The organism is Streptomyces sp. Isolate_45 (genome assembly GCF_024721315.2).
Lineage (GTDB): Bacteria > Actinomycetota > Actinomycetes > Streptomycetales > Streptomycetaceae > Streptomyces.
In genome coordinates this window covers 1-110,943 of record NZ_JANFAK020000001.1, presented here as the reverse complement: position 1 = coordinate 110,943, position 110,943 = coordinate 1, and the positions used below count along the sequence as shown (strand labels likewise).

The window sequence follows — 110,943 nt, the reverse complement described above, 5'->3', positions numbered from 1 at the left end:
CGAGCCGGTTGACCAGCGTGCTCGCCCACAGCCACCAGAACGCCCTCGGCAGACCCGACACGCTCTCCCGGGCAGCCCGTCTCAGGCTCTCAACGGACATAAGGATCCCCCCGGGGACGCGTAAGTGGCTCTATCGGTCTCGGCACATTACGATCCAAGATCCTTCGACGGCCACTCGATTGTCACCATCCGTCAATCGAAGGCCGTCCACGCCGCGCGCGAGTGCCCCGGGGAGTCCATTAGGCTCGTACGCATGGCCGACGCACCGTACAAGCTGATCCTGCTCCGTCACGGCGAGAGCGAGTGGAACGCGAAGAACCTGTTCACCGGCTGGGTGGACGTCAATCTCAACGAAAAGGGCGAGAAGGAGGCGGTCCGCGGCGGTGAGCTGCTCAAGGACGCCGGCCTGCTCCCCGACGTGGTGCACACCTCGCTCCAGAAGCGCGCGATCCGCACCTCCCAGCTCGCGCTGGAGGCCGCCGACCGCCACTGGATCCCGGTGCACCGCTCCTGGCGCCTGAACGAGCGCCACTACGGCGCCCTCCAGGGCAAGGACAAGGCCCAGACCCTCGCCGAGTTCGGCGAGGAGCAGTTCATGCTGTGGCGCCGCTCGTACGACACCCCGCCGCCGGCCCTCGAGGACGGCACGGAGTTCTCCCAGTCCGGCGACCCGCGCTACGCGACGATCCCGCCGGAGCTGCGCCCGCGCACCGAGTGCCTCAAGGACGTCGTCGTCCGGATGCTGCCGTACTGGTACGACGGCATCGTCCCGGACCTCCTCGCCGGCCGCACCGTCCTGGTCGCCGCCCACGGCAACAGCCTCCGCGCCCTGGTCAAGCACCTGGACGGGATCTCCGACGAGGCCATCGCCGGCCTGAACATCCCGACCGGCATCCCGCTGGCCTACGAACTGGACGCCGCGTTCAAGCCCCTGAACCCGGGCGGCACCTACCTCGACCCGGACGCCGCCGCGGCCGCCATCGAGGCCGTCAAGAACCAGGGCAAGAAGAAGTAATCGTCGCGATCACGCCTCCCACCCGCGCGTACGGCGCGGGGCGGGAGGCGTTTTCGCGTTCCCGGGTACCGGTGCGCCTCCCCCGGGCGGGGGAGGGGGGCGGTCCGAGCGCACGATGTGGGGCGGTCGCCGGTCGCCGCAGGATGGGTTCATGACCCGATCCCGCAAGAAGCAGGTGGCCGCCGGCCTCACCGCGTGCCTCGGCGCCCTCGCCTACACCGTCAGCAAGGTGGACCTTGCGAGGAAGGGCGAGTTGGGAATGCCGGGCTTTCCCGCGCCGACCGCGGCCTACGCCGGCGTCGCCGACGTCGGCACCGCCCAGCTGGCCAACGCGGCCCTCGGCCTGCTGATGGCCGTCGTCGCGCTGCTCCTGCTCCGCCTGCCCCGTACCCGGCTCGTCCGATGGCCGGCGCTCATCGTCTCCTGGGCGGGAATCGCGATGGTCGGAGCGGGCGTTCTCGGCTTCGGCGCCCGCGCGGCGGGCCTGGCACCGGCGCTGGGGGCACGCCCTCCCCACCTGCCCACCGCGCTCGCGGCGCTGCTGGTCGGCGGCGTGTGGGTGGCGGCCTGGACCGTCGCCGCGGTCGCCGCCTCAAGAACGAGAAGGAGTGACCCGCATGCGCCGAAGGCCCGTGGTGTGTGATGCCTGCGAGCACCTGCGGCGGCGCCGCGATCCCGACTCCCGAACCACGGCCGACCGGTACGTGACCTACTGCGCGGCCTTCCCGGAGAGCGTTCCGGTCGACATCCTTCCCGGTGGGTTCGATCACCGACGTCCCCATCCCGGGGACGGAGGGGTGACGTTCGCGCTGAAGGACGGCAAGGAGAGGATCCTGGCCCTCTACGAGGCCACCGTGCCGGAGGCCGCAAGGCTCGGGCCCGCGTGAAGTGCCGTTTCGGCGTTGAAGTTGATCGGCCGTACGGGTGATCGATTCGTTTCTGCGCTGGGCCGGGGGCTCGGTGCGCGGCTACAACCTCGGTCATGATCAAGAACTTCGTGCGGCGCGGTCTGCCCGCGCTCGCCCTCGCCCTGCTACCCGTCATGGCCTCCGTACCGGCCGACGCCGCCCCCGCGGCCCCTGCCGCCCTCGCCGCCCCCGCCGGGCCCGGTGTCGCGCGCAGCGACGCCCACTTCCACGCCCCCGCCACCCTCCGCAAGAACCAGGCGTGGACCTCCGGCAACGGCCGGACCGTCCTGCGCGTGCAGGGCGACGGGAACTTCGTCCTCTACAAGGACGGCAACCCCGTCTGGCAGGCCCCCGACGTGTGGCCCAAGGCCGAGACCGCCGTCATGCAGGAGGACGGCAACTTCGTCGTCTACGACCGGTCCGGCAACCCCGTCTGGGCGGCCGGGACCTGGAGGAGGGGCCGCTACCTGGCCGTCCAGGACGACGGCAACGTCGTCGTCTACGACGGAGGCGGTCGGCCGGTCTGGGCGACCAACACCGGCGACTGAACCCGTAGCGGCGGCTGAACCCCGTCACGGGCGATCGAACCTCCGGCAGGACCCGGCGGCGGCAAGGCGAAGGGCCCCTCCCCGGGACACGGGAAGGGGCCCTTCCGGAACGGCCGGGTTCAGCCGCCGCACTGGCAGGGGGCACCGGACTGGCAGCCGCAGCCGCAGCCCGATCCGCAGCCGCAGGCCGCGAGCAGGGGCAGGCGCAGCGGCTCGGGCCGCTGCGGCTGCTCCTGTTCCGGGGTGATGGGGACGGGGGAATCGGGCATGGATCCTCCTCGTGGGGGCACGCACGGCAGGTCGTACGGGTACGCGGTTGCCTTCGCCTCATTCATGCCCAGCCACACCGGCGCGTCAACGGCGCATTGGGGCGAGCCGCCGCACACGGGGTTCGAACGACCGCGCCGCCGAACCCGCGACGGTGCCCGCCGAACCCGCGACCGGCTCCGCGACAGAACCCGCGACCGAAGTCCCGGCCCCCGCCGCCCCGTTGTCAGACCCCGTCGACCTGCGTCGGCTGCTGCAGCTCGTCCGCGTGCTCGCCCGTCACCAGGTAGACCACGCGCTTCGCGACCGACACCGCGTGGTCCGCGAACCGCTCGTAGTAGCGGCCCAGCAGCGTCACGTCGACCGCCGTCTCGATGCCGTGCTTCCAGCGGTCGTCCATCAGGTGCTGGAACAGCGTGCGGTGCAGCTGGTCCATCTCGTCGTCGTCCTGCTCCAGCTGGAGCGCCAGGTCGACGTCCTTCGTGATGATGACCTCGGCCGCCTTCGCCATCAGCCGCTGCGCCAGCTGCCCCATCTCCAGGATGGTGGCGTGCAGGTCCCGCGGCACGGCGCGGTCCGGGAAGCGCAGTCGCGCCAGCTTCGCCACGTGCTGGGCGAGGTCGCCGGAGCGCTCCAGGTCGGCGCTCATCCGCAGCGACGTGACGACGATGCGCAGGTCCGTGGCGACCGGCTGCTGGCGGGCCAGCAGCGCGATCGCGCGGGCCTCCAGGTCGTGCTGGAGGTCGTCCACCTTCTGGTCGGCGGCGATGACGCTCTCCGCGAGCTTCAGGTCGGCGTCGAGCATGGAGGTGGTGGCCCGCCCGATCGCGGAACCGACGAGCCGGGCCATCTCGACCAGGCTTTCTCCGATCGAGTCCAGTTCCTCGTGGTACGCGTCCCGCATTGGTGTCCCTCTCTCGCCGACTCGCCTACTGCTGCGTGGCTTCTTGCCCCACGTTGACACGTTCGGCCCTGAACGCGTCCGACTCCGGCATCACAAGTGAATCAACCCCGTCGCCAGGGTGAACTCTGGGCGACGAGTGTTCGAGGTGCCACCCGAACGGCTGTGGAAGTGCCGTCGTGCCTGCTTAACCTGGATGCATGGACGTGAACGCGGCGGTCGCCGCAGCTGCAGCGATCGCCGGTCTTTGCACCGGTGTGATCGCGATGCTGGCGTTCCGCTGGAGCGAGCGCGACCAGGCCCGCCCCACCCGGAGCTCCATGCGCCCCGACATCAACGCGGTCCTCCCGCCCGGCGTGGACACGGTCCTCTCCGTGCTCCGCTCCTCCGCCGTCGTCCTCGACGAGGGCGACGCGGTGGTCAAGGCCAGCTCGGCGGCGTACGCCCTCGGACTGGTCCGCGGCGGGAAGCTCGCCGTGGAACCGATGCTCCACATGGCCCGCGACACCCGCAGGGACGGAGAGATACGCCAGATCGAACTCGACCTCCCGAGGCGCGGCACCGGCCGCGGCGAGGCCCTCGCGGTCTCGGCGCGCGTCGCCCCGCTGGGCTCCCGGCTCGTGCTGCTGCTCGTCGAGGACCTCACGGAGGCCCGCCGCATCGAGGCGGTGCGCCGTGACTTCGTCGCGAACGTGTCGCACGAGCTGAAGACCCCCGTGGGAGCCATCTCCCTGCTGTCGGAAGCGGTCATGGACGCCTCCGACGACCCTGAGGCGGTCAGCCGCTTCGCGGGCCGCATGCAGATCGAGTCGGCCCGCCTGATCAACCTCGTACAGGAACTGATCGACCTCTCCCGGGTGCAGAACGACGAGGCACTGGAGGACGCCGAGCCCGTACGCGTGGACACGCTGGTGGCCGAGGCCATCGACCGCTGCCGCCACACGGCCACCTCCAAGCAGATCACCATGGCCGCCGGCGGCACCGCCGACCTGCGGGTATGGGGACACCGGGGGCAGCTGGCGGCCGCCCTCGGCAACCTGGTGGAGAACGCCGTCAACTACAGTCCGGCCCGCACCCGCGTCGGCATCGCCGCGCGCCGGGTGACCGCGCCGGGTGGAGACTTGATCGAGATAGCCGTGACCGACCAGGGCATCGGCATCCCGGAGAAGGACCGCGAGCGCGTCTTCGAGCGCTTCTACCGCGTGGACCCGGCCCGCTCCCGTGCCACGGGAGGAACCGGCCTCGGCCTCGCGATCGTGAAGCACGTGGCGGCCTCGCACGGCGGGGAGGTGTCGGTATGGAGCTCGGAGGGCCAGGGCTCCACGTTCACCCTGCGACTCCCCGAGGCACCCGCGCCGGCCCCCGCGCCGGCCGCAGCACCCGCCCGACCCCTGCCCGAACCAGAACCAGTCATCCCTGCCCCGGAGGTCCTTCCGTGACCCGAGTGCTCGTCGTCGAGGATGAGGAATCCTTCAGCGACGCCCTGTCCTACATGCTCCGCAAGGAAGGCTTCGAGGTCGCGATCGCGGCGACCGGGCCCGACGGGCTCGACGAGTTCGAGCGCAACGGCGCCGACCTCGTCCTCCTCGACCTGATGCTGCCCGGCCTGCCCGGCACCGAGGTCTGCCGGCAGCTGCGCGGCCGCTCCAACGTCCCCGTGATCATGGTGACCGCGAAGGACAGCGAGATCGACAAGGTCGTCGGGCTGGAGATAGGAGCCGACGACTACGTCACCAAGCCCTTCTCCTCGCGGGAGCTGGTCGCCCGCATCCGCGCGGTCCTGCGCCGCCGCGGCGAGCCGGAGGAGGTCACCCCGGCGGCCCTGGAGGCCGGTCCGGTACGGATGGACGTCGACCGGCACGTGGTCACCGTCGGCGGGGGCAAGGTGGACCTCCCGCTGAAGGAGTTCGACCTGCTGGAGATGCTGCTGCGCAACGCGGGCCGCGTGCTCACCCGCATGCAGCTCATCGACCGGGTGTGGGGCGCGGACTACGTCGGCGACACCAAGACCCTGGACGTGCACGTCAAGCGCCTGCGCGCCAAGATCGAGCCCGACCCGGGGGCGCCGCGCTACCTGGTGACGGTCCGCGGCCTGGGCTACAAGTTCGAGCCGTAGACCCGGAGCGCCGTGAACACCGGGGTCGCGCCGAACACCGGAGCGCCCCCGCCGACAACGGGGAAGGCCCCCAGCCGCATCGGCTGGGGGCCTTCCCCGTGTACGTGGTGCGTCCCGCGGCGAGGCCTCAGTGGCCGGCGCTGTGCGAGGCGGAGCCGGACGGCTTGCCCGACGGCGCGCCCGCGGCGCCCGAGGGCGAACCGGACGGGGAGCCGGACGGGGACCCGGACGGCGCGTTCGCGGGCACCCCGGAGGGCGAACCGGAGGGGGAGGCGGACGGGCCGGCGGAGGGCGCTGCCGGTGCCTCGGTCGGGCCGTAGCCCGCGTACATGCCGGAGGCCGGGACGATGAAGGCCTGGAGCGCGACGTCGCCGGTGCTGCTCAGGTCGAAGACGACCTCCTGCACGTTGCCGTCCTCGACGGCCGTGCGGCCGCCCTCGATCACGGCCGAGGCGTTGCCCTTGCCGCCCAGCACCACGGAGCCGCCGGCGGGCACGGTGATCTTGCCGGTGCCCTCCGCCGCCTTCAGGACGACCTTGGACTTGCCACCCTTGAGGGTGATGCCCTCCAGGGTCTGCGCCTTGGTGCCGTTGTTGAAGACGGTCGCGGAGACGACTGCCGGGCCCTTCTTTTCCTTCTCCGCCTGGGTGATCACCAAGGCGTTCTGGATCTGGATGTCGCCCTTGGTGGTGGCGGCGTTGTCCGGCTTGATCTGGAGAGTCTGCGCGTCGTTGCCCGCACCGCACGCGGCGAGCGAAGCGATCGAGAACACGACGGCAGAAGCGGCGAGGGCGCCGCGTCGAAGGCTGCGGCTCACGGCGGCGGCAACTCCTAGGACGTACGGACGGAAGGGTGGACGCTCGGGACGGCCGAGGTAAAGCCGCCCTAAGGGTGTGTCAGCGCGCTTAGGTTACCGAGCCGCCGCCCCGGCCCCGCACCCGACCCTCCGCAGCGGACGCACGGCCCTGGACCACTCCGGCGATCTTGCATTCCGGATATCGCCGGCGGGCCGCCCGGTGATCCCCGGTGATCAATTCCGGGATTCCCTCGAACGCCGCTCCGTGATCAATTGCGGATTGGGCCGGATCCCGCTCCGTGCGGGTGGCCGCCAGTCGAACGGAGTACTTCGGTTTCCGGCTTCGGAACCCGGCAAAACGGGACGTACGTCACTCCTGTGGACTGGTCCGCCAGGTGTAACGTGGTCGTTTCGCCCGGTCCGCACAACACCTCCGACCTGCGAATACCCCCCTCCGGAAGCCCTTCGCAGCACGTTCGAGTCGCTGTTGTCAAGCCCCGAGATGTGCCCTGACCTGCGAAAACGCCATTCATAACAGTCAGTTCTCGTGTTACCCTGGATAGCCACGGAAGGGGTACCTGTCACATGACGTTCAAGGTTGGCGACACCGTGGTCTATCCCCATCACGGGGCCGCGCTGATCGAGGCCATCGAAACTCGCCAGATCAAAGGCGTGGACAAGACCTACTTGGTGCTCAAGGTCGCCCAGGGCGACCTGACGGTTCGTGTGCCTGCGGACAATGCGGAGTTCGTCGGCGTTCGCGACGTAGTCGGCCAGGACGGGCTGGACCGGGTCTTCGAGGTGCTCCGCGCACCGTATGCAGAAGAGCCGACGAACTGGTCCCGGCGCTACAAGGCAAATCTGGAGAAGCTCGCTTCTGGCGATGTCATCAAGGTCGCCGAAGTGGTGCGTGACCTGTGGCGTCGTGAGCGCGAGCGCGGACTCTCCGCGGGTGAGAAGCGCATGCTCGCGAAGGCTCGCCAGATTCTCGTCAGCGAGCTCGCGCTCGCGGAGAACACCAACGAGGACAAGGCCGAGGCCCTCCTCGACGAGGTTCTCGCGTCCTGACGCGAAAACCGTACACAGTTGTGCCGCGGTGCCCGATGACAAGCTCTCTCCTCCGCGAGGGAGCTGTTGCCGGGCGCTGCGGCATGTCTGTACCCACACCTTTTTTCTTGGCGTGCCGGGTTCGGGCAGCCCTGCTCGACCGGTCGTCACGGAAGGGGCGAGGGGCGTCGCACCCGGCACGCTTCAGGCCATACCCATGTCGGCCGAAGTCACAAACCTGGCTCGGAGCTACTGATGTCTGACGAATTGCGTCCCCACCGCACGGCCGCGGTCATCCCGGCCGCCGGCCGCGGGGTACGCCTCGGCCCGGGTGCCCCCAAGGCCCTGCGGGCCCTCGGCGGGACGCCCATGCTCATCCACGCCGTCCGCGCCATGGCCCGCTCCCGCGCCGTGTCCCTCGTCGTGGTCGTCGCCCCCTCCGACGGGGCCGCCGAGGTACGCCACCTGCTGGACGAGCACGCGCTGCCCGAACGCACCGAGGTCCTGGTCGTCCCCGGCGGGGAGACCCGCCAGGAGTCGGTGCGCGCCGGCCTGGACGCGCTGCCGCAGGACGTCACCTCCGTACTGATCCACGACGCGGCCCGCCCGCTCGTCCCCGTCGACACCGTGGACAACGTCATCGACGCCGTCCGGGCCGGTGCCCCCGCCGTCGTCCCCGCGCTGCCGCTGGCCGACACCGTCAAGGAGGTCGAGCCCGGTGGGCCCGGCGAGCCCGAGCCGGTCGTCGCCACCCCCGAGCGCGCCCGGCTGCGCGCCGTCCAGACCCCCCAGGGCTTCGACCTGGAGACCCTGCTGCGCGCGCACCGCGAGATCGCCGTCCTGGGTGAGGGCGCCACGGACGACGCCGGCATGGTGGAACGCCTCGGAGTCACCGTCGTGACCGTCCCCGGCCACGAAGAGGCCTTCAAGGTCACCCGTCCGCTCGACCTCGTCCTCGCCGAGGCCGTACTCGCCCGCAGGAGGGCCACCGATGCCTACTGACCCCGCCGCCGCGCCCGCCGCGCCCGTGATGCCGCTCGTCGGCATCGGCACCGACGTGCACGCCTTCGAGGCGGGCCGCGAGCTGTGGTGCGCCGGTCTGCTGTGGGAGGGCGAGGACGGCCTCGCCGGGCACTCCGACGGTGACGTCGCCGCGCACGCCGCCTGCGACGCCCTCTTCTCCGCCGCCGGTGTCGGCGATCTCGGCGCGCACTTCGGCACCTCCCGTCCGCAGTGGTCCGGCGCCTCCGGCGTCACCCTTCTGGCGGAAGCCGCCCGCATCGTCCGGGCCGAGGGCTTCGAGATCGGCAACATCGCCGTCCAGGTGATCGGTGTCCGTCCGAAGGTCGGCAAGCGGCGCGAAGAAGCGCAGAAGGCGCTCTCGGCCGCCGCGGGCGCCCCCGTCTCGGTGTCCGGCACCACCACCGACGGTCTGGGCCTGACCGGCCGGGCCGAAGGGCTCGCCGCCATTGCCACCGCCCTCGTCCACCGGACGAGCCGGGCCTGAGCCCGGGCCCCGCCGGGCAGGTGTCCGGCCGGGGCCCCGCCCGTGCGGTGGCGGAGCGCATCCGGCACCAACCGGGAAAACCGCCCGTACGGGACCCCGTGCGCGCCCCGTCCGCACCGCTCCGGCGGCAAACCCCACCCCCGGGCCCCCAAAGGGTCGCGGGGCACTGCTAGAGGCGCACTACCCTGGATGCCGTGACTATTCGCCTGTACGACACCAGCGCCCGGCAGATCCGTGACTTCACCCCGCTCGTTCCGGGCTGTGTCTCGATCTACCTCTGTGGCGCGACCGTGCAGGCCGCTCCGCACATCGGCCACATCAGGTCGGGCCTGAACTTCGACATGATGCGCCGTTGGTTCGCGTACCGCGGCTACGACGTGACCTTCATCCGCAACGTCACGGACATCGACGACAAGATCATCGCGAAGTCCGCCGAGCAGCGCCGCCCCTGGTGGTCCATCGGCTACGAGAACGAGCGCGCCTTCAACGACGGCTACTCCGCCCTCGGCTGCCTCCCGCCCACCTACGAGCCCCGCGCGACCGGACACGTCACCGAGATGGTCGAGATGATGCGCGGGCTCATCGAGCGCGGCCACGCCTACGAGTCCGAGGGCAACGTCTACTTCGACGTGAAGTCCTTCCCGGGCTACCTCTCGCTGTCCCGCCAGGAACTCGACAACATCCGCCAGCCGGAGAGCACCGGCGAGACCGGCAAGCGCGACGCGCGCGACTTCGCCATGTGGAAGTCCGTCAAGCCCGGCGAGCCCTCCTGGGAGACGCCGTGGGGCCGCGGCCGTCCCGGCTGGCACCTCGAATGCTCCGCCATGGCGCACAAGTACCTCGGCGAGGCCTTCGACATCCACGGCGGCGGCCTGGACCTGATCTTCCCGCACCACGAGAACGAGATCGCCCAGGCCAAGGCCTTCGGCGACGAGTTCGCGAAGTACTGGGTCCACAACGCCTGGGTCACCATGTCCGGCGAGAAGATGTCCAAGTCCCTCGGGAACTCGGTCCTCGTCTCCGAGATGGTCAAGCAGTGGCGCCCGATCGTGCTGCGCTACTACCTCGGCACCCCGCACTACCGGTCGATGATCGAGTACAGCGAGGAGGCGCTGCGCGAGGCGGAGTCCGCCTTCGCCCGCATCGAGGGCTTCTACCAGCGCGTCATCGAGAAGGCGGGCGGTCCCGTCGAGGCCGCGGCCGAGGTGCCGCCGGCCTTCGCGGAGGCGATGGACGACGACCTGGGCGTCCCGCAGGCGCTCGCCATCGTCCACACCACCGTCCGCCAGGGCAACAGCGCGCTCGCCGCCGACGACAAGGACGCGGCGATCGCCCGCCTGTCGGAGGTACGGGCCATGCTGACCGTGCTCGGCCTCGACCCGCTCGACCCGCACTGGGCCGGCGAATCCGACCGCGGTGAGGACCTCCACGGCGCCGTGGACACCCTCGTACGCCTCGTCCTGGAGCAGCGCGAGTCCGCCCGCGCCCGCAAGGACTGGGCGACCGCCGACGCCATCCGCGACCAGCTCCAGCAGTCCGGCCTCGTCGTCGAGGACGGCCCGACGGGTCCGCGCTGGACGCTCGGCCCCCGCTGAGCCCCCGGAGCAGTCCGACTGTGCCGCCCGGCGCTCCGGGCGGCACACTCTTCATACGTACATATCGCAGCATCAACGAAAACAGGTAGAGGTCATGGCCGGGAACAGCCAGCGCAGGAACCGCCGCACGTCCAACAAGAAGGGCGCCACGGTCGGCAGCGGTGGCCAGCGGCGCAAGGGCCTGGAAGGCAAGGGCCCCACGCCCAAGGCCGAGGACCGCAAGAAGCACAAGGCGAACCGCATCAGCAACGCCATCGCCCGCCAGGCCGCCAAGCGCCGCCCGGCGCCGCGCCGCGGTGGCCCCAAGGGCACCAGCGAGATGGTCGTCGGCCGCAACCCGGTCTTCGAGGCGCTGCGTGACGGCGTCCCCGCCACCACCCTCTACGTCCAGCAGTTCATCGACAACGACGAGCGCGTCCGCGAGGCCCTCCAGCTCGCGGCCGAGCGCGGCAACATCAACCTGATGGAAGCCCCGCGCCCCGAGCTCGACCGGATGACCAACGGGCTCAACCACCAGGGCATGGTCCTCCAAGTCCCGCCGTACGAGTACGCGCACCCGGAGGACCTGACGGCCGCCGCGTACGACAACGGCGAGGACCCGCTGATCGTCGCCCTCGACGGGGTCACCGACCCGCGCAACCTCGGCGCCATCGTCCGCTCCGTCTCCGCCTTCGGCGGCCACGGCGTGGTCATCCCCGAGCGCCGCGCAGCCGGCATGACCGCCGGTGCCTGGAAGTCATCGGCCGGCACCGCCGCCCGCACCCCGGTCTCGCGCGTCACCAACCTGACCCGCGCCCTCCAGGACTACAAGAAGGCCGGCATCACCGTCGTCGGCCTCGCCGCCGAGGGCCAGCACACGGTCAACGACCTGGAGCAGCTCGCCGGTCCCGTCGTCATCGTCGTCGGCTCCGAGGGCAAGGGCCTCGGCCGCCTCGTCGGCGAGAACTGCGACTACCTGGTGCGCATCCCGATGCCGGGCGGCGCCGAGTCGCTGAACGCCGGTGTCGCCGCGGGCGTCGTCCTCTACGAGGCGGCCCGCCGCCGCGCCGACCGCGGCCGCGCCTGACCCCTGCCGGGGCCCGATCCCGGGCAGGGCCGGGCCCGTCCGCCCGGCTTGATCCACTTGGCTCACGGGAAGTGACCCGTGAGCGTGTCGCCCCGCCCGATCCGGGCGGGGCGACTTGATCTTGACGGGTCTCGGACAGATCCCTGATGTCAAGGCAGTGTCCTAAACACTGATCACTCGGTTAGATGAGTGTGGACACCAGAACGTCAGGGTTCGACGACCAGCCCGCGCTGAGCATGGTCAAGGTGCCGTGCGACCCCGCACAGGTCATCGTCAACCACGCCAGCTTCCGCGTGCGGCTCGCACCGAGCCCGAGCGCGCGTTCCAAGCCCGCGAATGCCCCCGGCCGCGCGCCCGTCCTCGGCGTCGCCGCGGTCGCCGCCGCCGGAGCCACCCGCCGCCGGGCGCCCGTCGTCTGGAGCGGCAGGTCCGCCCCCGGCGACGCCGCCGCGACGGGCGGCCTCCTCCAGGCCGTACGGGAGTCCGGCCGCGGCCACGACGAGTACGACGGCGGCGCCACCCAGGTCATCCCGCGCGTGGACCTGGCCCACGACCTCGCCGAGGACACCCTCGCCACGCCGACCGTCATCGGTCAGCGCAGCTACGGGGACCCGGAGGAGACCCGCCCCCTGGCCGCCGTACGGGACCTGCCGCGCGAGCAGTACGCGCCGCAGTACCCCGGCGGCGACCCCAACGGCGACTCCCGACGGGCCGGGGACGCCCGCGGCCAGGCCTCCTACTACCCCGGCCGCCGCATGAACCTCGGCGTGGTGCTGCTCCCGCTGCGCGTCTTCCTCGGGTTCATCTGCATCTACGCCGGCATGGGCAAGCTGTGCGACCCCGTCTACTTCGACGGCGGCGAACGCGGCTCCATGGTCACCTGGCTCCAGACCCTGCACCCCTGGGCGCTGGCGGAGCCGCTGCGCGACTTCGCGCTCGCGCACCCGGTGGGGGCGGGGCTGAGCGTGGCGTTCCTCCAGGTGATCGTGGGCGTCCTGACGGTGTTCGGGCTGTGGCAGCGGTTCGCCGCCTGCATCGGGGCGCTGCTGTCCGCCGCGCTGCTGATGACGGTGAGCTGGAAGACCGTCCCCGCCTACGACGCGCCCGACATCATCTACCTGGCCGCCTGGAGCCCGCTGATCATCGCGGGCGCGCCCGTCTACTCCCTCGACGGGAGGCTCGCGGGCGAGGCCTGGCGCACGCTGGGACCGCGTTCGGAGATCTGGCGGCTGCGGCGCCGGGTCCTGCGGCGCGGGGCCGTCATGGCCACCGTCGTGTGCGGGCTCACCCTGCTCGTCGGCTCGCTGCTCGGCGGGGCCGTACGTTCCTCCACCGTCGTCACCGTGCCCGGGCCGGGTGAGGCCCCGAGCAACTACCTGCCGGGTACGCCGCTGCCGAAGGCCTCGGTCAAGCAGTCCGAGCCGGTGCGGGGCCAGCAGCCGTCCAAGCAGGCGGCGTCGCCGTCCGCGGCGCCGTCGGTGGCGGCCTCGAAGCCGGCCCGGAGCGGGGCCGGCAGCGCGCCGCCCCGCGAGAGCGCCGGTACGGGGGCCGGCACCCCCTCCGCCACCAAGGGCGGCAGCACGGGCAGCGGTCAGACGCCGCGCAGCAGTACCCCGAAGCAGTCCAGCCCGCAGAAGCCGCCGTCCACGTCCTCGGGGAGCCGCCCCGAGAGCGGCAGCGGTGGCGGGGACACCCCGACGAAGAAGCCGGGGCTGGTGGGCGGACTCCTGGGCTGACGGTCCGGTTCGCCGCTGAAGGTCCGGTTCGCTTCGGTGGGGTCGGTCGCTTCGGAAGGTTCGGTCACGAGGGCCCGGTGCGCGAGGAGCGTGCCGGGCCCTTCGGCGTGCCGGGAGCGGGTGGCGCGTACGGGCCGGGGCACGGGCCCGAGTTGGGGGCGGGGCGTGCGGGGGCTCAGGAGCCCGTCTGGGCGGCCAGCTCGCGTGCGGCCTCGGTGAGGTCCTTGACGGTGTCGATCGCCCGCCAGTAGGCCCCCTGGGGCAGCGGATAGCCCGCGAGCCGGCGTTCGCGGGCCAGGCGCGGGAACGTCGTCCGCTCGTGGTCGCCCAAGTCGGGCAGCAGCGGGGTGAATTCGGGGGAGAAGACGTACACGCCGGCGTTGACCGGATAGGGCGACGGCGGCGCTTCGATGAAGTCGAGGACCTGCCCGTACTCGTTGGTCTCCACGACGCCCCACGGGATCCGCGGCCGGGCGAGCGCCAGGGTGGCCACGGCGCCGCGTTCGGCGTGGAAGGCCGCCATGTCGCGCAGCGGGAACCGGGTCCACACGTCGCCGTTCGTGGCGTACCAGGGGCGGTCGGCGTGCGGCAGCCGGCGGGCGGCGTACTTGAGGCCGCCCCCGCGCCCCAGCGGCTCCTCCTCGACGACGGTGGTCACCCGCAGCGGCAACTCGGCCCGCGCCAGCCACTCCTGGAGCACCTGCGCGAGGTGCCCGCAGGACACGACGACGTCGGTCACCCCCTCCGCCGCGAGCCAGGCCAGTTGGTGTCCGATGATCGGCAGGCCCGTACCGGGGATCTCGACCATCGGCTTCGGCCGGTCGTCCGTGTACGGCCGCAGCCGCGAACCCTGGCCGCCCGCCAGGACGACCGCCTGGGTGGGTGAGGCCGGGAACGCGGCCGCGAGGTCGGTGGATCGGGGAGGTACGGGGAGGGCGTCGCTCATGGCCGTCAGCGTAGGGACGGCCCCTGCCCCGGCGGTGGCAGGCGCGGCGGAGGTGTCGGAGAGTGCGCCGGAGGGGGCGCCGGAAGGGGTGTCAGCCCATCGAGGCGACGCCGGTCGCGTACGAGGTGTCGCAGACGGGGCGCGCGAAGGACTGGGCCTTCGTGGGCCCGTACGCGTCCACCGCGGCCCGGCCCAGGGCGCGCGCGATGCCCACGCAGTGCGCGGCGAGCGACGGCCGGCGGTCCACCTCCTGCTGGAGGTGCGTGAGGACGGCGCCCGGCTCCTGGCCCTGCTGGAGCTCGCTGAGCAGCTTGTCGCGCAGGAGGTCCTGGGCGGCGCGCGGCTTGGCGGGGACGGACACGTCCTCGGCGGAGGCGGTGAGGATCTGGGAAGGGGTGTTGTCCGCCCAGGGGACCATCGTGACCGCGAGGGTCCCGGACAGGACCAGGACGACGGGCAGGACCAGGGCGAGGGAACGGCCGATACGGCGGGCAGTGTGGGTCACGAGGGCGAGAGTAGCGCTCGGTGAAGATTTGGCGACATTTAGTCACCCTGTCGGGGGATGGTTCGACGTGACTTTTCGAATAAGGGGTTGACGGATGCGGCCGAATGGCCCGGTCTGCCAGGGTTTTGGCGCGGGGTTGGCGTCGGGGTCACGACAACTACCGAAGAAGGGGCGCCCCTTGGCGGGGCCGCCCCTTCGGGTTCCGGTTCCCGCGGCGGGTGTCAGCCGGAGAGGCGGGCGCCCGAGGACGTCGAGAACACGTGGATCTCGTCGGCCCGCGGCACCACGCGCAGCGTCGAGCCCTTCTCCGGGACCTGGCGGCCGCCGACGCGGACGACGATGTCCTTCGCCTTGTCGGCGCCGACCGCGGCGCTGCCGTAGACGTAGCCGTCGGCGCCGAGTTCCTCGACGACGTTCACGGTGATGGTCAGGCCGCCGGTGTCGCCGATGTCGAAGTGCTCGGGACGCACGCCGACCGTGACGGTGCGGTCACCCGCGTCGGCGGCGGCGGACAGCGCCTCGCGCGACACCGGGACGATGCTGTCGCCGAACTTCACTCCGCCGTCGGCGATCGGCACCTCGACGAGGTTCATGGCGGGCGAGCCGATGAACCCGGCGACGAAGAGGTTCGCGGGGCGGTCGTACATGTTGCGGGGGGTGTCGACCTGCTGGAGCAGACCGTCCTTGAGGACCGCGACGCGGTCGCCCATGGTCATGGCCTCGACCTGGTCGTGGGTGACGTAGACCGTGGTGATGCCGAGGTCGCGCTGGAGCGCGGCGATCTGCGTACGGGTCGACACGCGGAGCTTGGCGTCGAGGTTCGACAGCGGCTCGTCCATGAGGAAGACCTGCGGCTTGCGGACGATCGCGCGGCCCATGGCGACGCGCTGGCGCTGGCCGCCGGAGAGGGCCTTCGGCTTGCGGTCGAGGTAGGTGGTGAGGTCGAGCATCTTCGCCGCGTCCTCGACCTTGCGGCGGATGGTCGCCTTGTCCTCGCCGGCGATCTTGAGCGCGAAGCCCATGTTGTCGGCGACGGTCATGTGCGGGTACAGCGCGTAGTTCTGGAACACCATCGCGATGTCCCGGTCCTTGGGCGGCAGGTGCGTGACGTCGCGGTCACCGATGCGGATGGCGCCGCCGTTGACGTCCTCCAGGCCCGCGAGCATGCGCAGGGAGGTGGACTTGCCGCAGCCGGAGGGGCCGACGAGGACGAGGAACTCGCCGTCCTCGATCTCCAGCTCCAACTGGTCGACGGCGGGCTTGTCGCCGCCGGGGTACAGACGGGTCGCCTTGTCGAAAGTGACAGAAGCCATGGTGATGAATCCCTTCTACCGGCAGGAACGTGCCGGACGATCCGAGTGGAAGGTCTAGTCCAGTGTCCTGGACTCCGCCCGACGCTACCCGGCGATCCGCTCCCTGTCAGCACCCGCGTCCGGTGACTTCGCACTCTGTGCGATCCGCCGGTGCGGGGCCGTCCTCATGGAGGCCGCCGGGGCCTGGGTCTGCCACTGGTGGCGGGGGCCGCACGGCTCGGGCGGGCGGGGTGCCCCGGGGCGTGACGTCGGGCAGGGCGCCATACTTTTGACCTGGTGGTGGCAGAGCAGTTCTTCTGACCTGTAAGAGGCCAGAGCGACGCGCTTTTGACCTCAATGCCGCCCTCGCGAGCGACGTTTCCTGCTTCACCGCCCGCTGCCACTCGACCCATCCCTGAAGGATGCGCCGGGAGGACTTACGCAGACTCCGCAGGCGTTAAGACCGACGGCCCGTCGGCCTGTTGTTCATCCACGGCCTACGCGGCAGTGACGCATTCGGGTAGTTCTGATGCGCGGATGACCGGAGGTGGAGTTCTATCGGGTGGCAGCGCCATCGCCACCAGCCAGTACAGTCGCAACCCCTCGTCGCGGAGGTTCACGGCGGCGTTCCCGTCACGGTCGTGGACGGCTCCGCACACTGCGCAGGTCCACGACCGGACGGACAGGTCGAGCTGCTCGCCCTTGGCGCGGCAGGCGGAGCAGAGCCGGGTCGAGGGGAAGAACCGGTCGACGACGACCAGAGTGCGTCCGTACCAGGCCGCCTTGTACCGGAGCATGTCGAGGAGCGTGCCCCACGAGGCGTCGGTGATCGCGTTTCTCAGTTTGACCGAGCGCAGGAGGTTCGCGACGCCCAGGTCTTCCACCACGAGCACTTGGTTCTCGCGCACGAGGCGGGTGGTGAGCTGGTCGAGGCCGTCCTTCCGGACATCACTGATCAAGGCGTACAACCTGGCGATCTTGGCGCGCGTCTTTTCGCGGTTGCTCGATCCCCTTTGTTTGCGGTGCAGCTCCTTTTGGAGCCGGGCCAGCTGCTTCTCGTACTTCTTCAACAGCCGTGGGTGGTCGACGGTGCCGCCGTCATCGAGGGTGACCAGGGAAACCAGTCCCAAATCGATCCCGACGGCCTTCGGGGGCATCGCTACCGGGGACGAACGCGGTGGGCAGCGGGGTGATCCGCTCCTCGACGAGGCAGTGGAGGAAGAAGCGACCTGCGCGGTCACGGGTCACCGTCAGCCTTACCGGCGTGACCCCGGCGGGCAGCGGGCGGGACCAGTGCACGTCCAGTGGTTCCGTCTGCTTCGCCAAGGCGATGAGCCCCGTACCGGGTCGCTCGGGGTTCTGGTGCCAGCGGAAGCCGGTGCGGACGTACGTCGCCGAGTCCCGTGACCGGTGCTTGCGCTTCGGCTTCGGGTACTTCGCGGCGCCCTTGAAGAAGCGGCTGAACGCGGAGTCGAGGTGGCGGAGCGACTGCTGGAGCACGGTCGACGAGACGTCCTGGAGCCACGAGGTTTTCCGGGCGTGGCGCCAACCGGTCAACGCCCGGGAGGTCTCGGCGAAGCCGAGGGAAACCCGGTGTTCCTCCCACGCCTTCACCCGTAGGGCCAGTCCCTCGTTGTAGACCCACCGGCAGGCGCCGAACGTCTGCAGCAACTGCTCGGCCTGCGGTTCGGTGGGGTAGAAGCGGTAGCGGTACACCCGCTGTTGTGTGCCCGGCTCCTTCGCCCGGCTTGTGAGGGGCCGGGTGCCGCGCTGCTGGTGTTTGCGCTGGTCGGGGATACCCAGAACCTCGCGTTTCAGGCGCTTGGCCTCGGAACCTGTGACGCGATTCCTCTGCTCCGCGGCTTCGGCCACGAGCCCCCCACCCCTACGGTCCGATAGTCGGATGTGCACTGCAGTACGTAGAACGAACTGGCGGGCGAGGGGTTACGAGGGGTGAAAAGTTCTTCGCGGCGAGGTCGGGCGCCTGTGTAGAGTGAAGGCGATTCTGTGCGCTGCACAGCGTCACATGTGCCCCCTTAGCTCAGTCCGGCCAGAGCACTCCACTTGTAATGGAAAGGTCGTCGGTTCGAATCCGACAGGGGGCCCCATCCCAGGTCAGAGGCTCGTCGACCAAGGGAATCGGTACGGGAACGGAAGGCCCTGGGTGATCACCCAGGGCCTTTTGCGTGCCCTCAGTGGCGGCCCGAGATGCGGTTGGCCAGGTGGGCCAAGGGGGTTGTCGTGGGGCGGTGGGTGGTCGTCTCCTGGCGGTCCGCTTCGCGGTAGGCGGCGTACAGGGCCTGGACGCCGAGCCAGCGGAAGGGTTCCGGTTCCCAGCGGCGGACGCGGTGGTTGACCCAGGGGAGCGAGGTCAGGTCCGTCAGGTTCTCCAGGACCAGGTCGCGCAGGGTGCGCGCGGCGAGGTTGGCGGTGGCGACGCCGGAGCCGACGTAGCCGCCGGCCAGGCCGAGGCCGGTGGTGCGGTCCAGGGAGACGGTGGCGCACCAGTCGCGGGGCACGCCGAGGACGCCGGACCAGGCGTGGGTGACCTCCGTGCCGGTGAGTTGGGGGAAGAAGGACGTGAGGAGCGAGGTCAGGGCGGTGATCGTGGACGGCTGGGTGCGGCCGTCGTGGTCCGTGCGCGAGCCGTAGCGGTACGGGACCCCGCGGCCGCCGATCGCGATGCGGTCGTCGGCGGTGCGTTGGGCGTACATGTAGGCGTGGGCCATGTCGCCGATCACCTCGCGCCCCGACCAGCCGAGTGAGGCCCAGACCTCCGCCGGGAGCGGGGCCGTGGCGATCATCGAGGAGTTCATCGGGAGCCAGGTGCGCTTCTGGCCCTTGAGGGCCGCGGTGAAGCCCTCGGTGCACCGCAGTACGAAGGGGGCGCGGACCGTTCCGTACGGGGTGACGGCGCGGCGGGGCGCGATCTCGGTGACGGGGGTCGATTCGTGGATGACGACCCCGAGGCGTTCGCAGGCGGCGGCGAGGCCCTTGACCAGCTTCAGGGGGTGGATCCGGGCGCCGTGCGGGGTCCAACTGGAGCCGACGGCGTCGGCGATGTCGACGCGGGCCCGGGTGGCGGTGGCGTCGTGGAACTCGCGGTCGGTCTCGCCGAAGCCGAGTTCGGCGGTGTGGAAGGACCTGAGGCGGGTGAGCTGCGCGGGGCTGCGGGCGACTTCGAGGACGCCGCCGCGGTGGATGTCGGCGTCGATGTGTTCCTCGGCGGTGACGTCGATGACCTCGGTGACGGTGTCGTTCATGGCGTGCTGGAGCCGGAGGGCGGCTTGGTGGCCGTGGAGTTCGGCGTACCGGTCGCGGCCGGCGATGCCGTTGTAGAGCCAGCCGCCGTTGCGGCCGGAGGCGCCGTAGCCGCAGAACTTCTGCTCCAGGACGGTGACGCGGAGGTCGGGCGCGGACCTCTTCAGGTAGTAGGCCGTCCACAGGCCGGTGTAGCCGCCGCCGACGATGACGACGTCGGCCGTGGCGTCGTGGGTGAGGGGGGCGCGGGCCGGTTGGGGGACGGTGGTGTCCGTCGCGTACCAGAAGGAGATGCCGCCGTTGATCGTCATGGGGGAGTTGGTACACGGGGTGCCGGTGGGGTGTCCAGGGGCCGGATGTCGTGGTTCGGGACGTGTTTCCGGGCCGAATGACCCATGCGGGTGGGGTGGCGGGGGTCGTAGGGTGCGGTGGGGGGTTCGTGCGGTTTGGTGAGGTTTGTGGCCCTGGTGTGCTGCGACGCGTAGGGCGTCGGGTGCGTCGGCGCGTTCCGGCGCGGGGCTTTGGAGTGGAGAGGGTTCGGCTGTGGGCATACGTGGCGCGGGGCGTGCGGGGCGTGCGGGGCGGTTCGTGGCGGCCGCTGCCGCCGCGGCCCTGCTGGGTACGGCGGTGGCCGGCTGCGGTGCGGGCGGTGCGGGCGGTGCGGGCGGCGACGGGGCCCCGGCCCCCGGTGTCGTACGGACCAGCCCGATCGCGGACCGGCTCGCGAAGCTGCCGGCGGCGGTCGACGGGGCGAAGGTGGTCGTGGGCAGGGCGGACGCGCCGCGCACCGTACAGGTGTTGGTGGATCCGCGGTGCGGGTACTGCGCGAAGTTCGAGGCGACCGGCGGCGAGGCGCTGCTGGAGCCGGTGGAGGGGGGCGAGGTGCGGATCGAGTACCTGCTGGCCTCCTTCCTCGACCGGGACGGGGCGAGCGGCTCCGTCAAGGCGGTGAACGCGTTGCGGGCTTCGGTGGACGCGGGGAAGTTCGCCGAATACCAGGCGGCGGTCTTCGCGAGCCAACCCGAGGGGGCGTTCACCGACGAACTGCTGCTGCGCGTCGCGGACCGGGTGCCGGGGCTGCGCGGGCCGGCCTTCGACCGGGCGGTGGAGCGGGGCTCGTACGCGGGGTGGGTGGGAGAGGCGGAGAAGGCCTTCGAGGCGACGGGCATGCGGGGGACGCCGGCGGTGCTCGTCGACGGGAAGCCGGTCGGTACGAAGGACGGGTCGATGTTCGACGCGGCCGCCTTCGCGCGGACGCTGGGGGCGGCCGGCATCGGGGCGTGAGCCGTGAAGCCGGCCGGGCGTGAGCCGTGAAGCCGGCCGGATGGTGCCCGCAGGGCGGACGGAAGGTCGACCGCACGCCTTGGGGTCGGCGCATGGTGGAGATTCCGGACGGGTTCGTGGCGGCGCAGCTGCGCGACAGCGGCGTGGCGGGGCGGGAGTTCATCGAGGGGCTGCCGGCGCGGGCGGCCGGGTTCCTGGAGCGGTGGGAGCTGCGCCGCACCGGGCCCGGGATGTACGGGGCGACGGCGCTGGTGCTCCCGGTGGAGCGGGCGGACGGCACCCCGGCGGCGCTGAAGCTGCTCGTGCCGGACGAGGAGAGCGAGGGCGAGCCCCTCGCGCTGCGGACGTGGGCCGGGCGGGGCTGTGTGGAGCTGTGGGAGCACGACGCGCCCACGGGGACGCTGCTGCTGGAGCGCCTGGACGAGGGCCGGCCCCTGTCGGGGCTCGCCGAGCGGGACTCCCGGGCGGCCGTCGGCGTGATCGGGGAACTCCTGGCACGGCTGACGTCCGTACCTGCTCCCGAGGGGCTGCGCGGCCTGGACGCGAGCGTGGCGCGGATGCTGGACGGGGCGCCGCGGGCGGCGGCCCTGCTGGCCGATCCGCGGGAACGGCTGCTGCTGTCGGACTGCGCGGCCGCGGTCGCGGAGGTGGCGGCCGAGCCGGGTGACCGGCTGCTGCACTGGGACCTGCACTTCGACAACGTCCTGGGCGGCGGCGCGGGCGGCCGCGAACCGTGGCTGGCCATCGACCCGAAGCCGCTGGTGGGCGACCCCGGCTTCGAACTGCTGCCGTCGATCGTGAACAACTTCCGCGCGGAGGAGGTGCGGTGGCGCTTCGACCTGCTGACGGAGGTGGTCGGCCTCGACCGGGAGCGGGCGCGAGCCTGGACGTTGGGGCGGGTGCTGCAGAACTGCCTGTGGGAACTGGAGGACGGGGAGGACGAACTCCCGGAGCGGGAGGTGCTGGTGGCGCGTTCGCTGCTGGGCCGGGGGGAGCGCTGAGGGAGGGCTTCGGCGGGTGCCCGGGCGGCGGGCGGCCGGGCCTCGGCCGGGGCGGGCGACCTAGGGTGACCGCATGATCCGTGTTGCCGAAATCGCCGACGTTCCCGTCATCCACAGCATGATCCGCGAGCTCGCCGAGTACGAGAAGGTCCCGCACGAGGCGCGTGCGTCCGAGGACCAGTTGCGCGAGGCCCTCTTCGGGGAGCGTCCGGCGGCCTTCGCGCACATCGCGGAAGCGGGGGACGGGGAGCCCGTCGGCTTCGCGGTGTGGTTCCTGAGCTTCTCGACGTGGCGCGGGGTGCACGGCATCTACCTGGAGGACCTGTACGTACGTCCTTCCGCGCGCGGCGGTGGCCACGGCAAGGCACTGCTCGCGGAGCTGGCGCGGACGTGCGTGGAGCGCGGGTACGCGCGGCTGGAGTGGTCGGTCCTCGACTGGAATTTGTCTGCCATCGAGTTCTACCGGTCGGTGGGAGCCGTGTCCATGGACGAGTGGACGGTGAATCGCCTGACGGACGACGCGCTTCGAAAGCTGGGCGGGGCGGAGTGAGCGGACCGGGGGCCTTGCCGCCGATCGCTCCGCCCCTCAAGGCGGCTCTACGGCATCTGCGGAGCGTGCGCGGCCGGCGCCCCGGAGCTCCCTGCACCGATGCCGCATACGCGGCCTGGCGGGACGACATCGCTGCTGCCCTGGACGACCTGGCGGAGCACCTGGAGCAACCGGAGGACCGGGCCATGGCGCGTGCCGAGGCCGTGGCCGCCCGCGCGGAGGCGGAACGCTTGCGGGCGTGACCTCGCGCCGGGGTGTTGCTGGAGGCCAGGCCCCGCGATGTCACGAAACGTGTCCGCGGGGCCTGACCGTCAGGCTCACCCGACGGCCGGGACCGGGTGCTCCCGGGAGTCGAGCCAGGCCCAGGCGGTGCCGTCAGGGTTCACGGTGAGCCCGAACCGCTCGAAGGCCGGGCGGCCCTGGTCGTCCCACCAGGCGTGGGCGGCCGTGAGTTCGCTCCACAGCTCCCGCGGGCCGGACTGGTAGACCTCGAACTCCTCAGCGTCGGGTACGAAGTCGATCGACGCCCAGGAGGTGACTTGGGTGTCCCGGAGCCAGAGTGTGTAGCGCCCGCCATCGAGTCTCTCCGGGTAGGGGAACATCCCTTCCGTCTGGAGCCCGATGGCGAACATCGGGAGCCAGTCGGCCACGTCCGCGGGAGACAGGGAGGTGGTCGTCCGGCGCCCATCGGCTGGCCACGGCTTCCCGCCCAGGTACGTCTTCACGTGGGTTCGGTAGGCGCGTTGCTGCCGGAGCCGCATGAAGGCGGAGGAGCCGACGAACGGGCCGGACGCGCTTCCGTCCTCCTGGACGGTCAGGCGGACCACGGCCTCCCCGCCGTACTCCGTGGCGTACGGGGAGACGATGATCCCGCCGGGCCGGGTCTGCTGGAAGATGTCCGCCGGGATTTCCCGGAGGGAGGCCGTGATCAGCACCCGGTCGTACGGCGCGCACGCCGCCCAGCCCTGGGAGCCGTCACCGACCACGGCCACCGGGTTGTACCCGGCGGCGTCCAGGCGGGCTCGGGCCGTGGCCGCGTTCTCCGGGTCGAACTCGATGGTGGTGACGTTCTCCGAGCCGACCCGTTCGGACAGCAGAGCCGCGTTCCATCCGGTCCCCGTGCCCACTTCCAGGACCTTGGCGCCCGGCTGGAGGTCCAGGGCCGCCAGCATGGAGAACACCATGGCGGGCTGGGAGTTGCTGCACGTCGGGATGTTGCCCCGGTCGGGTCCGGTGTGGCTGCCGTCGTCCCACTGCGTGGTCAGGGAGGTGTCCGAGTAGACCGCTCGGAACCATCCCTCCGGGTCGGTCCGGCGGTCGATGCTTGCCACCGGCCCGCCGTCGGCCGGTCCGACGCCGGGCCAGATCACATCCGGGACGAACGACTCCCGGAGCACGGCTTGATAAGCGGGGAGCCAGTCGGATGTCAGGGCCCCGGAGTCCATGAGCCGGGAGGCCAACCCCTGGGGGTCGGCCTCCGTCGTGGCGCGTTCGGTCACTTGGTGCCGCTGCCCTTCGTGTCGCTGTGGCCGGAGTCCTGGCCCTCCGAGCCACCTCCGCCGTGACCGGCGCCCGACTGGCCGTCGTCCTGCTGGCTTCCGCCCTGGCCCGAGCCCGTGCCTCCGCCGTGCTGTCCGCCCATGAACGTGCTCCTTCTCGTGAGGGATGAGTGGTGCTGTGGACCGCCCCGGCTGAACGGTGGATCGGTCACCGGGGCGGAGTTCGTGGGGTGGGGTCAGCCGGACTCCGGAGTGAGGGCCCTGGGCGTGTGCTCCGGCCGGGCCTGCATCTGCCGTTCTCCGGCCTCTGCCAGGAACTCCAGGAGAGGACTCCCCGGAGTTAGGTGGCGCGAGAGCTGAGCGGCCCATTCGCCGCGTTCCCGAAGGGCATGGAGCTGGGCCGCTATGTCGTCCCAGGACTCTGGCGGCGGTTCCGGTGGGGCGCTCACCGCGCCGTCCCCTGACTCCGCCGGTTCGCTTCGGTCACCTTGGCGTTCAGCCGCTGGGTGCTGCCGGTGGCCGGGCGGTACTCCGGGCAGACCGGCCGGCCGCACTCGCACGGACGCCATTTCAAGGCGTTACCGGGGCTGAGGTCCGGGCCTTCGGATCGCACCCAGCCGGGTTCCGTACGGCTCTCTTGGCGGTCGCGAGTGGTCATGCGTGGCCCCGCTTCACGACTTGCGCCAGCTTCATGGCGACGTCGGGGCGGACACTGCCCAGCCTCACCAGCCCCGGGCCGGGTGGCGCCGGGTCGATGCCCAACGAGGGGAGAACGATTCCAGCGGCCATCAGCGATTCGCGCAGCGACTCCACGACCGTGCTCGGGGTCACTGTCTCCAGTTCGTGCGAGCTGTCCATGGGAGGGACGCTAGGGCTGGTTGCCGGGCCCTGTGGTGGCTGATTCGCCGGGATTCTCGGGCTGGCCGTGATCTTCCGGGGGATTCTCAGACGGTGTCGAGCGCCCGTCGGGCACGGGCGATCACGCGGTGGGCGTCCGCGCCGTAGACCGCGGAATCGGAGAGCGCCTGCCAGACCTTCCGGTAGACGCCGATGCTGTCCGCGTCGTCCAGCCAGAGTTCCGCGTGCCAGTCCTCCGCGATCACCAGGCGGTCGTCGTAGAGCCAGAAGCCGTTGGACGGCGGGATCTTCAGGGAGGCGCCGAACGGGACGATGCCCAGGGAGACGGTGTCCAGCCCGAGGACGCCCGCCAGGCGGTCGAGCTGGGCGGCCAGCACGGGAGGAGGGCACACGAGCGCCCGGAGCGCGGCCTCCCACATCACGATGTGGAACGTGCGCCCCGGCTCGTACAGCATCTCCTGGCGCTTCACGCGGGCCCGTACGGCCTCCTCCGTGTCCCGGACGGACTGGTGGAGGTCGGCGTAGCGGGTGAAGACGTGGCGGGCGTACTCGGCGGTCTGGAGCATGCCCACGACCGTGGAGCCCTGCCAGACGTGGAACGTCCTCGTGCGTTCGTACTCGGCCGTGAGCGTGTCCTGGACCGGCTTGTGGCCCGCGGCGAGCTGTCTGCGCCACGCGCGGGACCGGGACTCCAGGCTCCGGAGCCGGGTGATCAGCTCCTCCGCCGCCTCCGGATGGCCGGTGGCGTCCGCCCACGCCAATAGGTCGTCCGTCGTGGCGGTCTGGCGGCCGGTCTCCAGTTTGCTGATCTTGGACTGGGTCCAGCCGAGCAAGACCGCCAACTGGCGGCCGGTGAGCCGCCGATCGGTGCGCAGCTCGCGCAGCCGCGCACCGAGGGCAACTCTTGCTTGTTGGAAGTCGGTGCTCACTCGGCGGACGGCACCTGTTCCGCGAAGGTCTCGTACGGGACGGCGTGGTGCCACGCGGCGTCCCGGACCTGGCAGGCGCGGGCCACCTCGACGGGGTCCGTGACCAGCTCGACGCCGGTCATCACGTCGTCATCATCGAAGTGGAGCCGTGCGATCACCCGGGAGTCGAAGAGCCAGAAGTCTGTGTCGGGGAGTTGTAGGGCTTCCGCCTCGGAGCGCCGCAGGTTGCGGATGTCCTCGCCGACCGCGCTGTTGCGGCGGGCGTTGTCGAGCAGGTAGCGCTGACCGGGGGTGGGCGGGTTGTCGGCGATCCGTACCCGCTCGAACCGCTTGCCCAGGGCGGACTGTTCACGCCGGGACGCGCACCAGGGGTCGTTCAGGTCCCAGCCGGCGTCCTCGCCCCGGACGAACCGCTGGTAGGTCTCGGTCTCCTCGTCCGACTGGTAGCGACGCCGGGTCTCCAGGCGCCAAGCCGTGTGCGCGAAGGTCCGGAACATCCCGGCGAACTCCTCGAAGCTGATCAGCACGGGCGTCCTTTCCGCGTCCCGGGGCGCGAAGTCGGCCAGGAGTACGCGCGGGACGACCACGAACCCCTCCCCATCCTTGACGTTCCGGAGCTGCGCCACGTCTTGGGGGTCGGTCACCGCGTCGCCCTGGACCAAGACCTCCCCGGTGTCCAGGTCCTCGTACAGGGTCGGGCATCCGTCGTTGCCGGAGTTGGTACCGATGAACCGGAGTCGCCGTGCCATTGCCGTTCCCCTCCCACCAGCGGACAAGTCCCGACCAGGATGGGGCGGGCGCAGCCTCCCTGTCCTGCGTGATTCGCAATGATTCTTGGGACCGACGCAAAAAGGCCCCCTGCTCCCCGGGACATGCCGGGGAGCAGGGGGCCAGGTTGGCTGCGGCGATCAGTGAGCCGAAGCAGCGGCTCAGGCCGGCTCGGAGAGGTGCTACGGCGTCTGCGGGAGCGAGTATCCGCAGGCCAGAGGTGTAGTCGGTATGCGTTGCATCGTTGCGCGGACCTTGGAACCCGTACAGATACCGAGCTGCTATCACTCTTCGATCCGTCTCGGCTTGATCTGGGGGTGTCCCCCCAGGTCCGGATCACCCAGAACTACCGCGATTCGGCGACGAACGGCCAGCAGATCCGAGGTCTCAAGGGTGTGGATGCTCCGGTCGGTGGACGGATGGACACCGGCCACCGTCCGAACGGTTCAGGTCCCCGAGCGCAAGCCGAGGACGCTGTGCAGTACGACTCCAGGAAGTACATCGTTGCTGGAGGACGTCGGGGTGGCCAGTTCCACCAGCCGAGTTCGTAGCTCGGTAGCGTCCTCACCCAGCACGATCGCGCTGAGCACCAGCTCCAGCGTTAGAGCGGCCCGCATGTCCGGTGTACCGCCGTAGCGCTCCGGATCGGATTCGACCATCGCGCCGGCGATCGTCCACCCTCCGCCTTCGGCGGGAACGAACGCTGCTTCGAAGATCTCGAAACCGGTCCAACTGCGGTGTAGAAAGACCACGTTGTCTTCCGTGAAGACATCCCACTTCTCATCCATATCCGCTGATTGGTAACCGAGTTGTATGCGCTCCCACTGGTCATCCGTCCACTTCCGGGTCGGCAGGACAGCCATCGGGCGGGGAACAGAGAGAGGTGTGAGGTCGTAGAGCGACGACCTGGTCACACGTTCGTCAGCGGGCATGGCCAGATCGTACGGACCCTCCGGTTGGTGGGACCAGACGGTCTGGGACGACGTGCGAATACTGGGTTCGTGTCATCGAAAGGCACGAAGCAGATGGAGGCAGGTGAGATTGCATGATGGGGAAAGAGGCCCGGGCCGAGTGGTGGGAGCGGCTGCCGGTGGGCATTCGCGATGAGATCGATGGATACGTCCTTCAGGACGCCATGCTCGCAGCGGTCCGCGTCGTCGTGGCCGTCGGCCTCGTCCGTGATGACGTGGGAGTTGGTACGGCTCAGCTCATCGTCGGTGACCGTTACGCACGCCATGGCGACAGGATCGCCCGGGCTCCGGAGAGTCCCCTCGACCTGGAGTCCTTGGCCTACCGTGCCGGTGGAGCCGCGGGGCGCATCGTCGCGATCGAAGCGATGTGGGACGGCGACACGGTCCACGACTGGTTCGTGAGGTTGTTGGCCATCACTGCCGACCCCGTGGACGAGCATGCGTTGGCCACCGTCTACGCGAGCACGGCCGCACGCCACCTCGGAGAAGGCGACGACTGCGGTCCACGTCGCCGGGAGGCAGTGGTTGCCGAAAGGGCTGGCAGAGCTCTGGCCGTCCACCTTTCGGTTCCCTTCCATTTCGCGAGTCCGGACACACCCGATGACGAAGCTCCACGCTGGGAGGCTGCCACGCCCACCGAAACCGCGTAGTCGCGCTGTGGCTGACGAAAGCTGTCCCGTTCTGGGGAAGCAGGAAAGCTGCTTCCCGCCTCTTCTTCTCCCTCACGCGCATAGAGAAGAAGGAACGGGAAGCAGCTTTCCTGCTTCGCAACTCGTCGGATACGGATCTCCGCGTCAGTGACGTTCACCAGGAGTACGCGCGAGAGTTAGGGCCTTGGTGGCGCAAGCCCAGGGAGAGAGATTTGGAGGGTGGGCTCACTCGGTCCGTCGGCGCCAGTTGATCGGCATGCCGATCTCTGGCAGCAACGCCCGTGCTTCCGCTTGGGACATGTCGGCCGGTACTTCAAGAGCGGACACAAGTCGGCCGGTAGCCCTCTCCTTCATTTCGATACGGCGGAGTTGCGTCCGATCCGCACTCCCCGGGTGGTTCTGAGCGAGGCGTTCGCGGGCCCAGAGTGGCGGCTCCGCTTCCAGTTCCTCCCTGGTCATTGCTGCCCAGCGGCCCGAGCCGATCGGATCGTTGGAACCGAGCAGCCTTTCCAGGGCCGGCCAGGCATCCTCGGCTTCCGAGAACCACCGGCGAAGTTCGTTGCCCATGCTCGGAACTTCGCCTGTCGGGCCGCCCGCCAGGCCGAGGTTTGCCGTGATCTGGCACAACGCGTCCCGCACCCGGAGCCACTTGTAGTAGGCGTTGGAGGCCAACTCAACGGCCTCCCGGGCGGCTTCCTGAAGGCCGGTGAACTCCGTGATCAGGGTGGCTCGGGTTTCCTCCGTGACCGTCCGGTCGGCCAGTAGGGCGTCGTACGCCGACCGTGCGGACAGGGCCAGGTCCACACGTGCCGAACACTCCAGAAGCTGGTCGGCACGCCGGGCCGCCGTATCCATCGGCTTGTAGGCGCCCTTGGGCTTGGGGCCTTCGCCGGCCAGGAACGCCCGGTGCTCTGCCTGGCGGGCTCGGGTCAGGCGCTGGGCTTCCGCTTCGAGCATGCCCCAGGTGTCCAGTGCATCCATGGCGGCGTCGGCCAGCTCTCGGACCTTCCGCCATGCCTCGTGCACTCGGGCAGGGGCCTGGGGGAGGTGGTCATGCCTCAGCCCATAGGTGTTGACGAGGTCCCTCAGGCGAAAGGCCTGCCTGTCGAGTTCATCGCGTTCATCATTCACGGAGTGCGCTCCATTTAGGTGGTGTGGGTTCTGCTCTGGTCGGGGGTTCCGGCTGATGCCGGATCGCGTTCTGTTCCGGGGGCGACCACCCAGAGCCCATGTACCGAGCGCTGTTACAGGCCCGCTCGCTCCGGCGGCGTGGATGGAGACGGCCCGATACGGGCTCCAGAGCCGTGCCTGAGCACACGAAAAGGGCCCGCCCTCCCCGACGGGAGAGGCGGGCCCGGAGGGCGTACGGGGGTGCTACGCCGTGGTGCGCGTTCTGCCGGTGATTTCGCCCTTGCGGGTCGGGACGTAGGTGTCCTCCTCACCGACCCACACGGGGTGGATGCTCTCGCCACCCTCGACCACGTAGGCGCGTCTGAGGATCAGGCCCAGTACGTCCCGTCGTGATTCCAGGTTCCGCCCGTGCCCGGCGGACAGCGCTTCTATGGCTTCCTCCGGGTCGAGCAACATGGACAGGTCGATGACGGGCTGAGGCAGCGTGGACAAGGCGTTCTCCACCGCCGCCAGTTGTTCCGAGATACGGGAGCGGAGCCGTTCGTAGCGCGCGGACCCCTCAGCGTCGTCGAACTCGCCGCGCTCCCAGCGGGCCTCCTCCAGGGCTTCCAGGCGGGCGCGGAGGGTCTGGACCTTGCTGTCGAAACCTGTGCGTTCAGCGTCGTACTCCGGCGCGTAGGTCGTCAGCCAGCGCTGCGCGACGGCCTGGAGGAGCGGGTCGTCCTCATCCAAGACCGAAAGGCGGGAGAGCACCCGGTCCGCCACCAGCCGTTCCAAGTTCTGGGCGGCGGGGCTGCCCTGTGCGCACGGGTGGCCGTGCGTTGATGCCCCGCACCGGTAGTAGGAGCGCCGCGGGGGCTTGCGGCGGTTGCCCGCCATGGCCGCGCCGCAGTCTCCGCACCGGATGAACCCGGCGAGCAGGAAGGTGACCGGGCGGCCGGGGGAGCCGCCCTTGCCGGTCCGCTTGCCCGGCTTCTTCACCGTGCCCTTGCGGGCGTTGAGCCGGGCCAGAATGCGGCGGTGCTCGACGTCCGTGACGATTCCTTCGCCGACCCGGATGGGTTCGCCTTCGGCGTCCTCGGCGATCTTCTTGTCGTGGACCATGTATCCGGCCGTCACGGGGGACGTGAGGATGTGGCGCACGGTCGTCAGACCCCAGGAGTTCTTGGAGCGGATGGGGGATTCCGTCTCCAGGAGGCGGGCCTCCTCGTGCCGGTCCGCGCTGCGCAGCCGGGCCAGGAGTTCCGCGCGCTTGGTATAGCGGAGGGTGGGGACCTTGTCGGCCGTCAGGCGTACGGCTATGCCCCGTAGGGTGCCGCCCGCCAAGAACTCCTCCACCATGCCCCGGACGATCTTCGCCTCCACGGGGTGGGGTTCGAGGCACCGGTCACTGTTGACGATGAAGCCGAACGGGCGCTCCTTGATCCAGCGTCCCTTCTCGCGGTCCCGTAGCTGGCGGGCGGAGACGCGGATCTGGATGTTCTTGGCCTCCTCCTTCGCCTGTTCCGCTAGGAACGACGCCAAGGTGACCCAGCCGGGATTGGCGGAGTCCAGGTTGTCCTTCAAGGAGACGAACCGGACGCCGGTGTCCTCGACCAGCTCCACCACGTCGGCAAGCTGACGGATGCCCTGGCGGGAGACGCGGTCCCACTTCCAGGCCACCAGGAACTGGGGGTGGTACGCCTTCGCGTACTCCGCCATGGCGTCGAACTCGGGACGGCGGACCTTCGCCTTGGAGGCCGTGATGACCTCCCGGAAGATCACGACCTCCGTCGCGCCCAGTTCCTTGGCCTTGCGGACACAGTCCGCCTCCTGGCCCTCCAGGGAGTCGGAGACGAACGTCTCGTGGGAAAGCCGCAGGTAGATGACGGCGACTGCGTGCGCCAGTGTGCTCGGCATGGGGCCCTTCCAACGTCTGCGAGGAATCGCATCCGTGGACTGAGGCCCGTTACAGGGCACAGAAACAGCGGTGTTGCGTCCTGAAGTGGAACGCGCCGACGATCGCGTTCTACGAGTCCCTGGGCGCGCGCCCGCAGGACGAGTGGTCGGTATACCGGCTGACGGACGACGCGCTCCGCGAGCTGGGCGGGGCCGGGTGAGCGCACCGGCCTGGGGACCGCGTCCTGGGTCGGGTCGAACCGGTGGTCGGCCGCCCGACGGCCGGGTCCGGGTGTTCCGTGGAGTCGAGTCGGCCTGGAGGTCCGGTCGGGTGTCGGTGGGGTGGGCCAGGATGGGGGGATGGCACGCAGTGGTGGGCAGCAGCACGGGACGGTGAAGGCGGCGCGGCGGCCGGAGGTGAGGCTCCCCGGGCTGACGGCGTGGGACGGCGGTCCGCTGGAGCCGGACGGGGACTACGACGGGCTGGAGTTCGCCGACCTCGACCTGGCGGGCCAGGAGGGGTTCGGCGCGCGGTTCATGGACTGCGCGCTGCGGCGGTGCGCGCTCGACGAGGCAGGGCTGGCGAAGGCGCGGTTCATGGACGCGGTGCTGGAGGGCGTCCGGGGCGTGGGCACCGACCTGTCGGAGGCCTCGTTGCGGGACGTGGAGCTGCTGGACGCCCGGCTGGGCGGGGTGCAGCTGCACGGGGCGGTGCTGGAACGGGTCCTCGTACGGGGCGGGAAGATCGACTACCTGAACCTGCGCAAGGCACGGCTCAAGGACGTGGTGTTCGAGAGCTGTGTGCTCGTGGAGCCGGACTTCGGGGGTGCGGTGCTGGAACGGGTCGGGTTCCGCGACTGCACGCTGCGCGGGGCCGACTTCAGCGGGGTCCGGATGAAGGACGTGGACCTTCGGGACGCCGCCGAACTGGGCATCGCGCGCGGGGTGGACGCCCTGGCCGGAGCGGTCATCAGCCCCGCACAGCTGCTCGACCTGGCCCCGGCACTGGCGGCGCAGCTCGGGCTGCGGGTGGTGGGGTAGGGGCGGGCGGGAGTTTGACGACAGGTCCTAGGCCGGGACGCGGGGGAAGCGGGCCTGGAGGGTCCAGATGACCGGGTTGTCGGCGAGGCCGTCGTGCATGTCGACGAGGTCGGCGATCAGGTCGTGCAGGAAATCGCGGGCCTCGCGGCGCAGCAGGCGGTGGCTGAAGGTGATCGGGTCCTCTTCGGGTGCCATCCAGTCGGCTTCGATGTCGACCCAGCCGAAGCGGCGCTCGAAGAGCATCCGGTCGGCGGACTCGGTGAAGTCGAGCTCCGCGTACTGGCGGTTGGCGGAGCGGCTGCCGCGCGGGTCCTCGTCGAGCTTCTCGACGATGTCGCAGAGCGCCCAGGCGAAGTCCAGGACGGGCACCCATCCCCAGGCTGTGGATACTTCCCGGTCCTTGTCGGTGTCGGCGAGGTAGACGTCACCGCAGAAGAGGTCGTGGCGCAGGGTACGGATGTCCGCCGACCGGTAGTCGGTCTGCGGGGGGTCCGGGAAGCGCCGGGAGAGGGAGTAGCCGATGTCGAGCACGTACCCGATGGTGTCACGGCTGCGGCTCCCCCGGCGCCCGGGTGGCGTCAGCGGACGTTGACGGCCGTCCGGGCGGCGGCGACCCGGGCGGCCTCCGGGGCGGCGGGGGCGTGGAGGTCCGTGGCGGCGATGTGAGGTGGGTGCCGAGGGGAGGGGGGAGGGGGCGGAGTACCGGCTGCTGCCGGTCGCCGCGGGGGAGGGCATGGGGGAGGCCGTGGGGTGGGGGCGTGAGGCGGGGGCGGGGGCCCGTGTGTGTCCGGCCCGGTACCGCGCCCCCGCTCAGGACGGCAGGAGGCGTTGTTCCTTGGCCACCGCCACGGCGCCCGCGCGGGTGTCGACGCCGAGTTTGTCGTAGATGCGGCCCAGGTGGGTCTTGACGGTGGCCTCGCTGATGAACAGGGCGCGGGCGATGTCGCGGTTGCCGAGGCCGCGGGCCAGCTGGCCCAGGATGTCCAGTTCCCGGTCCGTGAGGGTGGGTCGGGAGCCGCGCATGTGGGCCATGACCCGGCTCGCGACCGGCGCGGAGAGCGTCGTACGGCCCGCCGCCGCCGAGTGGATGGCGGCGAAGAGCTCCTCGGGCCGTTCCGCCTTGAGGAGGTAGCCGGTGGCGCCGGCGCCGATGGCGCGGGTGATGTCGGCGTCCGTGTCGTACGTGGTGAGGACCAGGACGTACGGGGGGTCGGGCAGGGCCGTGATGCGGCGCGTGGCTTCGACCCCGTCGATGCCCTCGCCCAGCTGGAGGTCCATCAGGACGACGTCCGGGCGGAGTTTCGCGGCCAGTGCCACCGCCTCCTCGCCGCTGCCCGCCTCGCCGAGCACCTCGATGTCCGGCTCGCTGCCCAGCAGGGCGAGCAGGCCGGCGCGGACCACTACGTGGTCGTCGCAGAGGAGGATCGTCGTCATCCTGTGGGCTCCAGGGGGATCGAGGCCGAGAGGACGGTGCCCTCGCCCGGGGTCGATTCGATGGTGAGGGTCCCGCCGAGCTGGCGCACGCGGGCGCGGATCGCCGGGAGGCCGTGGCCGCGGTCGGGGCCGGCGCTGCGGGGCTCCGTGAAACCGTCGCCGTCGTCGGCGATGTCCAGGACGACCTGGTCGCCGAGGAAGCTCAGGGTGAGGGCCGCCGTACGCGCGCCCGAGTGCTCGCGGATGTTGGACAGGGCGCCCTGGGCGATGCGCAGGAGCGCGGATTCGGCGCGGTCCGGGAGCGGCGCCGCGGTGCCCTCCAGGTGGAAGCGGACGGCGATGTCCGGGCCGGCGTCCAGGGCGCGCAGGGCGTCGGCGAGGCCCGCACCGTTCTCCAGCTCGGGCGGGGCCAGGTCGTGCACGAGGCGGCGTGCCTCGGCCAGGCCGCGCGCGGTGATGTCGGTGGCGGTACGGACGTGCGCGCGGGCGGTGCCCGGGTCGCTCTCCCAGGTCCGGTCGGCGGCCTGGAGCAGCATCTGTTGGCTGGACAGGTGCTGCGCCAGGGTGTCGTGGATCTCCATGGACAGCCGCTGCCGCTCGGCGAGGGTGCCCTCGCGGCGTTCGGTGGCGGCCAGCTCGCGGCGGGTCCGGATCAGGTCGTCGATGAGCGCGCGCTGGGCCTGCGTCTGGCGCTCCATGTGGACGAAGACGGCGGTGGCGAGCGCGGCCACGGCGGGTGGGGCGAGGAACAGGTTCGGGTCGAAGGTCGTGGACAGCCGCACCTGCGCGGCGACGACGAACGCCGTGAGCAGGGCGACCAGGACGATCGCGGCGCGCGGGGGGAGGGTGCGCAGGGCGGTGAAGAACAGCGGTACGGCGCACCAGGCGAAGCTCGGCGCGAGGACCACCAGCACCACCCAGGTCGCGACCACCAGGCCGAGCCAGATCCGCCGGCGCAGGGTCGGACCGGTGGCCTGCCGGCCCCGACCGGGCGGGCGGGTGACGGTCCCTGTGGTGCCGCGGTCGAGGGGGCCGGGCGTGCGGGTGGCTCCGACGACGGGGCCGAGGACGTACAGCAGGGACAGCGCGATGCTGAGGGCGAGGACCCAGGGGGTGCGGGGCTCGCCGGGGTGACGCAGGAGGAAACGGGCCACCGACGCGCCGAGGAGGAGGAAGAACGCCGCGTGCATGACGGTGGCCAGGGCGCGGGTGTCTGGATCTGCACCGGCACCGGCACCGGCATCGGCACCGGAGGCGGGGTGCGGCCGCGGAATGTGGCTCACGGCGGGGCTCCTGGGGCTGGGGGTGGTATCCATCTTGCCCCTGCCCTGGCCGGGCGGGGGACGGGGCGGGCCTCGCCCCGGCGGGGCGGCGGCCCGGGGCCCGGGGCCTGGACCCCGGACCCCGGACTGCGGGCTCCGGGGCCCCGGGCCCCGGCGACCGGTTCCGCCCGGGTCGGGAAGGCGGCGTGTCGCTCAGGCGGTCGCGCCCGGAGGCCAACCCGGGCGGTCCTGCCCAGGTGGTGGCGTCCGGGCGGTCCCGCTCAGGTGGTGGCGTCCGGGCGGTCCCGCTCAGGCGGTGGCGTCCGGGCGGTCCCGCTCAGGTGGTGGCGTCCGGGCGGTCCCGCTCAGGCGGTGGCGTCCGGGCGGTCCTGCCCAGGCGGTGGCGTCCGGGCCGTCCCGCCCAGGCGGTCGCGTCCGGGCGGTGCCGCTCAGGCGGTGGCGTCCGGGCGGTGCCGGTCGGGCGGTACCGACCAGGAGAACCGGGCCGAGGGGGGTGGCGCATCGGCCGATCGGTTGACCCCCGGGTCAGCCGGTGCGGTGGCCGTCGGGAGCCGGTACGGCGACGGGGCGGGGGCGGTTCCGGGTCGAGTCTTGAAGCAGCGGAGAACGAGCCAGCCGGCGCCCGCCCCTCCCACCACCAGGAGCAGACATGAACACCCGCACCCGCGTCCTCACCGGTACCGCCCTCGCCCTCGCCCTCGGTGCCGGGACGTTCGGTGCCGTCAGCGCGAGCGCGACCCCCGCGTCCGCCCCCGCCTCCGCCGAGGCCGCCGCGCCCGCCGCGAAGAAGAGCGACGACAAGAACTTCACCACCTCGACGCACCTCACCGTCGAAGCCGCGTCCCGCGCCGCCCAGGCCGCGCTGCAGGCCGCCGCGAAGGAGAACCAGAAGGTGACGGTCGCGGTGGTCGACCGCAACGGCAACACCATCGTCACCCTGCGCGGCGACGGCGCGGGCCCGCAGTCCTACGAGTCCGCGCAGCGCAAGGCCTACACCGCCGTGTCCTGGAACGCCCCGACCTCCGTCCTCGCGGGCCGCCTCGCGCAGACCCCGAACCTGAAGGACATCCCGGGCACCCTGTTCCTCGGCGGCGGCACCCCGGTCCAGTTCAAGGGCGCCCCGGTCGCCGGCGTCGGCGTGGCCGGTGCCCCGAGCGGTGACCTGGACGAGAAGTTCGCCAAGGCCGGTGTCGACGCCCTGGACAAGTAGTCCACGGCTCCCGGCCGGGCCCCCGCGCCCGCGCTTAGGATCGAGTCCGTGGAACACCCCCGGCTCACCCGCCTCGCCGCCCCCACCGTCGCAGCCGTCCTCTCCGTCGCCGTCCTGGCCACGGGGTGTACGGGCTCCACGGTGCAGGGGCGGCCCGGCGCGTCCGGGGTCCGCGACCCGTTCTTCCCCCGGGCGGGCAACGGCGGCTACCAGGTCGAGCACTACGACCTCGACCTCGCCTACGACCCCGCCGACGGGCAGCTGCACGGCACGGCCGTCATCACCGCCCGCGCCGAGCAGGGGCTCAGCTCCTTCAATCTGGACTTCAGCGGCCTCAAGGTCGAAGGCGTGGACGTGCAGGGCACCGGAGCCCGCTACAACCGGAGCGGCACCGAGCTGACGGTGCGGCCCGCGAAGGACCTGAAGAAGGGCGAGGTCTTCCGCACGGAGATCGACTACTCCGGCCGGCCCAAGCCCGTGGTGGATCCCGACGGCTCCGAGGAGGGCTGGATCGCGACGGCCGACGGGGCGGTCGGCGTCGGGGAGCCGATCGGGTCGATGGGCTGGTTCCCGGGGAACCACCACCCCGGCGACAAGGCCACCTACGACATCGCGCTGACCGTCCCCAAGGGTTACGAGGCGGTGTCCAACGGCGCGTTGCGTTCGCGTACGGACGTGGCGGACGGGCGGACGGAGTTCGTCTGGCACAGCGCCGAGCCGATGGCCAGTTACCTGGCGACCGCCGCCATCGGGAAGTTCGACGTCACGACCGGCCGGACCCCCTCGGGCATCCCCGTCTACAACGCGGTGACGCCCGAGGAGGCGCAGAAGAGCGCGCCCGCGCTGGCGCGGCTGCCGGAGATCGTGGAGTGGGGCAGCGCGAAGTTCGGCCCGTACCCCTTCGCCTCCGTCGGCACGATCGTGCTGCCGGGCGGGACCCTCGGGTACGCGCTGGAGACGCAGACCAAGCCCGTCTATCCCGGGGCGCCCGACGAGAACCTCATCCTCCACGAGCTGGCCCACCAGTGGTTCGGCAACTCGGTCTCGCCCAAGTCCTGGAAGGACATGTGGCTGAACGAGGGCTTCGCCACCTACGCCGAGTGGATGTGGGCCGAGGAGCACGGCGGCCCGACCGCGCAGCGCCGCTTCCAGGCCATCCTCGACGGTGACACCTCCGTCGACCAGGCCGCCGACTCGGAGTGGGACGCCTTCCCGCCGGCCGCGCCACCGGGGCCGGAGCACATCTCGGGTGATCCGGTGTACGTGCGGGGCGCGATGGTGCTGCACCGGATCCGGCAGGAGGTCGGCGACGAGAAGTTCTTCGCCCTGCTGCGCGGCTGGGCCGCCGACCACCGGCACGGGAACGCGAGCACCGCGGACTTCACGGCGTACGCGCAGCGGCACACGGGACACGACCTGAAGAAGGTCTGGGACGTGTGGCTGTACGGCGAGGACCGCCCCGGGGCCCCGTAGTCGCACCCCCTGCTCAGCCGCCGGTCACGCCCCCGCGTCCGGTGTCAGGGCCTTGCGCATCACGGTGCAGGGGCGGCCCAGTTCGCGGTCCTTGGCGTGGCGCAGGACCGTGTATCCCTGGGCCTGCCAGAAGGCGAGCGCCTTGGTGTTCGCTTCGAGGACGGCGAGCCGGACGCCGGTCCGTCCCGCGGCGCGGAAGCGGTCCTCGACGGCGGTGGCGACGGAACGGCCGTGGCCCGCGCGGTGCGCGGTGGAGTCGATGAGCAGCAGACCGATCCACGGGTCCGGGTCCTCGGACGCCGGATCGGGATGCCGGTCGAGGGTCACGGCCAGGCCGACGAGGCGGCCGGCGGAGCGGGCCAGCAGCACTTCGGCGCCGTCGTGGGCGAGTTCGTCGGCGAGGGAGGCCGCGACCTGTTCGACGGTGATGCGGGCGGGGTCGGGGAAGTCGCCGCTGATCTCGAAGAACGCGTGGTTCGTCGCGTAGAGCGTGGCGATTTCGGTGAGGACCGGCCCGGGCAGGGCGCCGTCCACGGGGACGAGCGGTTGGAGGATCACCTGTGGAACGGTAGCGAAGCCCCCGCCCCGGACGGTGGGGAGGGGGCTTCACCAGCGGCTATGCCGTCGACCGGAGTCCGGTCGGACGTCGGGCCGCCGGACGGTCGAACGTCCGGCGGTCGACTCGGGACGCCGTTCGTCAGACGTTGACGCCGAAGTCCTGGGCGATGCCGGTGAGGCCGGAGGCGTAGCCCTGGCCGACCGCGCGGAACTTCCACTCGGCGCCGCTGCGGTAGAGCTCGCCGAAGACCATGGCGGTCTCGGTGGCCGCGTCCTCGGAGAGGTCGTAGCGCGCGATCTCGGTGCCGCCGGCCTGGTTCACGACGCGGATGTACGCGTTGCGGACCTGGCCGAAGTTCTGGCTGCGGGACTCGGCGTCGTAGATGGAGACCGGGAAGACGATCTTGTCGACGTCGGCGGGGAGGCCCGCGAGGTTGACGTTGATGGCCTCGTCGTCGCCCGCGCCCTCGCCGGTGCGGTTGTCACCGGTGTGGACGATGGTCTGGTCCGGGGTGGACTTGTTGTTGAAGAAGACGAAGTGGCCGTCGGAGACGACCTTGCCCGTCGCGTTCACCGCGATGGCCGACGCGTCGAGGTCGAAGTCCACACCGGTGGTGGTGCGGGTGTCCCAGCCGAGGCCGACCGTGACGGCAGCGAGGCCGGGGGCCTCCTTCGAGAGCGAGACGTTGCCGCCCTTGGACAGGCTGACAGCCATGGGATTGTCCCTTTCCTCATCCAGTACGCACGTACAGGCGGTCAAAGTACCGCTGACTTCTCTAACGCGCCCGGGTACCCGCGGGGTTCCCGGGCGAGTCGCTCCGTGAAATGTGAGTGACGGACCGGCCGCGGGCACGGATCATAGGGGGCATGCCTGGTCCCTATGTCATCCGCGGTTCTGTCGTGCTCCCCGAGTCGGAGCTCGCCTGGCGGTTCTCGCGTTCCTCCGGGCCGGGCGGGCAGCACGTGAACACCTCGGACTCCCGGGTGGAGCTGCTGTTCGACGTGGCCGCCACCAAGGCCCTGCCGGACGTGTGGAAGGAGCGGGCGCTGGAGCGGCTCGCGTCCCGCCTGGTCGACGGCGTGGTGACCGTGCGGGCCTCCGAGCACCGCTCGCAGCTGCGCAACCGGGAGATGGCGCTGGTCAGGCTGGCCTCGCTGCTGGCGGAGGCCACGGCCCCGCCGCCGAAGGCCCGCCGGGCGACGAGGATCCCGCGCGGCATCAACGAGCGGCGCCTGCGGGAGAAGAAGGCCCGCGGCGAGACGAAGCGCGGCCGCACCGGCCGGGACTGGTAGGAGCGCAACGCCCCTCCGGGGCCGGGGTCGGGGCCGTCGCCCGCTACGGCGCGAGGTGCCGGTAGCGGCCCCGGAAGTGCGTCAGGGGCGGCGCGTCGGGGACCGGCAGCGCGGCGGTCAGGACGCGGCCGATGACCAGCGTGTGGTCGCCCGCCTCGACCCGGGACTCCGTACGGCACTCCAGCGTGGCGAGCGCGCCCGTCAGCAGCGGGGAACCGGAGACCTCGCCCCGCACCCACGGCACGCCCTCGAACAGCAGCCGGTCGCTGATCCGGCCCTTCATCGCGAACCGGCCCGCGACCTGGAGCTGGGAGTCCGCGAGGACGGACACGGCCCACAGCGGCTGCTCCGCCAGCAGGTCGTCCATCCGCGAGCCCTCGCGCAGGCTCACCAGGACCAGCGGCGGGTCCAGGGACACGGACATGAAGGCCGTCGCGGTCATGCCGACGTCCTCCCCGCGCGGTCCGTCCGCCGTCAGGGCCGGTTCGTGCGCGGTGATCAGGCACACGCCCGCCGCCAGCCGGGACATGGCCGCCCGGAACTCGTCGTTGCTCACCCCCTCAGGATGAGGGGTGCCGCCTTCCGGCGCGGTCAGGGGTACGGGGCTCGGGCTCGTTTTCGGCACGTGGGGAACGCTAGTCCCACCGTTGTGCGCCGCACATCGGGCGCTGGTCCGAGCCGCGTCCCCGCCCCTCGGCCTAGGCCCGGGCGTATCGTTTGCTCCGGGGAAGGACAGGGAGCGCTCCCACTCAACAAGGCCCCCTGTCCGGCCTGTTGTTCATCTCATGTGACTTGAGTCACAGAGAGCAAGATTTGTTGACCCTGTGTACCTGCCGCACAGCTCACTGTGATTCAGTGGACGGGACACCGCAACGAAACGCCGATGACAAACCTGGAGTTGCTGTCGAGGTCTCGGGGAGAGCGAGCAATGGAGACCGAGTCGGAGCCGTACGTCCGTCTTGCGACCCTGCGGCAGCTGCACCAGGTGGTGGCCGAGCTCAATACGGCCCGGAGCTTGGCGGACACCCTGCAGACCGTCGTGGACGGCATCGTCGTGGGCCTCGGCTACGAGCTCGCCTGTGTCAACCTCGTACGCCCTGACGGAGATCTGGTCGTCGCGGCATTCGCCGGGGACCCCGCCGCGGAAGCCCTGATCACGGGCCGGGTCGGCTCCCGCCCCTCCTGGGACCGCCGGCTGACCATGGGCGAGGACTGGGACGGCCTCCGCTTCATCCCGCACACCGAGGGCTGGGTCCTGCTGGAGGACGACGTCCCCCAGTGGCACACCGACGGCCCCGACCCGCGGTTCGAGGACGAATGGCACCCCGAGGACCGGCTCTACGCCCCCATGTACGCGACCGGCGGGGAACTCCTCGGCGTCATCTCGGTGGACAGACCCCGCAACGGCCGCCGACCCGGCGCCTGGGGCCGCGAAGCGCTCCAGATGTACGCCTTCCAAGCGGCCATTGCGATCAGCAACGCGAGGCTCCGCGCGAACATGCAACGGGCCCTCGTCCGGCTGGAACGGGAGCAGCAGGCGCTGCGCGCCAGCGAGGAGTCCTTCCGCCAGGCCTTCGAGTACGCGCCCAGCGGCATGGCCATCGCCGAGATGGGCGGGGACCAGCACGGCCGGCTGCTCCGCACCAACGACGCGCTCTGTCGCCTGCTCGGCCGGCCCGCCTCCGTCCTGCGCCGCTACTCCTTCTCCGACCTCGTCCACCCCGAGGACATCGGGACCCTGCTGCGCACCTCGGCCGAGGGCGGCCGCGCCGAGCTCCGCCTCGGGCGGCGCGACGGCACGTACGTATGGGTCTCGCTGCGCAACTCCGTCGTCGCGGACGCCGCCGACGGGCCCCGCTTCCTGCTCACCCACGTCGAGGACATCGAGGAACGCAAGCGGCACGAGCTCCAGCTCGCGCACCGGGCCAGCCACGACTCCCTGACCGGCCTGCCCAACAGCGCCGAGCTGCGCTCCCGGCTCGGCGCCCGGTTGTGCCGGCGGCCGCAATCGGTGCTGGCCACGGCCGTCGAAGCGCTCGACGCGGCCTTCGAGGCGCGGCCCGAGGCGGGTGGTGCCGTCGAGCACGGCTTTCAGCCCGACGCTCCCCACGGGTACCCCGGCGCCGCCCCCGTCGACTTCCCCGACTTCCCCGAATTCCCCGGCGCGGCCCCCGCGCGCCCGGAGGGCCCGTACGACCACCACGTGCACACCGTCGCCCCCGCCACGGACGTCGACGACGGGACGAAGGGGCTCGCGGTGCTCTTCTGCGACCTCGACGGCTTCAAGTCGATCAACGACCGGTTCGGGCACCACACCGGTGACGCCGTCCTGATCGAGGTGGCGCGGAGGCTGACGACCGGCGTCAGGGACGGGGACACCGTCGCCCGGCTGGGTGGTGACGAATTCGTCGTCCTCGCCGACGGGCTGGGTGCCGCCGACGCCGCCGACCTCGCCGTTCGGCTGCGCAACGCGATCATTCCGCCGATCCGGGTGGACGGGCGCGCGGTGCGCGTGGGGGCGAGTTTCGGGATCGGCTGGGCCAGCTGCGGGATGTCCGCCGACGAGGTGCTGCGCTCCGCCGACCAGCGGATGTACATCGAGAAGCGGTCCCGCTCCAAGGCGCACCGCAGGGCCGGCTGAGTGGATCGACCGCCCGTGGGCGCACGTGTTCGGGGTAGGCTCCCGTGGGTCGAAAGGAGTGACCTGCGATGACGACGCCCGCGAACAACGGCCCGCACGGTGGGGCGAACCAGCCCGAGGACGACGATCCGTTCGGCTACCTCTACGCGGACGGCCAGGCCGCCGGAGCCACCCCGCCCGGTTCGGGTGGTGGGTACGGCTACCCCGGTCCCGCGGGCGGTGGTCAGGCCGGCGCGCAGCCCGGCGTCCCCCGGACCTCGTACAACCAGGTGCGTACGGTCGGTGAGCGGACCTACGGCGGCCAGCGCGGCCCCGTCCCCGCCCAGCCGCAGTCCTACCAGGCCCAGTACCAGGCACCGGAGGCGCTCCAGGCCGGCGGCTACGGCGTTCCGCAGCAGCCGTCCCCGCAGGACCGGACCCAGACGATCCAGCCCCCGGGCGGTGGCGGCGGTCGTGGCAACGGCGGCGGCTCCAGCCGCAAGGGCCTGCTCATCGCGGCGGTGGCGGTCGTCGCCGCGGTCGCGATCGGCATCGGCGCGGCGGTGGTCTTCGGCAAGGACGACGAGAAGAAGGACCAGGCGAACCCGGACCCGGGCCAGTCGGCGGCCCCGCAGCCCGAGGTGTCCGACTCGCCCAAGCCGAGCGCGCCGTCGCAGAGCCCGGCGGTCCCGCTGCCGAAGGGCGAGGCGGCAGGCGCCGGCATGGCGCTCACCGGTGGCGCGGTCCTCCAGACCACGGTTCCGGGTTCCAAGAGCAGCGGCGGTCAGTACGTCGGCAACTTCAACCAGCCCGGCGCCGCGCTGACCTGGACCCTGGAGCTGCCCAAGGGCGGCGTCTACCGCTACTACGTGCGCTTCGGCATCCCGGGTGAGGACGCCAACGCCACCCTGACCGTGAACGGCAAGGCCAACACCACGCCGCTGAACATGCGGAACTTCGCCAACTCGCCGAAGGGCGACTGGGAGAAGGGGTGGCAGACCACCTGGGGTCAGGTCAACCTGAACAAGGGCACGAACACGATCAAGCTGTCGTGCGAGGCCGGCAACAAGTGCAACGTCAACATCGACCAGCTCTGGCTCGAACAGGGCTGATCCACCGGCCCGCCGGCCCTAGTCGGCCGTGACCCGAACCGACCCCCGTACCTCCTCGTAGGTGCGGGGGTCGAATTCGCCCGCCGTCGGGGCGTGGACCGTCGCCGCCGAGAGGGCCACCGCGCGGGTGAGGCGGGCCGGCCAGTCGAGGCCCTCGGTCAGGGCGGACAGCAGGCCGGCGACGGCGGAGTCGCCCGCGCCCGTCGGGTTGCCGGTCAGGGGGCGGGGCGGGGTCGCGCGCCAGGTGCCGTGCGGGGTGGCGGCGAGGAGGCCGGCCGGGCCGAGCGAGGTGATCACCGCGTGGGCGCCCCGGCGGCGGGCGTCGCGGGTGGCGGGGAGCGGGTCCCGGGAGCCCGTCAGCTCGGCGAGCTCGGCGGCGTTCGGCTTGATCATCTCGGGCCGGGCGGCGATCCCCCGGCGCAGGGCCTCACCGCCGGTGTCCAGGAGTACGGGGACGCCGGCCGCGCGGGCCGACCGTACGAGGGCCGCGTACGCGCCGACCGGCACGCCCGGCGGCAGGCTGCCGCACAGGGCCACCGCCCGGGCCCCGGCGACGAGTTCGGCGTAGTGCGCGAGGAACGCGGCCCACTCGGTGGCGGTGATCTGCGGTCCGGGTTCGTTGAACTGCGTGGTGTCGCCGGTGGTTTCGTCGACGACGGCCAGGGTGCGGCGGGTGCCGCCCGCGCAGGGGAGCAGGGCGTCGACCACTCCGGGCGAGGCGGCCAGCAGTTCGCGGACGACCGTGCCGGCGGGGCCGCCCGCGAAGCCCGTCGCCGTGACCTCGTGGCCGAGCGCGGCGAGCACCCGGGCCACGTTCAGGCCCTTGCCGCCCGGGCGTTCGGCGACGACGGCGACCCGGTGGGTGGTGTGCGGACGCAGTCTCGGCACCCGGTGGGTGATGTCGAGCGCGGTGTTGAGCGTCACGGTGAGGATCATGACCAGTCCCGGTTTCGGTGTGTGCCGGGATCATGCCAAACGGAGGCCGGTCAGCCCAGTCCCACGGGCCGAGGGCCTCCGTCCGTACGGCCGGAACGCCTCTCAGGCGGTCGGGGCGACGATCCATTCGCCGCGCCGCATGACGCCCTTGACGTCGAACTCGGCGTCCAGGACGACGAGGTCGGCGTACTTGCCCGGGTCCAGCGAACCGACCTGGTCGTACAGGCCGAGCAGCTTGGCCGGGTTGGCGGAGATCGCCTGGACGACGGATTCGACGGGGAGCCGGTCCAGCGTCACCGACCGCTTGAAGGCGGTGTCCAGGGTGAGGGTGGAGCCGGCGATGGAACCGCCCTCCACGAGCCGGGCGACACCGTCCTTGACCTCCACCTCCAGCGGGCCGAGATGGTAGGTGCCGTCGCCGAAGCCGGCCGCGTCCATGGCGTCGGTGATCAGCGCGACGCGGTGGGCGCCCGCGTGGTGGAAGGCCAGTTCCAGCATCGCCGGGTGCAGGTGGGTGCCGTCGTTGATCAGCTCGACGGTGACCCGCTCGTCCTCCAGCAGTGCCGCGATGGGACCGGGGGCGCGGTGTTCCAGGCCCGGCATCGCGTTGTACAGGTGGGTGGCGACGGTGGCGCCGGCGTCGATGGCCTGCCGGGTCTGGTCGTACGTGGAGTCCGTGTGGCCGATCGCGGCGATGACGCCGTGCTCGGCCAGCAGCCGTACGGAGTCCAGCCCGCCCGGCAGTTCGGTCGCCAGGGTGAACATGCGGGCGGCGCCGTGCGCGGCGTCGATCAGCTTGCGGACCTCGGCCGGGTCGGGGTCGCGCAGGAGTTCCTCCTTGTGCGCGCCCTTGCGGCAGGGGTTGATGAACGGCCCCTCGAAGTGGATGCCCGCGATCTCGCCCTGCTGGGTCAGCTCGGCCAGCAGCCCGGCGCGGCGGGCCAGTTCGGCGAGGTCGCCGGTGACCGTGGACGCGACGAGGGTCGTCGTGCCGTGCTCGCGGTGGGTGCGCACGCCCTTGAGCACGTCCTCGGCGGTCCCGGAGGTGAAGGAGGCCCCGCCGCCGCCGTGGTTGTGCATGTCCACGAAGCCGGGGACGATCCAGTGCCCGGACAGGTCGACGTGCCGCGCGCCCTCGTCGGCGCTGCCCGCGATGCGGTCGCCGTCGACGATGACCCGGCCGTTGGCCACGGTGCCGGTCGGCAGCACCACCCTGGCGCCGGAGAGAACGGTGCTGTGTGCGCTTCCGGACATCAGGCAGGTACCTCCGTGGCGAGTAGGTCCCAGGCGAGCAACCCTGCGCCCAGGCATCCGGCGGTGTCCCCGAGGGCCGCCGGAACGATCTCGGGCAGCCGCTGGAACGTCACGCGTTCCTCCACGGCGGCCCGAAGCGGTGTGAACAGGGTTTCCCCCGCCTCCGCCAGCCCGCCACCGATGATCAGCGTGCGCGGGTCCAGCAGGGTGATCGCGGTGACGAGCCCGTCGGCGAGGGCGCCGATCGCGGACAGCCAGACCTCGCGGGCGCGCGCGTCGCCGGACTCGACGGCCTTCGCGCAGTCCGCCGCGTCCGCGTCGGGGTCGCCGGACGCGGCCGCCCAGGCGCGACTGACGGCGGAGGCGGAGGCCAGGGTCTCCAGGCAGCCGTGCTGGCCGCAGCCGCAGGCGGGTCCGCCGGGCCGCACCACGATGTGACCGATCTCGCCCGCGTAGCCGTGCGCGCCGGCCTCGATGGCCCCGGCGATGCCGATGGCCCCGGCGATGCCGGTGCCGAGGGGGACGAACAGGAAGCGGTCGGCGCCGTGGCCCGCGCCGATGCGTCCCTCGGCGAGGCCGCCCGTGCGCACGTCGTGGCCCAGGGCCACCGGGATGCCGCCGAGGCGTCTGCCGAGGAGCTCGCGCATCGGTACGTCGCGCCAGCCCAGGTTGGCCGCGTACACGGCGATCCCCCGGTCGGCGTCGACGATGCCGGGGACGGCGACGCCGGCGGCCGAGGCGGCCGTGCCGAACCGCTCCAGGCCCAGGACCAGCAGCTCGGACGCGAAGTCCAGGATCGTCTCGACGACGGCCTCGGGACCCCGCTCGCGGCCCGTGGCGCGGCGCGCCTCGTGCAGCAGGGTGCCGTCCTCGGCGATGAGGGCGGCCTTCATCCCGGTGCCGCCCACATCGAGGGCGATGACGTGTTTCACGGGTTTCACAGGAGACAGTCTCGCGTGCTCGGCAGGCAAAGGTCTAGTCCATTGAGAGGGATTGTTGAGTGGCCATACAAATTCGGGACCTTGGTCCGGCTACGGTCCGGACACAGTCCGGGCACGGCGTGCGCGGCAGGTGTGAGGGAGCCGTCAAAGTGGTGTAGACCTTACGTCGAATCGTACGTACGACAAGGGGTGGATCGAGAACCGTGAAGGGCCGTTACCTGAGCTTGGCCGCGTCCGGCGCCGTGCTGTGTCTGACCGCCGTGACGCTGACCGGCTGCGGCAGCCTGGAAAGCGTCACCGGGGACAACGAGGTGACCCTGCGGGTCGTGGCGGCCGACTACGGCGACAATCCGCAGAACTCCTCGACGGGCTACTGGAAGGACCTCGCGGCGGCCTTCGAGAAGGACAACCCGAACGTCCGCGTCGAGGTCAGCGTCTACTCCTGGTCGGAGGTCGACGCCAAGGTCGCCGAGATGGTCAAGGCGGGCAAGGCCCCCGACATCGCGCAGATCGGCGCCTACGCCGACTACGCGGAGGCGGACAAGCTCTACACCGTCGACGAACTGCTCTCCGTGAGCACCGAGGCCGACTTCCTGGGCCCCCTCGCCGACGCCGGCAAGGTCAAGCGCGTCCAGTACGGCATGCCGTTCGTGGCCAGCACCCGGCTGCTCTTCTACAACACCAAGCTCCTAGGCGACGCCGGGGTCATACCCAAGGACGGCGCGACCCCCTGGCAGCCCAAGAGCTGGGCGGACCTGGAGGCGGCCGCCAAGAAGCTCAAGGCCGCGAACGTGCCCACCCCGCTCGCCGTGCCGCTCGGCCGCGAGGAGGCCCAGGCCGAGTCGATGATGTGGATGCTCTCAGGCGGCGGTGGCTACACCGACAACGAGGAGGGCTACCAGATCGACTCCCCGGAGAACATCAAGGCCTTCGAGTTCCTCCGCGACAGGATGGTCGGCCAGGGCCTCACCGGCTCCGTCGAACCGGGCAAGCTCGACCGGCAGGCCGCCTTCGACGCCTTCACCCGGGGCGAGGTCGGCATGCTCAACGGCCACCCCACCCTGCTCAAGCAGGCCGCGGGCAAGGGCGTGAAGTTCGGCATGGTGCAGATGCCGACCGTCGACGGCACCGACCACTCCACGATGGGCGTCGCCGACTGGGTCATGGCCTTCAAGAACGGCCACAAGAAGGAGTCCGGGAAGTTCCTGGACCACCTGTACTCGGCGAAGAACGTGACGACCTTCACCAACCAGTACGACCTCCTGCCCGTCACCACCAGCGGCTACCGGGCCATGGACGCGAGCACCGGGGGCTCCGCCGCCCAGCTGAAGACCTTCCTCACGGCCCTGCCCAACGCCAAGCTCTACCCCGTCGGCAAGAAGTCCTGGGCCGGGGTCAGCGAGGACGTGAAGGAGAACATCGGGAAGGTCGTGCAGCCCGGCGGACAGCCCGCGAAGGTCCTGGAGGACATCGCGACGTCCGCCCTCAAGGCCGACGGCGACCGCTGACCCGGCGCGCGGCAGGTGTCGGTGGCCGCCGTTAATCTGGCCGTATGACCGACGACGGGCAGGTGGAAGGGCGGCCGGCGGCACGGCTGACCGCCACCGAGGCCGCCGTACTCGCCTACGAGGGGCGCAGCTGGCCGGGGCCGGGCGCCAAGGAGCGGGCGATACGCGAGGCCCTCGGGCTGACCCCCGTGCGCTACTACCAGCTGCTCAACGCCCTCATGGACGACCCGCGCGCGCTGGAGCACGCCCCCGGCACCGTCAACCGGCTCCGCCGCATCCGCGAGGCCCAGCGCGCCCGACGCTGATCGGGGCCGCCCGACGCCGATCCGGGTCGCACGACGCCGATCCGGGGCGCGGCCCCGTGCGGGAGCGGTGCCGGAGGCGGTCTGGGCGGGGGACGGACCACGCCGGTAGGGTCATCGGTATGGGGAGCCGCCCGCACGACCTGCCGATGCCCGAGCCCGTCACCGCCGCCGGACGCGAGGGCCTCGAAGCCCTCCTCCGCACACCCCGCAGGGCCGTCGTCGCCCTCGACTTCGACGGCACCCTCGCCGACATCGTTCCCGATCCCGATCAGGCCCGCGCCCACGCCGACGCCGTCCCGGCGCTCGCCGCGCTCGCGCCCGAGGTCGCCGCCGTCGCCGTGGTCACCGGCCGCCCCGCCGGGGTCGCCGTACGGTACGGCGGGTTCGCCGGGGTCCCGGGGCTGGAGCACCTGGTGGTCCTCGGCCACTACGGCGCCGAGCGCTGGGACGCCGTCACCGGCATCGTCCACGCCCCCGCCGAGCACCCGGGCGTCGCGGCCGTACGGGCCGAGCTGCCCGGCTTCCTCGACTCCATCGGCGCCTGGCGCGGGACCTGGATCGAGGAGAAGGGCCGGGCGCTGGCCGTCCACACCCGCCGCGCCGCCGACCCCGAACAGGCCTTCGCCGCCCTGCGGGAGCCGCTGGCCGAGCTGGCCGCCGGGCACGGACTGATGGTCGAGCCCGGCCGGGCCGTCCTGGAACTGCGGCCGCCCGGCATGGACAAGGGCGTCGCCCTGACCGAGTTCCTCACCGAACGCGACGCCGGGGCCGTCCTGTACGCGGGCGACGACCTGGGCGACCTCGCCGCGTTCTCGGCCGTCGAGAAGCGGCGCGCCGACGGACTGCCGGGGCTGCTGGTGTGCAGCGGCTCGGCGGAGGTGCCCGAGCTGGCCGCCCGCGCCGACCTGGTCCTGCCCGGCCCCGCCGCCGTCAGCGGATTTCTGGCCGCCCTGGCCCGGACCCTGCGCTCCTGACGACGCCCGCCGCGGGCCGGCCCGGAGCTCCGGACCGGCCCGCGGCGCACCGCGGCGGCCCCTAGGGCGCCAGCCGGTCCAGCTGGGCCGTGAACCAGGCCGCCGGGGGCAGCGCCGTGGCCGCCGCGGCCAGGCGCTTCGTACGCTCCGCCCGCTCCGCGGCCGGCATGGACAGCGCCGCGTGCAGGGCCTCGGCCGTCTGCGTCACGTCGTACGGGTTCACCACGATCGCGTCGTCCCGGAGCTCCCCGTACGCCCCGGCCCCCGTCGACAGGACCAGCGCGACGCCCGCCTCCGACACCACCGGGATCTCCTTCGCCACCAGGTTCATGCCGTCCCGCACCGGGTTCACCAGCGCCACGTCCGCCAGCCGGTACGCGGCCAGCGAGCGCGCGAAGTCGTCCTCGACGGACACCAGCACCGGCTGCCAGTCCTCCGTGCCGAACTCGGCGTTGATCTCCGCCGCCAGGTCCCGCACCGCCTGCGTGTACGACCGGTACGCCTCCAGGTCCTGCCGGGACGGGTACGCGGACGCCAGGTGCACCACCTCGCCCCGCCACTCGGGGTGGGTGGTGAGCAGCTCCCGGTAGGCCAGCAGGCCGCGCAGGATGTTCTTCGACAGCTCCGTGCGGTCCACCCGGACGATCGTCTTGCGGCCGGCGACCTCGGCCCGCAGCCCCGCCAGCTTGTCGTCGACCTCCGGCCGGTGGGCCAGGGCCCGCAGGTCGTCCCCGTCGACGCCCAGCGGGAACACCGCGACGTCCGTCCGCCGGTGCCGGACCGGGCCCAGCGGGCTCTTGCGCACGTAGCGCGCCTTCGACGCCTCGACGCCCGCCGGGAACATCGGCTCGGCGATGCCCCGCTCGTCGTCCAGGTGGGCGCCGCCCATGAAGCTGTGGGCCCACGGCCAGGTGTGGAAGCCGACCACGTCCGCGCCGAGCATGCCCCACACCAGCTCGGAGCGGATGTCGTCGGGCAGCATGCGCAGGTACTCCGACGACGCCCACGGCGTGTGCGTGAAGTGCCCGATCCGCAGGTCCGGCCGCAGTTCGCGCAGCTGCCCCGGGACCAGCGCCAGGTGGTAGTCCTGCACCAGCACCCGGGCGCCCTCCGCGGCCTCCTGCGCCAGCGCCTCGGCGAACGCCCGGTTGTAGGCGGTGTACGAGGCCCACTGCCGCCGGAACTTCGCGTCGAAGACCGGCTCGCGGGGGACGTCGTACAGGTGGTGGTGGGTGAACCAGAGCACCGAGTTGGCGATGCCGTTGTACGCGTCGTCGTACACCGCGGGGTCGATGTCGAGCATCCGGACGCCGGGCTCCGCGACGCCCCGGCGCACCGCCTCCCGGTCGGCGTCGGACAGGGCCGCGCAGATCCACAGGGCCTCCGGCTGCTGCGCGAGGGCCGCGGAGAGACCGGAGACGAGACCGCCCCCGCCGCGCCGGGCACTGAGGGTGCCGTCCTGGTCGAGGGCGTACGAGAGCGGGCCGCGGTTCGCGGCGACGAGTACCTGAGAAGCCATGCGGCCAACCTAGCCAGGCCCGCCCCCGGTCAAACGCGTGTGCGCCGGGGCCCCGCTGAGGATTACGCCACGCGACGGCCCGCGTACTCCGCGATCCCCGCCATCGGCGGCCGTTCCTCGGTGTCCACGGGGTACGTGTGCGGCACGAAACCGTCCGGCCCCCGCTCGAACTGCGTCAGCTCCGGGCGCACGAGGTGCCCGCGCGCGAGCCGCAGCTGCGCCGTGCGGTAGATCGCCGCGGCCATCCGGCCGAGCGCCTGCCCGTCCTGGTGGCGGTGCAGCCTGACCCCGACGTCGACCTGCGCCAGCGCGTCCAGCCCGACCGTGTGCAGCGCGTCCACGAGCAGGCCCAGCTCGACCCCGTAGCCGACGGGGAACGGCAGCCGCTCCAGCAGCGAACGCCGTACGGCGTACTCGCCGCCCAGCGGCTGCACGAAGCCGGCCAGCTGCGGCCAGTGCAGGTTCAGCAGGGGGCGGGCGACCAGCTCGGTGACCCGGCCGCCCTGGCCGGGGGCGTCCCCCAGCGGGCGGTCGTACATCGCCTTGACGAACTGGACCTGCGGGTCGGTCAGCAGCGGGCCCACAATCCCGGACACGAAGGCGGAGTCGAAGTCCCGCAGGTCGGCGTCCACGAAGCAGACGACGTCGCCGGTGGTCGCCAGCAGCGAGCGCCACAGCACCTCGCCCTTGCCGGGCAGCGCGGGGACGCGGGGGAGGACCTCGTCGCGGTGCACCACACGGGCGCCCGCGGCGGCCGCGACCTTCGCCGTACCGTCCGACGAACCGGAATCGATCACCACGAGTTCATCGACGAGCGGGAACGCCGGGCCCTCGATCAGATCGCGCCGGATCACCTCGACGATCCGCCCGACGGTGGCCTCCTCGTCGAGGGCGGGCAGCACCACGCTGACCGTCGTGCCCGTCGCCCGTTTCCGGTCGAGGAGCTGGTCGAGCGGTCGGTCGGCTGCGGACCAGGAGCGGGCGGCCAGCCAGCGCTCCACCTCTTCCAGCACTCTCGGGACTCCCTGCTTCATCGGTGGTTTGGACCGAAAAGTGATCCATCTCGCGGTTCGGACGGCTGTCTCAACCACCCGGACCTTCGGTTACAGTCTTGAACAACGCGATGGCCCACCGCATGCCGGGGGTCCCGCGCACAAACGCCCGGACACGCAATGAAGCGCGCCGTCCGGTGCCATACCGCTCATCCAGAGGGGCAGAGGGATACGGCCCGTTGAAGCCCCGGCAACCCTCCAGTCGGTTCTCGCGATGCGTCTGTGACGCACTCCCGCGAGGTCCCCGACTAGGGAAGGTGCCAATTCCGTCTCATGGCGAAGTGCGCCATGGGGAAGATGAGGAGAAAGGGCCTCGCCATCATGGCTGCACAGACCGTCGCCACCTCTGCCGAGCAGGCGTCCGTTGATCTCGGACCCGCCACCGGCCTTTCCTGTCGTGAGTGCGGAACCCGCTTCGAGCTCGGTCCCATTTTCGCCTGCGTCGAGTGTTTCGGACCGCTGGAAGTCTCCTACGAGCTGCCGCTGGGCAACCCCGAGGCCCTGCGCGCCGCCATCGAGGCCGGCCCCGACAACATCTGGCGCTACGCGCCGCTGCTGCCCGTCCCGGCGAACGTGGCCTCCAAGCCGAACCTGAACCCCGGCTTCACCAAGCTCGTCGACGCCGCCAACCTGGCCAAGGAACTGGGCGTCACCGGCAAGCTGTACGTCAAGGACGACTCCGGCAACCCGACGCACTCCTTCAAGGACCGCGTCGTGGCCATCGCCGTCGAGGCCGCCCGCGCCTTCGGCTTCACCACCCTCTCCTGCTCCTCCACCGGCAACCTGGCCGGCGCCGTCGGCGCCGCGGCCGCCCGCGCCGGCTTCCGTTCCTGCGTGTTCATCCCGCACGACCTGGAGCAGGGCAAGGTCGTCATGGCCGGTGTCTACGGTGGCGACCTCGTCGGCATCGAGGGCAACTACGACGACGTCAACCGCTTCTGCTCCGAGCTCATCGGCGACCCGCTGGGCGAGGGCTGGGGCTTCGTCAACGTCAACCTGCGCCCCTACTACGGCGAGGGCTCCAAGACCCTGGCGTACGAGATCTGCGAGCAGCTCGGCTGGCGGCTGCCCGACCAGATCGTCATCCCGATCGCGTCCGGCTCCCAGCTGACGAAGATCGACAAGGGGCTGCAGGAGCTGATCAAGCTCGGCCTCGTCGAGGACAAGCCGTACAAGATCTTCGGCGCCCAGGCCGAGGGCTGCTCCCCCGTGTCGACCGCCTTCAAGGCCGGTCACGACGTGGTCCGCCCGCAGAAGCCGAACACCATCGCCAAGTCCCTCGCGATCGGCAACCCGGCCGACGGCCCGTACGTCCTGGACATCGCCCGCCGCACCGGCGGATACGTCGAGGACGTCAACGACACCCAGGTCGTCGAGGCCATCAAGATCCTCGCGCAGACCGAGGGCATCTTCGCCGAGACCGCGGGCGGCGTCACCGTCGGCGTGACGAAGAAGCTCATCGACAACGGGCAGCTCGACCCGACGCTGACCACCGTGATCCTGAACACCGGCGACGGCCTCAAGACCCTGGAGGCGGTGGCCGCCGACAGCGGCCAGACCGCCACCATCCGCCCGAGCCTGGAAGCCTTCCGCGCCGCCGGCCTGGCCTGATCCTCCCCACGACACCCGGAAAGGCGGTAGCGCCATGAGCGTCAACGTCCGCATCCCCACCATCCTGCGCACCTACACCGGCGGCGTCGCCGAGGTTCCGGCCGAGGGCGCGACCCTGGCCGAGGTCATCGACTCCCTGGAGAAGAGCCACCCGGGCATCGCCGCGCGCGTCCTGGACGACCAGGGCAAGCTGCGCCGCTTCGTGAACGTCTACGTCAACGACGACGACGTGCGCTTCGAGGGCGGGCTGCAGACGGCGACGCCCGACGGCGCCGGCGTCTCGATCATCCCGGCCGTCGCCGGCGGCTGATCGTCCCGGACGGGCGGCCGATCGGCGCCCGCGGGCGGCCGCTGCCGCCCACCGATTTCTGAATTGCCCCCTCCGCCAATAAGCGGAGGGGGCAATTCTGCTTGATTGATAGCGGTAGAGTTGGGGAAGTCCCCTCCACTGTTCTTGCCCGCCGCATATGAGCGGGGCCGGGGAGGGTTGACATTGAGTCAACATGTGCGCGCGCTATGGGGCTTTGGCGTGGATTGTCAGGCCCGAGTTGCCCAGGAATATGCCAAATTTTCACTCTATTTCAATGTTTTCGCGTGTCCAGAATTCTCGTCGGATTGACCTGTTGCAGACAGCAGCGGTGCGGATACATTCAGCCCCGGTCGAGGCGTTCCGGCGCAAGTTCTGACCCGGGTCCGCGAAGTGCGGACCTGCGCAAGGGCCAGTAATAGGGGAGTTAGGCATGGCTCAGGGCACCGTCAAGTGGTTCAACGCGGAGAAGGGCTACGGCTTCATCGCGGTCGACGGTGGCGCGGATGTGTTCGTCCACTACAGCGCCATCCAGATGGACGGGTACCGCACCCTTGAAGAGGGTCAGCGGGTCGAGTTCGAGATCTCGCAGGGCCAGAAGGGCCCGCAGGCGGACATGGTCAAGCTCGCTGCCGGCTGAGTCCCAAGCGCGATCGACCACCGACGCACTCACACACGAGGGGCCCACATCCCGGACACGGGGATGCGGGCCCCTCGTGCGTGTCGGCCCCGGGACCCTTGCGGCGCCCGGCTCCCGACCCGCCGCCGGCCCCGGCGCCCGGCCCGCATTGGTCGAAGCCGCTTGCACTCGCGGGGGTCGAGTGCTAATCATTGGCGTTAGCACTCTCCAGGTGAGAGTGCTACTAAGACGAGGACCGGGCCGGTGAGGCCCGCAGGGTCCGGCGGGAAGGAACCGCCGGGTCCGCAGGCCGTCCGTCGCGGGCGCGGGCGCGGTCCGGAGCAATCCACCCCTGTCCGGGAGGACCACTTCAGATGGCCAAGATCATTGCGTTCAACGAGGAGGCCCGGCGCGGTCTCGAGCGTGGGATGAACCAGCTCGCCGACGCCGTCAAGGTCACCCTTGGCCCCAAGGGTCGCAACGTCGTCCTTGAGAAGAAGTGGGGCGCCCCCACGATCACCAACGATGGTGTCTCCATCGCCAAGGAGATCGAGCTCGAGGACCCGTACGAGAAGATCGGCGCCGAGCTGGTCAAGGAAGTCGCCAAGAAGACGGACGACGTCGCCGGCGACGGTACGACCACCGCCACCGTGCTCGCCCAGGCCCTCGTCCGCGAGGGTCTGCGCAACGTAGCCGCCGGCGCCAACCCGATGGCCCTCAAGCGTGGCATCGAGAAGGCCGTCGAGGCCGTCTCCGCCGCCCTGCTGTCGCAGGCCAAGGATGTCGAGACCAAGGAGCAGATCGCTTCGACGGCCTCCATCTCCGCCGCCGACACCCAGATCGGCGAGCTCATCGCCGAGGCGATGGACAAGGTCGGCAAGGAAGGCGTCATCACGGTCGAGGAGTCGCAGACCTTCGGCCTGGAGCTCGAGCTCACCGAGGGCATGCGCTTCGACAAGGGCTACATCTCGGCGTACTTCGCCACCGACATGGAGCGCATGGAGTCGTCCCTCGACGACCCGTACATCCTGATCGTCAACTCCAAGATCGGCTCGGTCAAGGACCTGCTGCCGCTCCTGGAGAAGGTCATGCAGTCCGGCAAGCCGCTGCTGATCATCGCCGAGGACGTCGAGGGCGAGGCCCTGTCGACCCTGGTCGTCAACAAGATCCGCGGCACCTTCAAGTCCGTCGCCGTCAAGGCCCCGGGCTTCGGCGACCGCCGCAAGGCCATGCTCGGTGACATCGCCATCCTCACGGGCGGCACGGTCATCTCCGAGGAGGTCGGCCTCAAGCTGGAGAACGCCGGTCTCGACCTGCTCGGCCGCGCCCGCAAGGTCGTCATCACCAAGGACGAGACCACCATCGTCGACGGTGCCGGTGACAGCGACCAGGTCCAGGGTCGCGTCAACCAGATCCGCGCCGAGATCGAGAACTCCGACTCGGACTACGACCGCGAGAAGCTCCAGGAGCGCCTCGCGAAGCTGGCCGGCGGCGTGGCCGTCATCAAGGCCGGTGCCGCGACCGAGGTCGAGCTCAAGGAGCGCAAGCACCGCATCGAGGACGCCGTTCGCAACGCGAAGGCGGCCGTCGAAGAGGGCATCGTCGCCGGTGGTGGCGTGGCCCTGCTCCAGGCCTCCTCGGTCTTCGAGAAGCTGGAGCTCACCGGTGACGAGGCGACCGGCGCCAACGCCGTGAAGCTCGCGCTGGAGGCCCCGCTCAAGCAGATCGCCGTCAACGGTGGTCTCGAGGGTGGCGTCGTCGTCGAGAAGGTGCGCAACCTGCAGATCGGTTGGGGCCTGAACGCCGCGACCGGCGAGTACGTCGACATGATCGCCGAGGGCATCATCGACCCGGCGAAGGTCACCCGTTCCGCGCTGCAGAACGCGGCGTCGATCGCGGCCCTCTTCCTCACCACCGAGGCCGTCATCGCCGACAAGCCCGAGAAGGCCGGTGCCCCCGCGGGCGGCGGCATGCCGGGCGGTGACATGGACTTCTGATCGGCCCCTGGCTGATCGGCTGTTCTCGAACGAGGGCGGCACCCCACGGGGGGTGCCGCCCTCGGGCGTTTTCGCCCCGGGGGGGCGGAGCTGAATCAGGTCAGCGGCTTGAGGAGCCAGACGTCCTCGTGGGCGGCGGGGAAGCCGGGGACGCGGGCGACCTCCTCGTAGCCGTGACGGGCGTAGAAGGCCGGGGCCTGGAAGGTGAACGAGGAGACCAGGATGCTCACGCAGCCCCGCCGGCGGGCCTCCTCCTCGGCCGCCGCCAGCAGCTCGGCGCCCCGGCCGTCGCCCCGGCTGTCCTCGCGGACCCAGGTCATGCCGATGCCCGCGCGGTCGCCCCAGCTCCAGCCGGAGAGCCCCGCGACGAGTCCACCGTCCGCGTCGGTGATCCGTACGGTGAACTCCGACTGCTCGTGCCCCGCCGTCGCCGCCTGGTTGAAGGCGTCCAGTTCCTTGCTGAGCCGCGCGTCGAGCTCCGAGTCCGCGCCGCTCGTGGTGATGTCCACCCCGTTGTCGTTCATGGGGTCATTGTGCGGTCCGGTAGAGCTTTGGGGCGAGCGTGTTTGCGGGCGGCCCCGGCGTCAGAAGCCGGAGGTGTCGAGTACGCAGCCGAAGGGCTCCGGGACCCGCAGTTCCTCACCGAAGGTGACGGTGGTGCGGGAGCGGTACCCGTGCGCGGACGGGTCGGAGAAGCAGGTGATCTCCGAGCCCTGCATGTCGACGACCAGGTACACGGGGACGAGAAGCCCGTACACGTCCAGCTTCTCGTTCCAGTCCGCGTCCTTCGTGGAGACGGACGTGAACTCGGCGACCAGCGCCAGCGCGGCCCCGTCGGCGTGCCGGCCTTCCGCTTCGAAGGCCGACTCGTCCGCGACGAAGAGGTCGGGGCCGTAGGCGCGTCCTGCCGAGGGGAACCGGAAGAGGAAGGGAGCGATGTCCGTCACGTGCCCGTCAGGCGCATGGGGCTCGAGCTGTCCGCGCAGCGCACGCATAGGGCGGTAGTAGCGCAGCTTGGACCACGGTGACACGACGATCTTCCCCCGGATGAGCTCGGCCTTGAAGCCGTCAGGCGTGTGCATCTGCTCGACGGTGCGCAGCAGGTCCTCGAACGTCGGCGGTGCCTCTATGGGTGTGGCCCGCTCGGTCATGGTGGTCACCGTCGTCCTCCGCATGGCGTGCTGTGCTGAGCCCGTGCCTCATCCCAGGCTAGTGGGGTGCGGCCCCGCGTGCCCGGTGCTTGGGACGGGGCGCCGTACGACGGGCGGGTTTGGTTGGATCGGGGGTATGAGCGAACGCAGCGTGCCCTTCGTCAAGATCTGTGGCCTCAAGACCGCCCGCGACGTCGACGTGGCCGTGGCCGCCGGGGCGGATGCCGTCGGCTTCGTCTTCGCGCCGGGCAGCCCCCGTACGGTCGACGCCGCCACGGCGCGGGCGCTCGCGGCGGAGGTGCCGGACGGGGTGCTCACCGTCGGGGTCTTCCGGGGCCAGTCGGTCGGGGAGGTGCGCCGGCTCACGGAGGAGAGCGGGGTGCGTGCCGTGCAGCTCCACGGGGACGAGGGCCCGGAGTACTACGAGGAACTCCGCGCGCCCGGCCGGACGCTGGTCCGGGCCACCGCCGAGCACGTGGAGCGGTGCGGGGAGCTGGGAGAGGACCTGTTGCTGCTCGACGCCCCGGACCCGGGCTCCGGCAAGCCGTGGAACTGGGGCTCTGCGGAGTTCACGGCGCCCGAGGGGCGGTGGCTGCTGGCCGGCGGGCTCACCCCGGCCAACGTCCGGGAGGCCGTCGCGGCGACGGGCGCGTGGGGCGTCGACGTCTCCAGCGGTGTCGAGCGGGAACGCGGGGTCAAGTCCCCGGAGCTGATCCGCGCCTTCGTGGAGGCGGCCCGGGGCTGAGCGGTCGCTGCGGCAAGGGCTGGATCCGGGCCGTCCCCATCGGATCCTGCCGGCCGGCCCGCGCCGCTCGGCGGCGCCCCGAGGCGCGGGACGGGCGTCGCGGGCCGGCCGGGACCCTCACAACGCGCTCAGCGCCGTCCGAGTGCCGTGACGGCCGTGTCGAAGGCGGTGTCGCGGTTCCGGGCGAACTCCTCCTCGGTGAAGACCGGTGTCCGCAGGTGCGGGGGGATCCCGGCGCCGTCGAAGGTCGTTCCGGTGCGGGTGAGGTACTCCTCGTTGGGGAGCCGGATCGTCATGCCGTTCGGGAGCGAGCGGATCATGACGTCGGAGAAGACGCCCTGGGTGGCTTCCCCGACGCGGACGGTCCGGCCGGGCCGGTCGATGAGGGCCTGGGTGAAGGTCTCGCCCGCGCTGAACGTCGTCGGGGAGGTGAGCACGGCGACGGGGCCGGTGTAGCGGGGCGAGTTCCGGTCCGGTTCCACGCGTACGGCTTGCGGCGGGGTGTGGCGGGTGCGCTTGCTGTAGGCGGTGTACGGGGTGTCGGTCAGGCGTCCGGCGATGTGCAGGCCCAGGGCGTCCTCGCCGCCACCGTTGACCCGTACGTCGATGACGAGCCCCTGGAGGGAGGCGGTGCGCGCGGGGGTGAGGACGGTTCCCAGTGCCCGGTCCAGTTCGGCGAGCTGGGCGGCGTACGTCGGGTCCTGCTCGTCGTAGCTGTTGAAGCCGGCGATCCGGAGGTAGCCCTTTCCGTCGGGCAGGTCCGCGTACGAGATCTGCCCGTTCGCGAACTCCTGCGGCTGCACGCCGCCGAGGTCCCGCCGGATGACGTGCTCCTTGGCCCGGGGCTCCAGCGCTTGGGGGGCGGGGTGGGTACCGGGCCGGGTCCGGCGGAAGACGCGTTCCTTTCCGTCGATGACGGCGACGTGGGCGTCGTACAGGGGGGCCAGCATGTCGGAGAACAGGGCGAAGAGTTCATCCCGGGGCGTGTCCGGGCGGACCGCGGGGCGGCGGGCGTCCCGGACGGCGTGCCAGTCGACGCCCTTGGCCGCGAAGAACGGGTAGTTCTCCTCGAAGGTCTGCCAGAAGACGTCGAAGGCCGTCAACGAGTCCTCGGGAAGCTCCTGTTCGCAGGTCTTGGGCAGTGCGGCGATCCGCCGCAGCGTCCGGTCGCCCGTGGCCCCTGCGACGTGCAGCGTGCCCCGGGGGCCGCGGGTGCGGACGGTTCGGACGGTGTGGTCCTCGGCGCGGTAGACGCCCGGGGCGGTGCGCCGGGCGTCGCCGCCGGGTGCGCAACTGATCGCGGTGGTCCGGTACTCCCGCAGCCGGCCGTCCGCGATCTGCAGGACGGTGCCGTAACCCTCCACCCGCCAGAAGCCGTCGTCCGCGGAACCGGCCGTCGCCGGGGCGCTTCCGGTGGCTCCTCCCGTCGCGCTTCCGGTGGTTCCTCCCGTCGCGGCCGCGGGTGCGGTCGCCCCGGTGGCGAGGGCCAGCGCCATCACCACCGTCACGGCCCCGGGTCCCTTGGACCCCTTCGGCCTCGCGCGGCCCTTGGTCCTCCTCGACCACTTCGGTCGCATTCGTTTCCCCCTGTTGGTCGTGCCGTTCCGCGCGGTCCGCCCGGAACGCCCAGGAGATGATCATGGTCGGGTCCGTCCGTGGGTGACATCCGGCGGACCGGAGGTCCGACCGGGGGCTATCCCCCCGGTCGAGAGGCCCGTCCGTTCCGACCCCTTGATCGTCGCGGATGGTGTGTTAGGTTAATTCTGTAGTGATCGTTATCGAATTCAGGGGGATCCGTCATGGAGAAGAACGCGCTGGTCACCGGAGGCAGCAGGGGCATCGGTCGGGCCGTCGCGGAGCGGCTCGCCGCCGACGGGGTCACGGTCGTGCTCACGTACGCCAGTGATGAGGGGGCTGCCCGGGAAACCGTCGGGAAGATCACCGCGGCGGGCGGCCGGGCCCACGCCCTGCACGCGGAGCTCGGCCACCACGGGGACGCCGCCGCGCTCTGGGACGCGTACGACGCGCTGGAGCTCGGCGGGGTCGACATCATCGTCAACAACGCGGGCATCGGACTGCCGATTCCCCTCGGGCAGGTCACCGAGGCGGACTTCGACCGGGTCTTCGCCGTGAACGTCCGCGCGCCGTTCTTCGTCGTGCAGGAGGGCCTCGACCGGCTGCGCGACGGCGGCCGCGTCATCAACGTCTCCAGCGGCGCCGCCCGGATCGCGATGCCCGAGATCCTCGCCTACGGGGCCACCAAGGGCGCGCTCGACAACCTCACCCTCAACCTGGCGAAGGCCCTCGGCCCGCGCGGGATCACCGTCAACTCGGTCGCCCCGGGCATCGTCGACACCGACGTCAACGCCGGTTGGCTGCGCGGCAACCCGGAGGCGGAGGCGCACGCCGCCTCCCTCGCCGCGCTCGGCCGGGTGGGCCGCCCGCAGGACATCGCCGACGTCGTCGGGTTCCTCGCCTCCGACGCGGCCCGATGGGTCACCGGCCGAGTGGTCGACGCGACGGGCGGCGCGGGACTGTAGCGGGACGCCGACGGTCGGTTCGGGGTCGGGGCCGGGGTCGAGGGGGCGAAGGGGCGAGGGGCCGTGCGCCGCCGTCGGGGAGCGGTGCGAAAGGCTGACCTCCGTCGCCGAGCGGCAGGCTCGGATCGCCGAACGCAGGAAGCGAGCACATGACCGGAACCGTCCCGCCCGTACCCCCGGCCCCGCCCGTACCCCCGGCCCCGCCCGTTCCGCCCGTCACCGACGCGTTGCGGGCCGAGGCCGCGGCGCGGCCCGGGGGTTGGGTGTACGGGATCGATCGCTACTTCGATCCCGCGGGCGAGGTCCCGCCGTACGGGATCGTCGGGGCCTGGAAGGTCGACGAGCGGGGGGAGCTGACCGGTGAGTTCCAGCACAACTCCCGTTACCGGCCTTCCCCGTTGAGTCGGGGTCTGCCCGAGCCGCGTGATCCGGTGGAGGCGGCGACGCAGCTCGCCGCCACCGGGTACGGCTCGGACGGGGCGGTGCGGGACGCCCTGCTGGAGGCCGTCGTGTACCTCCTCCCCGGTGACGGGCGGCCGGGGATCGTGTCCTACACGGATGAGCTGGGCACCTTCGTACCGGTCTTCACCAGCGCCGGGCACGCGCCGGCGTCGTCCCCGACCCTCGTCCGCCGCGCGTTCCGGGAGCTGCTGGAGCAGCTGCCGGCGGACGTCGCGGTGCGGCTCAACCCCGGGCGGTCGGTGTCCGTGCGGCTGCCCGTCGCCGACCTGCTGGACGGGTCCCGGTAGGCGCGTTGTCGGCGGGGGCGCGCCGCCGGCCCGGCTTCCCGCCGCCGGCCCGGCTTCCCGCCGCCGGCGCGGCGCGGCCGTACGGGTGGTCTTCGTGCGGCGGCCGTGGGCGGGGCGGGCCGGGCGGCCGCTCGGGGGCACGGATGGGAGGGAGATCCGCCCCCGCACGGACGTGTCCGTCGTGGCCTGGGCGGCTCGTCCGTGCCGACGTCCGACCCCGTGAGGGAGTTCCCCCATGCGCCTGTTCGCACGCGTGGCCACCGCCGCGCTCCTCGCCGTGACCCCCGTCGTGGCCGGTACGGCTTCCGCCGCGGCCCCGGAGCCGACCCCGGCGCCGCTGTTCACCGCCGCCGACGCGGTGCCCGGCCGGTACATCGTGACCCTGGAGGCGGGGGTGGACGCTGCGGGGGCCGCCCGGGGCCTGGGGCTGGAGCCGTCGTTCCTCTACACCTCGGCGCTGAACGGCTTCGCGGCCGCGCTGACGCCGATCCAGCTGGCGGCCGTCCGCGACAGTCCGGGCGTGAGGTCGGTCGAGGAGGACGCCGAGGTGCGGTCCGTGCCGCAGCCTTCCTCGGGCGCCGGATCGCGGGCACCGGCCGCTTCGTGGGGGCTGGACCGGATCGACCAGGAGAAGTTGCCGCTGGACGACGGGTTCACCGTCCGCGGCACCGGCGCCGGGGTGACCGTGTACGTCCTCGACACCGGCATCGAGCGGGGCCACGAGGAGTTCGGCGGCCGGGCCGCGGCCGGCTTCGACGCCGTCGACGACGGCCTGGACGGTCAGGACTGCCAGGGCCACGGCACGCACGTCGCGGGCACGGTCGCGGGCCGGACGTACGGGGTGGCCAGGGAGGCGGGCCTGGTGAGCGTGCGGGTCCTGCGGTGCGACGGCACGGGCACGTACTCGGGGATCGTCGCCGGGCTGGACTGGGTGGCCCGCAACGCCGTCCGGCCGGCCGTGCTCAACGCCTCCCTGGCCGGGGACCGGTCGGAAACCGTCAACAACGCGGCGACCGCGCTGGCCGACGCGGGAGTGCTGCCGGTCGTCGCCGCGGGCAACGCCGCCCGGGACGCCTGCCGGTTCTCGCCCGCCTCCGCGGCGAAGGTGGTGACGGTCGCCGCGGCGGACGGGCGGGACGAGCAGGCCGCCTTCTCCGACTTCGGCCCGTGCGTGACCCTCCACGCGCCCGGCACGGACATCGTCTCGGCCCGGTTGGGCGGGGGCGGCGTGGCCCACGACGGTACGTCGATGGCCGCACCGCACGTCACCGGCGTCGCCGCGCTCTACCTGGCCGAGCACCCCGGGGCACTGCCGGCGGAGGTCGCGGAGTTCCTCGTCGCCGCGTCCACGAAGGACGTCCTGACCGGCCTCGGCGACGGCAGCCCGAACCGCCTGCTGTTCACCGGCGGACTCTGACGGGCCGGCGCGGAGGCGTGACGGTCACCCGTACGAATCGCCCGTACAGGTGCCCGTGCGGGTCGCCCGTACGCGTGAACTTCAAGGAGCCGTGCTGACGGGGTGCGGCCCCGGTCGGCAGGCCGGAAAGATCCTTTCCGCAGTCCGTCCGGCGGCCCCGCTCGGCGGTATCCGGCGATCCGCCAGGTAGAGGCTCTCGGCTCAAGGGTTTCGCGGGCCGTATCCGATGAAGGAAGGGGCCGCGCACCGGGAGGCATTCGTCGGGGACGGACGCGGCTCACTCCGCCGATCCACACGCACTTCAGGGAGTTCCCTTCATGCGTCTGCTTGCCGCGCGCCTGACCACCGCCGCCGTCCTCGCGCTGACCTCCGTGGCGGCCGGTACGGCTTCCGCCGACACGCCGGAGCCGACCCCGGCGCCGCTGATCAGCTCCGCGAACGCCATCCCGGGCAGCTACATCGTCACCCTCGACAAGAAGTTCGACCCGGCGGAGTTCGCGAAGAGCCTCGGGCTGAAGACGAAGTTCTCCTACACCAGGACGATCAACGGCTTCGCCGCGTCCCTGGACGCGAAGCAGCTGAAGGCCGTCCGTGGCGCGTACGGCGTGCAGTCCGTGGCGGAGGACGCGAGCGTGTCCGGTCCGCCGGCCCCGGCGAAGGGGGCGCAGACGAAGTCGCCCTCGAACTCCTGGGGCCTGGACCGCATCGACCAGCGGTTCCTGCCGCTCGACAACAACTTCAGCGCGAACCGCAGCGGCCAGGGCGTGACCGCGTACATCCTGGACAGCGGCATCGACTACCGGCACCCCGACTTCGGCGGCCGAGCGCGCGCCGGCTTCGACGCGATCGGTGACGGCCGCAACGGCCAGGACTGCAACGGCCACGGCACGCACGTCGCGGGCACGGTCGGCGGTACGACCTTCGGTGTGGCGCGCAAGGTGAACCTGGTCAGCGTGCGTGTCCTCGGGTGCGACAACCGGGGTGCGTGGTCGGGGATCATCGCGGGCTTCGAGTGGGTGGCCCGGAACGCGCAGCAGCCGGCCGTCCTGAACGCCTCCCTCGGCGGCGGCCGGCTCGACGCGGTCAACAACGCCGCGACCGCCGTGTCCGACCGGGGCGTACTGCCCGTCATCGCGGCGGGCAACGACAACCGTGACGCCTGCCAGGTCTCGCCGGCCTCCGCCGCGCGCGTCGTGACGGTCGGCGCGACCGATCGCTTCGACCAGGAGACCGACTTCTCGAACTGGGGCGAGTGCCTCGACATCTACGCCCCGGGCAAGGACATCATCTCCGCGCGGCTGGGCGGCGGCAGCGTGTCCATGAACGGTACGTCCATGGCCGCGCCGCACGTCACCGGTGTTGCCGCGCTCTACAAGTCGGAGCACCCGAACGCGCTGCCGGCGGAGGTGACGGACTTCCTGGACGAGGTGTCCACGAAGGACATCGTCCAGAACCTCAGCGACAACAGCCCGAACAAGCTGCTGTTCACCGACGGTCTCTGAGCAGCGGTAGTAACTCAGAGCGCCGCGACGAAGGTCGCCCAGGCCCGTGCGTGGAACACCACGTGCGGGCCTTCGGGCTGCTTGGAGTCCCGGACAGGGACGAGGTGGGGGTGGCCGTCGGCAACTTCGAGGCACTCGCCGCCGTCGCCGCCGCTGCGGGTGGACTTGCGCCAGGTGGCCATTTCCAGGCAGTCGCCGCCAGTGCCGTCGCTGTAGCTGGACTTGTGCCAAGTGGCTGCTGAAAGGTCGTACTCAGGCGTGCTGGTCATGTTCGTAATCCTCCGCCACGGACTCGATCAGAGCCAGGGATTGGCTGGGTGACAGCGCGCTGGCCGTGAGCAGATCGTAGGTCAGCGAGTGACGGGCCACGGTGGCCGGGTCGTCGAGGAGTACGCCGATGGCGTTGCCCTGAATGTATGCGAGTGGGGGAGCCTCCTCGAAGTCCATCAGCTTCAATGTGCCGCCCATGGAGGAATGCGCCCCAGCGCTGAACGGCAAGACCTGCACGAAGATTCGGCGTACACGGATCAAGGCTGCGATATGACGCAGAGCCTCTGACATCACTGCGTGGCTACCGACGGCGCGCCGTAGTACGGCTTCGTCAAGTACACACCAGAACAGAGGGGTTGTTGGGTTGCTCAGGATGGCGGCACGATCCAGGCGGTTCTTGACCAGCTCCGCGATGACTTCCTCTGTGGCCGTTGGTTGGTAGGCGACGAAGACTTCACGAGCGTAGGCCTCCGTCTGGAGGATTCCGGGGAGTGCCAGGGGGGCGTACTCCCGGATCGACCTGGCTTCCGCCTCGGCCTCCGCGGCCTCCGCGAAGTGATTCGGGTACTTGGACTTGGCCAACGCCCCGCAGTTGCGGACGAAGAACCCGCCGGTGTCGAGGATCTCGTCGATCTGCTGGGCGAAGTCGAGGTGCATGCGGCGCGTGCCGGATTCGAGTTGGCCGATGAACGAGCCGCTGACGAAGAGCCGTTCGGCCAGTTCGGCCTGACTCAAGCCCGCGCGTTCGCGCGCCACGCGGAGTTCGGCGCCGAGCAGGGCGCGGGGTGACGAGGAGGGATCGAGGCTCTTTCCTGGCATGGCAACTCCCGGATCAACATGCGGGGGTGTTGAGGGTCCGCACTTGAAAGGCTAGCCACGGCGTCGCCACGCTGAGTATCGAAGTTGAATACTCAGAGTAGAAAGGTGACATGTCATGGTGCTCACCCCACAGGAGCGCATGGAGGCGGCCGAGGAGGCCGTCCGGCAGTTGAAGGACTCCCTTGCCGGAGTGGGGGTGCTGTTCCCCTCGCTCGACGTGGAACGGGTCTCCGCCGCCGGTTCGTACGGCCTGCCGCTGGTCGATCTCGGACGCTGCAACCTGGACACCGCGCTGCGACTGGCCGCCGTGCTCCACGAGCGGGCGGGTGACGCGTGAGCGGGACGGTCGACGCCGCCGAGTTCGCCTTCGAACTGGGCTGGCGGCTGCGCGGGTTGGAGACGGCCCTCGCGCCGCGCGGGGCGCACGGGCCGACGGCGGGGAGCCCGAAGCCGCCCCCGCCGCCGGGGTGGCAGCGGTTCATGCTCGTCCACTGCCCGGTGGAGGGCTACCCGGGGTTCGACGACCCCCGCTACGAGGGGCTCCGTACGAGCCCGCCGCATGGGTGCGTCGCCGAGGACCTCGGCGGCTGCCTGGGGCTGCGGTGCGAGCGGCCGGGCGGGAGGCTGCTGGACTCGGTCGCCGAGCTGTGCGCGGAGATCCGTACCGGGCACGGGCTGCTGATGACCGGGCTCGGCATCGACAAGCTGTGGGAGTGGTCCGAGGACGGTACGGACGGCTGGGGCGCGGAGATCGTGGGTCAGCTGCTGCTCATGGCGGCCGAACGCGGCCCGAAGCTCGGGTACGGCGTGGACGATCTGACCGGGTTCCTGCGGGAGGCGGCCGGAGTCTGACCAGCCGCCTTCGGTGGGCCCGGACACGAGAGCCCCGCCCCGCGCGGGGCCTTCGCGCGTAACGGACCCGTCACAGAGGGCGCATGGGACACTCGGCGCCGCCACGATGGTCCGATGCGCACCCACCACACCGTCCTGACCCTGGCCGCCGCCGCGGGGCTCCTCGTGCTCACCGGATGTGCCGAGGTGGCCCCCGTCGAGTCGAAGCCGGCGTCGTTACCGGTCGCCGCGAAGCCGTCGGCCACGCAGCCGTCCGCCCCGCAGTCACCCGCCGCCAAGGCACCCGCCGCGAAGCCTTCCGCCCCGTCCGCCGACCCCGCTGCCGCCCGCGCGGCCGCCGGCCTGCCCGCCGCGCCCGAAGGCGCCGCCCGGCAGGCCTTCATCGGCGGTCTCGACGCCATCGACCGGGACATCGTCCACGGCAAGGAGGACAAGGCCATCGGCCGGGGCGTCAACACCTGCTCCGCGATCAAGAACCACCCCGGGGACCGGGCCAAGCAGATCGAGCAGACCGAGCAGCGCTGGACCAGCCCCACCCACCCCGAGGGCCACGGCGCGGCGAAGGCCGCCAGGATCCTCGACGTGGCCCACAAGAACATCTGCCCCACCTTCTGACCGCTGCCGTCCGGGGCCCGGCGTACCGTTCCGGCCACGTTCCGGCCACGTTCCGCAGGGGGACCGGTCCCGGAGCCCGGATGCGTCCCGTCGTCGCGGAGGATGGTGCGAGGACGGGCCGACCGGCCCACCGAACGGTACGGGGGAGAGGTGGCGGAAATGCCGGAGCGGGACGCGGCGACGGATGCGGTGACCGACGCGGAGGCAGGTGTCGGCGAGGAGGCCGCTCCGAAGCGGGAGGTCTCCTACGACGACACCATGCCGGGGACGCTGCTGCTGTTCCCCGCGCTGCTCCTGCTGCGGTTCCTGGGGGAGCACGCGTGGGCGTACTGGACGGCGGCGGCGATCGGCGCCCTCGGGGTGGTGGCCTCCGGGTTCGGGATCGCGTCCGCGGTCGGCAGCCTGCGGCGGGGGCGGCGCAGGTGGGCCGCCCTCGCCGTCATCCTTCTGTTGCTGGGCGCGTGCCTGGTCTTCGTGAGCCGGCTCGTCCAACACTTCTGAGCGCTTCCGATCCCCGCGCCGGCGGCAGAACCCCGTTCCGCCACGGGGCCTCAGGCCAGGGCGGGTTCCTTCTCCGGGTCGGTCGCGGCGGTCGGGGCGGCCGGGTCCGGGTCGGTGTTGAGTTCGGTCAGCATCTGCTTCGTGAAGCCGAAGAAGTACGTGGCGAGGAAGCCGGCCAGGTAGCCGACGGCCAGGCCGCCCGCGTAGACGGCGATGGTGGCACCCATGCCCGCCTTGCCGTCGAGGAGCGGGAACAGGGCCCAGCCCGACGGGCCGATCGCGGTGGAACCGACGCCGACGCCGAGCTGGCTGAAGAGGCCGACGAACGCCCCGCCGGCCGCGCCGCCCGCGCAGGCCGTGATGAAGGGGCGGCCCAGCGGCAGGGAGACGCCGTAGATGAGCGGTTCGCCGACGCCCAGGAACCCGGCGGGCAGCGCGGACTTGATGGTGGCGCGCAGCGAACCGTTGCGGGGGAGCCGGAGGTAGACGGCGACGGCCGCGCCGACCTGGCCCGCGCCGGCCATGGCGAGGATGGGCAGCAGGACCGTGTATCCCGACTGTTCGATCAAGGTGGTGTGGATCGGGATGAGGGCCTGGTGGAGGCCCAGCATGACCAGCGGGAGGAACAGTCCGCCGAGGACGAGTCCGGCGAAGGCGCCGCCGGTGGTGAGGAGCCAGTTGGCGAAGGTGCCGATGGCGGTGGAGACCTCACCGGCGAGGAACATCAGGCCGAAGAGGGTGACGAGGCCGGAGACCAGCACCGTCAGGGTGGGGGTGACGAGGACGTCCAGGGCCTCCGGGACCCACTTGCGGCACCACTTCTCCACCTGGACGGCGAGCAGGGCCGCGGCGAGCGCGCCGAGGACGCCGCCCTGCCCGGGGGACAGCTGCTGGCCGAACGCGTCGATCTTCGCGACTCCGGGGAAGACGATGATCGCGGCGACCGCGCCGCCGAGGATCGCGGTGCCGCCGAACTCCTTCGCGGTGTTGTAGCCGACGAAGACGGCGATCAGGGACATGAACCCGGAGGCCATCGCGGCGAGCGCCGGGACGAGCGCGGGCAGCCAACCCAGGTTGGTGAGCATGCCGTTCAGGCCCGCGATGATGCCGCAGCCGATGAGGGCCGGGATCAGCGGGACGAAGATGTTCGCGATGCGCCGCAGGAACAGCTTGAAGGGGGTGGAGTTCCTCGCCTTCCGGGCGTCCTTGAGGGCCGCGCCCTCCGCCGCGAGTTCCTCGGCGGTGACGGCCTTCGGCGCCGCCGAGCGACCCTCCTCGACGAGGGCCTCGAACTCGGGCGTGACGCGGGCGACGGTGCCCGGGCCGAGGACGATCTGGTACGTGTCGTCCTCGACGACGCCCATGACCGCGGGGACCGCCTTGAGGGCCTCCTCCTGCACGAGGGTCCGGTCGCGCAGGCCGATGCGCAGACGGGTCATGCAGTGTGCGATGGAGGTGATGTTGTCCGGACCGCCGACCAGAGGAAGGATCGCGGCGGCTGTGGCGCGGTTCTTGTCAGTGGACATGGTGGTGTCGCCTTGCGTAGGGGGTGCGGGCGGGTCAGCGGGAACCGGTGGCGGCGGAGGCTTCGGTCGCTGCTTCGGCCGGTGCCTCGGTCGGTGCCTCGGCGAGGGCGGCGCGGAGGTGGCCGTCGGAGGCGGTGAGCAGGCGGGCGGCGGCCGGGCCGTCGACGCCGCCCAGGATGACGAGGATGGCGTTCTTCACCTCGCCGTCGGTGGCGGCGAGTGCGGCCTCGATCTCCTCGTCGGGGGCGCCGGTGGCCAGGGCCACGATGCGGCGGGAGCGGGCGCGCAGCTTCTCGTTGGAGGCGCGGACGTCGACCATGAGGTTCCCGTAGGTCTTGCCGAGCCGGATCATCGTCACCGTCGAGATGAGGTTCAGTACGAGCTTCTGCGCGGTGCCCGCCTTCAGCCGGGTCGAGCCGGTCAGCAGCTCGGGCCCGACGACGACCTCGATGCCGTGCTCGGCGGCGGCGGCGAGCGCGGAACCGGCGTTGCAGGACAGCCCGACGGTGAGCGCGCCGCGGGCGCGGGCGGACTCGACGGCGCCGATCGCGTACGGGGTGCGGCCGGAGGCGGAGATCCCGATGACGGTGTCGTCGGGGCCGATCCCCAGCGCGGTCAGGTCCTCGGCGGCCAGTTCCGCGGAGTCCTCGGCGCCCTCGACGGCCTTGACCATGGCGGAGGGGCCGCCCGCGATGAGGCCGACGACCCGCGCCGGGTCGGTGTTGAAGGTGGGCGGGCACTCGCTGGCGTCCAGGACGCCCATCCGGCCGGCGGTGCCGGCGCCCGCGTAGACGAGCCGGCCGCCGCGGGCCATGCGAGCGGCGATCCCGTCGACGGCGGCGGCGATCACCTCCAACTGCCCCGCGACGGCGGCCGGGACGGTGGCGTCCTCGGCGTTCATGATGCGGGTGATCTCCAGGGTGGACAGCCGGTCGATCTCGGCCAGTTCGGGGCGGAACGCCTCGGTGGTGAGCGTGTCGAGCTGGGCGCGGAGGGCGGCGTACGCGGTCATGGGCGGGGCTCCTGGCGGGTCGTGCGCTTGCTGGTGGGGGCGGTGGCGGAGTGCCGGGGGGCGAGGGCCTCGTAGGAGGAGGCCAGGGCCGGCGCGGCGGTCTCGTACGTCCGCTGCGCGACGCCGACGAACAGGCAGTCGACGACGAGCAACTGGCTGGTCCGGCTCGACATGGCGGCCGGCCGCAGCTGCGTCTCGCGGGCGGCGGAGGTGGCCAGGACGAAGTCGGCGTAGTGCGCGACGGGGCTGCCGGGGCGGCCGGTGACGGCGATGGTCGTCGCGCCGTGCGCGAAGGCGTGCCGCAGCGGTTCGATGACGTCGCCGGTGCTGCCCGAGTGGGTGACGGCGACGGCGACGTCCCCGGGGCGCAGCAGGACGGCGTTGGTGACGGCGAGGTGCGGGTCGTTGTGGGCGTGCGCGATGAGGCCGATGCGCAGCAGCTTCTGCGCCAGGTCCTGGCCGACGAGGGCGGAGGCGCCGACGCCGTAGATGTCGATGCGGCGGGCGGTCGCGAGGGCGCCGACGGCGCCGGACAGCTGCGCCAGGTCGAGCCCGGCGGCGGTGTCGGCGAGGGTCTGCGCCTCCTCGTGCGCCAGCTTGGCGACGACGTCCGCGAGGGGGTCGTCGACGGCTATGTCGACGGTGACGGCGGGGGCCGCGCCCGACTCCTGCTGCGCGGCGAGCGCGGCGAGCGCGAGGCGCAGGTCGCGGTAGCCGGGGTAGCCGAGGAGGCGGGCGGTGCGGACGACGGTGGCCTCGCTGGTGCCGGTGTGATCGGCGAGGGCGGAGACGGTGAGCTGGGCGCAGCCGGCGGGATCGGAGGCCACGGCCTCGGCGACCGCCTGCATGGAACGGGTCATGGACGGGCCGAGGCTGCGCACGCGGGCGCGGAGGGCGGCGGGGACGGGGGGCGTCGGGGCGGGGGCGGTGCCCGGGCCGGCTCCGGGGGTGATTCCGGCTCCGGGGGTCGTTCCCGCTCCGGGGCCCGTTCCCGCCGCGGGATCCGCCGCGACGTCGCTGAAAGTTTCTTTCGCGTTCTTGCTCACGTCTGAAATCTATTTTCAGGCGCGGGTGCGGGTCAAGACACCATGGGGCCCGTGTCGGGAGGGACTTCGGGCACCGGGAAAAGGGACCTTCGCCACCCGGGTCGCTCGGGTCCACAATGAGCCCATGGACACCGCGACCCCCCTGGAACAGGCGCTGCACGTCGCCCGCGCACTCGTTCTCGCCGATCTCGCCGCAGGTGAGGTCGCCGACGCCGACGTCGTCTCCCTCGTCGAGGACTCGGTCACGCACCGCCGGTGGTGGGTGGAGCAGTGGCCGGAGGGTGTCGACTACCTCGCCGGACTCGTCGCGCAGGACGTGAAGGACGCCCTGCTGGAGAAGTACGGACGCTGGCCGCTGTGCCCCGTCTGCGGGCACGGGGATCCGCACGCGCTGGACGTCGAGCCGGAGCTGGGACCCGATCCGCACTGGGTGTGCTCCGAGGCGGGGGTGCGGGTGGCGGCGGTGGGCGGCCTCGGCCCCGTCCTCCACCCGGGCCGGTGAGCCGCCCGTGACGGTCTACATCGACCCGCCGGTCTGGCCCGGACACGGCCGCATGTGGTCGCACCTGGTCAGCGACGTCTCGTACGAGGAACTGCACGCCTTCGCGGCGTCCATCGGCTGCCCGCCCCGCGCCTTCGAACGGGACCACTACGACGTCCCCTCGCACCGCTACGCCGACGCGGTCGACGCGGGGGCGGTGGAGATCGGCAGCAAGGAACTGGTCCGCCGCCTCACGGACGCGGGCCTGCGCCGACCGAAGGGCCGGCCGTTCTGAGGGGGCTGCGGGGGAGGGCTCGATCAGGCGTCACGATGAGCGGGGACGCCTTCACCGAGCCGATCAACCTCACGCACGACTCCCCGACGGGCAGCTTCCGCGTCGAGCGGTGCGCGGGCGGGCAGACCCGGGGCGTCGAGAAGGCGGTCCGGGTGGACTGGTCGGACAACGCGAGCAATGAAACGGGTTACGAGATCCGCAATACGACTCTCAACCAGAGCTTCCTCGTTGACGCCAATGCGACGAGCTTCTCGCTCCCCCACCTCAATGACAAGATCAGGCACTGCGTCCAGGTCCGGGCGGTCGGCGTCCAAGGCCGCTCGGCGTGGACACCCGTGGGCGAGCGGGTGGAGTGCGCGTGACGCCCTAGACGCGCTCCGGGGCGGTGGTCGGGTTCGCCATCGTGGCGGATGCCACGACGAGGGTGCCGTGGGCCGGCCGGCGGTGCAGGCGCAGGGCGATCAAGGTGAGGCCGATCGCGGTGACGGTCATCGCGGCGCCGGCCCACGCGGTGGCGGCGAAACCGAGCCCGGCGTCGATGACGGTGCCGCCCAGCCAGGGTCCGCCGGTGTTGCCGAGGTTGAACGCGGCCGTGGTGGTGGCGCCGGCCAGGGTCGGGGCGACGCCGGCCACGTTGAACATGCGGGCGTTGAGCGCCGGGGCGGTGAAGAACGCCGAGACGCCGAGGAGGAAGGACAGGGTGATCGCCGCGGCCGCCGTGGAGGCCAGCAGCGCCAGTGCCGCCAGGAAGACCGTCGAGGCGGTGACTCCCCAGATCATCACCCCGAAGAGGTGCGCGTCGGCGACCCGCCCGCCGATGGTGGTGCCGATCAGCGCGCCGACGCCGAACAGGCCCAGGATCCACGGGACCCACTTCGAGTCCAGTCCGGCCACGTCCGTGAGCAGCGGCGACAGGTAGCTGAAGGCGCAGAAGATGCCCCCCGCGGCCAGCGCCGTCACGCCGATCGACAGCCACACCTGACGGTCGCGGTAGATGCGCAGCTCACGGCCGAGGCGGGGCTTCTCGTCGGGCAGCGGGATCCGCGGGATCAACGCCAGGATCCCGACCAGGGCGACCGCGGAGGCCGCGCCGACCGACCAGAACGCGGAGCGCCAGCCGAGGTGCTCCCCGAGGAAGGCGCCGGCGGGGACGCCGAGGACGTTGGCGATGGACAGGCCGCCGATCATGACGGCCATCGCGCGCGCCCGCTGGTCCTTGTCCACCATGGCGATGGCGACGGCCGCGCCGACGGCCCAGAACCCGGCGCAGGCGAGCGCCGACACCACGCGGGAGGCGAAGAGCAGCCCGTACGAGGGGGCCAGCGCGCCCGCCACCTGCCCGAGGCCGAAGACGATGATCAGCGCGATGAGGGTGGTGCGGCGTGGCAGCCGCAGGGTGGCGACGGCCAGCAGCGGGGCGCCGACGACCATGCCGATCGCGAAGGCGGATATGAGCAGGCCGGCCTGCGGGATGGTGACGCCCATGTCCGCGGCGATCGGTGGCAGGAGCCCCGAGAGCATGAACTCGCTGGTCCCGAGCGCGAAGACGGACAGGCCGAGGATGTACACGGCGACCGGCATGCGGGGACGCGCGGAGGAGGCTGACGGGGCTGACGAGGCTGCGGGCATGACATACACAAACCCGCCCTTAGCGGGGCGCATTCCCGTGTGACGGTCCGTATGTCAGGTCGGGTCGTTCGGCGGCGTCAGGTCTGGTCCTTCGGGTCGGTCGGTTCGGCGGGCCCCGTCGCCGTCGTGAGCGCGGCCAGTTCCCGGGCCAGGTTCCGGCGGGCGGGGGCCTCCCAGTGGGCGGCGCCGTACGGGGTGCGGAAGAGGCGGGGCAGGTCCAGCAGCTGGCGCAGTACGGCGGCGCGGCCGGTCCGGAAGGCCTCGTCGGGGACGAAGCCGTACTCGGCGCGGACGGCGGCGGCGTAGCCGGCGTAGGCGGCCGGACTGCCGGCCAGGACGGCGAGGTCGGCGTCGCAGAGGGCCTCGCCGTTGGTGTCGCCCGGGGCCGGGTCGTGGGTGACGGTCAGCCGGACCAGCCGGGCGGTCTCGGCGGTGCGGTCCGGGTCGACGCCGAGCTCGGCGAGGGCGCGCTCGGCGAGGACCGCGCTGCGCTCCTCGTTCTCGGAGCGGTCGGGCCGGTAGACGGCGTCGTGGAACCAGGCGGCGAGCTCGGTGGCGGCCGGGTCGGCGGCGTGCGCCGTCAGCGCGTCGAGGTGGGAGAGGACGTCGGCGAGGTGGTCGGTGGTGTGGTACCTGCGCTGCGGCTCCGCCCAGGCGGTGAGGAGGCGGTCGGCGTAGGGCTCGGGGTCGACGTCGGGGGCCGTGCCGGCGGCGAGGAGGGTGGCGCGGAAGCGGGTGCGGAGGTCCGCGTCGCGGGTGGTGGGGTCGGGGGTGCGGAGGTCCGCGTCGTGGGTGGCGGGGTCGGTGGTGCGGGCCGCGGGGTCGGTGGCGCGGGCCGCGGGGTCGGTGGCGCGGGCCGCGGAGGCGGTGGTTCGGCTCGTGGTGTCGGCGTGCTCGGGGTCCGTATCCATGCGCACATTGTGGGGGTGGCGTGATTGTGCTGGTGGAGCGCGGGCGGGGCCCCGTACCCTGCATATTGGACTAGACCTATTTTCCATATCGGCCCGGCCCGGGCCATACGCGCAGTTTTCCGATTTCCGAAATCCGAAGGATGGGACGACATGAGCAACCGTGCGCTCCTGGAGGTGATCGCCCTCGACGTGGAGGACGCGGTCGCCGCCCAGGCAGGTGGGGCGGACCGACTCGAAATGGTCACCGACATCGCCGCCGACGGGCTCTCCCCGTCGCGCGAGACGTTCGCGGCGATCAGGGCGGCGGTCGACATCCCGCTGCGCGTGATGCTCCGCAGGACGGACGGGTTCGCCGCCGGGGACCTGGCCGGTCTGGTGGAAACGGCGCGGGGGCTGCGGGCGGAGGGCGCGGACGAGTTCGTACTCGGGTTCCTGGACGCGGAGGGCGGGCCTGACCTGGCCGCCGTCGAGGCGGTCGCGGCGGAACTCGACGGTTGCCGGTGGACCTTCCACCGGGCGATCGACCGGGCACCGGACCGGGACCAGCTGCGGAAGGCGCTCGCGGAGCTGCCCGGCCTGGACACGTACCTGACCGCCGGGTCGGCGGCCGGGGTCGACGAGGGGCTGCCCGTGCTGCTCGCGGAGGCGGCGCGGGCGGGTGAGCCGGGGTACGGGGCGCGGATCCTGGTCGGCGGGGGCCTGGCCCTGCGCCACCTGCCGGAGCTCCGGGCGGCCGGCATCGACGCCTTCCACATCGGAGGCGCGGCCCGTCCGGAGGGCTGGGACCGGCCGGTGTCGGCGGCGGCGGTTGCCGAGTGGCGGGGGGCGTTGGGGTAGGGGGTGGGGGTGGGGGCCGGTCGGGGGTGGTGTTGGGGCGGGGCCGCTGCGGGTGCGGGTGCGGTGGCTGCGGGTGGGTCGGGGCCGGTGCCGGGGTGGGGTGTCGTCCGGGACGGGCATGATTTATGGCGCCCTGTCCGCTGCTGCGTTGGTGGGGCGGTACCGCGCGCCAACAAATCACGTTTTAGTCCCGGACGACACCCCACCCCGTCCCCGTCCCCGACCTGCGGCACGTCCTCCGGTCCCGGGCTCGACCTGCGGGTCCGTAGCCCCCCTCGTTACCGGCCCTGACTCGGGGGCCGGTCCCGTTCCGCCCGACCTGCGGGTCCGTTTCCCGGGCTTGTTCCCGGTCCCGGTCTGCGGGGGTTGTTCCGGCCTGAGGGGGCTTGGGTGGTTCAGGGGGTGAGGTTGTTGAGGAAGTTGCTGATCAGGGGGGTTATTTCGGAGAGGTGGGTTTCCAGGGCGAAGTGGCCCGCTTCGTCGAAGAGGTGGAGTTCCGCGTCGGGGACGTCGCGGAGGTAGGCCTTGGCGCCCGCCGGGGTGAAGAAGGGGTCGCCCGTGCCCCAGAGGACCAGCAGGGGCGGTCGGGCGGTGCGGAGCCAGGACTGCCAGGCCGGGTAGTGGGCGAAGTTCGCCGAGTAGTCGAAGGCCAGGTCGGCCTGGGCGTCGGCGCGGCCCGGCAGGCCGAGGTAGTGGACGTCGAGGGTCCAGCCGTCGGGGGAGATCCGGGCGGGGTCGGCGACGCCGGTCTCGTACTGGAAGCGGGTGCCCTCCTCGGTGAAGAGGCCCCGGATCCTGTCCTCGTCGCCGGGGACGTCGCGGCGCAGGCCGGCGAACTCGCGAGCCGCGTCGGAGAGGCCCTCCTCGTACGCGTTGCCGTTCTGGACGATCAGGCCGGTCACCCGGTCCGGGTGGCGGGTGGCCAGTCGCAGGCCGACGGGGGCGCCGAAGTCGAAGGCGTATAGGGCGTACCGGTCGAGGCCCAGGGCGTCGGTGAAGCCCTCCACGACGTCCGCGAGGCGGTCGAAGTTGTACGTGAAGTCGTCGGGGGTCCTGGTCCGGCCGAAGCCGGGGTAGTCGGGGGCGATCAGGCGGTGCGGGGTGCCGTCGAGGGCGTCCATCAGGCGGGCGAACTGGTGGGAGGAGGTGGGGAAGCCGTGCAGGAGGAGCAGGACCGGGGCGTCGGCGGGGCCGCTCTCGCGGTAGGCGACGGCCACGCCGTTCACGTCCACGGTGCGATGCAGGACAGACATGTAATGCCTCCGTTGGCTTGGGTGGCATTAGTTTTGCTCAGGTTTTCTAATGGGTCAAGGGGGGTTGGTATCGTTAGTGCATGACCGTCTTCCCGCTCACGGGTGAGCACCTCGCCCTGGACCTGCTGAACACCCGCCCCACCGTCGGGGACCTGATCGCCGATCCCGCGGGGCTCGCCGCGTGGCTTGAGGTGGAGGCGGGGCGGGTGGTGCCCGTGGGTGAGGTGGGACCGGACGAGGTGGCGGCCGTGCGGGCGGTGCGGGAGGCCGCCGGCCCGGCGCTGGCGGCCGTCCGGCGGGGTGAGCGGCCGCCGGACGGTGCGCTGCGGGTGCTCAACGCCGCACTGGCGGGGGCCCCGGCCCACCGGGAGTTGGCGTGGGTCGAGGGGGGCGGGCTGGAGGCGGTCGCGCTCCGGGACGCGGCTCCCGGTCGGCGGCTCGCGGCGGAGCTCGCGGAGGCCGTCGCGGACCTGTTGGCCGGGCCGCGGGTGGCGGAGGTCCGGGAGTGCGAGGCCCACGACTGCGCCCTGTTGTTCCTGCCGGCGCACCCGCGGCGGCGCTGGTGCGTGGCGTCGGCCTGCGGAAACCGGGCCCGGGTGGCCCGTCACTACGCCAAGCGGAAGGAGGCGTAGGGGCGGCCCGCTTCGGGTCAGTCCTGTTCCTTCAGGACGGGGAACTCGCGGGGCGCGACCAACAGGAGGACCAGCAGCGCGGCGAGGGCGGCGGCCGTCGCGCCGAGGAAGATGTGGTCGACGGCGGCGGCGACCGCCGAGCGCAGGTGGGCGGCGGTGGCCTCGGGGAGGGAGCCCGGGGCGGCCAGGGCCTTCGAGACGTCGTCCAGCCGTTGCGGGAGGCCGGGCAGCGGGGCGTCCGCCAGCCGGGCGGCGATCGTCGCGTTGGCCACGGCGCCGAGGAGCGCGGCGCCCACGCTCTGGCCGACGGTGCGGCAGAACAGGACCGAGGCCGTGGTGGTCCCCCGCTCCTCCCAGCCCACGGTGGACTGCACGCCGATCATCAACGGCAGTTGGAAGAAGCCGAGGGCGAAGCCCAAGAGCAGCATGATCAGCGCGGGCTGCCAGGCCCGTGCGGGGTGGGGGAGCAGCGTGAAGGCGAACAGGATCACCGCGGCCGCCCCGATGCCGAGGACGGCGGTGTCGCGGAAGCCGATGCGCCGGTAGACGTGCTGGCAGAACGCGGCCGAGATGGGCCAGCTCAGCGTCATCAGGGCCATCACGAACCCGGCGCCGACGGGGCCGAGGCCGAGCACGGTCTGGGCGTACGTCGGCATGAACACCAGCGGGGCGACCATCAGCAGGCCCAGCGCGCCCAGGGCCAGGTTCACGGCGGCGATGGTGCGCCGCCGCCACACCCACCCGGGCAGGATCGGCTCCTGGGCCCGGCGTTCCACCCGGACCACCACCGCGGCCAGCCCGGCGGCCGCCGCGAAGAGGGCCAGGGAGGGCGCGGACAGCCACGGCCAGGCGACGCCGCCCTGTACCAGCGCGAAGAGCAGCACCCCGCCGCAGGCGAAGACGCCGAGGGCGCCCGCCCAGTCGACCGGGCCCCGGCGGCCCGGGGAGCGTACGGGTTCGACGAGGTGCCGGGCGGTGAGCCACAGGGCGAGCCCGGCCAGCGGGACGTTGATGAGGAAGGTCCAGCGCCAGCCCGCGTACGCCGCGAGCAGTCCGCCGAGCGCGGGCCCCAGCAGCGAGGACGAGGCCCAGACCGTGGTCATCCGGGCCTGGATCCGCGGGCGTTCCTTCAGCGGGTACAGGTCGGCGGCGAGGGTCTGCACGGTGCTCTGGAGCGCGCCGCCGCCCAGCCCCTGGACGATCCGGAAGGCGATGAGCGCGGCCATGTTCCAGGCGGACGCGCACAGGACGGAGCCGACGAGGAACAGGGCCGTGCCGAAGAGGAGGACGGGCTTGCGGCCGAAGGTGTCGCTCAGCTTCCCGTACACGGGGAGGGTGACGGTGACGGCGAGGAGGTAGCCCGAGAACAGCCAGGAGAAGACGGAGAACCCGCCGAGGTCGCCGACGATCTGCGGGACCGCGGTGGAGACGATCGTGGTGTCGAGGGCGACCAGGGCCATGCTCAGCATCAGCGAGATGACCACGCGGGTCGGCGGACGTCCCTCCGGACGCCCGTCCACAGGCTTGTCGCGGCGGCCCGACCGATTGGCGGAAACGTTTCCTCCGAGGGGGTCCGTCCCGTCCTCCACGGGGGTCTCCCCCTGGTTCCCCTCCGCCGCCACCACGCCGCCTCCCCCTGTGTGCCCCCGGCACCCGGACGCGGAGAACACCTTCTCACCAGGGGTGTGTCCGGCGGTATCCCTCACCCCGGGCGGGCCGGGGGGCCCGGATCCCCTAGGGGTCGCTCCCCCCAACGGGCCAGGGAACGTTCGTCCCGGCGGATGAGGCCGAACGTCCCGCCGCGTCCTTAACTGAGTCATACGAGCGGGGTAGCGGGGGTGGGGTTAACCCCCCGGTGGATACGGCGATGGGCACCAGCGCGCCGGACACCCCCCGCACCACAGACTTCACGACGGCGACGCACGCACGCACCAGCGCGCACCGGGCGCGCAGCGAACAGGGGAGAACACCGTGACAACCGCGATGACCGAAACCAGGCACGGGAGTACCGGGGGGAACGGCGCCGTCGCGGCCCGGGCGCGCCAGGTCGTCAAGGCCTACGGCACCGGCGAGACCCGCGTCGTCGCCCTCGACACGGTCGACGTCGACATCCACTCCGGCCAGTTCACCGCGATCATGGGCCCCTCCGGCTCCGGCAAGTCCACCCTCATGCACTGCCTCGCCGGCCTGGACACCGTCACCAGCGGACAGATCTTCCTCGACGAGACCGAGATCACCGGCCTCAAGGACAAGAAGCTCACCCAGCTGCGCCGCGACCGCATCGGCTTCATCTTCCAGGCCTTCAACCTGCTCCCCACGCTCAACGCCCTGGAGAACATCACGCTCCCCATGGACATCGCGGGCCGCAAGCCGGACCCGCAGTGGCTGGACCGGGTCGTGGACACCGTGGGTCTCGCGGGCCGCCTCAAGCACCGCCCGACCGAACTCTCCGGCGGACAGCAGCAGCGCGTCGCCGTGGCCCGCGCCCTCGCCGCCCGCCCGGCGATCATCTTCGGCGACGAGCCGACCGGAAACCTCGACTCCCGCGCCGGCGCCGAAGTCCTCGGGTTCCTGCGCCAGTCCGTGGACGAGCTCGGCCAGACCATCGTCATGGTCACGCACGACCCGGTCGCCGCCTCCTACGCGGACCGCGTCATCTTCCTCGCCGACGGCCGGATCGTCGACGAGATGTACGGGCCCACCGCGGACCAGGTCCTGGACCGCATGAAGGACTTCGACGCGCGCGGGCGGACCTCGTGACCGTCATGAAGACCGCGCGGCGCAACTTCGTCGCGCACAAGGGGCGCATGGCGCTCTCCGCCATCGCCGTACTGCTGTCCGTCGCCTTCGTGTGCGGGACCCTGGTGTTCACCGACACGATGAACACCACCTTCGACAAGCTCTTCGCCGTCACCAACTCCAACGTCACGGTCAGTCCCAAGGAGGCCGTCGCCGGGGAGGAGGCCCCCGCCACCGGCAAGCCCCGGACGCTGGACGCCTCGGTCGTCGACCGGGCCGCGAAGGCCGAGGGCGTCAAGGGCGCTCAGGGCGGCGTCCTGTCCATGGCCGTCACCGTGGTCAACGCCAAGAACGAGAACATGGGCTCGACCACCGGCGCCCCGACCATCGCGGGCAACTGGAACGACAACGAGCTCAAGTCCATGAAGATCACCTCCGGTCACGCCCCGCGCGGCCCCACCGAGATGATGGTCGACAGCGACACCGCGAAGAAGCACCACCTCGCGCTCGGCGACGAACTGCGCACCATCGCCGTCACCGGCGACACCCGCGCGCGGATCAGCGGCATCGCCGCGTTCACCGTGACCAACCCGGGCGCCACGATCGTCTACTTCGACACCGCCACCGCGCAGCAGCGACTGCTCGGCGCCCCGGGCGAGTTCACGCACGTCAACATCACCGCCAAGGACGGGGTGAGCGACGAGCGGCTCAAGCAGAACGTCGCCAAGGTCCTCGGCGCGGACGCCTACACGCTCCAGACCGCCAAGGAGGCCGCGGACGCCAATCGCAAGGACGTCGGCTCCTTCCTCGACGTCATGAAGTACGTGATGCTCGGCTTCGCCGGCATCGCCTTCCTCGTCGGCATCTTCCTGATCTTCAACACCTTCTCCATGCTGGTCGCCCAGCGCACCCGCGAGATCGGCCTGATGCGCGCCATCGGCGCCGACCGCGGGCAGATCAACCGGTCAGTGCTCGTCGAGGCCTTCCTGCTCGGGGTCGTCGGCTCCCTGCTCGGTGTCGCCGCGGGCATCGGCCTGGCCGTGGGCCTCATGAAGCTCATGGGCCAGATGGGCATGGAGCTGTCGACCGACGACCTGACCATCGCCTGGACCACCCCGGTCGTCGGCATCCTCCTCGGCGTCGTCGTCACCGTCGTCGCCGCCTACGTCCCCGGCCGCCGGGCCGGCAAGGTCTCCCCGATGGCCGCCCTGCGCGACGCCGGCACCCCCGGTGACCGCAAGGCCGGCATCGTCCGGGCCGTCCTCGGCCTCGTCCTCACCGGCATCGGAGGCGCGGGCCTGTTCCTCGCCACGGCCGCCGAGAAGGCCTCGGCCGGCTCGCTGTGGCTCGGCGTCGGCGTGGTGTTCACGCTCATCGGCTTCATCGTCATCGGCCCGCTGCTCGCGGCGGGCGTGGTGCGGGTGCTCTCCGGAGCGGTCCTGCGGCCCTTCGGCTCCGTCGGCCGGCTCGCCGAACGCAACGCCCTGCGCAACCCGCGCCGCACCGGCGCCACCGCCGCCGCCCTGATGATCGGGCTGGCGCTCGTCGCCTGCCTCTCGGTCGTCGGCTCCTCGATGGTGGCCTCGGCCACCGACGAACTCGACAAGTCGGTCGGCGCGGACTACATCGTCAGCTCCGAGACCGGACAGCCGGTCATGCCGCAGGCCGAGCAGGCCATGCGCGCCAACCCGCGCCTCGACCACGTCACCGCCTACCGGGAGATCCCGGCGAGGATCACCGCGCCGGACGGGACCACCGAGGCCGTGGGCCTCGGCGCCACCGACCCCACCTACGCCAAGGACCTCCGGCGCAAGATGGTGGCCGGCGAGCACGCGGCGGCCTACGGCAAGGACGCGATCGGCGTCGGCTCGATCTACGCCGACGCGCACCGCGTCAAGCTCGGTGACGAGCTGACGGTCGCCTTCGACGGCGGGAAGACGCTCAAGCTCAAGGTCGCGGCCATCACCAGCGACGAGGGCAACCTCGACAAGGGCATGAAGTACATCAGCACCGCCCTCGCCGAGGCCTCCGTCCCGGCCGACCGGATGCCGCGCCCGTTCATGCTGCTGGCCACCGCCAAGGACGGCCAGGCCGGGACCGCGTACGCCGAGGTCAAGAAGGCCCTCGCGGAGTACCCGCAGTACACCGTCCGCAACCAGGCCGACTACAAGCAGGCCCTGAAGGACCAGGTCGGCCAGCTGCTGAACATGGTCTACGGCCTCCTCGGCCTCGCCATCGTCGTCGCGATCCTCGGCGTCGTGAACACACTGGCCCTCTCGGTCGTCGAGCGGACCCGCGAGATCGGCCTGATGCGCGCCATCGGCCTCTCCCGCCGCCAGCTGCGCCGCATGATCCGCCTGGAGTCGGTGGTCATCGCCCTCTTCGGCGCCCTGCTGGGCCTCGGACTGGGCATGGGCTGGGGCGCCGCCGCGCAGCAGCTGCTGGCCCTGGAGGGCCTGAAGGTCCTGGAGATCCCGTGGCCGACCATCCTCGGGGTGTTCGCCGCATCGGCCCTGGTGGGCCTGTTCGCCGCACTGGTACCGGCCTTCCGGGCGGGGCGGATGAACGTACTGAACGCGATCTCCGGCGAGTAACCCCGCCGGACGGTCGTACGGGGGGACGTCGCCCCGGGCAGCCCGAAAGGGCGGCCCGGGGCGGCGTCGTGCCAGGGGGCACCGGGGCGGGGGCGGGGCGGGCGCCGGGGCGGGATCGCTCAGATCCGGCGCAGGACGACCGTTCCCCGGGCGGTGCCCACCAGCGTGAAGCGGGCGTCCGGGTGCAACTGCCGGGCGTAGCCGACCGGGTCCTCGCCGGCCCAGCCGGAGGCGTTGTCGTAGACGACGTAGTCGGGCAGGACGCCCTTGGTGTCGCCGATCCAGAACACCCGGCAGCGCGAGGTCAGTCGGGTGATCGGCGCGATGTCGCTCTCCACGCTCGCGCCGTTCGGGATCCGGGCGAGGAGCCGCTCGACCGCCCCGACCCGGGCGGGTCGCTCGTACGTGGAGGCCTCCCCGAGCCGGGCCAGGGGCAGGGTGGTCGCGCTCAGCGCGAGGCCGGCCGCGAGCAGTGCGGCGGGCAGCTGGAGGGAGTACGCGCGCAGCCAGGGGCGGGGCGACCGCCGGGAGGCGTCGAGGGCGTCGGCCAGGGCGAGGGCGGCGATCGGCATCAGGACCGCGCTGTAGTGCCAGTCGGTGGACCAGTAGTGCTCGTCGCCGGACAGGAACCGCCAGCCCAGCGTCGGCGCGGCGACCAGCAGCAGCGGGGAGCGCAGCGCGAGCAGCCCCGTGGTGGGGACGAGGACCCAGGCGAGGGTGGAGAGCTTGGTGCCGAGCCCGTCGAGGGGGCCGGGGCCCGCGCCGTCGAGCTTGTCCCAGTAGGCGTAGCCGTCGGCGGCGAAGGCGGGGATCACGACGGTGAACACCAGGACGGCGGCCAGCGCCCCGAGGACGGCCACCGCGACCGCGGCCCGCGCGGCCCACCGGTCGGTCCGCCGGGCGCGCCAGGCGACCACCAGGGCCAGGGCGGCGAGGGTGACCCCGAGGTCCTCCTTGACCAGCAGCAGCGGCAGCCCCCAGCCCAGCGCGGCCCACCACCGGCGGGCGACCAGCGCCTCCAGGGCGAAGGCGAGCAGCGGGACCGCGAAGCAGATCTCGTGGAAGTCGAACTCGACGGCTCGCTGGATCCCCCACGACAACCCGTACGCGGCGCCGAGCGCGAGCCCCCGGGCCGGCCCGAGGAACCGGGCCGCGGCCCGGGTGACGGGCACCGCGGACACCGCGAACAGCGCCGCCTGCACGACGAGGAGGGTGACCGGGGTGGGGAACGCCCGGTAGAGGGGGGCGATCAGGGCGATGACCGGGCTGAAGTGATCGCCGAGCACGAGGGCGCCCGGCCCCTTCAGGTCGACCACCGGCGGCCGGAGCCAGGCGTAGGCCCGGACGGCCTGCTCGAAGATGCCCAGGTCCCAGGACAGGGTCTCCATGCGCCGGTGGCGCGACACGGACAGCACGGCGTACGCGAGGAACAGCGCGGCGGCGAGGAGCCACGCGTCCCGGCCGGTGCGGAACGCGGCCGGCCCCGGCTTCCGCACGGCCGACGGCCCCCGTACGGCCCGGCGCGGCCCGGGAACGACCGGGACGCGGGGCGGGGCCGGGGTCGCCGAGGGCGCCCCGGCCGTCGTCGGACTCCCGGATATGGACATACGTCCAGATTGTCATTCCGGTCGGACGGACCGGGCTCCGGCCCCCCGTTTCGGCCGTGGCCGGAAACCCCCGGGCGGCGCCGGACGGGCGGGCCGCGCCCCGGTGGGGGACGGTGGTGGAGGGGCGGGCGGGCGTAGGGTGGGAACCCCCGGCCCGTTCACGTGTCGGGTCCTTCGCGTTGCCCGTACCCGCGCCGCACCCGCCCCGACCCTGCTCTTCCCCCTGCCCACGGACGAACTCGTCACCGGACGGAAAGCCCCCTTCATGAGCCTGCACGGACTGCTCGACGCCGTCACCCGGGATCCCGCCCTCACAGAGGCGGTCACCGCGGCCGGGGACGGCAACCGGATGCACGTGGACCTCGTCGGCCCGCCCGCCGCGCGGCCCTTCGCGATCGCCGCGCTGGCCCGGCGCACCGGGCGGACGGTCCTCGCCGTGACGGCCACCGGGCGCGAGGCGGAGGACCTGGCCGCGGCGCTGCGCTCGCTGCTGCCGCCGGACGGGGTGGTGGACTACCCCTCCTGGGAGACGCTGCCCCACGAACGGCTCAGCCCGCGCAGCGACACCGTCGGCCGCCGCATCGCCGTCCTGCGCAGGCTCGCCCACCCGAGCGCGGACGACCCGGCCGCAGGGCCCGTCTCGGTGGTCGTCGCACCGATCCGCTCCGTACTCCAGCCGCAGGTCAAGGGCCTCGGCGACCTGGTCCCCGTCAGCCTGAGGCAGGGGCAGAACGCCGACCTCGGCGAGATCACCGCCGCCCTCGCGGCGGCCGCGTACGCGCGCGTCGAGCTGGTCGAGAAGCGCGGCGAGTTCGCAGTGCGCGGCGGCATCCTGGACGTGTTCCCGCCCACCGAGGAGCACCCGCTGCGCGTGGAGTTCTGGGGCGACGACGTGGAGGAGATCCGCTACTTCAAGGTCGCCGACCAGCGGTCCCTGGAGATCGCCGAGCACGGGCTGTGGGCCCCGCCCTGCCGCGAGCTGCTGCTCACCGACGAGGTGCGCGGGCGGGCCGCGGCGCTGGCCGAGCTCCACCCCGAGCTGGGCGAACTGCTCGACAGGATCGCCGAGGGGATCGCCGTCGAGGGCATGGAGTCCCTCGCCCCGGTGCTCGTCGACGACATGGAGCTGCTGATCGACGTCCTGCCCGCCGGGGCGATGGCCGTGGTCTGCGACCCCGAGCGGGTCCGCACCCGGGCCTCCGACCTGGTGGCGACCTCGCAGGAGTTCCTGATGGCCTCCTGGGCGGCCACCGCCGGCGGCGGCGAGGCCCCCATCGACGTCGGCGCGGCCTCCCTGCGGGGCATCGCGGACGTCCGCGAGCACGCCCGCGAGCTCGGCATGATGTGGTGGTCGGTGTCGCCGTTCGCCGCCGACGAGGACACCGTCGGCGGGGACACCCTCAAGCTCGGCATGCACGCCCCCGAGGCCTACCGCGGCGACACCGCCCGCGCGCTCGCCGACACCAAGGGTTGGCTCGCCGACGGCTGGCGCACCGTCTACCTCACCGAGGGCCACGGCCCGGCCGCCCGCACCGTCGAGGTCCTCGGCGGCGAGGGCATCGCCGCCCGGCTGGAGTCCGGCCTCGCGAAGCTCGAACCGTCGATCGTGCACGTGGCCTGCGGCTCCCTCGACAACGGCTTCGTCGACCCGGCCCTGAAGCTGGCCGTCCTCACCGAGACCGACCTCACCGGCCAGCGCACCGCCACCAAGGACCTCGGCCGGATGCCTACCCGGCGCCGCAAGTCCGTCGACCCCCTCACCCTGGAGGTCGGCGACTACATCGTCCACGAGGCGCACGGCGTGGGCCGGTACGTCGAGATGGTGCAGCGCACCGTGCAGGGCGCCACCCGCGAGTACCTCCTCGTCGAGTACGCCCCCGCCAAGCGCGGCCAGCCCGGCGACCGCCTGTACATCCCCACCGACCAGCTGGAGCAGGTCACCAAGTACGTCGGCGGCGAGGCCCCGACCCTGCACCGGCTCGGCGGCGCCGACTGGACCAAGACCAAGGCGCGCGCGAAGAAGGCCGTCAAGGAGATCGCCGCCGACCTGATCAAGCTGTACAGCGCCCGCATGGCGGCCCCCGGCCACACCTTCGGCCCGGACACCCCCTGGCAGCGCGAACTGGAGGACGCCTTCCCGTACGCGGAGACGCCCGACCAGCTCACGACCATCGCCGAGGTCAAGGAGGACATGGAGAAGTCGGTCCCGATGGACCGGCTGATCTGCGGCGACGTCGGCTACGGAAAGACGGAGATCGCCGTCCGGGCCGCCTTCAAGGCCGTCCAGGACGGCAAGCAGGTCGCCGTGCTCGTCCCGACGACCCTGCTGGTGCAGCAGCACTTCGGCACGTTCTCCGAGCGGTACGCGCAGTTCCCGGTCATCGTGAAGGCGCTGTCCCGCTTCCAGAGCGAGACGGAGTCGAAGGCCACCCTGGAAGGGCTCAAGGAGGGTTCGGTCGACCTCGTCATCGGTACCCACCGGCTGTTCTCGCAGGAGACGAAGTTCAAGGACCTGGGCCTGGTCATCGTCGACGAGGAGCAGCGCTTCGGCGTCGAGCACAAGGAGCAGCTGAAGAAGCTCCGCGCCAACGTCGACGTGCTGACCATGTCCGCCACCCCGATCCCGCGCACCCTGGAGATGGCGGTGACCGGCATCCGCGAGATGTCGACGATCACCACCCCGCCGGAGGAGCGGCACCCGGTGCTGACCTTCGTCGGCCCGTACGAGGAGAAGCAGATCGGCGCGGCGATCCGCCGCGAGCTGCTCCGCGAGGGCCAGTGCTTCTACATCCACAACCGGGTCGAGTCCATCGACCGGGCGGCCGCGAAGCTGCGGGAGATCGTGCCCGAGGCGCGGATCGCGACCGCGCACGGCCAGATGTCCGAACAGGCCCTGGAACAGGTCGTGGTGGACTTCTGGGAGAAGAAGTTCGACGTCCTGGTGTCGACGACGATCGTCGAGTCCGGCATCGACATCTCCAACGCCAACACCCTCATCGTGGAGCGCGGCGACAACTTCGGCCTCTCCCAGCTGCACCAGCTGCGCGGCCGTGTCGGCCGTGGCCGCGAGCGCGGGTACGCGTACTTCCTGTACCCGCCGGAGAAGCCGCTGACGGAGACCGCGCACGAGCGGCTCGCGACGATCGCCCAGCACACCGAGATGGGCGCCGGCATGTACGTGGCCATGAAGGACCTGGAGATCCGCGGCGCGGGCAACCTGCTGGGCGGGGAGCAGTCCGGTCACATCGCGGGCGTCGGCTTCGACCTGTACATCCGGATGGTCGGTGAGGCGGTCGCGGACTACCGGGCCGCCGTCGAGGGCGGGGTCGAGGAGGAGCCGCCGCTGGAGGTGAAGATCGAGCTGCCGGTCGACGCGCACGTCCCCCACGACTACGCCCCCGGCGAGCGACTGCGCCTGCAGGCCTACCGGTCCATCGCGGCGGCCAACTCCGAGGCCGACGTCAAGGCGGTGCGGGAGGAACTCACCGACCGCTACGGCAAGCTTCCGGAGCCCGTGGAGAACCTGCTGCTGGTGGCGGGGCTGCGGATGCTCGCGCGGGCCTGCGGGGTCGGCGACATCACCCTCCAGGGCCCCAACATCCGCTTCGGGCCGGTGGAGTTGCGCGAGTCGCAGGAGCTGCGCCTGAAGCGGCTCTACCCCGGGACGGTGCTGAAGCCCGCCACCTCGCAGGTGCTGGTGCCGAGGCCGAAGACCGCGCGGGTCGGCGGGAAGCCGCTGGTCGGGCGGGAACTCCTCGCCTGGACCGGGGAGTTCCTCACCACGATCCTCGGCTCGTAACCGGGTCCGTACGCGCGGGGAGGGCGTCGGCCGTGGCCGACGCCCTCCCCGTTCCGCGTGCGGGCGTTGCTCGTCGGGCGTTACTTGTTGGGGTCGTCGTCGATGCCGAGGCGCTGCTCGGCCTGCTGCTGGGCCTTGTCGATCCGATCGGCGTACTTGTTGCCGGTCTTCTCGTTGGCCTCCTGCTCCAGGTTGTCCGAGATGTCCTTGCCCTTGGTCTTGGCCTGGTCCCTGAACTTGTCGAAAATCCCCATGCGTACGCTCCCTTTGCTGCCCCTTTTGCGACGTTACGTCGGTTGCGGCCGGGCCGCTCGCCGGGGCGGCGGGCTCAGGCGGGGCGTGCGCGCCGGGTCGGGGTCGCGACGGGGGTCCGGGCGAGGCCGGGCAGCTTGAGGTACTCGGCGCTGCTGAAGTCCGGTCCGCCGACGAGCCGCTTGACGAGGTACGGGGCGCCGTCCATCAGGACGTGGTCGGTGATCTCGACGCCGTTGGGCGCGGTCGACTTGAACACGGCCACCCGCCACTGGTCGTAGGAGGTGTCGGCCACCCGCCGGACGTCCTTCCCGTGGGGGAAGGCCTTGGCAGGTATGGCGTGCATGCAGAGGTCCAGGAGGTGGGCGACCGAGGGGTCGGAGCCCTCGGCGGAGATCCATCCCTCGGGATCGGCCTCGGGCCGGGCGGCGCCCTTGAAGTGGTCCTTGAGGAAGCCCTCGTCCCCGTTGAGGGAGAGGGTGCCGTCCTCGAAGTAGAGGTCGGCGGACCCGGCCTTCATGACGGTGACCTGGCCCTCGCACAACCGCTCTCCCTCGACGCTGAGGAGGGCAGTGATCTGGCGGCCGTCCATCGTGCCCGAGATGTGCAGGTCCTTGCCGGCGACGCGCTCCGTCTCCTCGTAGGCGGTGCGCAGTACGGCGGCGGGATCCTTGCCCGCGAACGGGTCGGGCTTCGCCGGGGCCGATGTGCTGGAGGTCGGTGAGGGCTTGCCCTGCCCGGCGTCGGAGGACGGTCCGCACGCCGTGAGGGTCAGCAGGGCCGCGCAGCCGAGCGCGGTGGTGATGATGGTCGTGGTGGTGCGCAAGTCGGTTCCCCCCTGGGAGCGTTCAAAGTCTCCAGAGGTTAACCACGGGTGCGCGATGCCCGGTCGGGGGAGAGCGGATTCAGGACTTCTTCCAGGTCGCGCAGCCCGTGGTCTTGAAGTAGGCGTCCTTCGCGGAGATCGTCACGACCGCCGGGCCCTCGGGGTTCTCGTTGGCGATGATGGAGTCCAGTTCGTGGTCGGCGGACTTGGAGCGCTCCCAGTAGCAACCCGCGGCCCCCTCGGCGAGGCCGGTGGACTTGTAGGTGCCGGGGGCGATGTCGGAGCCCACCTTGTACATGCCGCCCTCGCCCGAGAACTCCGTCTTCGGGGCGGCGCCTGCGGCCTTGGGGTCGACGGCCTCCCAGTCCTTGCAGCCGGAGGACTTGAAGATCTTGTCGGTGGCCTCGATGGTCACGTAACTCGCCCCGGTGACGTTGTCGTTGGCGATGATCGACTCCAGTTCGGCGTTGGAGTCCTTGGCCCGCTCCCAGTAGCAGCCCAGGTCCTTGTTGCCGGTGGTGCGGTAGGTGCCGGGCTTGACGTCCCCGGGGACCTGGAAGGTGCCGCTGCCGCGGATCGCCGCCTCCTTCTCCTCGGCCGGCTTCTGGCTGCTCTGCGCACTCGGCTGCGCGCCGGGCTGTCCGCTCTGGGCGCCGCCCGACGAACCCCCGGACGTACCCGCGTCCGTCTTCGCGCTCGCGGCGGCGGCCGGCTTCCCGTCCTTGGTCGTCTCCGTCCCGGTGCAGGCGCCGACCGCGACGAGCGCGAGGAGCGCGCCGCAGCCCGTGAGTACCTTGTTTCGGGCGGTCCGGCTCTTGCGCGGGGTGTGGGACATGGAGTGCTCCTGACTGAACTCGGGTTCGTGCGCGGCTGGTTGCTCGCGCCGCCGTTCGACGGGATCATCACAACAGAGCCTGTGAACCGAGTCAACAAGATTCATCGCTTTGCTCGGAATTCACGCTGTGAAGTGGTCTCCTCCGTGTGCACCGGTATGCTCCCGGCATGTCGGAGGAGAACGTCGCAGAGGTAACCGCAGCCGAGATCGCCCGCCTGGCCGGCGTCGGCCGCGCCGCCGTGAGCAACTGGCGCCGCCGGCACGCCGATTTCCCCAAACCGGTCGGCGGCAGCGAGACCAGCCCCTCCTTCGCCCTGCCCGAGGTCGAGGACTGGCTCCGGGCCCAGGGCAAGCTCGCCGAAGTGCCGCTGCGCGAACGCGTCTGGCAGCAGGTCACCGCCCACCCCGGCGGAGCCGTCGCCGCGCTCGTCGAGGCGGGAGCCGCGCTGCTCGTCGTACGGGACCGGCCCGCCGAGTGGCTGGAGCTGACCGCGGTCTCCGACACCCGCATGGCCACCCTGCTCGGCCCCGTCCGCGACCGGGTCCTCACCGCCCGACTCGGCCCCGGCCACCCCCTCGCCGCCACGGCGCCCCGGGCCGCCGACATGCCGTTGCTGCGGGCCGCCGCCGAACTCGCCGCCGGACCCGGGGCCCACAAGGCCTTCGAGTTCCTGCTCGGCCGCCACCTCGACGCCAACCCCCGGCAGTACACCCTGACCCCCGACGGCTGCGCCGCGCTGATGGCCGCCCTCGCCGGACCGGGCGTCCGCAGCGCACTCGACCCCGCCTGCGGCACCGGCAGCCTGCTGCGCGCACTGACCGGCGCCACCACCCTGCACGCCCAGGACGCCTCGCCCGAACTGGCCGCCCTCACCGCGCTGCGCCTCGCCCTGCACGGCTCCGCCCAGGTCCGCGCCGCGGCCGCCGACAGCCTGCGCGCCGACGCCTTCGCCGAGCCCGCCCTCGACGCCGTCCTGTGCCACCCCCCGTTCAACGAACGCAACTGGGGCCACGAGGAACTCGCCTACGACCCCCGCTGGGAGTACGGCTTCCCCGCCCGCACCGAATCCGAACTCGCCTGGATCCAGCACGCCCTCGCCCACCTCCGCGAGGGCGGCACCGCCGTCCTGCTGATGCCCCCCGCCGTCGCCGCCCGCCGCTCCGGCCGCCGCATCCGCGCCGACCTGCTGCGCCGGGGAGCCCTGCGGGCCGTCATCGCCCTCCCGGCCGGGGCCGCGCCGCCCTACGGGATCCCGCTCCAGCTGTGGGTGCTGCGCCGGCCCGCCCCGCACGCCCCGGCACCCAACGGACTGCTGCTGGTGGACACCGCCGGCCTGGCCCCCGACGGCCAGGCCCGGGCCGCCTGGCCCGCCGTGCACGAAGCGGTGCTCGACGCCTGGACCGCCTACGACCGCAACGCCGGTGCCGCCGAGGTCCCCGGGCTCGCCCGCGTCGTGCCCGTCGTCGAGCTGCTGGACGACGACGTCGACCTCACCCCCGCCCGCCACCTCCCCCCGCCCGGCACCGGAGGCGGCCTCGCCGAACTCGCCGCCGTACGGGAACGCCTCACCGAGAGCCTCACCCGCGCCGCCCGGCTCACCCCGCCTCCCACCCCCGCCGACGCCGCCCCCGCCCGGCTCCCGCAGACCACCATCGGCGAACTCGCCCGCGCCGGAGCCCTGCTGCTGCACACCGGCACCGGCACAGGCAGCGCCGCCGGCCCCGACGCCGGCGAACCGCCGGTGCTCACCGAGCACGACGTGTACGCGGGCGCCGCCCCCTCCGGCACCCTCGCCGCCGGCCCCGAGGAGCCCTTCCTCGCCGCCCCGGGCGACGTCGTCGTCCCCGTCGTCGGAGCGGTCGGCGCCGCCCGCGTCATCGGGGCGGACGCCGCGAGCGGCGCCGGCGCGGCCCTCGGCCGCAACGTACAACTGCTGCGCCCCGACCCGGCCGCCCTCGACCCCTGGTTCGTGGCCGGATTCCTGCGCGGCACCGCCAACACCCGCCGCGCCAGCAGCCACGCCTCCACCGCCACCCGCCTCGACGTCCGCCGGCTGCGGCTGCCCCGGCTGCCCCTCGCCGAACAGCGCCGCTACGGTGCCCGGTTCCGGGAGCTCGCCGAGTTCGAGGACGCGCTGGCGCGCGCGGCACGGCTCGGGGAGCAACTCGTCCAAGGCCTCTACGACGGTCTCTCGGACGGATCCGTCCTGCCGGAGTGACCCCTGTGCAGCGACCCTGCAACGGTTGGGTCCATCCCCTCACGGACGGCCGGAAAGGCTGTATACGCTCATACCCGCAAACCATCCGCACGGCCCGTCAGGAGCACCGATGCACGCCCCCGGCATCCCGCCGCAGCAAGGCCCCCACGGCCACCGTCCCACTTCCTCCACCGTGGTGACGCTGCGCGTGCTGTTCGCGGTGCTCCCCGTGATCAGCTGCGGCTTCCTCGCCTGGGGCGCGATGCTGCGCCTGGCCCTGGTGACCCGCAAGACGCGCGACTGGGTCCTGCTCGTCGTCAGCGGCGTGCTCGCCGTCGTCTGGATGACCTTCATCCAGATCGACCCGACCGCCGAGACCAACGGCTGGCAGGGCAACCTCGGCGCAGGCGGCTCGATCCTCACCGGCTTCGCGACCTGCGTCTACTTCCTCATCGCCGACATCAAGCACAACGAGGCCCTGGCCGCGGCCGGGCCCGTCCCGGGCTGGTACCCGCAGGCCGCCCCGCAGCCCCCGTACATGCCGCCGCCGCAGCAGCAGACCAACCCCGCCTACGGGTACCCGCCCGCGCACACCCCCGTGCCCGCCCCCGCGCCCCGGGTCCCGCAGGCCCCGCACAACCCGCCGCAGGCGACGCCGCCGCCGCGGATCGGGCAGGTCCGCGCCGAGCTCGACGAGCTCAGCGAACTCCTGCGCCGGCCGCAGCAGCAGCCGCCGCGGCCCGGGGGCCCGTACCAGGACCCCAACGACACGGCCCGCCAGGACCGTGACAAGTGACCGAGAGGGAACGCCTCATCGGTGAGCGCTACCAGCTCGCCACCATCCTCGGACAGGGCGGCATGGGCCAGGTCTGGACGGCCTACGACCGCCGCCTGGACCGCCGCGTCGCCGTCAAACTGCTGCGCCCCGACAAGGTGGCCGGCCCCGGCACCGTCGCCGAGGAACTGCGCCGCCGCTTCGTGCGCGAATGCCGCGTCACCGCCCAGGTCGACCACCCCGGTCTGGTCACCGTCCACGACGCGGGCAGCGACGGCGACGAGCTGTACCTCGTCATGGGCTACGTCGAGGGCTCCGACCTCGCCGACCACCTCGCCGAACACGACCCCTACCCGTGGCCGTGGGCCGTCTCCGTGGTGGCGCAGCTGTGCGCCGTCCTGTCGGCCGTGCACGCGGTGCCGATCGTCCACCGCGACCTGAAGCCGCGCAACGTGATGATCCGCCCCGACGGCACCGTCCTCGTCCTCGACCTCGGCGTCGCCTCCGTCATGGACACCGACACCACCCGCCTCACCAGCACCGGGTCCCCCATCGGCAGCCCCGCCTACATGGCTCCCGAGCAGGCCATGGGCGGCGCCGTCGGCCCGTACACCGACCTGTACGCCCTCGGCGTGCTGCTGTACGAACTCCTCAGCGGCAACGTCCCCTTCGCCGGTTCCACCGCCCTCGGCGTCCTCCACCGGCACCTGTACGAGCCCCCGCTCCCCGTGCGCGGAGCGCGCCCGGAGATCCCGCAGGAACTGGAGGCGCTCCTGATGCGCCTCCTCGCCAAGGACCCCCAGGACCGGCCCGGCTCCGCGCAGGAGGTCTACGAGGCCCTCGCCCCGCTGCTGCCCACCCGCGGCAGCCGCCTCCCGGCCGGCCCGCTCGACCCGACCCGCCCCTTCCTGCGCCCGCACGCCCCCTGGCCCGACCGCGCGGCCGTCGTCCCGCCCCGGCCGGCCGACCCGCCGGCCCCGCCCCGGCCCGACATCCCCGGCGCGGTCGACGAGGCCCGCAAGCTCCTCGACCAGGGCCGGCTCACCCAGGCCGTGGACATCCTCGGCGGCATCCTCCCGGCCGCCGCCGCCGAGCACGGGGAACACTCGCCGGTGGTCCGTTCCCTGCGCAAGCAGTACGCGGCCACCCTGATGGACGACGGCCAGTACCGCCGGGCCCTGCCCGAACTGCGCCGCCTCGCCGACGAGTTCCCCGCGGGCGACGCCCAGGCGCTGCGCTTCCGCTACGACGCGGCCCAGTGCCTGGAACAGCTCGGCGAACCGGCGGCGGCCCTCGCGGAGTACCGCTCGCTGCTCCCGCTCTTCGAGAACCACTACGCCAACCCGGACCCGGGCCTGCCCCTGGAGGTCCGCCGCCGGATAGCGCACCTGCTGCTCTCCCTCGGCGACCGCCAGGGCGCCCACGACACCCTGGTCCGCCTCCTGTTCGACGCGGACCGCGTCCACGGGCCGGGCCACCCCCTCCCGGTGGAGGTCCGCCGCACCCTCCAGTGGCTGGGTCAGGTCCGCTGACGCGGCGGCCCGGCCGCCGCGCCCCGCTGCCGGCGCCGGTACGCCGAGCCCAGTAGGACGGCCGCCGCCACCGCGGCCACCGCCGCCCCCGGGAGCAGCCCCGGCGGGCGGAACCCGCAGTCGAGGGTGGTGGTGCGGCCGTCCAGCGGGACGGCGACCAGGCCCAGGTACGCGCCGGCCGGGCGGCCGTCGCAGCTCCAGCCCGCGACGGCCGGCACCGACAGGACCGCCGTGCCCGTACTCCCCGGGGGCAGGGTCGCGCGCACGCCCGAGGAGGACACCCGTACAGAGCCGGCGGCCGAGGCGCGCAGCGCGGACACCGCCGCGTCCAGCCGGGGCCGGTCCAGGCAGGACAGGGCCCAGGCCGCCGGCGCGGGCCGGTCGAAGACCAGCTTCGAGGCGGGGCCGTGCGAGACGCCCATCGGCTGGAGCGCGGCCCGGTTGCGGGGCGCCCAGCCGTTCAGCCGGAAGGCGGGGCCGTCCGCGAGGCGGGCCGTGGCGTTGTACTCCGGTGCCCACAGGAAGGCCTCCGTGCCCGCCCGGCAGACCCCGGGGGCGACCGGGTCCTCGTACACGCGCGCGCCCAGCAGCAGCTCCTGGTTGGCGAAGGGCGAGTCCCCGTAGGTGGGGGACGGGCCCGCGGGACGGACCGTCACCAGCGGGAGGACCTCGGCGCGGGCCACGGTCCCGTCGGGCTTCAGCCGGGCGCCCACCGCGAACACCGCGTCCGTCACCGGGTTGTCGAGGCTCTGGACGTTGCGGCCCCGGGAGGTCCAGCCCGCGCCCAGCGCCGCCATGGAACGCGTGAACACGTCCGGGGTGTGGCTGCTGTAGTACGAGCCGCCCTCGCCGCCGAGCAGCATCGGGTCGTTGCCCGACAACGCGGGCCGGCCCGGGTCGGTCCGGTACGCGGGCCAGCCGTCGGCGCCGGCCAGGGCCGTGGCGCGGGCGGTGTGGTCCGCGCCCCAGGACGGGTAGTCGTCCAGCCCGCCCAGCTTCCCCTTGTGCCCGTACGCCGCCGTCGCCGCGGCCTGCGCCCCCAGCACCGCGATCAGCAGGGCCGCCGCCACCGGCACCGCCCGACGCCGGCCGAGCGCCCACCACGCCCAGGCGGACACCGCCAGACCGGCGCCGAAGAGCGCCGCGCCCCAACCCGTCGTCAGCCCGCTCCCGGCCGCCGCCACCGCCACGGCCGTCACGAGGACGCCCGCGCCGGCCGCGAGGGCCCGCACCCCGGGCAGCCCGGCGGCCAGGCCCGTCCAGGCGGCGATCACCACGATCCCGGCCAGCACGAAGGTCTGCCGGTACGGGCTGCCGTTCGGCGTCGCGAAGACGTGCCAGGCCAGATGGGTCGGCGCCCACTGCAGGGACACCAGTACGGCGGCCACCAGGCCCGCCCACCACCACCGGGTCCGGGCCGGCAGCGCCCGGTGGAACGGCAGCGCCGCCACCAGCAGCAGGGTCCCGGTGCCCACGAACAGGGCGGGGGAGGAGAAGGAGTACGTCGCCGGCAGCAGCCGGGCCAACAGGTCCGGCCACGGCACGGGCCGGAACTCCTTGAACCAGCCCGGGTAGGCCTGCCTGGAGCTCAGGAACAGCGGCACCAGCAGGGGCGCCGCGAGAGCGATCCCCAGCAGCGTCGTCACCGCCGCCCGCACGCACACCCGGACCCGCTCGCGGACGTCGTCCCGGGTCAGCACCACGCGGACCAGCAGCACCAGCGCCGCGCCCAGGGTGGCCATGTACGCGGTGTAGAAGTTCGCCGTCCAGCACAGGGCCACCACCAGCGCCCCCGCCACCGGACGGCGGGGGCGCAGCGCCCATTCCCCCGTCAGGCACAGGAGCGGGAAGGCGATCAGCCCGTCCAGCCACATCGGGTTGTAGGACGCCTCCAGCACCGACCAGCCGCACAGCGCGTACGAGGCGCCCAGCAGGCCCGCCGCCCACCAGGGCCCCGGCCGCTGGGTCCGCAGCAGCCAGGCCATCGCCGCGGCCGCGGCGGCCGTCTTGAGCACGGTGACCACGTACACCGCGAGGTCGATGTCGGCGCGCGGGAAGAACGCCACCAGGACGGCGAAGGGACTGGACAGGTACGTGCCCAGGTCCGGCAGGAAGCCGGTGCCGTACCCGGAGCTCCAGTTGAGGAGGAGCCCGCCCTCGGCCCGCCCGTGCAGCAGGTCCCACAGGCGCGCGTGGAAGGGGACGAACTGGTTCCCGAGGTCGTTCACGCTGCGGTGGCGCGGACCGTACGGGAAGACGCGCGCGGCGGCGTCGCCCGCGCACACGGCCGCCGTCGTGATCAGGGCCGCCAGGGCGGCCCCGGCGAGGCCGGCGCGGCGACCGGACGACGGGCGGGGACCGGCCGCGGCGGAGGCCGACGGGTCCGTCCCGGGGGCGGTCCCGGCGGCCGCGGGGCGCGCGGCGGAGCGGTGCGGGGCGTGCTGCGATGTCGACATGGTGGGCCGACCTTCCCAGAAACGGAGGGCATGGTGGTGGCCGCGGAGTGAACTCGCACCCCAACACCCCCGGAATCGTTGGTCGAACCGGTGGCTCGGGCCACCCTGACTGCATACCATCGATCACCGCACGGCCCTTGTGCACCGACGCACAATCTCCCGGCCCTGGAGGCTCCTTTGCACCGTCGCACAGCGCTCTCCGTCTCCGCCGCCCTGCTCGTGGCGGCCCCCCTGCTGTCGGCCTGCTCGGGCGGGACCCGCCCCGGCACCGCGGCCGTCGTCGGCGGGGAACGGATCACCACCTCCGCGCTCCAGGCCCAGGTGAACGACGTCCGCACCGCGCAGAACCGTTCCGAGCAGGGCGCCCAACTCATCGAGGCCACCGCCGGCCTGGAACGCACCAAACTCAACAAGATGATCCAGAGCGCCGTCCTGGAGCGGGCCGCCGAGGCCGCCGGGGTGTCGGTGACCACCAAGGAGATCGAGGGCGTCCGCAAGGCCCAGCTCCAGCAGGCGGGCGACGAGAAGACCCTGGAGGCGGCCGCCCTCCAGCAGGCGCAGCTGGCGCCCGGCCAGATGGACGCCGACGCCCGCTTCAAGCTGCTGCGCGACAAGCTCTTCGCGCACTACGGCAGCCAGGAGAAGGCCCTGGCCCAGCTCGGCGCGGCCGCGAAGGCCCTCGACATCGAGGTCAACCCGCGCTACGGCCGGTGGGACGCCCAGCAGATCCTGCTCGGCGACCAGGAGACCCCGTGGATCACCCAGCGCACCCGGCCCGAGCAGGCTCCCCCCGCCGGGGCCTGAGCCCGCGCGGCGGAGGTAGGTTCGGAGGGTGACCGACCACACCGCCGAACCCGCCACCGCCGCCGCTCCCCTCCCCGCCGGCCCCGCCGACGGGGAGGGCACCGAGCCCGCGGGCCGCATCGTCCTGCTGACCGCGAGCCACCGGGTCGCCCCCGGACTGCTGTCCTGGCCCGCGTGGCAGACCCTGCACGGCGCGGACCGGGTGCTGTGCGCCGACCCGGATCATCCGCAGCTGCCGTACCTGCGCGAGGCGGGCGTGACCGTCGAGCGGACGGCCCCCGACGCGCACGAGCTGGTCGAGGCCTGCGCCGGGGGCCGCACGGTCGTGGTGATCCCGGGCGGGGAGGGCGACGGCCGGCTCACCGACGGACTGGCCCGCCTCGCCGGTTCCGGCCGCGTCTCCATGCCGGACCTGGAGCTGCTGCCCGGCTCGTACGACCTGCCCGGGGCCCGGCTGCTCGACGTGGTCCAGGTGATGGACCGGGTCCGGCGCGAGTGCCCCTGGACCTCCCGGCAGACCCACGAGGGGCTGGTGAAGTACGCGCTGGAGGAGGCGTACGAGCTGGTGGAGGCCATCGAGGGCGGGGACCGCGCCGAACTGCGCGAGGAACTCGGCGACGTCCTCCTCCAGGTCGTCTTCCACGCCCGCATCGCGCAGGAGGGCGCGCGGGACGCCGCCGAGGGCGATGACGACGGCGACGAGGGCGACGGGCCGTTCTCGATCGACGACGTGGCCGGCGACCTCGTCGACAAGCTGATCCGCCGGCACCCGCACGTCTTCGGCGACGAGAAGGCCGACACCCCGGAGGAGGTCCACGCGCACTGGCAGGCCACGAAGGCCGTCGAGAAGCAGCGCGCGTCGGTGACCGACGGGATCCCGCTCGCCCAGCCGGGTCTCGCGCTCGCCGCCAAGCTGGCGGGTCGGGTCCGCGCGGCGGGCCTTCCCGTGGAGCTGCCCCGGGGCGAGGGGATCGGCTACGAGCTGCTGGCGCTGGCGGCCCGCGCCGAGGAGGCGGGAACCGACCCCGAGACCGCGCTGCGCGCGGCGGCCCGCGCCTACCGGGACGCGATCCGGGCGGCCGAGGGCGTCGCGTAGCGCTCCGGCGCAGGAGCCGGGCGGCCCTCAGTCCTCGCGCGGGGAGCGTCCCGACGGGTTGTGCCAGTGCGGGGCGGGCCGGTCCAGGAACCACTCGCCGAAGCCCGTCGGCCGGTTCGGGGCGGCGCCGACGGGGGGAACGACGTCGTGGAAGAGGCGGTCGGGTCGGGCCCCGAGCCCTTCCAGCAGCTGAACGGTCTCGTCGACGAACTGCGGCGGCCCGCTGAGGTAGACGTCCTGCTCCCGCCACAGCCCCCGGTTGCTGAGCGCGGTCGCCAGCCGGTCGGTCGCCTGGTTGCGGTGCCGGCCCGGGGCGGGCGTGATGTAGGTGACGGCGAGCCAGCTCAGGGCGGCGGCGTACGCGTCGATGAGCGGCCGGTCGTAGAGGTGCGCGGAGTCCCGGGCGACCGCGAAGAGCCGTACGTCGTGATCGGGAGGGCGTTCCACCAGGTCCTCCAGCATGGCGCGGACGGGCGCCCAGCCGGTCCCGGCGGCGATGAGGGTGATCGGCCGGTCCGCGCGGCGCAGGGTCAACGCCCCGCCGGGGGCGCCGAGTCGCAGCCGCTCGCCGGGCCGGACCTCGCGGACCAGCGCGGTGCTGAGCCGGCCGCCCTCGATGCGGCTGACGTGGAGGTCGACGGTGCCGTCGGCGCGGGGCGCGTTGCCCAGCGAGTACGTGCGCCAGGTGGTCGGCACGCGCGCGCTGCTCACGCTCACGTACTGGCCGGGGAGGTGGGGGAGGGGGGCGTGCGGCCTCAGGGTCAGTACGGCGATGTCCTCCCCGTACTGGAGGTGCCGGACGATCTCGGCGTCCCACCAGGGCGGCGAGTCGTCGGCTGCGGCGCCGGCCGTCATCACGTCGGCGATCACCTGGTAGGCCTCCGCCCAGGCCTTCTCGGTGGCCGGGCTCCAGGCCTCGCCGGAGGTCTCGGCGAGCGCGGCCAGCAGGCTGGCGCCGACGGCCGCGTAGTGCTCGGGGCCGACGAGGAACTTGCGGTGGTCGCGGCCGAGGTCGCGGAGGTAGGGAACGAGGGTCTCGTCCTCCAGGCGCGAGATGACATGGGTGAGGGCCGCGAAGAGCCGGTCCCGCTGCCGCTCCATGTCCTGCGGGGCGGGCGGGAAGAGCTCACGGATCCCGGGGTTGTGCCAGAACAGGTGGGAGTAGAAGTACTTGACCGCGTGCTCGGCCCTCCTCTCCACCACCGCGAAGCTACTTTTCAAGATCCTCACATCCACAAAACCGAAAGTAGGAACGGCGGGGAACGGGACGTCAAGGGATGGACGATCTACGGACAGCCGCGACGAACACCCCATACCGGATCGCCGGTACGGTCCGGGATACGGTCTGCGGGTGCATGAGCAGACCTCCGCGACCCCGGCCGATTCCCCCTCCACCGAGGGGCCGACCCTCTTCGACTGGGAGTTCGCGACCGACCCCTACCCCGCCTACGCCTGGCTGCGCGAGCACTCCCCGGTGCACCGCACCAAGCTCCCCAGCGGGGTCGAGGCCTGGCTGGTCACCCGCTACGCCGACGCCCGGCAGGCCCTCGCCGACCAGCGCCTCAGCAAGAACCCGGCGCACCACGCCGAACCCGCGCACGCCAAGGGGAAGACCGGCATCCCGGGGGAGCGCAAGGCGGAGCTGATGACGCACCTGCTGAACATCGACCCGCCGGACCACACGCGCCTGCGCCGGCTGGTGTCGAAGGCGTTCACCCCGCGCCGCGTCGCCGAGTTCACCCCGCGCGTGCAGGAGCTCACCGACCACCTGATCGACGCCTTCGCCGCGAAGGGGGAGGCCGACCTCATCCACGAGTTCGCCTTCCCGCTCCCCATCTACGCCATCTGCGAGATGCTCGGCGTACCGCGCGAGGACCAGGACGACTTCCGCGACTGGGCCGGGATGATGATCCGCCACGGCGGCGGTCCGCGCGGCGGGGTCGCCCGCTCGGTCAAGCAGATGCGCACCTATCTCGGGGAACTCATCCACCGGAAACGGGACGACCTGGGCAATGACCTCATCTCCGACCTGATCCGGGCAAGTGACCACGGCGACCACCTCACCGAGGCCGAGGCCACGGCGATGGCGTTCATCCTCCTGTTCGCCGGCTTCGAGACGACCGTGAACCTCATCGGCAACGGCGTCCACTCCCTCTTCATGAACCCCGAGCAGCGCGAGCGCCTCCAGGCCTCCCTCGCGGCCGGTGAGAGCGGCCTGCTGGAGACCGGCGTCGAGGAACTGCTGCGCTACGACGGCCCGGTGGAGCTGGCGACCTGGCGGTTCGCGACCGTGCCGCTGACCCTCGGCGGGCAGGAGATCGCGGCCGGCGACCCCGTGCTGGTGGTCCTCGCGGCGGCCGACCGCGACCCCGAGCGGTTCGCCGACCCGGACACCCTGGACCTGTCCCGCGGTGACAACCAACACCTCGGGTACGGCCACGGGATCCACTACTGCCTCGGCGCTCCGCTCGCCCGGCTCGAAGGGCAGACGGCGCTCGCGACTTTGCTGACGCGTCTGCCGGATCTGGAACTTGCCGTTCCCCCCACGGACCTGCGCTGGCGCGGCGGACTCATCATGCGTGGCCTGCGCACGCTTCCGGTTCGCTTCACACCCCGAAACAACTGAGGCGCTTTCCGACGCCGTCTGATCACACGTCAGTCACCTGCCGAACTTGTGACAATCGTTCGAAGGCCGCTAGGTTCTGCCGTTACCCCGCCGTTATGCGAAAGGTGCAGCCTCATGCGTTCCGGGAACGGCCGCCACAGACGCCCCCGCCAGGTACCCGCCCTGGTCGTCACCGCCGGAGTCACCGGCTCCGCACTCGCCCTGCCCCTGCTCGCCGCCACGAACGCGAGCGCGGCCGACACGAGCACGTGGGACAAGGTCGCCGACTGCGAGAGCGACGGCACCTGGAGTGCCAACTACGGCAGCGGTGAGTACGGCGGGCTCCAGTTCACCCAGGAGCAGTGGAGGAACGCGGGCGGACTCGCCTACGCGGAGCGCCCGGACCTCGCCAGCCGCTCCCAGCAGATAGCCGTCGGCGAGAAGGTGCTGGCCTCGCAGGGCCCCCAGGCGTGGCCGCTGTGCGCGGCCTCGGCCGGCCTGACGCAGCAAAGCCCGGCCGCCGCCGTGGACCCGGGCGACCCCGGGCCCGCCGGCCCGGTCGCTCCCGCCCCGGTCCGGCCCGACGGTTCGGTGCCCGTCGTCGGCTCCGAGCCCGCAGTCGACTTCGGGGCCCCGACCCCGCAGCCGGGGCAGCAGGGCTCGCAGGGCCCGTCCACCGGCCCGACCGGCCTGCCGGACTACCCGCTGGGCCCCACCAGTGGACTGCCCGTCATGCCCGATCCCGACTCCCCGGCCCCGTCCGCGGACCCGACGGCCCCGCCGACGACCGTGCCGCCCACCACGACCCCGCCCACCACGGCCCCCACCGGCCCGGCGGACCCGACGGCCCCCGGTACCCCGACCGTTCCGGGCACCCCCACCGCGCCGGTGGACCCGACGGCCCCCGCCGCACCGCTCACCCCGGGTGCCACGCCCACGGCCGTGCCCGCCGGTGTGGTCGACGGAGCGGGCAAGCACCGCGGTCCGGCAGCCGTCGAGGCGCCGGGCGCTCCTGACGCCGCGTCGAGCCCCTCGTACACCGTGAAGGCCGGCGACAGCCTCACCGCGATCGCCGACGCCAAGGGCCTCAAGGGTGGTTGGGGCGAGCTGTACGCGGCCAACGAGCAGGTCATCGGAGGCAACGCCGACCTCATCAAGCCGGGTCAGAACCTGGATCTAACCAAGGAATAGGGGCAGTTCGGCCATCCGGAAAGAGTTGAATGTCCGTTATCGGCAAATGAGACATGCGTCTCTTCCGATCAACTGGCGTGTCTCATTCCGGAACTTCCACAAACCCGCCCCTCACCTGCGTAAACGTACTTTTGAGGATGGCAAGTAGGCCGGTTTCTCCCTGATGTCGCGCGTTGAACATCAGGGGGAGACCTGTCTACCTTCTGAGTCGCTCGCCACCGCGGGCTCCTTCGACCGCATCGCCGAATCCTGCCGGCGGACGGGGGGAACAGTCGTCGCGCAAGCGCCGAAGGCAGGAGCGGGGGAACCAAGGTAGGCGCCGGGAGAGGCCGTTGAGAGACGGCCGCGTACCGGCTTGGGGTTAAGCCACGTGCTCGACACGTGACCGGGCAACTCATCCGCCCGAACCCGACAGCTCACCTCGAAGGCGTCGGTGAGGAGAAATCCATGCTGCTTTCCGGCAAGGGCAAGCACCGTCGCGGCTCCAAGGCCGTCCGTATCGTCACGCTCGCCGGTGTCGCCGGTGTCGCCGTCGCGGCCCCGCTGATGGCCGCCGGTACCGCGAGCGCCGCGACCGTCTCCGAGTGGGACAAGGTCGCGCAGTGCGAGTCCGGTGGCAACTGGGCCATCAACACCGGCAACGGTTACTACGGCGGCCTGCAGTTCTCGGCCTCCACCTGGGCCGGCTACGGCGGCAAGGCGTACGCCGCGACGGCCAACCAGGCCAGCAAGTCCCAGCAGATAGCCATCGCCGAGAAGGTCCTCAAGGGCCAGGGCAAGGGCGCCTGGCCGCACTGCGGCAAGGGCCTGTCCAACTCCGCGTACAACGGCGGCGGCTCGACCACCACGCCCGCCAAGCCGAAGCCCGAGACGAAGCCGGCCAAGCCCGCCCAGCCGGCGAAGCCCGCGAAGCCGGCCACGCCCGCCAAGCCGTCCACGCCGAAGGCCGAGCCGAAGCGCACCGACGTTCCGGTCTCGCGCTCCGAGCGCGTCGAGACCCCGGCCGTCAAGCCGCAGGCCCCCAAGACCGAGGCCCCGGCGACCGGCAACGGCACCTACGTGGTCAAGGCCGGCGACACCCTGGGCACCATCGCCCAGGCGAACGGCGTCAAGGGTGGCTGGGAGAAGCTCTTCCAGCTGAACAACGACACCGTCAAGGACGCGGACCTGATCTTCCCGGGTCAGAAGCTGAAGCTCAGCTGAATTCCGGCATAACGCCGCATCACCCGCGGCCTCCGCATCATGCCCACCGCCCGGCGCGTATCCCCTCACGCGCCGGGCGGCGGCATGTTCCGGGGCCGGTCCGACCGGCCCTTCGCGGGCCGGAGCCCGATTGTTCAAGAGACCTATGTCCTGGAAGAGGGGCATTCAGCCCCTATTTCGTCCCAGGACCCGGGCGGTCGGCGGGCCCAGTGCCCGGAGCCGGTTAGGCTCTAGGCGGCAAGGCCATCCCACGGCCTGACACGCCACCGCACACCCAGCGTCACATCCCAGAAGGAGATGCTCGTGCCGTCCATCGACGTCGTCGTAGCCCGGGAAATCCTGGACTCCCGAGGCAACCCCACGGTCGAGGTCGAGGTGGGCCTCGACGATGGCAGCACCGGCCGTGCTGCAGTTCCGTCCGGCGCCTCCACCGGCGCATTCGAGGCCATCGAGCTGCGTGACGGTGACCCCAACCGTTACTTCGGCAAGGGTGTCGAGAAGGCCGTCCTCGCCGTCATCGAGCAGATCGGCCCGGAGCTCGTCGGCTACGACGCCACCGAGCAGCGCCTGATCGACCAGGCCATGTTCGACCTGGACGCCACCGAGAACAAGGGCTCCCTCGGCGCCAACGCCATCCTCGGCGTGTCCCTCGCCGTCGCGCACGCCGCGTCCGAGGCCTCGGACCTGCCGCTCTTCCGCTACCTCGGCGGCCCGAACGCGCACCTGCTGCCCGTTCCGATGATGAACATCCTCAACGGTGGGTCGCACGCCGACTCCAACGTGGACATCCAGGAGTTCATGATCGCCCCGATCGGCGCGGAGTCCTTCTCCGAGGCGCTGCGTTGGGGTGCCGAGGTCTACCACACCCTCAAGAAGGTCCTCCACACCAAGGGCCTCTCCACCGGCCTCGGTGACGAGGGCGGCTTCGCCCCGAACCTGGAGTCCAACCGCGCCGCGCTCGACCTCATCGTCGAGGCCATCAAGCAGGCCGGCTACGTTCCGGGCAAGGACATCGCGCTCGCGCTCGACGTCGCCGCGTCCGAGTTCTACAAGGACGGCAAGTACGAGTTCGAGGGCCAGTCCCGCTCGGCCGCCGAGATGACCGAGTACTACGAGGAGCTCGTCTCCGCGTACCCGATGGTCTCCATCGAGGACCCGCTGTACGAGGACGACTGGGCCGGCTGGAAGACCCTCACCGACAAGCTGGGCACCAAGGTCCAGATCGTCGGCGACGACCTCTTCGTCACCAACCCGGAGCGCCTGGCCCGCGGCATCGAGGAGGGCTCCGCGAACGCCCTGCTCGTGAAGGTGAACCAGATCGGTTCGCTGACCGAGACCCTCGACGCCGTCGAGATGGCCCAGCGCAACGGCTTCAAGTGCATGATGTCGCACCGCTCCGGCGAGACCGAGGACGTCACCATCGCCGACCTCGCCGTCGCCGTGAACTGCGGCCAGATCAAGACCGGCGCCCCGGCCCGCTCGGACCGCGTCGCCAAGTACAACCAGCTGCTGCGCATCGAGGAGATCCTCGACGACGCCGCCGTGTACGCGGGCCGCTCCGCCTTCCCGCGCTTCAAGGGCTAAGGGCCAATCAGCGCCTCGCGGCGCCGGCCTCCGTACGTCCCCGCACTCGGTCCCGTACCGTGTGCGGGGACGTATTGCGTAGCGCGCACTCAGGGGAGGCGGGACCATGGCCGAGAACCGGGACCGGTTCTCCACCTTCTCGACGGCGACCAGGCTCAAGCAGCTCGGTGAGCGGACCGCCGCGCACGTCTACCGCTCCCAGTCGCGGCGCCAGGTCCGCCGCAGCCGGCTCACCGGCCGGGCCGCACTGCTCGTCCTCGTCCTCTGTACCCTGGTCGTCGCCCTCGCGTACCCGATGCGCCAGTACGTATCCCAGCGCTCGGAGATCGCGGACCAGCAACGGGGCGCGGTCGACGCGTACAAGCGCCTCGAACAGCTCCGTGACGAGAAGGCCCGCTGGCAGGACCCGGCCTACGCGGAGCAGCAGGCGCGCAAGCACCTGCACTTCCTGCGTCCGGGCGAGACCGGCTACATCATGAACGACCCCGGGGCCGAGGCCTCGGAGCGCCGCCGCGGCGGGGAGGCCGGTTCCGACCGCCCCTGGTACTCCAACGTCTGGGACGGGGTCGACAAGGCCGACCGCCCCGGCGACTGAACGCGTACCCGCCCGTCCCGCACCCACCACCCACGAGACCGAAGAGACTTCCTCCAGGCATGCAGACGCCCCCGCCCCAGACCGACCGGACCGAGCCGACCGACGCGGACATCGAGGCGTTCGAGCAGCAGCTCGGCCGCCCCCCGCGCGGACTGCGCGCCATCGCGCACCGCTGCCCCTGCGGGCAGCCGGACGTCGTCGAGACCGCGCCCCGGCTCCCCGACGGCACCCCCTTCCCGACGCTGTACTACTTGACGTGCCCGCGCGCGGCCTCCGCGATCGGCACGCTGGAGGCCAACGGCGTGATGAAGGAGATGCAGGCCCGGCTCGCCGAGGACCCGGAACTCGCCGCCGCCTACCGGGCCGCGCACGAGGACTACATCCGGCGCCGCGACGCCATCGACGTGCTCCAGGGCTTCCCGAGCGCCGGCGGCATGCCCGACCGGGTCAAGTGCCTGCACGTGCTCGTCGGCCACTCCCTGGCCGCGGGCCCCGGCGTGAACCCGTTCGGCGACGAGGCCCTGGCGATGCTGCCCGAGTGGTGGGCCAAGGGCGCCTGCGTCACCCCCTGCGGGGAGCGGAAGGCCGAGGAGAAGGGCGAGGGTTCCCTGTGACCCGGGTCGCGGGCATCGACTGCGGTACCAACTCCATCCGCCTGCTCGTCGCGGACTGCGACCCCGCCACGGGCGCCATGACCGAGCTGGACCGCCGCATGACCATCGTCCGGCTCGGCCAGGGCGTGGACCGCACCGGCCGGCTCGCACCGGACGCGCTGGAGCGCACCTTCGCCGCCTGCCGCGAGTACGCCGCGGTGATCAAGGACCTCGGCGCCGAGCGGGTCCGCTTCGTGGCCACCTCGGCCTCGCGGGACGCCGAGAACCGGGACGACTTCGTCCGCGGCGTGCTCGACATCCTGGGCGTCGAGCCCGAGGTGATCTCCGGGGACCAGGAGGCGGAGTTCTCCTTCACCGGCGCCACCAAGGACCTCACCGGCGCGGGGGAGCTGGAGCGGCCCTTCCTGGTCGTGGACATCGGTGGCGGTTCCACCGAGTTCGTCGTCGGCGAGGAACACGTCCGGGCGGCCCGTTCCGTGGACGTCGGCTGCGTCCGGATGACAGAGCGCCACCTCATGGTGGACGGCCGGATCACAGACCCGCCCACCGCGGCGCAGATCGCCGCCGTACGGGCCGACATCGAGGCGGCGCTCGACCTGGCGGCGGAGACGGTCCCGCTCGCCGAGGCACGCACCCTGGTCGGCCTGGCCGGCTCGGTGACCACGGTCGCCGCCATCGCCCTCGGCCTGGGCGCGTACGACTCCGAGGCGATCCACCACTCCCGGATCCCCTACGAGCAGGTCCGCGAGATCACCGAGCGCATGCTGGGCTCCACCCACGCGGAGCGCTCGGCGATCCCCGTGATGCACCCCGGCCGGGTGGACGTCATCGGCGCGGGCGCCCTGGTCCTCCTCGCGATCATGGAGCGCACCGGAGCGCGCGAGGTCGTGGTCTCGGAACACGACATCCTCGACGGCATCGCCTGGTCCCTGGCCTGATACCCGCCCGTCCGACGGCGCCGCCCCGCCCACGGGCGGCCGGCGCCGTCGGCGGACGCGCGTCGGCCCACGGCGCCGCCTACCGTCGCAGGGCTGTCGCGGGGGGTCAGGGGCGGCGGTCCAGCGGGGGTTTCGTGGCGCGGACCCAGTTCAGGCCGAAGCCGTACCGCCGGTCGATCAGCTCGTGGACGTTCCGATCCCCGTCCGGCGCGTACCAGTTCACCTCGCGGCGCACCGTCAGGGCGTCCCCGTCCGGGACCGCGATCGCGATCGTGCAGCCCGTCGCCCCGGCCGGGGAGTCGTCCAGCAGGATCCGGCAGCCCGGACCGGAGGGCTCGGTCACGTCGACGGTGGCCCCGAGCCGGCGGAAGTCGGCCGAGCCCTCGTAGACGTAGACGAAGAACAGCAGCCGCGCGAACAGGTCGCGGTGGGCGAGGTTCACCCGCAGGGTCTCCCCGTCCGAGGAGTCGCCGGTGCGGTCGTCGTGGTCGAGCGCGAGGTGGGGCCACTCGGTGAGCGACCCGAAGTCGCCGCCCAGCGCCTGCACGACGGTCGCCCGCCCGTCCCGGAACTGCGCGAGGGCGCACAGGTTCACGTCCGCGCGGGCCGCGGGCAGCCAGTTCAGGTTCGCCCGCAGGGTGCCCCGTCCCCGGATCCGCGCCCGCGGGGAGGCCCGCGTGAGTACGGGTGCGGCGCCCTCTTCGCCGCGGAGCCTGATCACTCCGCGCGGGCGGTCTGCTGAGCCCATCTCTCCCCCGATCAGATGATGGGGGATCATATGACGGATCGTCGGGCTGGGCTATGATCCGAGCGCGCCGCTCCGGGTCGCCACCCGGGCGGGCAGGGGGTGGGCCGCGGCTTTCGTGCGGCCGTTCGGACGTACGGCTCGCCACCCCGCGTCTTCCATGGGGGTGGAAATGCCCGTTGGGGCACTGGCGACGGCTTCCTCGGTCGCCGCACAGCTCGACGACCTCGCCGCACACCCGGGACTCGGTTCCCGGCGGGACGAGCTGACATCACTCGCCGACGCCCTCCGGGGGCTCGGCGACGGGGACCTGGAACCCTGGACCGAACTCGACCTCCTCCAGGCCTTCGCCCGGGAGGAGAGCGTACGGGCCGTCCTGGAGGAGGAACCGGAACACCGGGCGTGGGCCGGCCTGGAAGTGGGCATCGGCTCCCTGGTGTTCCTGCCGCTGCTCCTCACCTGGTTAGGCCTCTCCCGCGCCACCAGCGCCTACGAGGCACTCATCGGCGAGGACCCGGCAGCCGCCGGGCGCCCCTTCCTCCAGCTCTGGCAGTCCGGCTTCGAGGGCCGGCTCGCGGCCTGGTCCACCTTCGGACACGTCGCCGGCTCCGCCACCGCGGTGATCTTCCTCCTGGTGCTGCTCGCCGCGGTCCACGGGGTCCGCCGGACCCGGACGGAACGCCGGGCCGACACGGCCCGCCGCACCGCGGACGACCTGCTCGCGCGGTTGGTGCCCGTACTGACCCGGGCCCAGCTGCTGCTCAACGAGCGGCGGCTGTCCTCCCCGCAGCGGTTCGCCGCCGAACTCACCGCGGCGGCCACCACCCTCGGCAAGCTCGGCGACAAGGCGGTCCGCGCCCACCGGCAGTTGAACACGGCCGTCACCGCCGTGTCCGACGCGGTCGAGAACGCGGGCAACCGCCTCGCCTCCGTCGACGCCGCGGTGCTCCCGCTGGAGCAGGCGGTCGGCCGGGTCGAAACCGCCGTGACGGCCAACGGCGCGGAGGTGAGCAAGGCCGTCGAGTCGCTGAACGAACCGCTGGAGCGCAGCGGCGCCCTCCTGGAATCCGCCGTGAACGGCAGCGGCGTCATGGTGCGCCGGGCACTGGAGGACGTACGCGCGGTCAACGGCGAGGTACGGGACGCCCTGGGCGCGGCCGGCGAACGGGTCGAGGACTCGGTGACCGTACTCGCGGCCGCACAGCGGTCGTTCACCACCGGGACCGAGGTCGCGGCGGACGTCTCGGCCCGGGTCCTCGCCCGCCTGGGCGAGGTCACGGAGAGCACGGCCGAGGCGGTGACGCTCTCGCAGCGGGCGGTCCTCGGGCTGGACGGGCAGACGGAGGCGCTGCGCCGGGCCGCCGAACGCTTCGCGGAGCTCGCCGAGGCCGTCTCGCGGGCCGCCGCCGACTTCGCCGCCGCGGCCCCGACCGCCGCGATCCGGACCGACGCGGTGCCGGCCGACGCGGTTCCGATTCCGGCCGACGCTGTCCCGGCCGACGCGGTGCCGGTTCCGGTTCCGGCCGACGCGACCGCGGGCCCGTTCCGCCCGGTTCCGCTCTCCGCTCCGGCCGCTCGCGAGCCCGCCGTGAACCTGGCCAAGGCCGACGAAGGCCACCACGAGCGGGCCGCGGACCAGCCCCGGGCGGACGCCCGATGACGAGGCCGCGACGGCCGCGGTTCGATCCGCTGACGCTCGCCGGCTGGCTGTTCGCCGACATGCTCCTGGTCCTGGCCCTGGTGGCGATGGGGGATCAGGGCGATCCGGTGAAGGCCGCCACGGCGAGGAAGCCGGGGCCCTCCCCGAGCCCGAGCGCCTCCCCGAGCCCCTCGCCGACCCCCTCGGGGCCCCGCGCCGTCGAGCGGCAGGCCGTGGAACTCGCGTTCGACGCCGCCTCCGGCGACACGGACCGCATCGTGCGCCAGCTCAGGGAGAGGACGGAGGCGCACAAGGGCCGCACCGCGGCCTTCGTCCTCACCTTCGGCCGCAGCCCGGAGGTCGGCTCGGGCGTCGACTACGCCCGCCGCGTCAACTCCCTGCTGGCCCAGGCCCGCCCGGAGATGTTCACCGGCGCCACCACCCGGGACTTCTTCGTACAGGGCCCGGCGGGCGGCCACGCCGAGCTCGAAATCTACTTCTACACCTACTGACTCCCACTCCCCGGAGGCGCGAGACCGTGCAGATCCTTCCCTTCTACCTGGTGTGCGACGAGTCCGGTTCGATGGCCGGACCGTCGATCGACAGCATCAACAGCGCCCTGCCGGAGCTCCACAAGGAGATCAGCACCAACCCGACGGTCGCCGACAAGACCCGCTTCTGCCTGATCGGCTTCTCGGACGACGCCACCGTGCTCCAGTCACTGGCCGACCTGAGCGACCTCGACACCCTCCCGGCCCTGTCGGCCGGAGGCCTGACCGCGTACGGGGAGGCCTTCCGCACGCTGCTGCGCTGCATCGAGACGGACGTGGCCGCGCTGAAGGCGCAAGGGCACGACGTGTACCGGCCGGTGGCCTTCTTCCTCTCCGACGGCGGACCCACCGACGAGGACTGGATCCAGGCCCACCAGGACCTCATCCAGGCGCGTTACCGGCCGAACATCATCGCCTTCGGCATCGGCGAGGCCGACCGGGCGACGATCGGCCACGTCGCGAACTTCCGCGCCTTCATCCAGGAGGACAAGAACGTCTCTCCAGCCGCCGCCCTGCGCGAGTTCGCGGCCAGCCTGACCCGGTCCATCGTCCGTTCGGCGAGCAGCATCGCGGCCAACGGCAACGACACCTTCAACCTCGTCATCGACGAGACCGTGCCCGGCTTCATGACCGTCCCGCTCGACAAGCTCTGAGGCGCGCCGTGCACCAGGAGACGACCGACCCCGCGGACCGACGGGCCGCCCCGTACGACCACCAGCACCCGCACGACCCGGCGTACGGGCCGCCGCCCCCGGGAGAGCCGACGGCACCCCCGGCCCCGCCGGAGGAACCCCCGACGGCCCCCGAACAGAGCCCCGAGCCCGCGCCCGCCCACCCGTCCGGCCCGGGGGGCCGGGGGCCCCCGGGCTAGGGAGATCAAAACTGTTAAAAACAAATAAAATTTTAAAAA

General features: G+C 72.2%; 110 protein-coding genes, 1 tRNA gene, 1 pseudogene and 2 riboswitches (1 of these 114 only partly in view). Of the genes and pseudogenes, 64 read left to right on the top strand and 48 right to left on the bottom strand.

Annotation, left to right across the window (positions count from 1 at the left end):
- Positions 1–100, bottom strand: partial view of an MFS transporter gene (locus tag NOD94_RS00560; RefSeq protein ID WP_281203649.1) — the start only. 1,253 nt of this gene lie to the left of the window's left edge; the window shows 100 of its 1,353 coding nt (coding positions 1–100); the start codon lies at positions 98–100; its stop codon lies beyond the left edge, outside the window.
- Between the two features lie 153 nt (positions 101–253).
- Here NOD94_RS00560 and NOD94_RS00555 point away from each other — a divergent pair, with 153 nt between their 5' ends.
- The 4 genes from NOD94_RS00555 (at position 254) to NOD94_RS00540 (ending at position 2,471) form a co-directional block, all read left to right on the top strand.
- Positions 254–1,015, top strand: a complete 762-nt coding sequence (locus tag NOD94_RS00555; protein ID WP_281203648.1) for a phosphoglyceromutase — start codon at positions 254–256, stop codon at positions 1,013–1,015.
- Between the two features lie 151 nt (positions 1,016–1,166).
- The gene (locus NOD94_RS00550; protein ID WP_281203647.1) at positions 1,167–1,658 is read left to right on the top strand and encodes a hypothetical protein; all 492 of its coding nucleotides are present in this window, start codon (positions 1,167–1,169) and stop codon (positions 1,656–1,658) included.
- Positions 1,633–1,902 (top strand): hypothetical protein, encoded by a 270-nt coding sequence (locus NOD94_RS00545; protein WP_281203646.1) that lies wholly within the window; start codon positions 1,633–1,635, stop codon positions 1,900–1,902. Before NOD94_RS00550 ends, NOD94_RS00545 begins: the two co-directional genes overlap by 26 nt.
- A 95-nt stretch (positions 1,903–1,997) precedes the next feature.
- Positions 1,998–2,471, top strand: coding sequence for a hypothetical protein (locus NOD94_RS00540; protein ID WP_281203645.1), 474 nt, complete (start codon positions 1,998–2,000; stop codon positions 2,469–2,471).
- A gap of 119 nt (positions 2,472–2,590) precedes the next feature.
- Here NOD94_RS00540 and NOD94_RS00535 read toward each other — a convergent pair whose 3' ends face one another.
- Both NOD94_RS00535 and phoU read right to left on the bottom strand, forming a co-directional pair.
- Positions 2,591–2,740: a hypothetical protein gene (locus tag NOD94_RS00535; RefSeq protein WP_281203644.1), complete on the bottom strand. Its 150-nt coding sequence runs from the start codon at positions 2,738–2,740 to the stop codon at positions 2,591–2,593.
- A 224-nt stretch (positions 2,741–2,964) separates the two neighbouring features.
- On the bottom strand, positions 2,965–3,642 hold the full coding sequence (gene phoU / locus NOD94_RS00530) for a phosphate signaling complex protein PhoU (protein ID WP_042813786.1): 678 nt from the start codon (positions 3,640–3,642) through the stop codon (positions 2,965–2,967).
- Between the two features lie 197 nt (positions 3,643–3,839).
- On the opposite strand from phoU, the gene NOD94_RS00525 reads away from it, so the two are divergent.
- The gene (locus NOD94_RS00525) at positions 3,840–5,078 is read left to right on the top strand and encodes an ATP-binding protein (protein ID WP_281203643.1); all 1,239 of its coding nucleotides are present in this window, start codon (positions 3,840–3,842) and stop codon (positions 5,076–5,078) included.
- Entirely contained in the window at positions 5,075–5,755 is a 681-nt protein-coding gene (locus NOD94_RS00520; RefSeq protein WP_037795450.1) for a response regulator transcription factor, read from the top strand. The genes NOD94_RS00525 and NOD94_RS00520 overlap by 4 nt, the downstream gene beginning before the upstream one ends.
- Before the next feature lie 127 nt (positions 5,756–5,882).
- On the opposite strand, the gene NOD94_RS00515 is transcribed toward NOD94_RS00520, so the two are convergent.
- Entirely contained in the window at positions 5,883–6,572 is a 690-nt protein-coding gene (locus NOD94_RS00515) for a DUF461 domain-containing protein (RefSeq protein ID WP_281203642.1), read from the bottom strand.
- A gap of 564 nt (positions 6,573–7,136) precedes the next feature.
- On the opposite strand from NOD94_RS00515, the gene NOD94_RS00510 reads away from it, so the two are divergent.
- The 6 genes from NOD94_RS00510 to NOD94_RS00485 all read left to right on the top strand — a co-directional run bounded on the left by NOD94_RS00510 (position 7,137) and on the right by NOD94_RS00485 (position 13,502).
- Positions 7,137–7,619 carry a CarD family transcriptional regulator gene (locus NOD94_RS00510; protein WP_003953493.1) on the top strand — a complete coding sequence of 161 codons (483 nt, stop codon included), beginning with the start codon at positions 7,137–7,139 and terminating at the stop codon, positions 7,617–7,619.
- 234 nt (positions 7,620–7,853) lie between these two features.
- On the top strand, positions 7,854–8,600 hold the full coding sequence (ispD, locus tag NOD94_RS00505) for a 2-C-methyl-D-erythritol 4-phosphate cytidylyltransferase (protein ID WP_281203641.1): 747 nt from the start codon (positions 7,854–7,856) through the stop codon (positions 8,598–8,600).
- Complete coding sequence (gene ispF / locus NOD94_RS00500) at positions 8,590–9,105, top strand: 2-C-methyl-D-erythritol 2,4-cyclodiphosphate synthase (RefSeq protein ID WP_281203640.1); 516 nt, start codon at positions 8,590–8,592, stop codon at positions 9,103–9,105. The genes ispD and ispF overlap by 11 nt, the downstream gene beginning before the upstream one ends.
- Before the next feature lie 194 nt (positions 9,106–9,299).
- Positions 9,300–10,700 (top strand): cysteine--tRNA ligase, encoded by a 1,401-nt coding sequence (gene cysS, locus NOD94_RS00495; RefSeq protein WP_281203639.1) that lies wholly within the window; start codon positions 9,300–9,302, stop codon positions 10,698–10,700.
- A gap of 94 nt (positions 10,701–10,794) precedes the next feature.
- Positions 10,795–11,766 (top strand): 23S rRNA (guanosine(2251)-2'-O)-methyltransferase RlmB, encoded by a 972-nt coding sequence (gene rlmB / locus NOD94_RS00490; RefSeq protein WP_281203638.1) that lies wholly within the window; start codon positions 10,795–10,797, stop codon positions 11,764–11,766.
- Positions 11,767–11,951: 185 nt separating this feature from the next.
- Positions 11,952–13,502, top strand: a complete 1,551-nt coding sequence (locus NOD94_RS00485; protein WP_281203637.1) for a DoxX family protein — start codon at positions 11,952–11,954, stop codon at positions 13,500–13,502.
- A 175-nt stretch (positions 13,503–13,677) separates the two neighbouring features.
- Here the strand turns inward: NOD94_RS00485 and NOD94_RS00480 are convergent, their stop codons facing one another.
- The 5 genes from NOD94_RS00480 to NOD94_RS00460 all read right to left on the bottom strand — a co-directional run bounded on the left by NOD94_RS00480 (position 13,678) and on the right by NOD94_RS00460 (position 18,117).
- Complete coding sequence (locus NOD94_RS00480) at positions 13,678–14,448, bottom strand: nucleotidyltransferase family protein (protein ID WP_281203636.1); 771 nt, start codon at positions 14,446–14,448, stop codon at positions 13,678–13,680.
- A gap of 91 nt (positions 14,449–14,539) precedes the next feature.
- A complete protein-coding gene (locus tag NOD94_RS00475) occupies positions 14,540–14,953 on the bottom strand; it encodes a hypothetical protein (RefSeq protein WP_281203635.1) in 414 nt (137 codons plus the stop codon).
- A 221-nt stretch (positions 14,954–15,174) separates the two neighbouring features.
- Entirely contained in the window at positions 15,175–16,266 is a 1,092-nt protein-coding gene (gene ugpC, locus NOD94_RS00470) for a sn-glycerol-3-phosphate ABC transporter ATP-binding protein UgpC (protein WP_281203634.1), read from the bottom strand.
- A 476-nt stretch (positions 16,267–16,742) separates the two neighbouring features.
- Positions 16,743–17,375, bottom strand: a complete 633-nt coding sequence (locus NOD94_RS00465) for an RNA-guided endonuclease TnpB family protein (RefSeq protein ID WP_281203633.1) — start codon at positions 17,373–17,375, stop codon at positions 16,743–16,745.
- Positions 17,344–18,117, bottom strand: a complete 774-nt coding sequence (locus NOD94_RS00460; RefSeq protein ID WP_281203632.1) for a transposase — start codon at positions 18,115–18,117, stop codon at positions 17,344–17,346. Before NOD94_RS00460 ends, NOD94_RS00465 begins: the two co-directional genes overlap by 32 nt.
- A gap of 158 nt (positions 18,118–18,275) precedes the next feature.
- On the opposite strand from NOD94_RS00460, the gene NOD94_RS00455 reads away from it, so the two are divergent.
- Positions 18,276–18,353 (top strand) — tRNA-Thr (locus NOD94_RS00455).
- Positions 18,354–18,437: 84 nt separating this feature from the next.
- Here NOD94_RS00455 and NOD94_RS00450 read toward each other — a convergent pair.
- Positions 18,438–19,817 carry an FAD-dependent oxidoreductase gene (locus NOD94_RS00450; RefSeq protein ID WP_281203631.1) on the bottom strand — a complete coding sequence of 460 codons (1,380 nt, stop codon included), beginning with the start codon at positions 19,815–19,817 and terminating at the stop codon, positions 18,438–18,440.
- A 277-nt stretch (positions 19,818–20,094) separates the two neighbouring features.
- On the opposite strand from NOD94_RS00450, the gene NOD94_RS00445 reads away from it, so the two are divergent.
- From NOD94_RS00445 to NOD94_RS00430, 4 genes are all read left to right on the top strand, one after another.
- Positions 20,095–20,790 (top strand): thioredoxin domain-containing protein, encoded by a 696-nt coding sequence (locus NOD94_RS00445; RefSeq protein WP_281203630.1) that lies wholly within the window; start codon positions 20,095–20,097, stop codon positions 20,788–20,790.
- Between the two features lie 92 nt (positions 20,791–20,882).
- On the top strand, positions 20,883–21,791 hold the full coding sequence (locus NOD94_RS00440; RefSeq protein WP_281203629.1) for an aminoglycoside phosphotransferase family protein: 909 nt from the start codon (positions 20,883–20,885) through the stop codon (positions 21,789–21,791).
- A gap of 73 nt (positions 21,792–21,864) precedes the next feature.
- Entirely contained in the window at positions 21,865–22,341 is a 477-nt protein-coding gene (locus NOD94_RS00435; protein ID WP_281203628.1) for a GNAT family N-acetyltransferase, read from the top strand.
- Between the two features lie 65 nt (positions 22,342–22,406).
- The gene (locus NOD94_RS00430) at positions 22,407–22,583 is read left to right on the top strand and encodes a hypothetical protein (RefSeq protein ID WP_281203627.1); all 177 of its coding nucleotides are present in this window, start codon (positions 22,407–22,409) and stop codon (positions 22,581–22,583) included.
- Positions 22,584–22,658: 75 nt separating this feature from the next.
- Here NOD94_RS00430 and NOD94_RS00425 read toward each other — a convergent pair whose 3' ends face one another.
- The 6 genes from NOD94_RS00425 to NOD94_RS00400 all read right to left on the bottom strand — a co-directional run bounded on the left by NOD94_RS00425 (position 22,659) and on the right by NOD94_RS00400 (position 27,327).
- Complete coding sequence (locus NOD94_RS00425) at positions 22,659–23,840, bottom strand: methyltransferase domain-containing protein (protein WP_281203626.1); 1,182 nt, start codon at positions 23,838–23,840, stop codon at positions 22,659–22,661.
- Positions 23,837–23,983 (bottom strand): hypothetical protein, encoded by a 147-nt coding sequence (locus tag NOD94_RS00420; protein ID WP_190344470.1) that lies wholly within the window; start codon positions 23,981–23,983, stop codon positions 23,837–23,839. The genes NOD94_RS00425 and NOD94_RS00420 overlap by 4 nt, the downstream gene beginning before the upstream one ends.
- A 511-nt stretch (positions 23,984–24,494) precedes the next feature.
- Entirely contained in the window at positions 24,495–24,698 is a 204-nt protein-coding gene (locus NOD94_RS00415) for a hypothetical protein (RefSeq protein ID WP_281203625.1), read from the bottom strand.
- An 86-nt stretch (positions 24,699–24,784) separates the two neighbouring features.
- The gene (locus NOD94_RS00410; RefSeq protein WP_281203624.1) at positions 24,785–25,627 is read right to left on the bottom strand and encodes a helix-turn-helix transcriptional regulator; all 843 of its coding nucleotides are present in this window, start codon (positions 25,625–25,627) and stop codon (positions 24,785–24,787) included.
- Complete coding sequence (locus tag NOD94_RS00405) at positions 25,624–26,376, bottom strand: DUF6879 family protein (protein ID WP_281203623.1); 753 nt, start codon at positions 26,374–26,376, stop codon at positions 25,624–25,626. The genes NOD94_RS00410 and NOD94_RS00405 overlap by 4 nt, the downstream gene beginning before the upstream one ends.
- Before the next feature lie 465 nt (positions 26,377–26,841).
- Positions 26,842–27,327, bottom strand: a complete 486-nt coding sequence (locus NOD94_RS00400) for a hypothetical protein (RefSeq protein ID WP_281203622.1) — start codon at positions 27,325–27,327, stop codon at positions 26,842–26,844.
- Positions 27,328–27,440: 113 nt separating this feature from the next.
- Here NOD94_RS00400 and NOD94_RS00395 point away from each other — a divergent pair, with 113 nt between their 5' ends.
- Positions 27,441–28,016: a hypothetical protein gene (locus NOD94_RS00395; protein ID WP_281203621.1), complete on the top strand. Its 576-nt coding sequence runs from the start codon at positions 27,441–27,443 to the stop codon at positions 28,014–28,016.
- A gap of 225 nt (positions 28,017–28,241) precedes the next feature.
- Here NOD94_RS00395 and NOD94_RS00390 read toward each other — a convergent pair whose 3' ends face one another.
- Positions 28,242–29,147, bottom strand: coding sequence for a hypothetical protein (locus NOD94_RS00390; RefSeq protein ID WP_281203620.1), 906 nt, complete (start codon positions 29,145–29,147; stop codon positions 28,242–28,244).
- 243 nt (positions 29,148–29,390) lie between these two features.
- Positions 29,391–31,046, bottom strand: a complete 1,656-nt coding sequence (locus tag NOD94_RS00385) for a recombinase family protein (RefSeq protein ID WP_281203619.1) — start codon at positions 31,044–31,046, stop codon at positions 29,391–29,393.
- A 77-nt stretch (positions 31,047–31,123) separates the two neighbouring features.
- Between NOD94_RS00385 and NOD94_RS00380 the strand changes: the two are divergent.
- Both NOD94_RS00380 and NOD94_RS00375 read left to right on the top strand, forming a co-directional pair.
- Positions 31,124–31,246 (top strand): annotated as a pseudogene (locus NOD94_RS00380) (GNAT family N-acetyltransferase); the annotation flags it as partial.
- Positions 31,247–31,385: 139 nt separating this feature from the next.
- The gene (locus tag NOD94_RS00375; protein WP_281203618.1) at positions 31,386–32,066 is read left to right on the top strand and encodes a pentapeptide repeat-containing protein; all 681 of its coding nucleotides are present in this window, start codon (positions 31,386–31,388) and stop codon (positions 32,064–32,066) included.
- 27 nt (positions 32,067–32,093) lie between these two features.
- Here the strand turns inward: NOD94_RS00375 and NOD94_RS00370 are convergent, their stop codons facing one another.
- From NOD94_RS00370 to NOD94_RS00360, 3 genes are all read right to left on the bottom strand, one after another.
- Positions 32,094–32,597, bottom strand: a complete 504-nt coding sequence (locus NOD94_RS00370; RefSeq protein ID WP_281203617.1) for a hypothetical protein — start codon at positions 32,595–32,597, stop codon at positions 32,094–32,096.
- Between the two features lie 279 nt (positions 32,598–32,876).
- Positions 32,877–33,500 carry a response regulator transcription factor gene (locus tag NOD94_RS00365; protein WP_281203616.1) on the bottom strand — a complete coding sequence of 208 codons (624 nt, stop codon included), beginning with the start codon at positions 33,498–33,500 and terminating at the stop codon, positions 32,877–32,879.
- On the bottom strand, positions 33,497–34,690 hold the full coding sequence (locus NOD94_RS00360) for a sensor histidine kinase (RefSeq protein WP_281203714.1): 1,194 nt from the start codon (positions 34,688–34,690) through the stop codon (positions 33,497–33,499). The genes NOD94_RS00365 and NOD94_RS00360 overlap by 4 nt, the downstream gene beginning before the upstream one ends.
- 742 nt (positions 34,691–35,432) lie before the next feature.
- Here NOD94_RS00360 and NOD94_RS00355 point away from each other — a divergent pair.
- Both NOD94_RS00355 and NOD94_RS00350 read left to right on the top strand, forming a co-directional pair.
- A complete protein-coding gene (locus tag NOD94_RS00355) occupies positions 35,433–35,993 on the top strand; it encodes a heme-binding protein (protein ID WP_281203615.1) in 561 nt (186 codons plus the stop codon).
- A 48-nt stretch (positions 35,994–36,041) separates the two neighbouring features.
- A complete protein-coding gene (locus NOD94_RS00350) occupies positions 36,042–37,466 on the top strand; it encodes a M1 family metallopeptidase (RefSeq protein ID WP_281203614.1) in 1,425 nt (474 codons plus the stop codon).
- A 24-nt stretch (positions 37,467–37,490) separates the two neighbouring features.
- Here NOD94_RS00350 and NOD94_RS00345 read toward each other — a convergent pair whose 3' ends face one another.
- Both NOD94_RS00345 and NOD94_RS00340 read right to left on the bottom strand, forming a co-directional pair.
- Complete coding sequence (locus NOD94_RS00345; RefSeq protein WP_281203613.1) at positions 37,491–38,024, bottom strand: GNAT family N-acetyltransferase; 534 nt, start codon at positions 38,022–38,024, stop codon at positions 37,491–37,493.
- A 139-nt stretch (positions 38,025–38,163) separates the two neighbouring features.
- On the bottom strand, positions 38,164–38,739 hold the full coding sequence (locus NOD94_RS00340) for a TerD family protein (RefSeq protein WP_281203612.1): 576 nt from the start codon (positions 38,737–38,739) through the stop codon (positions 38,164–38,166).
- Between the two features lie 152 nt (positions 38,740–38,891).
- Here NOD94_RS00340 and arfB point away from each other — a divergent pair, with 152 nt between their 5' ends.
- Positions 38,892–39,317 (top strand): alternative ribosome rescue aminoacyl-tRNA hydrolase ArfB, encoded by a 426-nt coding sequence (arfB, locus tag NOD94_RS00335; protein WP_281203611.1) that lies wholly within the window; start codon positions 38,892–38,894, stop codon positions 39,315–39,317.
- 43 nt (positions 39,318–39,360) lie between these two features.
- On the opposite strand, the gene NOD94_RS00330 is transcribed toward arfB, so the two are convergent.
- Complete coding sequence (locus tag NOD94_RS00330; protein WP_281203713.1) at positions 39,361–39,912, bottom strand: flavin reductase family protein; 552 nt, start codon at positions 39,910–39,912, stop codon at positions 39,361–39,363.
- Between the two features lie 333 nt (positions 39,913–40,245).
- On the opposite strand from NOD94_RS00330, the gene cdgB reads away from it, so the two are divergent.
- Positions 40,246–41,958, top strand: a complete 1,713-nt coding sequence (gene cdgB, locus NOD94_RS00325) for a diguanylate cyclase CdgB (protein ID WP_281203610.1) — start codon at positions 40,246–40,248, stop codon at positions 41,956–41,958.
- A 68-nt stretch (positions 41,959–42,026) separates the two neighbouring features.
- Positions 42,027–43,049 carry a CBM35 domain-containing protein gene (locus tag NOD94_RS00320; RefSeq protein ID WP_281203609.1) on the top strand — a complete coding sequence of 341 codons (1,023 nt, stop codon included), beginning with the start codon at positions 42,027–42,029 and terminating at the stop codon, positions 43,047–43,049.
- Between the two features lie 18 nt (positions 43,050–43,067).
- Here NOD94_RS00320 and NOD94_RS00315 read toward each other — a convergent pair whose 3' ends face one another.
- From NOD94_RS00315 to NOD94_RS00305, 3 genes are all read right to left on the bottom strand, one after another.
- Entirely contained in the window at positions 43,068–43,985 is a 918-nt protein-coding gene (locus tag NOD94_RS00315) for a 1-phosphofructokinase family hexose kinase (RefSeq protein WP_281203608.1), read from the bottom strand.
- A 102-nt stretch (positions 43,986–44,087) separates the two neighbouring features.
- The gene (gene nagA / locus NOD94_RS00310; protein ID WP_281203607.1) at positions 44,088–45,239 is read right to left on the bottom strand and encodes an N-acetylglucosamine-6-phosphate deacetylase; all 1,152 of its coding nucleotides are present in this window, start codon (positions 45,237–45,239) and stop codon (positions 44,088–44,090) included.
- The gene (locus NOD94_RS00305; protein WP_281203712.1) at positions 45,239–46,171 is read right to left on the bottom strand and encodes an ROK family protein; all 933 of its coding nucleotides are present in this window, start codon (positions 46,169–46,171) and stop codon (positions 45,239–45,241) included. Before NOD94_RS00305 ends, nagA begins: the two co-directional genes overlap by 1 nt.
- A gap of 212 nt (positions 46,172–46,383) precedes the next feature.
- On the opposite strand from NOD94_RS00305, the gene NOD94_RS00300 reads away from it, so the two are divergent.
- From NOD94_RS00300 to otsB, 3 genes are all read left to right on the top strand, one after another.
- Positions 46,384–47,688, top strand: coding sequence for an extracellular solute-binding protein (locus NOD94_RS00300; protein WP_281203606.1), 1,305 nt, complete (start codon positions 46,384–46,386; stop codon positions 47,686–47,688).
- Positions 47,689–47,732: 44 nt separating this feature from the next.
- On the top strand, positions 47,733–47,993 hold the full coding sequence (locus tag NOD94_RS00295) for a DUF3263 domain-containing protein (protein ID WP_281203605.1): 261 nt from the start codon (positions 47,733–47,735) through the stop codon (positions 47,991–47,993).
- 119 nt (positions 47,994–48,112) lie between these two features.
- The gene (gene otsB / locus NOD94_RS00290) at positions 48,113–48,967 is read left to right on the top strand and encodes a trehalose-phosphatase (RefSeq protein ID WP_281203604.1); all 855 of its coding nucleotides are present in this window, start codon (positions 48,113–48,115) and stop codon (positions 48,965–48,967) included.
- Positions 48,968–49,028: 61 nt separating this feature from the next.
- Here otsB and NOD94_RS00285 read toward each other — a convergent pair whose 3' ends face one another.
- The gene (locus NOD94_RS00285; RefSeq protein WP_281203603.1) at positions 49,029–50,486 is read right to left on the bottom strand and encodes a trehalose-6-phosphate synthase; all 1,458 of its coding nucleotides are present in this window, start codon (positions 50,484–50,486) and stop codon (positions 49,029–49,031) included.
- Positions 50,487–50,548: 62 nt separating this feature from the next.
- Complete coding sequence (locus NOD94_RS00280; protein WP_281203602.1) at positions 50,549–51,499, bottom strand: glucosyl-3-phosphoglycerate synthase; 951 nt, start codon at positions 51,497–51,499, stop codon at positions 50,549–50,551.
- Between the two features lie 185 nt (positions 51,500–51,684).
- Positions 51,685–51,842, top strand: a riboswitch (SAM riboswitch).
- A 17-nt stretch (positions 51,843–51,859) separates the two neighbouring features.
- Between NOD94_RS00280 and thrC the strand changes: the two genes are divergently transcribed.
- The 4 genes from thrC to groL all read left to right on the top strand — a co-directional run bounded on the left by thrC (position 51,860) and on the right by groL (position 56,072).
- Complete coding sequence (thrC, locus tag NOD94_RS00275) at positions 51,860–53,149, top strand: threonine synthase (RefSeq protein ID WP_281203601.1); 1,290 nt, start codon at positions 51,860–51,862, stop codon at positions 53,147–53,149.
- A gap of 34 nt (positions 53,150–53,183) precedes the next feature.
- A complete protein-coding gene (locus NOD94_RS00270; RefSeq protein WP_281203600.1) occupies positions 53,184–53,459 on the top strand; it encodes a MoaD/ThiS family protein in 276 nt (91 codons plus the stop codon).
- Between the two features lie 430 nt (positions 53,460–53,889).
- Positions 53,890–54,096, top strand: a complete 207-nt coding sequence (locus NOD94_RS00265) for a cold-shock protein (RefSeq protein ID WP_008743607.1) — start codon at positions 53,890–53,892, stop codon at positions 54,094–54,096.
- A 353-nt stretch (positions 54,097–54,449) separates the two neighbouring features.
- A complete protein-coding gene (groL, locus tag NOD94_RS00260) occupies positions 54,450–56,072 on the top strand; it encodes a chaperonin GroEL (RefSeq protein WP_281203599.1) in 1,623 nt (540 codons plus the stop codon).
- Positions 56,073–56,167: 95 nt separating this feature from the next.
- On the opposite strand, the gene NOD94_RS00255 is transcribed toward groL, so the two are convergent.
- Together NOD94_RS00255 and NOD94_RS00250 are read right to left on the bottom strand one after the other, a co-directional pair.
- A complete protein-coding gene (locus tag NOD94_RS00255; RefSeq protein WP_281203598.1) occupies positions 56,168–56,596 on the bottom strand; it encodes a GNAT family N-acetyltransferase in 429 nt (142 codons plus the stop codon).
- Positions 56,597–56,656: 60 nt separating this feature from the next.
- Positions 56,657–57,223: a Uma2 family endonuclease gene (locus NOD94_RS00250; protein WP_281203711.1), complete on the bottom strand. Its 567-nt coding sequence runs from the start codon at positions 57,221–57,223 to the stop codon at positions 56,657–56,659.
- Positions 57,224–57,359: 136 nt separating this feature from the next.
- On the opposite strand from NOD94_RS00250, the gene NOD94_RS00245 reads away from it, so the two are divergent.
- Positions 57,360–57,968 carry a phosphoribosylanthranilate isomerase gene (locus NOD94_RS00245; protein WP_281203597.1) on the top strand — a complete coding sequence of 203 codons (609 nt, stop codon included), beginning with the start codon at positions 57,360–57,362 and terminating at the stop codon, positions 57,966–57,968.
- Between the two features lie 128 nt (positions 57,969–58,096).
- Here the strand turns inward: NOD94_RS00245 and NOD94_RS00240 are convergent, their stop codons facing one another.
- A complete protein-coding gene (locus NOD94_RS00240) occupies positions 58,097–59,476 on the bottom strand; it encodes a S41 family peptidase (RefSeq protein WP_281203596.1) in 1,380 nt (459 codons plus the stop codon).
- A 291-nt stretch (positions 59,477–59,767) separates the two neighbouring features.
- On the opposite strand from NOD94_RS00240, the gene NOD94_RS00235 reads away from it, so the two are divergent.
- The 4 genes from NOD94_RS00235 (at position 59,768) to NOD94_RS00220 (ending at position 64,176) form a co-directional block, all read left to right on the top strand.
- Positions 59,768–60,508, top strand: a complete 741-nt coding sequence (locus tag NOD94_RS00235; RefSeq protein WP_281203595.1) for an SDR family oxidoreductase — start codon at positions 59,768–59,770, stop codon at positions 60,506–60,508.
- A 149-nt stretch (positions 60,509–60,657) separates the two neighbouring features.
- Positions 60,658–61,257, top strand: coding sequence for a type VII secretion system-associated protein (locus NOD94_RS00230; protein WP_281203594.1), 600 nt, complete (start codon positions 60,658–60,660; stop codon positions 61,255–61,257).
- Between the two features lie 235 nt (positions 61,258–61,492).
- Positions 61,493–62,674, top strand: a complete 1,182-nt coding sequence (locus tag NOD94_RS00225; protein ID WP_281203593.1) for a S8 family peptidase — start codon at positions 61,493–61,495, stop codon at positions 62,672–62,674.
- 317 nt (positions 62,675–62,991) lie between these two features.
- Complete coding sequence (locus NOD94_RS00220; protein WP_281203592.1) at positions 62,992–64,176, top strand: S8 family peptidase; 1,185 nt, start codon at positions 62,992–62,994, stop codon at positions 64,174–64,176.
- A 14-nt stretch (positions 64,177–64,190) separates the two neighbouring features.
- On the opposite strand, the gene NOD94_RS00215 is transcribed toward NOD94_RS00220, so the two are convergent.
- Positions 64,191–64,445, bottom strand: a complete 255-nt coding sequence (locus NOD94_RS00215; protein ID WP_281203591.1) for a DUF397 domain-containing protein — start codon at positions 64,443–64,445, stop codon at positions 64,191–64,193.
- Entirely contained in the window at positions 64,429–65,265 is an 837-nt protein-coding gene (locus NOD94_RS00210) for a helix-turn-helix transcriptional regulator (RefSeq protein ID WP_281203590.1), read from the bottom strand. Before NOD94_RS00210 ends, NOD94_RS00215 begins: the two co-directional genes overlap by 17 nt.
- Before the next feature lie 115 nt (positions 65,266–65,380).
- Between NOD94_RS00210 and NOD94_RS00205 the strand changes: the two genes are divergently transcribed.
- From NOD94_RS00205 to NOD94_RS00190, 4 genes are all read left to right on the top strand, one after another.
- Positions 65,381–65,602 (top strand): hypothetical protein, encoded by a 222-nt coding sequence (locus NOD94_RS00205; protein ID WP_281203589.1) that lies wholly within the window; start codon positions 65,381–65,383, stop codon positions 65,600–65,602.
- Positions 65,599–66,117 carry an amidase gene (locus tag NOD94_RS00200; RefSeq protein ID WP_281203588.1) on the top strand — a complete coding sequence of 173 codons (519 nt, stop codon included), beginning with the start codon at positions 65,599–65,601 and terminating at the stop codon, positions 66,115–66,117. The genes NOD94_RS00205 and NOD94_RS00200 overlap by 4 nt, the downstream gene beginning before the upstream one ends.
- 114 nt (positions 66,118–66,231) lie before the next feature.
- Positions 66,232–66,732, top strand: coding sequence for a hypothetical protein (locus tag NOD94_RS00195; protein WP_281203587.1), 501 nt, complete (start codon positions 66,232–66,234; stop codon positions 66,730–66,732).
- Between the two features lie 159 nt (positions 66,733–66,891).
- Positions 66,892–67,233, top strand: coding sequence for a hypothetical protein (locus tag NOD94_RS00190; RefSeq protein WP_281203586.1), 342 nt, complete (start codon positions 66,892–66,894; stop codon positions 67,231–67,233).
- 50 nt (positions 67,234–67,283) lie between these two features.
- On the opposite strand, the gene NOD94_RS00185 is transcribed toward NOD94_RS00190, so the two are convergent.
- Genes NOD94_RS00185 through NOD94_RS00175 form a run of 3 tightly spaced genes read right to left on the bottom strand, consistent with a single transcriptional unit; the run spans position 67,284 to position 70,724 of the window.
- Positions 67,284–68,759, bottom strand: a complete 1,476-nt coding sequence (locus NOD94_RS00185; protein WP_281203585.1) for a PTS transporter subunit EIIC — start codon at positions 68,757–68,759, stop codon at positions 67,284–67,286.
- 34 nt (positions 68,760–68,793) lie between these two features.
- Positions 68,794–69,771, bottom strand: coding sequence for an N-acetylmuramic acid 6-phosphate etherase (gene murQ / locus NOD94_RS00180; RefSeq protein ID WP_281203584.1), 978 nt, complete (start codon positions 69,769–69,771; stop codon positions 68,794–68,796).
- Positions 69,768–70,724, bottom strand: a complete 957-nt coding sequence (locus NOD94_RS00175) for a MurR/RpiR family transcriptional regulator (protein ID WP_281203710.1) — start codon at positions 70,722–70,724, stop codon at positions 69,768–69,770. The genes murQ and NOD94_RS00175 overlap by 4 nt, the downstream gene beginning before the upstream one ends.
- Before the next feature lie 217 nt (positions 70,725–70,941).
- Here NOD94_RS00175 and NOD94_RS00170 point away from each other — a divergent pair, with 217 nt between their 5' ends.
- The 3 genes from NOD94_RS00170 to NOD94_RS00160 are packed head-to-tail and all read left to right on the top strand — an operon-like array spanning position 70,942 to position 71,955.
- Positions 70,942–71,319: a hypothetical protein gene (locus NOD94_RS00170; protein WP_281203583.1), complete on the top strand. Its 378-nt coding sequence runs from the start codon at positions 70,942–70,944 to the stop codon at positions 71,317–71,319.
- A gap of 7 nt (positions 71,320–71,326) precedes the next feature.
- Positions 71,327–71,593, top strand: coding sequence for a DUF4031 domain-containing protein (locus NOD94_RS00165; RefSeq protein ID WP_281203582.1), 267 nt, complete (start codon positions 71,327–71,329; stop codon positions 71,591–71,593).
- Between the two features lie 35 nt (positions 71,594–71,628).
- Positions 71,629–71,955: a hypothetical protein gene (locus tag NOD94_RS00160; protein WP_281203581.1), complete on the top strand. Its 327-nt coding sequence runs from the start codon at positions 71,629–71,631 to the stop codon at positions 71,953–71,955.
- 4 nt (positions 71,956–71,959) lie between these two features.
- Here NOD94_RS00160 and NOD94_RS00155 read toward each other — a convergent pair whose 3' ends face one another.
- Together NOD94_RS00155 and NOD94_RS00150 are read right to left on the bottom strand one after the other, a co-directional pair.
- The gene (locus NOD94_RS00155; protein ID WP_281203580.1) at positions 71,960–73,174 is read right to left on the bottom strand and encodes a Cmx/CmrA family chloramphenicol efflux MFS transporter; all 1,215 of its coding nucleotides are present in this window, start codon (positions 73,172–73,174) and stop codon (positions 71,960–71,962) included.
- 125 nt (positions 73,175–73,299) lie between these two features.
- On the bottom strand, positions 73,300–74,133 hold the full coding sequence (locus tag NOD94_RS00150) for a hypothetical protein (protein WP_281203579.1): 834 nt from the start codon (positions 74,131–74,133) through the stop codon (positions 73,300–73,302).
- Between the two features lie 150 nt (positions 74,134–74,283).
- Between NOD94_RS00150 and NOD94_RS00145 the strand changes: the two genes are divergently transcribed.
- The gene (locus NOD94_RS00145) at positions 74,284–74,970 is read left to right on the top strand and encodes a copper homeostasis protein CutC (RefSeq protein WP_281203578.1); all 687 of its coding nucleotides are present in this window, start codon (positions 74,284–74,286) and stop codon (positions 74,968–74,970) included.
- Between the two features lie 395 nt (positions 74,971–75,365).
- Here the strand turns inward: NOD94_RS00145 and NOD94_RS00140 are convergent, their stop codons facing one another.
- The gene (locus NOD94_RS00140; protein WP_281203577.1) at positions 75,366–76,223 is read right to left on the bottom strand and encodes an alpha/beta hydrolase; all 858 of its coding nucleotides are present in this window, start codon (positions 76,221–76,223) and stop codon (positions 75,366–75,368) included.
- Positions 76,224–76,303: 80 nt separating this feature from the next.
- On the opposite strand from NOD94_RS00140, the gene NOD94_RS00135 reads away from it, so the two are divergent.
- Positions 76,304–76,855: an ABATE domain-containing protein gene (locus NOD94_RS00135; protein WP_281203576.1), complete on the top strand. Its 552-nt coding sequence runs from the start codon at positions 76,304–76,306 to the stop codon at positions 76,853–76,855.
- Positions 76,856–76,872: 17 nt separating this feature from the next.
- Here NOD94_RS00135 and NOD94_RS00130 read toward each other — a convergent pair whose 3' ends face one another.
- Positions 76,873–78,477, bottom strand: coding sequence for an MDR family MFS transporter (locus tag NOD94_RS00130; RefSeq protein ID WP_281203709.1), 1,605 nt, complete (start codon positions 78,475–78,477; stop codon positions 76,873–76,875).
- A gap of 349 nt (positions 78,478–78,826) precedes the next feature.
- Here NOD94_RS00130 and NOD94_RS00125 point away from each other — a divergent pair, with 349 nt between their 5' ends.
- Entirely contained in the window at positions 78,827–79,615 is a 789-nt protein-coding gene (locus NOD94_RS00125) for an ABC transporter ATP-binding protein (RefSeq protein WP_281203575.1), read from the top strand.
- Complete coding sequence (locus NOD94_RS00120; protein WP_281203574.1) at positions 79,612–82,188, top strand: FtsX-like permease family protein; 2,577 nt, start codon at positions 79,612–79,614, stop codon at positions 82,186–82,188. Before NOD94_RS00125 ends, NOD94_RS00120 begins: the two co-directional genes overlap by 4 nt.
- Positions 82,189–82,307: 119 nt before the next feature.
- On the opposite strand, the gene NOD94_RS00115 is transcribed toward NOD94_RS00120, so the two are convergent.
- Positions 82,308–83,795 (bottom strand): DUF2079 domain-containing protein, encoded by a 1,488-nt coding sequence (locus tag NOD94_RS00115; protein ID WP_281203573.1) that lies wholly within the window; start codon positions 83,793–83,795, stop codon positions 82,308–82,310.
- Between the two features lie 265 nt (positions 83,796–84,060).
- Here NOD94_RS00115 and mfd point away from each other — a divergent pair, with 265 nt between their 5' ends.
- Positions 84,061–87,594, top strand: a complete 3,534-nt coding sequence (gene mfd, locus NOD94_RS00110) for a transcription-repair coupling factor (protein WP_281203572.1) — start codon at positions 84,061–84,063, stop codon at positions 87,592–87,594.
- Positions 87,595–87,674: 80 nt separating this feature from the next.
- Here the strand turns inward: mfd and NOD94_RS00105 are convergent, their stop codons facing one another.
- From NOD94_RS00105 to NOD94_RS00095, 3 genes are all read right to left on the bottom strand, one after another.
- Positions 87,675–87,848 (bottom strand): Rv0909 family putative TA system antitoxin, encoded by a 174-nt coding sequence (locus tag NOD94_RS00105; RefSeq protein ID WP_281203571.1) that lies wholly within the window; start codon positions 87,846–87,848, stop codon positions 87,675–87,677.
- Between the two features lie 74 nt (positions 87,849–87,922).
- Positions 87,923–88,672: a hypothetical protein gene (locus tag NOD94_RS00100; RefSeq protein ID WP_281203570.1), complete on the bottom strand. Its 750-nt coding sequence runs from the start codon at positions 88,670–88,672 to the stop codon at positions 87,923–87,925.
- Between the two features lie 79 nt (positions 88,673–88,751).
- Positions 88,752–89,507 (bottom strand): hypothetical protein, encoded by a 756-nt coding sequence (locus NOD94_RS00095; RefSeq protein ID WP_281203569.1) that lies wholly within the window; start codon positions 89,505–89,507, stop codon positions 88,752–88,754.
- 167 nt (positions 89,508–89,674) lie between these two features.
- Here NOD94_RS00095 and NOD94_RS00090 point away from each other — a divergent pair, with 167 nt between their 5' ends.
- The 3 genes from NOD94_RS00090 (at position 89,675) to NOD94_RS00080 (ending at position 94,012) form a co-directional block, all read left to right on the top strand.
- Positions 89,675–91,726, top strand: a complete 2,052-nt coding sequence (locus NOD94_RS00090; RefSeq protein WP_281203568.1) for an N-6 DNA methylase — start codon at positions 89,675–89,677, stop codon at positions 91,724–91,726.
- A 109-nt stretch (positions 91,727–91,835) separates the two neighbouring features.
- Positions 91,836–92,501, top strand: a complete 666-nt coding sequence (locus NOD94_RS00085) for a hypothetical protein (protein ID WP_281203567.1) — start codon at positions 91,836–91,838, stop codon at positions 92,499–92,501.
- Positions 92,498–94,012: a serine/threonine-protein kinase gene (locus NOD94_RS00080; protein ID WP_281203566.1), complete on the top strand. Its 1,515-nt coding sequence runs from the start codon at positions 92,498–92,500 to the stop codon at positions 94,010–94,012. The genes NOD94_RS00085 and NOD94_RS00080 overlap by 4 nt, the downstream gene beginning before the upstream one ends.
- Here the strand turns inward: NOD94_RS00080 and NOD94_RS00075 are convergent.
- A complete protein-coding gene (locus tag NOD94_RS00075; protein WP_281203565.1) occupies positions 94,000–96,468 on the bottom strand; it encodes a YfhO family protein in 2,469 nt (822 codons plus the stop codon). The two genes, NOD94_RS00080 and NOD94_RS00075, sit on opposite strands and share 13 nt — an antisense overlap.
- 177 nt (positions 96,469–96,645) lie before the next feature.
- Between NOD94_RS00075 and NOD94_RS00070 the strand changes: the two genes are divergently transcribed.
- Positions 96,646–97,272 (top strand): SurA N-terminal domain-containing protein, encoded by a 627-nt coding sequence (locus tag NOD94_RS00070; RefSeq protein WP_281203564.1) that lies wholly within the window; start codon positions 96,646–96,648, stop codon positions 97,270–97,272.
- A gap of 28 nt (positions 97,273–97,300) precedes the next feature.
- On the top strand, positions 97,301–98,368 hold the full coding sequence (locus tag NOD94_RS00065) for a nucleoside triphosphate pyrophosphohydrolase (RefSeq protein ID WP_281203563.1): 1,068 nt from the start codon (positions 97,301–97,303) through the stop codon (positions 98,366–98,368).
- 27 nt (positions 98,369–98,395) lie between these two features.
- On the opposite strand, the gene NOD94_RS00060 is transcribed toward NOD94_RS00065, so the two are convergent.
- Positions 98,396–99,598: a globin domain-containing protein gene (locus NOD94_RS00060; protein ID WP_281203708.1), complete on the bottom strand. Its 1,203-nt coding sequence runs from the start codon at positions 99,596–99,598 to the stop codon at positions 98,396–98,398.
- 121 nt (positions 99,599–99,719) lie between these two features.
- On the opposite strand from NOD94_RS00060, the gene NOD94_RS00055 reads away from it, so the two are divergent.
- From NOD94_RS00055 to NOD94_RS00025, 7 genes are all read left to right on the top strand, one after another.
- Positions 99,720–100,994: a cytochrome P450 gene (locus NOD94_RS00055; RefSeq protein ID WP_281203562.1), complete on the top strand. Its 1,275-nt coding sequence runs from the start codon at positions 99,720–99,722 to the stop codon at positions 100,992–100,994.
- A gap of 114 nt (positions 100,995–101,108) precedes the next feature.
- On the top strand, positions 101,109–102,164 hold the full coding sequence (locus NOD94_RS00050) for a transglycosylase family protein (protein WP_281203561.1): 1,056 nt from the start codon (positions 101,109–101,111) through the stop codon (positions 102,162–102,164).
- Positions 102,165–102,438: 274 nt separating this feature from the next.
- Positions 102,439–102,609, top strand: a riboswitch (cyclic di-AMP (ydaO/yuaA leader).
- 2 nt (positions 102,610–102,611) lie between these two features.
- Complete coding sequence (locus tag NOD94_RS00045) at positions 102,612–103,367, top strand: transglycosylase family protein (protein ID WP_281203560.1); 756 nt, start codon at positions 102,612–102,614, stop codon at positions 103,365–103,367.
- Positions 103,368–103,664: 297 nt separating this feature from the next.
- Positions 103,665–104,951 carry a phosphopyruvate hydratase gene (gene eno / locus NOD94_RS00040; protein ID WP_281203559.1) on the top strand — a complete coding sequence of 429 codons (1,287 nt, stop codon included), beginning with the start codon at positions 103,665–103,667 and terminating at the stop codon, positions 104,949–104,951.
- A gap of 106 nt (positions 104,952–105,057) precedes the next feature.
- Complete coding sequence (locus tag NOD94_RS00035; protein WP_281203558.1) at positions 105,058–105,546, top strand: septum formation initiator family protein; 489 nt, start codon at positions 105,058–105,060, stop codon at positions 105,544–105,546.
- A 59-nt stretch (positions 105,547–105,605) separates the two neighbouring features.
- The gene (locus tag NOD94_RS00030) at positions 105,606–106,160 is read left to right on the top strand and encodes a DUF501 domain-containing protein (protein ID WP_281203557.1); all 555 of its coding nucleotides are present in this window, start codon (positions 105,606–105,608) and stop codon (positions 106,158–106,160) included.
- Positions 106,157–107,098: a Ppx/GppA phosphatase family protein gene (locus NOD94_RS00025; protein WP_281203556.1), complete on the top strand. Its 942-nt coding sequence runs from the start codon at positions 106,157–106,159 to the stop codon at positions 107,096–107,098. The genes NOD94_RS00030 and NOD94_RS00025 overlap by 4 nt, the downstream gene beginning before the upstream one ends.
- Before the next feature lie 106 nt (positions 107,099–107,204).
- Here the strand turns inward: NOD94_RS00025 and NOD94_RS00020 are convergent, their stop codons facing one another.
- Positions 107,205–107,846, bottom strand: a complete 642-nt coding sequence (locus NOD94_RS00020) for a tellurium resistance protein (protein WP_281203555.1) — start codon at positions 107,844–107,846, stop codon at positions 107,205–107,207.
- A 169-nt stretch (positions 107,847–108,015) separates the two neighbouring features.
- Here NOD94_RS00020 and NOD94_RS00015 point away from each other — a divergent pair, with 169 nt between their 5' ends.
- From NOD94_RS00015 to NOD94_RS00005, 3 genes are read left to right on the top strand one after another with little or no spacing between them, the layout of a single operon-like run.
- The gene (locus NOD94_RS00015) at positions 108,016–109,503 is read left to right on the top strand and encodes a methyl-accepting chemotaxis protein (protein WP_281203554.1); all 1,488 of its coding nucleotides are present in this window, start codon (positions 108,016–108,018) and stop codon (positions 109,501–109,503) included.
- Positions 109,500–109,994: a hypothetical protein gene (locus tag NOD94_RS00010; RefSeq protein ID WP_281203553.1), complete on the top strand. Its 495-nt coding sequence runs from the start codon at positions 109,500–109,502 to the stop codon at positions 109,992–109,994. Before NOD94_RS00015 ends, NOD94_RS00010 begins: the two co-directional genes overlap by 4 nt.
- A gap of 26 nt (positions 109,995–110,020) precedes the next feature.
- The gene (locus NOD94_RS00005; RefSeq protein ID WP_281203552.1) at positions 110,021–110,686 is read left to right on the top strand and encodes a VWA domain-containing protein; all 666 of its coding nucleotides are present in this window, start codon (positions 110,021–110,023) and stop codon (positions 110,684–110,686) included.
- The last annotated feature ends 257 nt before the right edge of the window (positions 110,687–110,943 follow it).

Excerpts from the sequence above, each read along its gene's own strand:
- NOD94_RS00555 (WP_281203648.1), top strand. The coding sequence starts at position 254 with ATGGCCGACGCACCGTACAAGCTGATCCTGCTCCGTCACGGCGAGAGC.
- NOD94_RS00550 (WP_281203647.1), top strand. The coding sequence starts at position 1,167 with ATGACCCGATCCCGCAAGAAGCAGGTGGCCGCCGGCCTCACCGCGTGC.
- NOD94_RS00545 (WP_281203646.1), top strand. The coding sequence starts at position 1,633 with ATGCGCCGAAGGCCCGTGGTGTGTGATGCCTGCGAGCACCTGCGGCGG.
- NOD94_RS00540 (WP_281203645.1), top strand. The coding sequence starts at position 1,998 with ATGATCAAGAACTTCGTGCGGCGCGGTCTGCCCGCGCTCGCCCTCGCC.
- NOD94_RS00535 (WP_281203644.1), bottom strand. The coding sequence starts at position 2,740 with ATGCCCGATTCCCCCGTCCCCATCACCCCGGAACAGGAGCAGCCGCAG.
- phoU (WP_042813786.1), bottom strand. The coding sequence starts at position 3,642 with ATGCGGGACGCGTACCACGAGGAACTGGACTCGATCGGAGAAAGCCTG.
- NOD94_RS00525 (WP_281203643.1), top strand. The coding sequence starts at position 3,840 with ATGGACGTGAACGCGGCGGTCGCCGCAGCTGCAGCGATCGCCGGTCTT.
- NOD94_RS00510 (WP_003953493.1), top strand. The coding sequence starts at position 7,137 with ATGACGTTCAAGGTTGGCGACACCGTGGTCTATCCCCATCACGGGGCC.
- ispD (WP_281203641.1), top strand. The coding sequence starts at position 7,854 with ATGTCTGACGAATTGCGTCCCCACCGCACGGCCGCGGTCATCCCGGCC.
- ispF (WP_281203640.1), top strand. The coding sequence starts at position 8,590 with ATGCCTACTGACCCCGCCGCCGCGCCCGCCGCGCCCGTGATGCCGCTC.
- rlmB (WP_281203638.1), top strand. The coding sequence starts at position 10,795 with ATGGCCGGGAACAGCCAGCGCAGGAACCGCCGCACGTCCAACAAGAAG.
- NOD94_RS00485 (WP_281203637.1), top strand. The coding sequence starts at position 11,952 with ATGAGTGTGGACACCAGAACGTCAGGGTTCGACGACCAGCCCGCGCTG.
- NOD94_RS00480 (WP_281203636.1), bottom strand. The coding sequence starts at position 14,448 with ATGAGCGACGCCCTCCCCGTACCTCCCCGATCCACCGACCTCGCGGCC.
- ugpC (WP_281203634.1), bottom strand. The coding sequence starts at position 16,266 with ATGGCTTCTGTCACTTTCGACAAGGCGACCCGTCTGTACCCCGGCGGC.
- NOD94_RS00450 (WP_281203631.1), bottom strand. The coding sequence starts at position 19,817 with ATGACGATCAACGGCGGCATCTCCTTCTGGTACGCGACGGACACCACC.
- NOD94_RS00440 (WP_281203629.1), top strand. The coding sequence starts at position 20,883 with ATGGTGGAGATTCCGGACGGGTTCGTGGCGGCGCAGCTGCGCGACAGC.
- NOD94_RS00435 (WP_281203628.1), top strand. The coding sequence starts at position 21,865 with ATGATCCGTGTTGCCGAAATCGCCGACGTTCCCGTCATCCACAGCATG.
- NOD94_RS00420 (WP_190344470.1), bottom strand. The coding sequence starts at position 23,983 with ATGGGCGGACAGCACGGCGGAGGCACGGGCTCGGGCCAGGGCGGAAGC.
- NOD94_RS00415 (WP_281203625.1), bottom strand. The coding sequence starts at position 24,698 with ATGGACAGCTCGCACGAACTGGAGACAGTGACCCCGAGCACGGTCGTG.
- NOD94_RS00405 (WP_281203623.1), bottom strand. The coding sequence starts at position 26,376 with ATGGCACGGCGACTCCGGTTCATCGGTACCAACTCCGGCAACGACGGA.
- NOD94_RS00400 (WP_281203622.1), bottom strand. The coding sequence starts at position 27,327 with ATGCCCGCTGACGAACGTGTGACCAGGTCGTCGCTCTACGACCTCACA.
- NOD94_RS00395 (WP_281203621.1), top strand. The coding sequence starts at position 27,441 with ATGATGGGGAAAGAGGCCCGGGCCGAGTGGTGGGAGCGGCTGCCGGTG.
- NOD94_RS00385 (WP_281203619.1), bottom strand. The coding sequence starts at position 31,046 with ATGCCGAGCACACTGGCGCACGCAGTCGCCGTCATCTACCTGCGGCTT.
- NOD94_RS00375 (WP_281203618.1), top strand. The coding sequence starts at position 31,386 with ATGGCACGCAGTGGTGGGCAGCAGCACGGGACGGTGAAGGCGGCGCGG.
- NOD94_RS00365 (WP_281203616.1), bottom strand. The coding sequence starts at position 33,500 with ATGACGACGATCCTCCTCTGCGACGACCACGTAGTGGTCCGCGCCGGC.
- NOD94_RS00360 (WP_281203714.1), bottom strand. The coding sequence starts at position 34,690 with ATGCACGCGGCGTTCTTCCTCCTCCTCGGCGCGTCGGTGGCCCGTTTC.
- NOD94_RS00355 (WP_281203615.1), top strand. The coding sequence starts at position 35,433 with ATGAACACCCGCACCCGCGTCCTCACCGGTACCGCCCTCGCCCTCGCC.
- NOD94_RS00340 (WP_281203612.1), bottom strand. The coding sequence starts at position 38,739 with ATGGCTGTCAGCCTGTCCAAGGGCGGCAACGTCTCGCTCTCGAAGGAG.
- arfB (WP_281203611.1), top strand. The coding sequence starts at position 38,892 with ATGCCTGGTCCCTATGTCATCCGCGGTTCTGTCGTGCTCCCCGAGTCG.
- cdgB (WP_281203610.1), top strand. The coding sequence starts at position 40,246 with ATGGAGACCGAGTCGGAGCCGTACGTCCGTCTTGCGACCCTGCGGCAG.
- NOD94_RS00320 (WP_281203609.1), top strand. The coding sequence starts at position 42,027 with ATGACGACGCCCGCGAACAACGGCCCGCACGGTGGGGCGAACCAGCCC.
- NOD94_RS00315 (WP_281203608.1), bottom strand. The coding sequence starts at position 43,985 with ATGATCCTCACCGTGACGCTCAACACCGCGCTCGACATCACCCACCGG.
- nagA (WP_281203607.1), bottom strand. The coding sequence starts at position 45,239 with ATGTCCGGAAGCGCACACAGCACCGTTCTCTCCGGCGCCAGGGTGGTG.
- NOD94_RS00295 (WP_281203605.1), top strand. The coding sequence starts at position 47,733 with ATGACCGACGACGGGCAGGTGGAAGGGCGGCCGGCGGCACGGCTGACC.
- otsB (WP_281203604.1), top strand. The coding sequence starts at position 48,113 with ATGGGGAGCCGCCCGCACGACCTGCCGATGCCCGAGCCCGTCACCGCC.
- NOD94_RS00285 (WP_281203603.1), bottom strand. The coding sequence starts at position 50,486 with ATGGCTTCTCAGGTACTCGTCGCCGCGAACCGCGGCCCGCTCTCGTAC.
- thrC (WP_281203601.1), top strand. The coding sequence starts at position 51,860 with ATGGCTGCACAGACCGTCGCCACCTCTGCCGAGCAGGCGTCCGTTGAT.
- NOD94_RS00270 (WP_281203600.1), top strand. The coding sequence starts at position 53,184 with ATGAGCGTCAACGTCCGCATCCCCACCATCCTGCGCACCTACACCGGC.
- NOD94_RS00265 (WP_008743607.1), top strand. The coding sequence starts at position 53,890 with ATGGCTCAGGGCACCGTCAAGTGGTTCAACGCGGAGAAGGGCTACGGC.
- groL (WP_281203599.1), top strand. The coding sequence starts at position 54,450 with ATGGCCAAGATCATTGCGTTCAACGAGGAGGCCCGGCGCGGTCTCGAG.
- NOD94_RS00255 (WP_281203598.1), bottom strand. The coding sequence starts at position 56,596 with ATGAACGACAACGGGGTGGACATCACCACGAGCGGCGCGGACTCGGAG.
- NOD94_RS00250 (WP_281203711.1), bottom strand. The coding sequence starts at position 57,223 with ATGACCGAGCGGGCCACACCCATAGAGGCACCGCCGACGTTCGAGGAC.
- NOD94_RS00245 (WP_281203597.1), top strand. The coding sequence starts at position 57,360 with ATGAGCGAACGCAGCGTGCCCTTCGTCAAGATCTGTGGCCTCAAGACC.
- NOD94_RS00235 (WP_281203595.1), top strand. The coding sequence starts at position 59,768 with ATGGAGAAGAACGCGCTGGTCACCGGAGGCAGCAGGGGCATCGGTCGG.
- NOD94_RS00230 (WP_281203594.1), top strand. The coding sequence starts at position 60,658 with ATGACCGGAACCGTCCCGCCCGTACCCCCGGCCCCGCCCGTACCCCCG.
- NOD94_RS00225 (WP_281203593.1), top strand. The coding sequence starts at position 61,493 with ATGCGCCTGTTCGCACGCGTGGCCACCGCCGCGCTCCTCGCCGTGACC.
- NOD94_RS00220 (WP_281203592.1), top strand. The coding sequence starts at position 62,992 with ATGCGTCTGCTTGCCGCGCGCCTGACCACCGCCGCCGTCCTCGCGCTG.
- NOD94_RS00215 (WP_281203591.1), bottom strand. The coding sequence starts at position 64,445 with ATGACCAGCACGCCTGAGTACGACCTTTCAGCAGCCACTTGGCACAAG.
- NOD94_RS00210 (WP_281203590.1), bottom strand. The coding sequence starts at position 65,265 with ATGCCAGGAAAGAGCCTCGATCCCTCCTCGTCACCCCGCGCCCTGCTC.
- NOD94_RS00205 (WP_281203589.1), top strand. The coding sequence starts at position 65,381 with ATGGTGCTCACCCCACAGGAGCGCATGGAGGCGGCCGAGGAGGCCGTC.
- NOD94_RS00195 (WP_281203587.1), top strand. The coding sequence starts at position 66,232 with ATGCGCACCCACCACACCGTCCTGACCCTGGCCGCCGCCGCGGGGCTC.
- NOD94_RS00190 (WP_281203586.1), top strand. The coding sequence starts at position 66,892 with ATGCCGGAGCGGGACGCGGCGACGGATGCGGTGACCGACGCGGAGGCA.
- NOD94_RS00185 (WP_281203585.1), bottom strand. The coding sequence starts at position 68,759 with ATGTCCACTGACAAGAACCGCGCCACAGCCGCCGCGATCCTTCCTCTG.
- murQ (WP_281203584.1), bottom strand. The coding sequence starts at position 69,771 with ATGACCGCGTACGCCGCCCTCCGCGCCCAGCTCGACACGCTCACCACC.
- NOD94_RS00170 (WP_281203583.1), top strand. The coding sequence starts at position 70,942 with ATGGACACCGCGACCCCCCTGGAACAGGCGCTGCACGTCGCCCGCGCA.
- NOD94_RS00160 (WP_281203581.1), top strand. The coding sequence starts at position 71,629 with ATGAGCGGGGACGCCTTCACCGAGCCGATCAACCTCACGCACGACTCC.
- NOD94_RS00155 (WP_281203580.1), bottom strand. The coding sequence starts at position 73,174 with ATGCCGGTCGCCGTGTACATCCTCGGCCTGTCCGTCTTCGCGCTCGGG.
- NOD94_RS00150 (WP_281203579.1), bottom strand. The coding sequence starts at position 74,133 with ATGGATACGGACCCCGAGCACGCCGACACCACGAGCCGAACCACCGCC.
- NOD94_RS00145 (WP_281203578.1), top strand. The coding sequence starts at position 74,284 with ATGAGCAACCGTGCGCTCCTGGAGGTGATCGCCCTCGACGTGGAGGAC.
- NOD94_RS00140 (WP_281203577.1), bottom strand. The coding sequence starts at position 76,223 with ATGTCTGTCCTGCATCGCACCGTGGACGTGAACGGCGTGGCCGTCGCC.
- NOD94_RS00135 (WP_281203576.1), top strand. The coding sequence starts at position 76,304 with ATGACCGTCTTCCCGCTCACGGGTGAGCACCTCGCCCTGGACCTGCTG.
- NOD94_RS00115 (WP_281203573.1), bottom strand. The coding sequence starts at position 83,795 with ATGTCCATATCCGGGAGTCCGACGACGGCCGGGGCGCCCTCGGCGACC.
- mfd (WP_281203572.1), top strand. The coding sequence starts at position 84,061 with ATGAGCCTGCACGGACTGCTCGACGCCGTCACCCGGGATCCCGCCCTC.
- NOD94_RS00105 (WP_281203571.1), bottom strand. The coding sequence starts at position 87,848 with ATGGGGATTTTCGACAAGTTCAGGGACCAGGCCAAGACCAAGGGCAAG.
- NOD94_RS00095 (WP_281203569.1), bottom strand. The coding sequence starts at position 89,507 with ATGTCCCACACCCCGCGCAAGAGCCGGACCGCCCGAAACAAGGTACTC.
- NOD94_RS00090 (WP_281203568.1), top strand. The coding sequence starts at position 89,675 with ATGTCGGAGGAGAACGTCGCAGAGGTAACCGCAGCCGAGATCGCCCGC.
- NOD94_RS00085 (WP_281203567.1), top strand. The coding sequence starts at position 91,836 with ATGCACGCCCCCGGCATCCCGCCGCAGCAAGGCCCCCACGGCCACCGT.
- NOD94_RS00075 (WP_281203565.1), bottom strand. The coding sequence starts at position 96,468 with ATGTCGACATCGCAGCACGCCCCGCACCGCTCCGCCGCGCGCCCCGCG.
- NOD94_RS00050 (WP_281203561.1), top strand. The coding sequence starts at position 101,109 with ATGCGTTCCGGGAACGGCCGCCACAGACGCCCCCGCCAGGTACCCGCC.
- NOD94_RS00045 (WP_281203560.1), top strand. The coding sequence starts at position 102,612 with ATGCTGCTTTCCGGCAAGGGCAAGCACCGTCGCGGCTCCAAGGCCGTC.
- eno (WP_281203559.1), top strand. The coding sequence starts at position 103,665 with ATGCTCGTGCCGTCCATCGACGTCGTCGTAGCCCGGGAAATCCTGGAC.
- NOD94_RS00035 (WP_281203558.1), top strand. The coding sequence starts at position 105,058 with ATGGCCGAGAACCGGGACCGGTTCTCCACCTTCTCGACGGCGACCAGG.
- NOD94_RS00030 (WP_281203557.1), top strand. The coding sequence starts at position 105,606 with ATGCAGACGCCCCCGCCCCAGACCGACCGGACCGAGCCGACCGACGCG.
- NOD94_RS00020 (WP_281203555.1), bottom strand. The coding sequence starts at position 107,846 with ATGGGCTCAGCAGACCGCCCGCGCGGAGTGATCAGGCTCCGCGGCGAA.
- NOD94_RS00015 (WP_281203554.1), top strand. The coding sequence starts at position 108,016 with ATGCCCGTTGGGGCACTGGCGACGGCTTCCTCGGTCGCCGCACAGCTC.
- NOD94_RS00010 (WP_281203553.1), top strand. The coding sequence starts at position 109,500 with ATGACGAGGCCGCGACGGCCGCGGTTCGATCCGCTGACGCTCGCCGGC.